Source organism: Vibrio sp. T20, from assembly GCF_007858795.1.
In the GTDB taxonomy this organism is placed as follows: Bacteria; Pseudomonadota; Gammaproteobacteria; order Enterobacterales; family Vibrionaceae; genus Vibrio; species Vibrio satsumensis.
The window spans coordinates 115,343-230,685 of record NZ_VFEB01000058.1; the positions used below are offsets into that span (position 1 = coordinate 115,343).

General features: G+C 44.6%; 95 protein-coding genes and 5 pseudogenes (1 of these 100 cut by a window edge). 48 read left to right on the forward strand and 52 right to left on the reverse strand.

Annotation, left to right across the window (positions count from 1 at the left end):
- Positions 1 to 230: 230 nt before the first annotated feature.
- A pseudogene (locus FTW16_RS03805) lies at positions 231 to 1,299 on the forward strand (threonine aldolase family protein).
- A gap of 95 nt (positions 1,300 to 1,394) precedes the next feature.
- Here FTW16_RS03805 and FTW16_RS24675 read toward each other — a convergent pair.
- Positions 1,395 to 1,520 carry a hypothetical protein gene (locus FTW16_RS24675; protein WP_017060906.1) on the reverse strand — a complete coding sequence of 42 codons (126 nt, stop codon included), beginning with the start codon at positions 1,518 to 1,520 and terminating at the stop codon, positions 1,395 to 1,397.
- Between the two features lie 234 nt (positions 1,521 to 1,754).
- On the opposite strand from FTW16_RS24675, the gene FTW16_RS03810 reads away from it, so the two are divergent.
- Positions 1,755 to 2,189, forward strand: a complete 435-nt coding sequence (locus FTW16_RS03810) for a YccF domain-containing protein (RefSeq protein ID WP_032544929.1) — start codon at positions 1,755 to 1,757, stop codon at positions 2,187 to 2,189.
- 115 nt (positions 2,190 to 2,304) lie between these two features.
- Here the strand turns inward: FTW16_RS03810 and FTW16_RS03815 are convergent, their stop codons facing one another.
- The 3 genes from FTW16_RS03815 to FTW16_RS24440 all read right to left on the reverse strand — a co-directional run bounded on the left by FTW16_RS03815 (position 2,305) and on the right by FTW16_RS24440 (position 5,024).
- A complete protein-coding gene (locus FTW16_RS03815; protein WP_146490109.1) occupies positions 2,305 to 3,228 on the reverse strand; it encodes a hypothetical protein in 924 nt (307 codons plus the stop codon).
- A 234-nt stretch (positions 3,229 to 3,462) separates the two neighbouring features.
- Complete coding sequence (gene yiaY / locus FTW16_RS03820) at positions 3,463 to 4,611, reverse strand: L-threonine dehydrogenase (protein WP_146490110.1); 1,149 nt, start codon at positions 4,609 to 4,611, stop codon at positions 3,463 to 3,465.
- A 260-nt stretch (positions 4,612 to 4,871) separates the two neighbouring features.
- Positions 4,872 to 5,024 (reverse strand): hypothetical protein, encoded by a 153-nt coding sequence (locus FTW16_RS24440; protein ID WP_017060903.1) that lies wholly within the window; start codon positions 5,022 to 5,024, stop codon positions 4,872 to 4,874.
- A 213-nt stretch (positions 5,025 to 5,237) separates the two neighbouring features.
- On the opposite strand from FTW16_RS24440, the gene yjjG reads away from it, so the two are divergent.
- Positions 5,238 to 5,912, forward strand: coding sequence for a pyrimidine 5'-nucleotidase (gene yjjG / locus FTW16_RS03825; RefSeq protein WP_146490111.1), 675 nt, complete (start codon positions 5,238 to 5,240; stop codon positions 5,910 to 5,912).
- 173 nt (positions 5,913 to 6,085) lie between these two features.
- Positions 6,086 to 7,018, forward strand: coding sequence for an aromatic amino acid DMT transporter YddG (gene yddG / locus FTW16_RS03830; protein WP_146490112.1), 933 nt, complete (start codon positions 6,086 to 6,088; stop codon positions 7,016 to 7,018).
- Between the two features lie 49 nt (positions 7,019 to 7,067).
- On the opposite strand, the gene FTW16_RS03835 is transcribed toward yddG, so the two are convergent.
- Entirely contained in the window at positions 7,068 to 7,964 is an 897-nt protein-coding gene (locus FTW16_RS03835; RefSeq protein WP_017629660.1) for a cation diffusion facilitator family transporter, read from the reverse strand.
- Positions 7,965 to 8,328: 364 nt separating this feature from the next.
- On the opposite strand from FTW16_RS03835, the gene FTW16_RS03840 reads away from it, so the two are divergent.
- Positions 8,329 to 8,679 carry a hypothetical protein gene (locus FTW16_RS03840; protein WP_146490113.1) on the forward strand — a complete coding sequence of 117 codons (351 nt, stop codon included), beginning with the start codon at positions 8,329 to 8,331 and terminating at the stop codon, positions 8,677 to 8,679.
- Positions 8,680 to 8,713: 34 nt separating this feature from the next.
- On the opposite strand, the gene FTW16_RS03845 is transcribed toward FTW16_RS03840, so the two are convergent.
- Positions 8,714 to 9,592, reverse strand: a complete 879-nt coding sequence (locus tag FTW16_RS03845) for a LysR family transcriptional regulator (protein ID WP_146490114.1) — start codon at positions 9,590 to 9,592, stop codon at positions 8,714 to 8,716.
- 161 nt (positions 9,593 to 9,753) lie between these two features.
- On the opposite strand from FTW16_RS03845, the gene FTW16_RS03850 reads away from it, so the two are divergent.
- The 3 genes from FTW16_RS03850 (at position 9,754) to FTW16_RS03860 (ending at position 13,158) form a co-directional block, all read left to right on the forward strand.
- Positions 9,754 to 10,353, forward strand: a complete 600-nt coding sequence (locus FTW16_RS03850; protein ID WP_060981529.1) for a class I SAM-dependent DNA methyltransferase — start codon at positions 9,754 to 9,756, stop codon at positions 10,351 to 10,353.
- A gap of 273 nt (positions 10,354 to 10,626) precedes the next feature.
- Entirely contained in the window at positions 10,627 to 12,183 is a 1,557-nt protein-coding gene (locus tag FTW16_RS03855; protein ID WP_146490115.1) for a YjjI family glycine radical enzyme, read from the forward strand.
- A gap of 60 nt (positions 12,184 to 12,243) precedes the next feature.
- Positions 12,244 to 13,158 carry a YjjW family glycine radical enzyme activase gene (locus FTW16_RS03860; RefSeq protein ID WP_146490116.1) on the forward strand — a complete coding sequence of 305 codons (915 nt, stop codon included), beginning with the start codon at positions 12,244 to 12,246 and terminating at the stop codon, positions 13,156 to 13,158.
- A gap of 40 nt (positions 13,159 to 13,198) precedes the next feature.
- On the opposite strand, the gene FTW16_RS03865 is transcribed toward FTW16_RS03860, so the two are convergent.
- From FTW16_RS03865 to yccS, 5 genes are all read right to left on the reverse strand, one after another.
- The gene (locus FTW16_RS03865; protein ID WP_146490117.1) at positions 13,199 to 14,119 is read right to left on the reverse strand and encodes a LysR family transcriptional regulator; all 921 of its coding nucleotides are present in this window, start codon (positions 14,117 to 14,119) and stop codon (positions 13,199 to 13,201) included.
- Positions 14,120 to 14,194: 75 nt separating this feature from the next.
- Positions 14,195 to 15,457 (reverse strand): hydroxymethylglutaryl-CoA reductase, encoded by a 1,263-nt coding sequence (locus tag FTW16_RS03870; RefSeq protein ID WP_146490118.1) that lies wholly within the window; start codon positions 15,455 to 15,457, stop codon positions 14,195 to 14,197.
- Between the two features lie 161 nt (positions 15,458 to 15,618).
- Positions 15,619 to 15,939, reverse strand: a complete 321-nt coding sequence (locus tag FTW16_RS03875) for a hypothetical protein (RefSeq protein WP_060981525.1) — start codon at positions 15,937 to 15,939, stop codon at positions 15,619 to 15,621.
- 121 nt (positions 15,940 to 16,060) lie between these two features.
- On the reverse strand, positions 16,061 to 16,222 hold the full coding sequence (locus tag FTW16_RS24445; protein ID WP_186728023.1) for a hypothetical protein: 162 nt from the start codon (positions 16,220 to 16,222) through the stop codon (positions 16,061 to 16,063).
- Positions 16,223 to 16,576: 354 nt separating this feature from the next.
- Entirely contained in the window at positions 16,577 to 18,760 is a 2,184-nt protein-coding gene (yccS, locus tag FTW16_RS03880) for a YccS family putative transporter (protein ID WP_052880058.1), read from the reverse strand.
- 177 nt (positions 18,761 to 18,937) lie between these two features.
- Between yccS and helD the strand changes: the two genes are divergently transcribed.
- Positions 18,938 to 21,013, forward strand: a complete 2,076-nt coding sequence (gene helD / locus FTW16_RS03885) for a DNA helicase IV (RefSeq protein ID WP_146490119.1) — start codon at positions 18,938 to 18,940, stop codon at positions 21,011 to 21,013.
- An 82-nt stretch (positions 21,014 to 21,095) separates the two neighbouring features.
- Complete coding sequence (locus tag FTW16_RS03890; protein ID WP_146490120.1) at positions 21,096 to 21,446, forward strand: VOC family protein; 351 nt, start codon at positions 21,096 to 21,098, stop codon at positions 21,444 to 21,446.
- 93 nt (positions 21,447 to 21,539) lie between these two features.
- Here FTW16_RS03890 and FTW16_RS03895 read toward each other — a convergent pair whose 3' ends face one another.
- Positions 21,540 to 21,995: a methylglyoxal synthase gene (locus FTW16_RS03895; RefSeq protein ID WP_052880060.1), complete on the reverse strand. Its 456-nt coding sequence runs from the start codon at positions 21,993 to 21,995 to the stop codon at positions 21,540 to 21,542.
- Positions 21,996 to 22,055: 60 nt separating this feature from the next.
- Positions 22,056 to 23,084 (reverse strand): TMAO reductase system periplasmic protein TorT, encoded by a 1,029-nt coding sequence (gene torT, locus FTW16_RS03900; RefSeq protein WP_146490121.1) that lies wholly within the window; start codon positions 23,082 to 23,084, stop codon positions 22,056 to 22,058.
- 92 nt (positions 23,085 to 23,176) lie between these two features.
- Between torT and torS the strand changes: the two genes are divergently transcribed.
- Entirely contained in the window at positions 23,177 to 26,188 is a 3,012-nt protein-coding gene (gene torS, locus FTW16_RS03905) for a TMAO reductase system sensor histidine kinase/response regulator TorS (RefSeq protein WP_146490122.1), read from the forward strand.
- A gap of 172 nt (positions 26,189 to 26,360) precedes the next feature.
- Here the strand turns inward: torS and FTW16_RS03910 are convergent, their stop codons facing one another.
- From FTW16_RS03910 to FTW16_RS03920, 3 genes are all read right to left on the reverse strand, one after another.
- The gene (locus tag FTW16_RS03910) at positions 26,361 to 28,715 is read right to left on the reverse strand and encodes a fatty acid cis/trans isomerase (protein ID WP_146490123.1); all 2,355 of its coding nucleotides are present in this window, start codon (positions 28,713 to 28,715) and stop codon (positions 26,361 to 26,363) included.
- A gap of 201 nt (positions 28,716 to 28,916) precedes the next feature.
- A complete protein-coding gene (locus FTW16_RS03915) occupies positions 28,917 to 30,581 on the reverse strand; it encodes a VRR-NUC domain-containing protein (RefSeq protein ID WP_146490124.1) in 1,665 nt (554 codons plus the stop codon).
- Positions 30,582 to 30,638: 57 nt separating this feature from the next.
- Positions 30,639 to 31,877 (reverse strand): OFA family MFS transporter, encoded by a 1,239-nt coding sequence (locus tag FTW16_RS03920; RefSeq protein ID WP_061017387.1) that lies wholly within the window; start codon positions 31,875 to 31,877, stop codon positions 30,639 to 30,641.
- A 594-nt stretch (positions 31,878 to 32,471) separates the two neighbouring features.
- Between FTW16_RS03920 and FTW16_RS03925 the strand changes: the two genes are divergently transcribed.
- Positions 32,472 to 32,852 (forward strand): NADH:ubiquinone oxidoreductase, encoded by a 381-nt coding sequence (locus FTW16_RS03925; RefSeq protein WP_146490125.1) that lies wholly within the window; start codon positions 32,472 to 32,474, stop codon positions 32,850 to 32,852.
- Between the two features lie 136 nt (positions 32,853 to 32,988).
- On the opposite strand, the gene FTW16_RS03930 is transcribed toward FTW16_RS03925, so the two are convergent.
- Positions 32,989 to 33,333, reverse strand: a complete 345-nt coding sequence (locus FTW16_RS03930) for a YajD family HNH nuclease (protein ID WP_017060876.1) — start codon at positions 33,331 to 33,333, stop codon at positions 32,989 to 32,991.
- A gap of 284 nt (positions 33,334 to 33,617) precedes the next feature.
- Between FTW16_RS03930 and yghU the strand changes: the two genes are divergently transcribed.
- The 10 genes and pseudogenes from yghU to FTW16_RS03980 all read left to right on the forward strand — a co-directional run bounded on the left by yghU (position 33,618) and on the right by FTW16_RS03980 (position 46,176).
- Complete coding sequence (gene yghU, locus FTW16_RS03935) at positions 33,618 to 34,475, forward strand: glutathione-dependent disulfide-bond oxidoreductase (protein WP_146490126.1); 858 nt, start codon at positions 33,618 to 33,620, stop codon at positions 34,473 to 34,475.
- A 225-nt stretch (positions 34,476 to 34,700) separates the two neighbouring features.
- On the forward strand, positions 34,701 to 35,927 hold the full coding sequence (locus FTW16_RS03940) for an NAD(P)/FAD-dependent oxidoreductase (RefSeq protein ID WP_146490127.1): 1,227 nt from the start codon (positions 34,701 to 34,703) through the stop codon (positions 35,925 to 35,927).
- 271 nt (positions 35,928 to 36,198) lie between these two features.
- Positions 36,199 to 37,335 (forward strand): hypothetical protein, encoded by a 1,137-nt coding sequence (locus FTW16_RS03945; protein ID WP_146490128.1) that lies wholly within the window; start codon positions 36,199 to 36,201, stop codon positions 37,333 to 37,335.
- Between the two features lie 16 nt (positions 37,336 to 37,351).
- Positions 37,352 to 38,257, forward strand: coding sequence for a metal ABC transporter solute-binding protein, Zn/Mn family (locus FTW16_RS03950; RefSeq protein WP_146490204.1), 906 nt, complete (start codon positions 37,352 to 37,354; stop codon positions 38,255 to 38,257).
- Positions 38,257 to 39,063 carry a metal ABC transporter permease gene (locus FTW16_RS03955; protein ID WP_146490129.1) on the forward strand — a complete coding sequence of 269 codons (807 nt, stop codon included), beginning with the start codon at positions 38,257 to 38,259 and terminating at the stop codon, positions 39,061 to 39,063. Before FTW16_RS03950 ends, FTW16_RS03955 begins: the two co-directional genes overlap by 1 nt.
- 226 nt (positions 39,064 to 39,289) lie before the next feature.
- On the forward strand, positions 39,290 to 39,613 hold the full coding sequence (locus FTW16_RS03960; RefSeq protein ID WP_017079771.1) for a DOPA 4,5-dioxygenase family protein: 324 nt from the start codon (positions 39,290 to 39,292) through the stop codon (positions 39,611 to 39,613).
- A gap of 254 nt (positions 39,614 to 39,867) precedes the next feature.
- Positions 39,868 to 40,795, forward strand: a pseudogene (locus tag FTW16_RS24865) (ABC transporter six-transmembrane domain-containing protein).
- Positions 40,785 to 41,960 (forward strand): efflux RND transporter periplasmic adaptor subunit, encoded by a 1,176-nt coding sequence (locus FTW16_RS03970; protein ID WP_146490130.1) that lies wholly within the window; start codon positions 40,785 to 40,787, stop codon positions 41,958 to 41,960. The pseudogene FTW16_RS24865 and the gene FTW16_RS03970 overlap by 11 nt, the downstream one beginning before the upstream one ends.
- The gene (locus FTW16_RS03975) at positions 41,957 to 45,124 is read left to right on the forward strand and encodes an efflux RND transporter permease subunit (RefSeq protein WP_146490131.1); all 3,168 of its coding nucleotides are present in this window, start codon (positions 41,957 to 41,959) and stop codon (positions 45,122 to 45,124) included. Before FTW16_RS03970 ends, FTW16_RS03975 begins: the two co-directional genes overlap by 4 nt.
- Positions 45,121 to 46,176 (forward strand): helix-turn-helix domain-containing protein, encoded by a 1,056-nt coding sequence (locus tag FTW16_RS03980; RefSeq protein ID WP_146490132.1) that lies wholly within the window; start codon positions 45,121 to 45,123, stop codon positions 46,174 to 46,176. The genes FTW16_RS03975 and FTW16_RS03980 overlap by 4 nt, the downstream gene beginning before the upstream one ends.
- A 129-nt stretch (positions 46,177 to 46,305) precedes the next feature.
- Here FTW16_RS03980 and fruA read toward each other — a convergent pair whose 3' ends face one another.
- The 3 genes from fruA to fruB are packed head-to-tail and all read right to left on the reverse strand — an operon-like array spanning position 46,306 to position 50,184.
- Positions 46,306 to 48,048 carry a PTS fructose transporter subunit IIBC gene (gene fruA, locus FTW16_RS03985; protein ID WP_102307020.1) on the reverse strand — a complete coding sequence of 581 codons (1,743 nt, stop codon included), beginning with the start codon at positions 48,046 to 48,048 and terminating at the stop codon, positions 46,306 to 46,308.
- 15 nt (positions 48,049 to 48,063) lie between these two features.
- A complete protein-coding gene (gene pfkB / locus FTW16_RS03990; RefSeq protein WP_146490133.1) occupies positions 48,064 to 49,041 on the reverse strand; it encodes a 1-phosphofructokinase in 978 nt (325 codons plus the stop codon).
- 9 nt (positions 49,042 to 49,050) lie between these two features.
- Positions 49,051 to 50,184 (reverse strand): fused PTS fructose transporter subunit IIA/HPr protein, encoded by a 1,134-nt coding sequence (fruB, locus tag FTW16_RS03995; protein WP_102353580.1) that lies wholly within the window; start codon positions 50,182 to 50,184, stop codon positions 49,051 to 49,053.
- Positions 50,185 to 50,557: 373 nt separating this feature from the next.
- Here fruB and cra point away from each other — a divergent pair, with 373 nt between their 5' ends.
- Positions 50,558 to 51,562 (forward strand): catabolite repressor/activator, encoded by a 1,005-nt coding sequence (cra, locus tag FTW16_RS04000; protein ID WP_146490134.1) that lies wholly within the window; start codon positions 50,558 to 50,560, stop codon positions 51,560 to 51,562.
- Between the two features lie 42 nt (positions 51,563 to 51,604).
- Here cra and FTW16_RS04005 read toward each other — a convergent pair whose 3' ends face one another.
- The 4 genes from FTW16_RS04005 to nirB form a co-directional block, all read right to left on the reverse strand.
- On the reverse strand, positions 51,605 to 53,395 hold the full coding sequence (locus tag FTW16_RS04005) for a bifunctional protein-serine/threonine kinase/phosphatase (RefSeq protein ID WP_146490135.1): 1,791 nt from the start codon (positions 53,393 to 53,395) through the stop codon (positions 51,605 to 51,607).
- Between the two features lie 166 nt (positions 53,396 to 53,561).
- The gene (locus tag FTW16_RS04010) at positions 53,562 to 55,031 is read right to left on the reverse strand and encodes a NarK family nitrate/nitrite MFS transporter (protein ID WP_146490136.1); all 1,470 of its coding nucleotides are present in this window, start codon (positions 55,029 to 55,031) and stop codon (positions 53,562 to 53,564) included.
- 142 nt (positions 55,032 to 55,173) lie between these two features.
- Positions 55,174 to 55,518 (reverse strand): nitrite reductase small subunit NirD, encoded by a 345-nt coding sequence (gene nirD / locus FTW16_RS04015; RefSeq protein WP_017096320.1) that lies wholly within the window; start codon positions 55,516 to 55,518, stop codon positions 55,174 to 55,176.
- 139 nt (positions 55,519 to 55,657) lie between these two features.
- Positions 55,658 to 58,240 carry a nitrite reductase large subunit NirB gene (nirB, locus tag FTW16_RS04020; RefSeq protein WP_146490137.1) on the reverse strand — a complete coding sequence of 861 codons (2,583 nt, stop codon included), beginning with the start codon at positions 58,238 to 58,240 and terminating at the stop codon, positions 55,658 to 55,660.
- 472 nt (positions 58,241 to 58,712) lie between these two features.
- Between nirB and FTW16_RS04025 the strand changes: the two genes are divergently transcribed.
- The 9 genes from FTW16_RS04025 (at position 58,713) to FTW16_RS04070 (ending at position 66,838) form a co-directional block, all read left to right on the forward strand.
- Positions 58,713 to 61,295 carry a molybdopterin oxidoreductase family protein gene (locus FTW16_RS04025; RefSeq protein ID WP_146490138.1) on the forward strand — a complete coding sequence of 861 codons (2,583 nt, stop codon included), beginning with the start codon at positions 58,713 to 58,715 and terminating at the stop codon, positions 61,293 to 61,295.
- Positions 61,296 to 61,623: 328 nt separating this feature from the next.
- Positions 61,624 to 62,097 (forward strand): trimethoprim-resistant dihydrofolate reductase DfrA, encoded by a 474-nt coding sequence (gene dfrA, locus FTW16_RS04030; RefSeq protein WP_065608052.1) that lies wholly within the window; start codon positions 61,624 to 61,626, stop codon positions 62,095 to 62,097.
- Between the two features lie 108 nt (positions 62,098 to 62,205).
- Positions 62,206 to 62,766, forward strand: a complete 561-nt coding sequence (locus FTW16_RS04035; protein WP_140329403.1) for a hypothetical protein — start codon at positions 62,206 to 62,208, stop codon at positions 62,764 to 62,766.
- 105 nt (positions 62,767 to 62,871) lie between these two features.
- Positions 62,872 to 63,348, forward strand: coding sequence for a GNAT family N-acetyltransferase (locus FTW16_RS04040; RefSeq protein WP_146490139.1), 477 nt, complete (start codon positions 62,872 to 62,874; stop codon positions 63,346 to 63,348).
- Between the two features lie 125 nt (positions 63,349 to 63,473).
- A complete protein-coding gene (locus tag FTW16_RS04045) occupies positions 63,474 to 63,992 on the forward strand; it encodes a hypothetical protein (protein ID WP_146490140.1) in 519 nt (172 codons plus the stop codon).
- 165 nt (positions 63,993 to 64,157) lie between these two features.
- Complete coding sequence (locus FTW16_RS04050; protein ID WP_146490141.1) at positions 64,158 to 64,646, forward strand: hypothetical protein; 489 nt, start codon at positions 64,158 to 64,160, stop codon at positions 64,644 to 64,646.
- A 154-nt stretch (positions 64,647 to 64,800) separates the two neighbouring features.
- Positions 64,801 to 65,154: a DUF6404 family protein gene (locus tag FTW16_RS04055; RefSeq protein WP_146490142.1), complete on the forward strand. Its 354-nt coding sequence runs from the start codon at positions 64,801 to 64,803 to the stop codon at positions 65,152 to 65,154.
- A 161-nt stretch (positions 65,155 to 65,315) separates the two neighbouring features.
- Positions 65,316 to 65,804, forward strand: coding sequence for a GNAT family N-acetyltransferase (locus tag FTW16_RS04060; protein ID WP_146490143.1), 489 nt, complete (start codon positions 65,316 to 65,318; stop codon positions 65,802 to 65,804).
- A 152-nt stretch (positions 65,805 to 65,956) separates the two neighbouring features.
- Positions 65,957 to 66,838 (forward strand): NAD-dependent epimerase/dehydratase family protein, encoded by an 882-nt coding sequence (locus FTW16_RS04070; RefSeq protein WP_146490144.1) that lies wholly within the window; start codon positions 65,957 to 65,959, stop codon positions 66,836 to 66,838.
- 72 nt (positions 66,839 to 66,910) lie between these two features.
- On the opposite strand, the pseudogene FTW16_RS04080 reads toward FTW16_RS04070, so the two are convergent.
- Positions 66,911 to 67,203, reverse strand: a pseudogene (locus FTW16_RS04080) (DUF1778 domain-containing protein).
- 151 nt (positions 67,204 to 67,354) lie between these two features.
- A pseudogene (locus FTW16_RS04085) lies at positions 67,355 to 67,753 on the reverse strand (hypothetical protein).
- A gap of 194 nt (positions 67,754 to 67,947) precedes the next feature.
- Here FTW16_RS04085 and FTW16_RS04090 point away from each other — a divergent pair.
- On the forward strand, positions 67,948 to 68,427 hold the full coding sequence (locus FTW16_RS04090) for an Sbal_3080 family lipoprotein (RefSeq protein ID WP_146490145.1): 480 nt from the start codon (positions 67,948 to 67,950) through the stop codon (positions 68,425 to 68,427).
- A 180-nt stretch (positions 68,428 to 68,607) separates the two neighbouring features.
- On the opposite strand, the gene FTW16_RS04095 is transcribed toward FTW16_RS04090, so the two are convergent.
- Positions 68,608 to 69,456, reverse strand: coding sequence for a DMT family transporter (locus tag FTW16_RS04095; RefSeq protein WP_146490146.1), 849 nt, complete (start codon positions 69,454 to 69,456; stop codon positions 68,608 to 68,610).
- 139 nt (positions 69,457 to 69,595) lie between these two features.
- On the opposite strand from FTW16_RS04095, the gene FTW16_RS04100 reads away from it, so the two are divergent.
- Entirely contained in the window at positions 69,596 to 70,495 is a 900-nt protein-coding gene (locus FTW16_RS04100; RefSeq protein WP_146490147.1) for a LysR substrate-binding domain-containing protein, read from the forward strand.
- A gap of 190 nt (positions 70,496 to 70,685) precedes the next feature.
- On the opposite strand, the gene FTW16_RS04105 is transcribed toward FTW16_RS04100, so the two are convergent.
- Positions 70,686 to 72,254, reverse strand: coding sequence for an EAL domain-containing protein (locus FTW16_RS04105; RefSeq protein WP_146490148.1), 1,569 nt, complete (start codon positions 72,252 to 72,254; stop codon positions 70,686 to 70,688).
- A 332-nt stretch (positions 72,255 to 72,586) separates the two neighbouring features.
- On the opposite strand from FTW16_RS04105, the gene FTW16_RS04110 reads away from it, so the two are divergent.
- Positions 72,587 to 73,387, forward strand: coding sequence for a carbon-nitrogen hydrolase family protein (locus FTW16_RS04110; RefSeq protein WP_146490149.1), 801 nt, complete (start codon positions 72,587 to 72,589; stop codon positions 73,385 to 73,387).
- A 69-nt stretch (positions 73,388 to 73,456) separates the two neighbouring features.
- Here the strand turns inward: FTW16_RS04110 and FTW16_RS04115 are convergent, their stop codons facing one another.
- From FTW16_RS04115 to FTW16_RS04150, 8 genes are all read right to left on the reverse strand, one after another.
- Positions 73,457 to 75,916, reverse strand: a complete 2,460-nt coding sequence (locus FTW16_RS04115) for a CHASE3 domain-containing protein (protein WP_146490150.1) — start codon at positions 75,914 to 75,916, stop codon at positions 73,457 to 73,459.
- A gap of 233 nt (positions 75,917 to 76,149) precedes the next feature.
- Complete coding sequence (locus FTW16_RS04120) at positions 76,150 to 77,151, reverse strand: substrate-binding domain-containing protein (RefSeq protein WP_146490151.1); 1,002 nt, start codon at positions 77,149 to 77,151, stop codon at positions 76,150 to 76,152.
- 95 nt (positions 77,152 to 77,246) lie between these two features.
- The gene (rbsK, locus tag FTW16_RS04125) at positions 77,247 to 78,191 is read right to left on the reverse strand and encodes a ribokinase (protein WP_146490152.1); all 945 of its coding nucleotides are present in this window, start codon (positions 78,189 to 78,191) and stop codon (positions 77,247 to 77,249) included.
- Positions 78,192 to 78,445: 254 nt separating this feature from the next.
- Positions 78,446 to 79,324, reverse strand: a complete 879-nt coding sequence (rbsB, locus tag FTW16_RS04130; RefSeq protein ID WP_048660336.1) for a ribose ABC transporter substrate-binding protein RbsB — start codon at positions 79,322 to 79,324, stop codon at positions 78,446 to 78,448.
- Positions 79,325 to 79,451: 127 nt separating this feature from the next.
- Positions 79,452 to 80,438 (reverse strand): ribose ABC transporter permease, encoded by a 987-nt coding sequence (gene rbsC / locus FTW16_RS04135; protein ID WP_017082395.1) that lies wholly within the window; start codon positions 80,436 to 80,438, stop codon positions 79,452 to 79,454.
- Positions 80,435 to 81,940, reverse strand: coding sequence for a ribose ABC transporter ATP-binding protein RbsA (rbsA, locus tag FTW16_RS04140; protein WP_146490153.1), 1,506 nt, complete (start codon positions 81,938 to 81,940; stop codon positions 80,435 to 80,437). The genes rbsC and rbsA overlap by 4 nt, the downstream gene beginning before the upstream one ends.
- Before the next feature lie 62 nt (positions 81,941 to 82,002).
- Positions 82,003 to 82,422 (reverse strand): D-ribose pyranase, encoded by a 420-nt coding sequence (gene rbsD, locus FTW16_RS04145; RefSeq protein ID WP_146490154.1) that lies wholly within the window; start codon positions 82,420 to 82,422, stop codon positions 82,003 to 82,005.
- Between the two features lie 201 nt (positions 82,423 to 82,623).
- Positions 82,624 to 82,938, reverse strand: coding sequence for a transcriptional regulator (locus tag FTW16_RS04150; RefSeq protein WP_146490155.1), 315 nt, complete (start codon positions 82,936 to 82,938; stop codon positions 82,624 to 82,626).
- A 405-nt stretch (positions 82,939 to 83,343) separates the two neighbouring features.
- Between FTW16_RS04150 and FTW16_RS04155 the strand changes: the two genes are divergently transcribed.
- Positions 83,344 to 83,940 (forward strand): porin family protein, encoded by a 597-nt coding sequence (locus FTW16_RS04155; protein ID WP_146490156.1) that lies wholly within the window; start codon positions 83,344 to 83,346, stop codon positions 83,938 to 83,940.
- Positions 83,941 to 84,055: 115 nt separating this feature from the next.
- On the opposite strand, the gene FTW16_RS04160 is transcribed toward FTW16_RS04155, so the two are convergent.
- Complete coding sequence (locus FTW16_RS04160; protein ID WP_146490157.1) at positions 84,056 to 85,099, reverse strand: endonuclease/exonuclease/phosphatase family protein; 1,044 nt, start codon at positions 85,097 to 85,099, stop codon at positions 84,056 to 84,058.
- A 394-nt stretch (positions 85,100 to 85,493) separates the two neighbouring features.
- Between FTW16_RS04160 and FTW16_RS04165 the strand changes: the two genes are divergently transcribed.
- The 5 genes from FTW16_RS04165 (at position 85,494) to FTW16_RS04185 (ending at position 91,830) form a co-directional block, all read left to right on the forward strand.
- Entirely contained in the window at positions 85,494 to 87,389 is a 1,896-nt protein-coding gene (locus FTW16_RS04165; protein WP_146490158.1) for an extracellular solute-binding protein, read from the forward strand.
- 12 nt (positions 87,390 to 87,401) lie between these two features.
- Positions 87,402 to 88,490 (forward strand): microcin C ABC transporter permease YejB, encoded by a 1,089-nt coding sequence (locus tag FTW16_RS04170; protein WP_004730359.1) that lies wholly within the window; start codon positions 87,402 to 87,404, stop codon positions 88,488 to 88,490.
- 31 nt (positions 88,491 to 88,521) lie between these two features.
- The gene (locus FTW16_RS04175; RefSeq protein WP_048608646.1) at positions 88,522 to 89,544 is read left to right on the forward strand and encodes an ABC transporter permease; all 1,023 of its coding nucleotides are present in this window, start codon (positions 88,522 to 88,524) and stop codon (positions 89,542 to 89,544) included.
- 9 nt (positions 89,545 to 89,553) lie between these two features.
- Complete coding sequence (gene yejF / locus FTW16_RS04180; protein WP_146490159.1) at positions 89,554 to 91,176, forward strand: microcin C ABC transporter ATP-binding protein YejF; 1,623 nt, start codon at positions 89,554 to 89,556, stop codon at positions 91,174 to 91,176.
- 117 nt (positions 91,177 to 91,293) lie between these two features.
- Positions 91,294 to 91,830: an RNA-binding S4 domain-containing protein gene (locus FTW16_RS04185; protein WP_146490160.1), complete on the forward strand. Its 537-nt coding sequence runs from the start codon at positions 91,294 to 91,296 to the stop codon at positions 91,828 to 91,830.
- A gap of 157 nt (positions 91,831 to 91,987) precedes the next feature.
- On the opposite strand, the gene FTW16_RS04190 is transcribed toward FTW16_RS04185, so the two are convergent.
- The 10 genes from FTW16_RS04190 to FTW16_RS04235 form a co-directional block, all read right to left on the reverse strand.
- On the reverse strand, positions 91,988 to 92,431 hold the full coding sequence (locus FTW16_RS04190) for a F0F1 ATP synthase subunit epsilon (RefSeq protein ID WP_048668867.1): 444 nt from the start codon (positions 92,429 to 92,431) through the stop codon (positions 91,988 to 91,990).
- A 14-nt stretch (positions 92,432 to 92,445) separates the two neighbouring features.
- Complete coding sequence (gene atpD, locus FTW16_RS04195) at positions 92,446 to 93,831, reverse strand: F0F1 ATP synthase subunit beta (protein ID WP_086713776.1); 1,386 nt, start codon at positions 93,829 to 93,831, stop codon at positions 92,446 to 92,448.
- Between the two features lie 43 nt (positions 93,832 to 93,874).
- On the reverse strand, positions 93,875 to 94,744 hold the full coding sequence (atpG, locus tag FTW16_RS04200; RefSeq protein WP_146490161.1) for a F0F1 ATP synthase subunit gamma: 870 nt from the start codon (positions 94,742 to 94,744) through the stop codon (positions 93,875 to 93,877).
- 46 nt (positions 94,745 to 94,790) lie between these two features.
- Positions 94,791 to 96,332 carry a F0F1 ATP synthase subunit alpha gene (atpA, locus tag FTW16_RS04205; protein WP_146490162.1) on the reverse strand — a complete coding sequence of 514 codons (1,542 nt, stop codon included), beginning with the start codon at positions 96,330 to 96,332 and terminating at the stop codon, positions 94,791 to 94,793.
- 9 nt (positions 96,333 to 96,341) lie between these two features.
- Positions 96,342 to 96,893 carry a F0F1 ATP synthase subunit delta gene (locus FTW16_RS04210; protein ID WP_146490163.1) on the reverse strand — a complete coding sequence of 184 codons (552 nt, stop codon included), beginning with the start codon at positions 96,891 to 96,893 and terminating at the stop codon, positions 96,342 to 96,344.
- A gap of 11 nt (positions 96,894 to 96,904) precedes the next feature.
- Complete coding sequence (locus tag FTW16_RS04215) at positions 96,905 to 97,375, reverse strand: F0F1 ATP synthase subunit B (RefSeq protein ID WP_086713780.1); 471 nt, start codon at positions 97,373 to 97,375, stop codon at positions 96,905 to 96,907.
- 55 nt (positions 97,376 to 97,430) lie between these two features.
- On the reverse strand, positions 97,431 to 97,667 hold the full coding sequence (gene atpE, locus FTW16_RS04220; protein WP_004730405.1) for a F0F1 ATP synthase subunit C: 237 nt from the start codon (positions 97,665 to 97,667) through the stop codon (positions 97,431 to 97,433).
- 47 nt (positions 97,668 to 97,714) lie between these two features.
- On the reverse strand, positions 97,715 to 98,485 hold the full coding sequence (gene atpB / locus FTW16_RS04225) for a F0F1 ATP synthase subunit A (RefSeq protein WP_102479435.1): 771 nt from the start codon (positions 98,483 to 98,485) through the stop codon (positions 97,715 to 97,717).
- Between the two features lies 1 nt (position 98,486).
- Entirely contained in the window at positions 98,487 to 98,888 is a 402-nt protein-coding gene (locus FTW16_RS04230; RefSeq protein WP_048608582.1) for an ATP synthase subunit I, read from the reverse strand.
- 718 nt (positions 98,889 to 99,606) lie between these two features.
- Positions 99,607 to 100,488, reverse strand: a complete 882-nt coding sequence (locus tag FTW16_RS04235) for a LysR family transcriptional regulator (RefSeq protein ID WP_146490164.1) — start codon at positions 100,486 to 100,488, stop codon at positions 99,607 to 99,609.
- A 157-nt stretch (positions 100,489 to 100,645) separates the two neighbouring features.
- On the opposite strand from FTW16_RS04235, the gene FTW16_RS04240 reads away from it, so the two are divergent.
- The 7 genes and pseudogenes from FTW16_RS04240 to FTW16_RS04275 all read left to right on the forward strand — a co-directional run bounded on the left by FTW16_RS04240 (position 100,646) and on the right by FTW16_RS04275 (position 110,209).
- Positions 100,646 to 101,044: a RidA family protein gene (locus FTW16_RS04240; RefSeq protein WP_004741170.1), complete on the forward strand. Its 399-nt coding sequence runs from the start codon at positions 100,646 to 100,648 to the stop codon at positions 101,042 to 101,044.
- A 199-nt stretch (positions 101,045 to 101,243) separates the two neighbouring features.
- A complete protein-coding gene (locus FTW16_RS04245; RefSeq protein ID WP_061017242.1) occupies positions 101,244 to 102,704 on the forward strand; it encodes an aldehyde dehydrogenase family protein in 1,461 nt (486 codons plus the stop codon).
- A 209-nt stretch (positions 102,705 to 102,913) separates the two neighbouring features.
- The gene (locus FTW16_RS04250) at positions 102,914 to 103,909 is read left to right on the forward strand and encodes a membrane dipeptidase (protein WP_146490165.1); all 996 of its coding nucleotides are present in this window, start codon (positions 102,914 to 102,916) and stop codon (positions 103,907 to 103,909) included.
- Positions 103,910 to 104,139: 230 nt separating this feature from the next.
- Complete coding sequence (locus tag FTW16_RS04260) at positions 104,140 to 105,735, forward strand: BCCT family transporter (RefSeq protein WP_146490166.1); 1,596 nt, start codon at positions 104,140 to 104,142, stop codon at positions 105,733 to 105,735.
- A 260-nt stretch (positions 105,736 to 105,995) separates the two neighbouring features.
- Positions 105,996 to 107,800: pseudogene (locus FTW16_RS04265) on the forward strand (hypothetical protein).
- Positions 107,797 to 108,534 carry a DUF3726 domain-containing protein gene (locus FTW16_RS04270; RefSeq protein WP_048660319.1) on the forward strand — a complete coding sequence of 246 codons (738 nt, stop codon included), beginning with the start codon at positions 107,797 to 107,799 and terminating at the stop codon, positions 108,532 to 108,534. Before FTW16_RS04265 ends, FTW16_RS04270 begins: the two are co-directional and overlap by 4 nt.
- Positions 108,535 to 108,916: 382 nt before the next feature.
- The gene (locus FTW16_RS04275) at positions 108,917 to 110,209 is read left to right on the forward strand and encodes an alpha/beta fold hydrolase (protein WP_146490168.1); all 1,293 of its coding nucleotides are present in this window, start codon (positions 108,917 to 108,919) and stop codon (positions 110,207 to 110,209) included.
- 140 nt (positions 110,210 to 110,349) lie between these two features.
- Here the strand turns inward: FTW16_RS04275 and FTW16_RS04280 are convergent, their stop codons facing one another.
- From FTW16_RS04280 to ccoN, 5 genes are all read right to left on the reverse strand, one after another.
- Entirely contained in the window at positions 110,350 to 110,532 is a 183-nt protein-coding gene (locus FTW16_RS04280) for a hypothetical protein (RefSeq protein WP_004741177.1), read from the reverse strand.
- Between the two features lie 290 nt (positions 110,533 to 110,822).
- Positions 110,823 to 111,050, reverse strand: a complete 228-nt coding sequence (locus FTW16_RS04285) for a PAS factor family protein (RefSeq protein ID WP_146490169.1) — start codon at positions 111,048 to 111,050, stop codon at positions 110,823 to 110,825.
- Positions 111,051 to 111,277: 227 nt separating this feature from the next.
- Positions 111,278 to 113,434, reverse strand: a complete 2,157-nt coding sequence (locus tag FTW16_RS04290; protein ID WP_146490170.1) for a cytochrome c — start codon at positions 113,432 to 113,434, stop codon at positions 111,278 to 111,280.
- Positions 113,431 to 114,045, reverse strand: a complete 615-nt coding sequence (locus FTW16_RS04295; protein WP_146490171.1) for a cbb3-type cytochrome c oxidase subunit II — start codon at positions 114,043 to 114,045, stop codon at positions 113,431 to 113,433. Before FTW16_RS04295 ends, FTW16_RS04290 begins: the two co-directional genes overlap by 4 nt.
- A protein-coding gene (ccoN, locus tag FTW16_RS04300) for a cytochrome-c oxidase, cbb3-type subunit I (RefSeq protein ID WP_146490172.1) crosses the window boundary here: on the reverse strand, positions 114,046 to 115,343 show its 3' portion. The gene runs 127 nt beyond the window's last position; the window shows 1,298 of its 1,425 coding nt (coding positions 128–1,425); the start codon falls outside the window, past its right edge; it ends in the stop codon at positions 114,046 to 114,048. It abuts the gene before it with no gap.

Below are 115,343 nucleotides of genomic sequence, written 5' to 3' on the forward strand. Positions count from 1 at the left end.
CAACAACGAATTAGCCCATACTTATCTGGTTAGATGCGTGTGTTTTTAGGTACTTAATTATATAAAACATCCGTCCACTTGAGTATGTCCGGCATACGCAGCCGATGACTAAGTAAAACTAATTATTCGCTAATAATAAAAGCGAATAGGTGCACTTTATGTCACCGTTGAAGGCTAACGTAAATAATTCAATCACCCTACATAGAACGACAATGAATAAAGGAAAAGGTATGAGCACGGACTTGCGTCAACAATGTAATTTGCTGCTTTCTGGCCACTTCGATCCAACACCAGCCCAAACCTTCGCGCAAATGGCTGAATGGTGCGAAACACATGATGTGGCGCACGACACCTATGGTGATGGCGATTTTATTGAGAGTTTTGAAAACAAAGTGGCTGATTTGCTCGGCTATGAGGCCGCCGTGTTTGTGATTACTGGCACAATGAATCAACCGACAGCGTTAGAGATTGCTTGCCAAGAAAAAAGAAACCCAGTAGTGGCGATGCACGAATCCAGCCATATTATGCGCCATGAACGCCAAGGGTATCAGCTCCAAAATCGCTTCAACGTGCTTCCAGTCGGCAACGTTTTTCGCACTTGGACTGTTGATGACCTGAAGGCGTGGCCAGATGAAATCGCGGCGGCGCTGTATGAGTTGCCCATGCGAGAAATTGGCGGTCAATTACCTGAATGGGAAGAGCTTGAAGCGATCAAGCAGTACTGCAAAGAACAATCGATCCACCTTCATATGGATGGTGCGCGTTTGTGGCGCGTATTATCAAAAGTCATACAGTGAGATTTCTAAGGGTTTCGGTAGTGCTTACGTTTCACTGTATAAAGGTCTCAATGGTCTTGGCGGTTCGTTGCTGCTAGGCGATAAAGCCTTTGTAGCGAAAGCATCTGCGTGGATGAAGCGTCAAGGTGGCAATGTTTATCATCGAACGCCTTATGTGGTTTCAGCTGCAATGCAGTTTGATGAGCGATTAGAACTGATGCCTGCTTTATACGAACGCACCAAACAGGTTTATCAAATCCTACAAGATTACCCTCAGTTCAAAGTGAACCCGCAGCAACCCCAAGTAAACATGCTTCACCTCTATTTACCCGTGAGTTTTGAGGATGGCATTATCCTGCGCGACAATATAGCTAAGAAGCATAAGATTTGGATAGGAAATCCAGCGATTAGCGAATTGCCAAACCAATGTAAAATTGAGTGGTATGTAGGGGATAACTTATTAAATCTGCCTGATCATGAGTTGATCGACATTCTTGATTTGATTAACGAAGAGCTGATTTGATTACAGAAGAGCTGACTGCGGAAGAAATGATCTAGTGGAAATGGATACAGACCGTTGGTCCGGTATCCATTTATGCAGCTAGGATGACGGTTCTGTTACATATACTGGTTGATGTAGACGTCGACTAGGAACATGAATACTGGAACTGTGCTTAGAAGTCCGAAGAAGACGATAGGCACCCAATTCTTCATTTTCTTTTTAGGTTGCTCTGTATTGTTCATAGATTCGGCCTTAAATTCGTTGTTGAGTCGGTGCTTAGGTGATAACTGAATGGTATCAAATAAATTCAAATTGCCCTATGCGGATTTGGCGTTTCGTGGCGTGTATCAATCACATAAAATGTAAGTGATTCATAAACGGTTCATAAAGGTTCAACAATAATGAACCTATTACAACAATCAATGCCTTACTCGGCATATTAAATAAACAGCATTCAAAGATTTGGAGAATACAGAATGAAAACAATAGGAAACATCATTTGGTTTCTGTTCGGTGGCGTATTTATGGGGCTAGCTTGGTGGTTCTTCGGACTGCTCGCATTCCTAACCATCGTTGGTATTCCATGGGGCAGAGCATGTTTTGTTATGGGTAACTTCTCATTCTTCCCATTTGGTCAGGAAGCAATTTCTCGTGATGAGCTGACCAATGAAATGGACATTGGCACGAGTCCGCTAGGTGTGATTGGTAACATTATTTGGTTCTTGTTTGCGGGTATCTGGCTGGCTATTGGTCACATCATGTCAGCTGTGGCTTGTTTCATTACCATCATCGGTATTCCGTTCGCGATTCAACACCTTAAACTAGCGGTTATCTCGTTGGCGCCAATCGGTAAGACGGTTGTCGATAAACGTGAAGCAGAAGCGGCACGAGTGAGAAACTATAAAGGTTAAGGCTTCAATTTGAGCTTTATAGAATTGAAAAGCACATCGCATGATGTGCTTTTTTTGTGCTTCTGTTTTTATCTCTCGATGCTCATATCACAAACAATAACTAAACGTGCTTGAGCTAGACATTGTTAAACAGGACTTCAAGCCGAAGGGTGATGTTCGCTTCTTCGGTATGTTTCTCATTGGGCTCTCGTTCCCATTGATAACGAGGAATGAGTTCGTAGAACAGCCACTCTTTCCATACATTTTGTCGGTAGGTAATCGAAACTTGAGCGTATTCGTAATGATTATAAGGCTCATCTGTTGCATTAATCGTGGCGCTATATTGCAGCGCCTGGTCTTGAGAAAGGTAGTGATACAAGGTTAATCCCGTACCATAGTTCCAACCTTTAAGATCGTCGTTGTACCCCGCAAAGCTTGACCATCGAGCCAAGAAATCATCACTTAAGGAAAGATCAAAATCGATGTCAGTGATTTCGCCAGTCTCTTGTTTTTCTTGATATACACGCTGGGTAAGTCTGAATACCGCATCGGTTGTGAGAGGGTAGGTAAAACGATAGCGAGCTTCGATACGCGGTCGTAATGTTGCCTTAATATTGAAGCTGCTATATCCCTTGGCATAGGCGTCGTAACGCAGACCAAGTGCACTTTCTAATTCCTCAGAATCTTGTGGGAAGAAATCCAAGAACTCTTCATCGCTAACCGATTCATAAATCAATTTGAGGCGTTTGCTAACAAAGGGTAAATGCAAGCGTGCGTTGAGCTTGGTTGAGTAATCTACATCACCACCTTCTGAATAGATGAAATCATTGTACCAACGCACCGAGGTCCCAGCTCTAGCATCTTCCGTAATACGGTCATCAACAAAGAAGCTATCGAACCAGATTGCGGGCTGACAAAACCTGCTGTTTAGGAAGTGATAGGCTTTCTCGACACGTGTGTCTTCCAGCGGCTGGCTGTGACACTCGTCCTTTTCCTCCGCGAGGGCAGAGTGGGTAGCGAGTGATGCCAATAATGAAGTGCTAACTATCCAACGACTCAATGGAACCTATATGTCATTTATATATCAATAGGTTGACTATAACCAAGCAATTTAAACAATGCGAACTTTTCATCACGAGATGTCGCCGTTAAATCTTGTGAGGCCAAATAGGAAAGGTGGTATTAGTTAGTAGGGTCTGGTTGACCTAAATTAGCAGGGAAGGTTTAGTTTAGGATGAGAAAACGGGCTCTTAAAGAGCCCGTTGTACGTATCGTTTTTGTATATATTTCTAGATTACATTGCTGCTTCGAAAATCGCAGAAATTTCTTCGTGAGTCGCTTGTTTAGGGTTTGTGAAACCACAAGCGTCTTTCAGTGCGTTGTCAGACAGAGTTGGGATGTCTTCGAGCTTAGCACCAAGTTGCGCGATACCCGTTGGGATGTTCACGTCGTTTGCAAGTTGAACAATCGCATTGATAGCCGCTTCTGCACCTTGCTCTGCTGTCATGCCTTCCACATTCACACCCATTGCTTTTGCAACATCACGAAGACGCTCAGGACAAACTTGCGCATTGTAGCGTTGAACGTGTGGTAGCAAGATAGCGTTACATACACCGTGTGGAAGGTCGTAGAAACCACCCAGTTGGTGCGCCATTGCATGAACGTAACCCAGTGACGCGTTGTTGAACGCCATGCCAGCCATGAATTGTGCGTAAGCCATTTGCTCACGCGCTTCAATGTCTTCGCCGTGTGACACTGCAGTTCTTAGGTGCGCTTGGACAAGTTCAATCGCTTTAATCGCTACAGCGTCTGTGATTGGTGTTGCTGCGATAGAAACGTAAGCCTCGATTGCGTGGGTTAGCGCATCCATACCGGTTGCAGCTGTTAGTGACGCAGGCTTAGCAAGCATCAACTCAGGATCGTTTACTGAGATAAGTGGTGTTGTGTGCTTGTCAACGATTGCCATTTTAATGTGACGTTCCTCATCAGTGATGATGCAGAAGCGTGTCATTTCTGATGCTGTACCAGCCGTAGTGTTGATTGCGATAAGAGGCATCATTGGCTTTTCAGATTGGTCTACGCCTTCATAGTCTGCAATCTTGCCGCCGTTAGAAGCAACCAGAGCAATGCCTTTTGCACAGTCGTGTGGAGAACCGCCACCTAGAGAAACAACGAAATCACAATCGTTGTCAGTTAGTAATTCAAGACCATCGTTAACGTTCGTGATGGTTGGGTTTGGTTGAGTGCCATCGAATACAACTGCGTCTACGCCGCGCTGGCTAAGAAGGTCTTGTACCTGCTTAACTACACCAATTTGATTCAAGATCTTATCAGTTACGATCAGACCTTTTTTAAAGCCTTGAGACTGAATACTATCAGCAGCATCCTTCAGACAGCCAGTACCCATGAAGTTGATTGTAGGGATGTAAAATGCAGTAGACATTGGAAAACTCCGTTAATTATGATTTTTAATTTCCTACATGTTGTCGGCATTCAAGTGGTCGACCATTGATCTGGAACAACTTTGAATTCGAACTACCACTTTGTGGCTAGTCGTTGTGATAGGGCTCATATAGCAATCGTTTTCATGGTTTTTGGCTGTGTTGATTGTCAGTAATAGATCGCGATAAATCGACTAAATTAGAGACAGTATGGAGCTCTATAACAATGAAAAATAAGGTTTTTCATTGAAAACTCTTCTAGTTAGGCTGGTGTCGACGTTTTATCTGAGTCATCGCTGCATTCAATTTCAGGTTCTTGTGACTCTTCAGAATCAAGCGTGTCTTCTGACTCCTCGTCATAGTATTTGACAAGAAAAGGGGTAAGCATGACAGACGATGGTAAAAAGTGCTTCATAGTACCTCCCGGTACCTAAGTGTATTTATTGTATGGTATTGGTTTAATATGTGGCAAAATTTGCGATACATCATGACTTGTGGCTTGTTTTCTATAAATTATTAGAACTATATTCAGGCTCACAAAATTGGTAGTAGAATGAACATCTGGTCTTTGAGCCAATGAACAACTAAAGATAAACGCAGCTCAACAGCGTGATTAATAGGAAATAAAATGAAGTACGACTGGATATTCTTTGATGCAGATGAAACCTTGTTCCATTTTGATGCTTATCAGGGAATGAAGCTGATGTTTTCTCGTTTTGGTGTGGACTTCAACGAACAGGATTATTCCTTTTATCAAGAAGTTAACCTACCACTATGGGTAGACTATCAAGATGGTCGCATTACGGCCGATCAACTGAAACACACGCGCTTCGAAAGCTGGGCTGAGAAATTAGAGACAACAACCGCTGCTTTAAACAGTGCATTCTTAACAGCGATGGCGGATATCTGCTCTTTATTACCGGGTGCACAAGAGTTGATGGAGTCTTTAAAAGGCAAAGTGAACATGGGCATCATCACTAACGGTTTTACAGAGCTGCAGTCAATTCGTTTAGAGCGTACAGGAATGACGGATTACTTTGAGCACGTGATAATTTCTGAAGAGGTTGGGGTAGCCAAACCGGATGCACAAATTTTTGAATATGCCCATAAGCTGATCGGGTTACCATCTAAGCAACGAGTATTGATAGTCGGAGATAACCCACATTCCGATATTCTAGGCGGATTAGATTTTGGTATTGAAACCTGTTGGTTAAATAGTCAAGAAAAGGCAGCGCCAGCCGGAATTAACCCTCATTATCAGGTTAAGTCTCTGGCTGACCTGCAAGCTCTTTTACTAGCATAATTGCTAATTGCTAATTGCTTTTAGATTTTTGAGTGAATGATTGATAGCCGAGTACAGTTATGTGCTCGGCTACTTATTTTTACTTACTGCAACTTATCGATAGTGGCGTTTAAGCCTACCTTTGCTTTAAGCTCGCTTTGATTACCCCATTACAATAAAAATAAGGAAGAGGCGTGCTGAAATCTCATCGCCATAGCTGCTACGGCATTGCTGCCATTTTACTTTGGAGCTGCTTAATCGCGCTGTCTCGTAGCGTATCAGAACAACTGGGCCCAATTGGTGGCGCCGCCAGTCTTTATACAGTGAGCTCACTGTTGTTGGTCTGTGTTATGGGGTTACCTAAGCTGTCGCGCTTTTCTAAGTCATACCTGTTGATTGGTGGTGCTCTGTTCGTTTGTTATGAGATCTTCTTAGCTCTGGCTTTAGGGATGGCAAACAACCGACATCAAGCCTTGGAAATGGCCGTTATCAACTACTTATGGCCTGCATTGACGGTGTTGTTCGCGGTATTGCTCAGTGATAAAAAGATTAACTGGTTGGTTTACCCAAGTATTTTCTTAGCCTTCTTTGGTGTGGCTTGGAGTATCAGTGGCGATCAGGGGCTTTCTGTTGATCAAATCGCTGCCAATATTGCCACCAACCCTAAAACCTATTCAATGGCGTTTTTCGGCGCGATTATTTGGGCGGTCTACTGTAATTACACTCAGAAAGTGGCGAAAGGACAGAATGCGATCGTGCTGTTCTTTATCGCGACTGCAATCACCTTGTGGATCAAATACGCAGTGAGTAACGAAACCGGCATGGTGATGACAACCAGTGCTGCAATTGACTTAGTGTTAGCCGGTGTGTGTATGGGCGCAGGTTACGCACTTTGGAATACCGCGATACTTGGCGGCAATATGGTCTTCCTAGCGACCATGTCCTATTTCACGCCTATTTTTGCGACCTTACTGTCTTCTATGATTTTGGGGTTGTCACTGAGCATGACGTTTTGGCAAGGCGTTTGTATGGTGACGATTGGCTCTTTAGCTTGCTGGTGGGTAACCAGAGACAAAAAGCCGACGGTTACGGCGTCGGCTTCTAAAAAGGTTCAATCAGAGTCTTAGTTAACCAGAGGTTGATGGGTTAACTCTTGTTTTTTTTAACTCTCGATTCTTAACTCGCGATATTGAGATTCAATTGAAGCTCATAAGGCATCTTCGATAAGCGTCGCTTTAGTTGGCGGCGCGTACGTTCAATATCATCAACCGCAATTGCATCTTGGTCATTGGTATGAATATCAACGTTGATTCTTAGCTCAGGACCAACCTTAGTTACGCCCATTAGCTCTAAATCTTGATCCGCTTCTTTGTCTACCGCGACAACGTTTTTATCTACCGCATCACAAATGTCTTTGGTTGCCGACATCATCAGTAGTTCACGCATCGCTTCTCGTAACATGTCGAATGGCACTTTGATGAAGTAGAAAGACATCAGCAACATCATCATTGGGTCGGCATATACTGCGTATGATGCAAGAGGTGAGAATGTCATTGCCCACGCTACGACGAAACCAGCCGTTACCGCGACACTCAATAGTGTATCCATCTGCCACTGTTTAGATTCCGCTTGAATAAGACCTGAAGAGATACGTTTGCTCTTATTCGCGATGTACCACCAAGCATAACCACAGCCCAACACGTTGAAAATACCAAACAGAGTTGCGATAGAAGCATCGACCTCACGACCGCCTGTCATCAAGGCACCAATCGCAGAGTAAAGCGAATAACCAACCACAAGTAGAATCACCACGGCTTTAATCGCAATCACAATCGGTTCGATGATAGCTCGACCGAACGGAAACTCTCTATCTGAAGGGCGGTTAATGTATTTTGAAGCAGCTAGTGACAATAAAGTTAACAGTAAGCTGATAAGAGAATAGACACCGTCAAATACTATGACCAGAGAGCCAACGATAAGACCCAACACCAATCCGCCAATAGCGAAGCCTGATGCTAAAAGGGCTGAGAACAATAGTACTCGGTTTTCGTTTTGGCTTTTCCTGTCACACATAATATTTTCCAGATGTTTTTGATAACTTCATTGTTCTAATAATGAGCTAACTTTACAAACCTTATCTGATGACGTTTATATGTACTATTTAATTAGTTCATTTAAATCATTGTAATTCAGTGGTTTAGGTTGATTTTTAGGTGTCAATAAAGTTGACGATGACTGTTTTCTAAGGGATGTGTGCAACTGAGAATAGATGGTTTATGATTAATGAAATATATCAGTCATCAGTGTCGCACAGCTTTGTGAGCTCAATGTTTACATAAACTTAAGCATATCGATAAAGGGAACGCTAGCATTCGAATACGTCGCGTAAATCGTTCAGTTGTAACTGTATGACATCTGGGTCAAGGAGTGGATAAATATGAAGTTTGATAACCTCAATGACAGCGAGTTATGGGAGGTTGCTACGCCTATCATGGATAACTTGATGGAAGGTTCAACCAAGGTTGACCATGCTCAACACTGCCGAGATTTTACGCAGCGAATGAAGGATATCGTTACGCCAGAATATTTAGAAAAGGTGTGTCACCATTATCAGCACAGTAATGGTTTTTTTGCTGAACGGGAGCAAGTTGCGCTATTTAGACGCTCAGATTCCATCGCCTTTGTATGGAAACAAGCGTACACCATTGCAAAAGGCGAGTTTGTAGCCGAAATGGTGTTGGTTGAAGAAGACGGGCGTTACTTGGTTGATCACGTGATGGTTTTCTAGAGCAAGACTTAGGTATGGAGTAAAAGTCGTCCGTCTAGAAATCAAACAAGTAATCACTAAGCTGGTCGGCCAACCAATTCATTCCAGGGTGTTCTGCCATGCCCGCTGCAGTGAACATACAGTAGTCTTCTTGCGTTAAGCCGTAGGTGTGTTTGATCACGGCTAGCTCTTGTTCACGCAATAAATGGCGAATCAATGGCTCTGGCATTACACCCCACGCCTCTTCACGTAAAATTGTATCCAACATAAAGTCGAAGCTAGAGAAGCCGATGTAACGGCGAGAGAAGGGCTCAAGCTCAGGGTTGTCCTTTTCATTTAAATAAACCATGGTAGCTTGCATAGAATTTCTTAACACCTCATCAGAGACACGTCGCATCGCGCTCAGATCATGCCCTTTTTTGCACACAGACATCATTCGAATCTTACCAAGAGGGTTGTAGATAATTCTAGGGTCATCGACACGTTCATAATCTACACCAAATGCAAAATCGACTTGCTGAGTTTCGACCAGGTTGGCTAAGTCACCACTAGATGCGAGAACAAAATTGAATGAGGTAGAAGGGTACTTGTTATTTAAGGTGTGAGATAAGTCCTGCCACATTTCGTCAGGTAGGGAGTCGTCTCGTGCAATCCAAATTTCCGCGTTAAACTCCCCCGAAACATGCAAGCAGGTTTGCTTAATACGAGCAGCAGTCACCAATAGGCCTTCGCAATCCTTGTAAATCGCTTTGCCTGCTTCAGAAAGTTCAACGTGGTTTCCGCTACGTACAAACAACTCGACATCTAACTCTTTTTCCAAGGCTTTAATCGACATGCTGAGTTTGGTTCGGTTGCATTCTAACTGGCGTGCGGCTTCAGAAACTGATCCTAAATCAGCAACGGAACAAAAGGCTTGGACTTGAGAAAGGTTCATTTCATTTCCATATTAAGCGGGGGTTGGTGCATATTATCTGAATATTGTGCTGACTATCTTAGAAATAGTCCATCTTTGCATGATAACTCTATGACGAATTGACTAATTTGGTTTACTCTGTGGGGGTTCCGAACCTACAAGAAGTAAAGATGGAGGCCATGATGGCGAAACAATGGGACGAGTACGCCGTTGATTGGGATAAAGATCCCGCGACCGCAGTATTCGCACAGTCCGTATTTGACCAGTTAACACAGCTCGTTGATTTAAACGGAACCCGTGTCCTTGATTTTGGTTGTGGTACAGGACTACTCAGCCAGAAGATATCTCCTTTAGCAAAAGAGATCATTGCACTTGATATCTCCGAAGGGATGATTGAAGAGTTAGATAAGAAAGAGCTACCTAACGTTGAACCGGTTGTTGATATTTTATCGCGCGGACTTGCAGCGCAGCATCCAGCATTCAGAAACCAGTTTGATCTAGTGGTAGCCTCTTCGGTGTGTGGTTTTATCCCTAATCTACAAGACACAGTCAGTCTTATTTACACGCTGCTTGAGAATGACGGCACGTTTGTACACTGGGATTGGTACTTAGAAAACGATAGTGAAGACTATGGCGTAAGCCGACAGCGCTCAGAGAATGTATTGAGTGCAGCGGGCTTTGCAGTGGTTGAAGTCTCTACACCGTTCTCGATTGACACTCCACAAGGAGCGTTAAAGGTGTTGATGGGTGTTGGACGCAAGCAAGCGCTTCCTCACCTGTAATCGTTCGTAGCTTGAGTTAGCATTTAGAATACTCATTTAAAAGACTAAACCCACATTAACGACTTTAAGGTCAGTTATGTGGGTTTTGTCTTTTAGGCGGTATACTTTCCACTAATGCTAAATCTTTATTAACTCTTCTTGTCCTTTATTCTTTATCTTTCGTGTACATCCCATATATTTCCATTTTGGAAATATATCATTGCATACATTTCACTAGTGGAAATCTAATGGCCAGATATAGAATAAGCCCATAACAATATCAAGGGTTTAATCATGAGCCACCAATCTGCTTCTCCACAACTTTCAGAGCAACAACAACGCTTTAGCAATATCATTTCAGATGCCAACCTGTCACCAAAACAGAAGTCGAGCTATCTTGCCCTAGAAGCTGAAGCTAGCCTGCCGTATATGTCGGTAAGCAATGAAGTAGAGCAAGCCTTACAACAAGGTGTGCTGTGTGACATGTTCGAAGGCCATGCACCATTTAAGCCGCGCTATGTGCTTCCCGATTATTCTAAATACTTACATCAAGGCTCAAAGTATTTAGAGCTTAGCGCGGCAACTAATTTCGATGAAGCATTGAACATGCTCACCATCCTCTACCACCACGTGCCATCCGTAACATCAATTCCGGTTTATTTAGGTCAGTTGGATGATGTGTTGATGCCTTTCGTTGCCGAGTTAACGGAAGGTCAGCTTTATCAAAAGCTTAAGCTGTTCTGGATCATGCTGGACCGCACACTACCAGATGCGTTTATGCATGTGAATATCGGGCCAACAGACAATGTTATCTGCCGTACTATTTTACGTGTCGATGCTGAACTTAAGCAGATTGCCCCTAACTTGACCTTTATGTATGACCCCGCCGTGACGCCTGATGATCTGCTTCGTCATGCGGCGAGCAACATCTGTGAATGCAGTAAGCCACACATTGCCAACTACCCAGCGCATGCTGCGGCTTATGGTGATAAACGATTTGGTATTGTGAGTTGCTACAACTCACTGCCTTTAGCTGGTGGTTCTAACACTTTAGTACGTATGAACCTTAAGCAGGTAGCATTGAAGTCTGAAGACAGTGCTGATTTTTTGCAGCAAGTGCTACCAAACTACAGCGCTATCATGGTTGAGCTTATGAATGCGCGTAGCCGATTCTTACATGAAGAATCTAACTTTTTTGAGGGTTTCTTAACCCAAGAAGGCTTGATTGAAGAAGACCGTTTTGCGCCAATGTTCGGCATCTACGGTATGGCTGAAGCCGTGAACATCTTGATGGAGAAAGAAGGCCAAGCAGGACGCTATGGTCACGATGAACAGGCTAATCAGCTTGGCCATCGTATCTCTGAAAAGCTGGCTGAGATCGTTGAAAGATCTGAAGTGAAGTATGGGTTAGAAGGTAAAGCTCTGCTGCATGCTCAAGGCGGTATTAGCTTAGATGAAGATGCGACGCCGGGTGTTCGTATTCCTTATGGTACCGAACCGGATCCAGTCTCTTACGTTCGTGCTACCGCTGGTCACCATAAGTTCTACACCTCGGGCATCAGTGACATTCTGACCATCGACGAAACAGTGAAATCTAACCCTGAAGCGATGTTTAACTTGTGTAAAGGTGCGATTCAAGCGGGTTACCGTGAGTTCACGGCTAACGTGGCATCAAACGATTTGGTTCGTGTGACGGGTTACATGATTAAGCTGTCTGACATTGCAAAATACGACGAGCAAGGCTCACGCACCAATACCACCTTCTTAGGTGCTGAAGCTGCGAAGAACACGGGCATACTAGAGCGTAAACCACGCGTGGTGAGCTTAGAGATGTCGCCGACATACGAATAGCTTTAACGTGCGTGCGTGCGTTATGTGTATGGTGCGTTTCGAATGCGAACAATGTGAATTATGAAAATTTCTGATCTAACAACTCAAATGGCTAGGGTTAAAAATAATAAGACAGAAAAACAAGCGAAGGTCAGCCGTGTGCTGACCTTTTCTTGTGTTGATGGCCCGGGAAACCGCTTAGTGCTGTTTCTTCAGGGCTGTAACTTTGACTGTATTACTTGCCACAACCCCCACACAATCAATCACTGTAACCATTGTGGTGACTGCGTTAGCGGCTGTCCTAGTGGCGCTTTGAGCAGTGTTGAAGGCAAAGTAAAATGGGATCCAGTTGCTTGCACCAATTGCGACCAATGCATCGATATCTGCGATCATAAATCGAGCCCGAAAATTACCACAATGACGGTCTCAGAGGTGCTTGAACTCGTTAGACATAATCAGTTTTTCTTAAGTGGCATTACTGTTTCTGGCGGTGAAGCGACCATGCAGTTGCCGTTTATCATCGAACTGTTTCAAGCGATTAAACGTGATCCGCAGTTAGCGTATCTCACGTGTTTTATTGATAGTAATGGCTCGCTGTCACTTCAAGGGTGGGGCAAGGTATTGCCTTATCTTGATGGCGCGATGATAGACCTAAAATCATGGCAATCGGAAACACATCAATGGTTAGTAGGCAGAGGTAATCATAGGGTGTTTGAGACCATCAAATACTTAGCTGATAAAGGGAGGTTACACGAGGTTAGGTTGCTGCATATACCGAACAAAAGCGACCTTGAGGACGAAATTGAACAGGTGGGGCGTTATTTAAAGGTGCTGCCAAGTGATGTTCGAATTCGACTCAATGCGTTTCAACATCACGGCGTGATTGGCGAAGCGCTAGATTGGCGAAAGTGTACAGAGCAACAAATGCAGAGCTTTTACGATAAGCTCTACGCCATAGTTCAAAGACCGATGCAAACCCCTGAGGTTTATACCTAATATCTTTAGATAATCAATTATGAAAAGACTTAGGTTTCTACTAAGAGCATTCAGTTTCCAAAAACAGGTCACACAACCATTTGATCGCCTGATCATTCATGTTCGGCTTGTTCCACACTAAGCTATAAGCCACTTTACCGTAATCAAAGGGAAGTGGCTTGCTCACTAAACCATGCGCTTGTTTTGCATGTTCGGCCCACTGTTTAGAGCAGGTGAATAGGAAAGGGGTGTGATGACACAACACTGCCGCTGCGCCGAAATCCGCTACTGATATTGCCATCTCTCTTGGCTTATAGCATTGAACCAAGTTTTGCTCAAAATAAGGCTGAGACAGTTCGTTATCTAAAATTCCAATGTGCTTGTAATCTAAGTAGCCTTCAATCGTCAGCTCTTGCTGAGCAAGAGGGTGGTGTGCACCCATTAAACAAACCATCTCATCTGGAAGAATCGTCTCCCAAACCAGCTCTTTATTATCGGTCGGCGGTTGAGATATATCATGGGGTAATAAGATCAAGTTGACCTTGCCGCTGAGCAAAGCATCGAAGCCGAGCTGTTGCTTTGAATAGATGTTGAGTTTGGCTTTTGGCGCGAGTTTAGTGGTGATTTTGCTTATCTTAGACGCGAACACCTCGAAGGTACTTTCACGCATCGAAAGTGAAAAGCTGCCTTGATACTCATCAGGAGCAAAACTCTTCTGATGAAGCAATCCATTCATACTAGAAAGAATTGCGTGAACCGTTGGAGCGACTTGCAGTGCAAAGGGCGTTGGGATGAGCTTAGTACCATCTCGATAGAACAGCTCATCGTTAAGGATCTCACGAAGTTGAGACAGAGTCTTACTCACACTTGAAGGACTGACACAGAGCTGCTCAGAGGTTTGAGTCACGCTATGAGTGTTCAGCATAATATGCAGCGCAGTGAGGTGCTTAAGGCTCACCCTCGATAAGTGTAAGTAATCCATTTATGACTCACGTATTGAGATTGGCTTGTGATTTTGCATGAACGACAAAACCGAACAAGCCAAATTGTATAAAGGTTATTTACGAGCTAGCTTATGGTGCGCTCGTGAAAAGTGGCCTGCGCAAAATGCGCCTACGATTGATAGCTCACCCGCCAAACACAGTGCAGCACAAACTTCAGCGAGAGCTTGTGATTTACCGTTGCCATGCAGGCCAAGTAAATCTAAACAGGCTTTTTGACTTGGTAAGCCGGTACCACCGCCGACAGTCCCTACCATTAAGTTAGGCAGTGTCACGCTAGCGTATAAACCGCCTTCTTTGTTGAGTTCCATACGCGTCATACCAATCGCTGACTCAGCGACACAGGCCGCGTCTTGGCCGCAAGCGATATAAAGTGCCGCCAGCGCATTCGCATAATGAGCATTGATACCGATAGTACCACTCAAAGCGCCACCGACTGTGGTCATTTGACCAAATTGGACCATCTTCTCTGGCGTCGTATGTAGGTATTTCGCGACAAGCTCTGCAGGAATATTCACTTCTGCCGTTACCTTTTTACCACGAACGCTGCGTAAGGTTTGGGTATTGGCTTTCTTATCGCCTGACAAGTTGCCATCAAGGAACGCATGGTCGGGCTTCACTGGAGTATTTTCTATGATGTACTCAAATACAGCATTGGTAGCAATGGTCACCATGTTCTGACCAGAAGCGTCTCCGGTTAGAAATTCAAACACCAAGTAAACGTGGTTACCTTCGATGTTGATGTTGATGTCGGTAAGTTTGCCGTGCGAAGTTGTCGATTCTGCCAAGATCTTGAACTGGTCATACTGGGTAACTGCCCAAGCCACAAACTGTCCGGCTTCAACTAAGCCTTGGAATGCAAACCCAGGAGTGCGTGTTACCCCTTCATTGAGCAACATTGCACTTGCCCCACCACATGCGGTGATCAGTTTTGAGCCGCGGTTATAAGATGCGACAAGCGCTGCTTCGGTGGTTGCAAGTGGTACGAGGTAATCACCCGTAGCAAACAGGCCATTAACTCTTAGTGGGCCAGATACACCAACAGGGACTTTAACCGTGCCAATAAAGTGCTCAATGTTTTTCTCATAAGCTTGGATCTGGCTTTGTGTATGAGGGTCGAGCAGTTCTTGCTGTGAATCTGCATTATCGAGAGCTGTCCAACGACGTGTGAGATTCTTTTCTGTCAGGTAGGGGCTAGGTGTCAGCTTATTTGCTGGCTTTTCAAAATGAGGCTGAAGCTTTTTTTCTAATTCGTCTGCGGAGATGTCGCCTCCTAAAATAGAAACATAGTCACGGCGATGCAGATTTAGTTTTGGCATAAATAGTATGAAGTAAAGTTTGTGCAGCAAATTGGTTTGCGCTGATTCTACCGAGTAATAAACCAGAAACAAGCGCCTGATATAATGAGTTACAGTTTGTGTGGTTGTTGAAGCAAAAAGCAGCGAAGTTTCACGAAATATAGGCTGTATTTGAGTGAAATTTAGATATGAATGTCGAGAAGGCTACCGATAGCTTCGTTTTGACGATCAACCACACTCGCACCAATGCGGTTATAACTTGCGCTCTGTGTCAGTTTTATTAGGGCATCAGTTGAGGATGAAGTAGGCTCAGGTTCTTTGTCTTTAAACGAAATGGATTGCTCTGGCTCTATTTGATTAAAGCTGAAATCACTAGTTTGGAAAGCGTCGTCGGATTCTAAGGAGTGTTTAGAGGCTTGATTAAGCTCGATTGCGGCTTCTTCAGCCATGTTGGTTGACTGCTGAATAATGGCGTAACCAGATTGAATACCAGATATCGACATAACAGAACCTTTTATTGACGTATGAAATGAGTCTAGGTGGACGATATTTTGAGCGCAATGGTGAACAGATGAAATTTACGGTGAAAATGTGAACTTAAGCTAAAATAGTGACGTCTGTCTATTAACTGAACAGGTCATTTAGTGCGTTTAACTCTTCATCAGTTAGCACAGAAGGTTGGTCTGTTTCAAGATTACCGTCGATCGCGCCTTGAAGCGCTTTCAATTGCTGTGGACTAAGAAGCTGTATTTGTTGCTTAAATGCTTCAAATTGCTGTGTATTCATATTGTGACCTTAGTTCAAATTTATATGCTCTATAGAGCATAGCCTACTGATACAGGAAATCAAACAAGATTAAGTGAATATTAAATGATGTTTGAAGTTTCCTAAAACTAGGACAACTATAAATTTATGTGGTCGTTTTTTGTCCGAGAAATGTTAGGCAAAGTTATGGCTTGGTCAATCAAAGTCAGAAAATTCCTACAATGTAAAATCTCTTTAACCCTTATGGAGTAAGGCTAAGCAAGTAGTTGCTCTATCAAGGTTGGGGTTTTGATAGAGCAATATATAAAAACATCTAGCGATCAAAATCTGAGCAGTTCCTCTATCTTTTTGTTTTTACGGTATTTTGTTTGTTACTCAAGATACTTCCGTTTCAAACGGTTTATCTATCTTAACCTTAACCGCAAATTTGGTCGCTAAGGTATGCAGTTCTGGTAGCATTCTATAGATCAAATGTAGCTGCTGTAGGACCATTCTGACAGAGCTCTCATCTTCTTCACGCCATTCACTCAAACGTTTATCAAGCTCAGGGTCGTAAGCATTTTTCACTTCACATTGTTCTTGGTGGGAGTAGAGCTGATCATTTAGAGCATCTAGGTGCTCGTGTATTACTCTGTGTGCATCAAGAACTAGCTTATGCGTGGCTTCGTCATCGATACGCGTTCTGTGTGCTCCCAAAGCTGAGATATAGCTAAGTAGGGCATGATTGAGTGTTAGGAATCGGAAGCTCTCATCTTCAGATGTACGGTACTTGCCTGGCTCAACCAACATGCTACTGATCGCGGCAGTCAGATTTGCATCGTTATTGTGTGCACTACGACGAGCGATACGATAGTTGAGGCTGTCTTTCTTGCCTACGCGGTATTGGCCAATGATCTGAGCGAGATAGTTTTTATTGGAATCGAGCGCATCCGCCATTACTTTGTGCAGTCGCTTCGATTGCCAATCCGGCAATACATAAATGACAGCAAGTACGGCGAGGGCACAGCCAATAAAGGTATCCGCTAGTCTTGGTAGAACGACTGCGTAGCCTTCTCCTAACTGGTTAAAGCAGAAGAGCACAAGCAGTGTGATAAAACCGGTCGCGAAGCCGTAGTTATTGATTCTGAACGCAAAGAACATCACGCCACTGATCACAATGAACACCAACTGGCTCTCTTGGGAAGGGAAGAAAGTCAGTAGCGGTACGCCAATCAATAGGCCTGCAACCGTGCCTATAACACGGGCAGTTAGCTTTTGGCGGGTAGCGCTATAGTTAGGTTGGCAAACAAACAGTGTTGTTAGCAGGATCCAATAACCACGCTCAATATTAAACCCTTGGATGATTCCGTAGCCGAGTGTCAGCGTGATCGCCATACGAATCGCATGACGAAACAGCATGGAGTCGGTATGCAGGTTGGCTTTGATTTTATGCCACATTGCCGTCAACGTGTGTGGGTTTGTGTCGTCTAATACACCTTCTTCAATCTTCTCTGCATCTGGGTTACTGATATTTGAGAGCTGTTTTTCAACCGTTGCCAGGTTATTGAATAAGTAATCCAATTGGTTTAACAGCGATTTCCACTCGGGCTTGTTCTGTTGGTGTAGATGGTTAAGTGAAGACATAAGCTCATCAAGTGCCAGTACAGATTTATCACCATGTTGGTATTCCGCACCAACCTTTAATGAGCTCGCCACTTCTTTACAGGCTGTGGCTTGGGCTTCGAGTAGGTATTTAAAACGGAACAACACGTCAGAGCGTTCAAAGTGTTTTGCCAGCTCTTGATAGCGATAATGGCTTGAGCTTACGCGTTCATGAATATCTTGTGCGATGAAGTAAGTATTTAGGAATCGGTCACTTGGTCCATCAATGTGCCCGCGTTTAGAGCGATTAAGCAGCGTCGCTTTACACATGTTGAGTGCGTTAACAGTACTAGCGTTGAGCTTGGCTTCAATGATTCGGTGTGGTTGAGGAATTAAATCTGAAACGGGATAAAATAGTTCCGCTTTTGAATCAATGTAATTGCCGATTTGATCAAATACCGTAGCTAGGTTTTGCTGCACGGGCTGCATTGGCCATACTATCTGCCAAATCATCGACATAAAGTAGTACCAAGCGGCGCCAGTTAACAGTAAAAGTGGCTGAAACCAAAGGTTGGTACTCTCGTGGGCACCGAGCATGGTATAGATAGCAACTAAGAGAGAACCAAACGCGATACTCGCGTATTTGGGGCCAATTGCCCCGAGTATGATAAAAGAGAAGGTTGAAACGAAAAGCCCTAACGCGAATAACCAAGGCGTATCGAAGAGAATCTCGATAGAGAAAGCCGCAACGGCGAAACAGATAAAGGTCAGTGTGAGTGCTTTTAAACGCCCAGTAAAGCTGTCATCACTTTCAGCAAGAGCCGCAGCAATAACACCTAAAATCAAAGGAGTGATCAGTGTGTTTTGTTCATAATACCAAGCAGGAACCACAACACCGAGCAGAGTGATGAGAATTAATACGCTGTAATTTATGGTTTTGTTCGCCCAATAGAGGCGTAATTTGGCTGAGAAGTCCACAGTTGCTCGCTTGACACACTAAAAACCATAATCCTAACAGAAATCAAGCACAAGAATTTGATACTTATCCATAATTGCCCTTAGGTGGTCATGAATGCGTCGATAAGATGTGAGATATTATTAATTCTCATTGCATCATGATATAAATTCAATATTCCTAATTAAGAGCACACTCCAATGCAGCTAAGCGCTAACAAGACTGCACAATTTTTTATTCAAAATGAATATCATCAGGTTGAACTTGATGGCCCACGCTTGCTGTTATCTTCAGTAGGCAGTGAAGAGCGTATTCCGTTTACTATTTGGAGTGGCAAGATCGCGATCAAACGCGGATTGTTTTGGGGATCGCTGCAATTCTTTGCTAATCAACAAGATGGAAAACAGCGCAGTTGGTTGGTACAAGGCCTACCTTGGGATCAATGTCGTCAATTTGCACGTGCGTCAGTTGCCGCTTATCAGAAGTGGCATGACACCCAATGTGAACAATTGGCTGAACACGTTCCTCAATGGGAAGCTGAATTAACTCGTTTAGAGCAATTGCCAGCTTTCCTCCCGCATTCTAAGGTCAACACTTGGGTCGATATGGTCAACGCTGGTTTAGAAAGCATGACTATGACTCTGGATGAAGCCGCGCAGCGTATGCCAAACCGCATCGCGAGAATACAGCCATGGTTATCTGAAACGGAAATCAAGCAAGCTGAAAGAAACCAGCAATGGCTAGAGACCGAGCGAAAAAACTGGGAAGTGTTGTTTGCACAATGTGAATCGTCACCACTAAACTTATCACAGCAATATGCGGTGTTGATGAATGATGATCACAACCTTATTTTAGCAGGCGCAGGCTCGGGTAAAACCAGTGTTCTGACGGCTCGCGTCGCGTATTTACTGCAAAGCCATCAAGCTCAAGCTGAAGAGTTGTTATTGCTCGCCTTTGGTCGAGAAGCAGCTGAAGAGATGAAGCAGCGCCTCGACAGTAAAATTGGTTTATCAGCAGAGAAGGTACAAGTCAGCACCTTCCACCAGTTGGGTTTAAAGATCCTCAATCAGGTAGAGCCTGAACGCGTGGTTATTTCTCCGTTAGCACTTGATGATAACCAACGTCAGGCGTGGTGTATTGATTGGTTGAAAAAGCACTGGATGACGCCGACTAACTTCAAACGTTGGCAGAAGCACTTGTCTAAATGGCCAATTGCTTACTTAACCGGTGACGATGAGCTAGGTAGTCATGTTTCAAACCTCAAACTGATTGGTTGGCTTGAAAAGCAGCTTGAACAGTTGAATGCATCGGGTTTATCGAAGAAAGAAGTACAACAACAGCTGATTGATCACCGAGACTATACGCGCCTCAACAGCGAGCTTTCACTGTGTTGGCCATGTGTGACGGCTTGGCAAAAAGAACTGAAAGAACAGAATCATATCGACTTCTCAATCATGATCAGTCGAGCGACTCAGTATGTCGAGAAAGGCAAATTTATTTCTCCTTGGAAATTCATCATGATCGATGAGTACCAAGACATCTCTCCAGATCGCCTTGCCTTGGTTGAAGCACTTTGTAATCAGTCGAAAGCTGAGCATCAAGCCTCTATTTTTGCGGTAGGCGATGACTGGCAGTCTATTTATCAGTTTGCGGGGGCGGATGTTGATTTGACCACCGGCTTTAAAGGTCGATTTGAAAGCTCGACCATTCATCACCTCGATACCACTTACCGCTTTAACAATCAGTTAGGTGCGGTTGCCAATCGCTTTGTACAAGAAAACCCGATTCAGATTCCGAAAGAACTTAACAGCTTCAAGCAACAGAAACAGAAGGCGGTGTACAGTGCGCCAAGCAAAGAAGTTGAGAAGATCCTTGATCAATTGAACCGCCAAGCTAAAGGCAAAACCAACAAGTCTGTGCTGCTACTTGGACGTAACCATTACCACAAACCAGAGTTGTTGGAAGACTGGAAGAAGATCTTCACCTCCATTGATATCAAGTTCATGACTTGCCACGGCAGTAAAGGTAAAGAGGCGGACTTTGTCATTATTCTTTGTGTTGACGAAGGACAGTTCCCGACCAAGAAGAAACAGCTGCATGTTGATGGCGCATTGACCGAATCATCAGACGCGTTCCCTTATGCGGAAGAGCGTCGTTTGTTTTACGTAGCAATGACGCGAGCGAAAGAGAAAGTGTGGATTACGCACAGTGGCGACGGGTCTGGCTTTGTGCAAGAGCTGCATGGTTCTGATTACCCAGTGGTTCGTAAGAAGTAACCGCTTAGATTAGGTGTAGACTAAGGGCTCAAGTTGCTTTCGCTGTATTTTATTCGCAGACATAAAGTAGAAGGACATACATATGGAACATGGCTCAATCAATTACATCGAATTTGCCGCGAAGGATATCGCAGCGACCAAGGCGTTTTTCAGCCAAGTGTTTGCTTGGAAATTTGAAGATTATGGGCCTGAGTATTCTGCTTTTGAAGGGAAAGGCTTAATGGGCGGCTTCTATTTAGCAGATCTGGCGTCGAATACAGATAACGGCGCTGCGCTGATGGTTTTCTATAGCGAAGATCTTGAGCAAACTGAGCGCGATGTGATTGATGCTGGTGGGCAGATAAACCGCGAGGTCTTTAGCTTTCCCGGTGGCAGACGTTTCCATTTTAGAGAGCCAAGTGGTAACGAAATGGCGGTGTGGAGTGACAAATAGCCTTTACTAAGAATTTCTATATTTAGATAAACAAAAGCCTGCGATTAAGCAGGCTTTTTAGTCTGTTCTGTAGAGATAACATTTAACGTGCGATTACGTGCGCTCTGCTAGGTACGCTTCGTAGTCAGGGATCTCAATGATCACTTCTTCTTCAAGCAGTGAAGAGTTAAACAGAAAGTTTGCTGTAGCGCGGTTAGTCGCTACAGGAATGTTCCAAACACTTGCGATACGAAGCAGTGCTTTTACGTCCGGGTCGTGTGGAACGGCATTCAGTGGATCCCAGAAGAAAATCAGCATATCGATTTTGCCTTCTGAAATAAGCGCGCCAAGCTGTTGGTCACCACCCATAGGGCCGCTGATCATGCTCTTAATCGCTAAGCCTGTCTCTTTACTCAGTAGAGAACCCGTAGTGCCCGTTGCATAAAGGAAATGTTTTTGTAGTTTTTCTTTGTTCTCTTTGACCCATCTTAGTAGCTCAGGTTTGAAATGGTCATGAGCGACCAAAGCGATATTCTTATGCGTTGGCATAGTACGCGTCGTTTTTTGCATGAATGTTCCCTAAATTATTGTTTCGTTTTTATTGTTTTGAGTTCTTCAGCCAATATAGCACTATGGATTCACACTGAATACCGGTCGAAACTCAGAAGGTGACAATGAGTCGGCGATAATTTGATCTTTGAGTGTTGCCGGTGTTAGCGTTTCGATAGTTGGTGCGCTATGTTCTTCATAAGGTTGTCCGCGCAAGTAATTCGCGGCTTGTTTTACCGATAGGCGACCTTGCTCAACCATTTTATCTGTTGGCGCAAAAAGAACCTTGTTACGAAGTAAGCCACGGTAAGTTCCGTGACTTAAGTAACTCGAAACCAATCCAATTTCTTTGGTTTTACCTGCCGCTCTCAGCTCACTTATCGCGGCTTCAATAGCAACAGCGCTTCCAACAATATATTGAATATCCGGTTGCTCAATGACTTGCTGTACTAAGTTTCTTTGTAGTTCTTTATCGTTATCTGCCCAATAGCTGATCGCGATTTTGATATCGCTCGACTTGATAGCATCATAAAAGCCAAGTGCAACAGGCTTAGTGCCACCACTTGCTTGTGGGCCAAGTAACAGGGCGATAGGTGTTTCTCCTGACCCTTTAGGGTGTCTCTTCGACAAAAATTCTCCGACTTTGAACCCCATTTGATACCAATCAACTCCGACTGTGCCTTTCAATACCTTCTGTTGCTCTTCATTGATGGTTAACTCATTAACGGTCGCAAACACAGGGGTAGAGCCAACCCAATCTGTAAGGTTGTCGTGATAAGCATTAGGCGAAACTGTGCCTAAAATAATGGCATCTGCTCCCCATTGTGTGCAAAGCACCAGTTGTGAGGCTTGTTTGGCCACGTTAGGGTAACCACCAGCTTCCAAAACTCGGAGTTCGACTTGCTGCTTTGCTGCTTCTGAGACCATGCCGTAGTTGACAGATAACCAGTAAGAGTCTTTTAAGTGCGGATAAATGGCGCAAATTTTCTCTTTGTGTGATGTGGCCTCTGCGGGTTTGATTGGGCTTAAAGGCTCGCTAGCACTTGCAACAGTGGTCACTGAGGCCAGTAGTGAGAGAAGAGTTTTTGAAGTGAAAGGTCTAGATAGCATGAATTGCCGTTTTATTGGTTTTAGATAAGAAACACTGCAAAATATAGCGTATTCTGCAGGGGTAAAGAAGAACGTTTTAAGGTTTAGAGTTTATGTTGTTAGCTTCAGCGAGTATTGGACGCAAGCTGCTGGCCTCATTCTTAGTGATGGCACTGTTGGTTCTATTGTCTGCATTGATCGGTGTTTCTGGTTTTAGCTTTGTAGCAAAAACGGAAAGAAACGTCGTTGATTCGGCGCTTCCTGCCATGATCGAAGCTCGCCAGGTTTCTGAGTTGAGTAATCGCATTATTTCATCGGTACAAACGCTTTCTAATGCGAGAAACGAGGCTGAGCGAAAAGAGGCTGGAACGGTATTGTTCGACCAACTTGAGTCGCTTCTTCAGCACATCAAAGAGCTTGGCGTCGACAGCTTCGATTCTCAACTCCTCAATAAACTCGAAAACAATGTCCAAAGTGTTATTAATACATTGGCTGAGTTGGGGGTGTCGGTTGAACGTAAGCTTTGGTTAAGCAAAGAGCTGTCGTCTCGTGTTGAAGAGATGCGCCTACTTGCCGAAGAACTAGAACAGCTGACGCGAACCCAAGTTTTGAACACGGCGACCATTGCAGTTGCTAACGTAACGCACATTTACGACCTGCTAGAAACTAAAGAAACGGATAAAGCCTACCAAGCCCTAGATGCGCTTGTTGAGGTTGACCTTGATTTGTCTGAACGCCTACACGAATTGCATTTGCTGGCGTTTAAAATGCTTAATCAAATTGAAGAAACACAGACAGTTACCAATGTTGAGCGTATTCATCAAATCCAATCTGAATTTGAATCCAACCTAAGAATCATGGCACGTCGTGTTAAAGCGGTCGAAGATCCTACTCGTTCAGCGCAGATGTCTCAGCTTCTTGAAGAGCTAAGAAAACGCCAAGTCGTGTTTGATATTTCGTTAGAACAATATGAGAACACCAAGAAGTCAGAGTTTCTGATGCAAAACACGCTGGAGTTGTTCTCTCAGCTGAATACAACGGTTAACCAACTGGTTGATGATTCAAACCGAAGCACCAAAGAAGCGGTTGATGAGTTGACCAGCACACTGAATCTGGCTCAATGGTCGCTGTCTGTGATTTCGGTTATTGGTTTGGTAATCGTCGCATTTATCGTGTGGCGAGTGGTGTATATCTCGGTTGTTAAACGTCTTACTGAATACTCATCGGCTTTGATGTCTATCGCACAAGGTCGCCTGAATATTGATATCTCGGTTAAGGGTAATGATGAGTTGGCTCATATGGGCGAGGCGATCATTACCGCCAGAAACACCGCGCAGGCACTGCAAGTGGTCGCGGTGGGCGAAGCAAAAGCGAAACGCGAGCTTGAAGAGCACAAAGAGCATCTCGAAGAGTTGATTACTGATCGAACTTATCAACTGCAAAAAACCAATGAAAAGTTGAATATCGAGGTGGGCAATCACGCTAAAGCCCGCAACGCGGCAGAACAAGCAAGCCGAGCGAAATCCGCTTTCCTTGCGACGATGAGTCATGAAATACGAACGCCGATGAACGGTGTGTTAGGGACCGCGAGATTGCTCAAAGATACAGGGTTAGACCCTCTGCAATCAGGCTATGCTGACATCATTAACCGCAGCGGTAAGAACTTACTGGCGATTTTGAATGACGTGTTGGATTACTCCAAGATAGAAGCGGGGCATTTAGAGATACGCACAGCTTCCTTTGACCTTCATCAGATGGTTCAAGACACCTACCAGCTAATGGAAGGACGAGCCGCCGAGAAGAAGCTAAATTTTGATTTCCATATAGAAAGTGACGTGCAACGTTATTGGCGAGGCGACGTAACACGAATTAGCCAAATCTTAAATAACTTGGTCGGCAATGCGATTAAGTTTACTGAAAGTGGCTCGGTCGATATCTTCATTAGCTTAGATGTCGAAGATCAAAATCGAGTGATGTTTGAAGTGTCTGATACTGGTGTCGGAATTGATGCAAGCGAGCAAGCTTGTCTGTTTGATGCTTTTACCCAAACCGATAGCGGTCGTAACAAAACGGGTGGTACTGGACTCGGGTTAGCGATCAGCAAAAGTATTATGCTGGCAATGAATGGGGATATTGGTGTTCATTCTGAAGAAGGCGAGGGAAGCCAGTTCTGGTTCTCACTGCCACTTGAAGCCGGTGAGATGATAGAAACGAAAGTACCGGTCATTGAAGCGTGTATTCGAGCGCAAGTACTTCTAATTGAAGACAATCCGGTGAACTGCATTGTTGCCGAGGGCTTTTTGAATAACTTAGGCCATGATGTTGTGATAGCGACAACCGGGCAAGAAGCGAGAGCCATATTCAGTGAACAAGAGTTTGATATTGCATTGGTAGACATTAACTTACCAGATTGCGATGGGGTTGAGTTAATTCAACAACTTAAAGATGATGCGCTCCAGCATGTGCAAAGTGCCACCCGCAAAGTTCCACCTATGATTGCAGTATCAGCTCACGTATTCAACGAGGAAGTCGAGAGCTATTTAGCATCAGGATTTGATGGTTTCCTACCTAAGCCACTTGAAAAAGAAGCACTTTCTCAGCTCATCGTTGCTCAACTTGATGGTAAAACACTATTGTTGCCACAGCCCGATCCAAATGATGCTGTTTGTAAGCAAAACGGTAACCGTATTATTACGAGCAACTATGATGAACTGCATTCGGCACAGGTGGCTGATGTTTTGGCAAAACACGCGACGACAACTGACGCTCAAGATGAAGGAGATGCTCCGGTGAAACTGATTGATTCAAAAGTGATCGAGGGCGACCTATCGATCCTTGGGTTAGAGAAAATGAAGCAAATCGTTGTGCTTTTCGAGGAGAGCAGCAACCTTACCTTGAATGAATTAGTCGAGGCGAGTGAAGCCGATAATGGACGAGAAGTGAAGTCTTTAGCGCACAAGCTTAAAGGATCTGCGGGTAGCTTGGGTTTATCAGCACTGTACAGTTTGTGTCAGAGCATTGAAGCAAGCGAAGATCCATTATTGCAGTATAGAGATAACGACCAAGCTTTGTCTGAATTGGTAAAAGGCTCGTTGGAGGCTCTTCTCCCTTATGTTTCTGCGTAATGGTATGAGTTTTTTTTAAACAATACCTAAGCTGCACACCAACAAAAAATCCTCTGTACGAATATTCGTCAGAGGATTTTTTATACCGTGCAAGTTAGCCTTCTTTCAGAACGACTAGCCTTTCAAACTAATCTCTCCCAGAGCTAGAACTAAAACCAAGGCTTACCACTTATTATCTATTTTCAAAGCGGTTGTAATCTAATAAACCAAACTCAATCGGTTGGTTTTGTTGATACCAACGATGCACTCGATCACTGAACGGCCAGAACTCACTAGAACTGCGTCGTACCGCAAACTTGTCTAGCATCGCCACGTAGTCCTCTTCTGTGTTTAAGTTTTGCAGCGTTTTAACCAGAGCAGGTATCTCGCTCTCGGTTAATGAAAGGTAAGCGGCAGGGTAGCTTCCCACAACGCCTCGTACGAGTGTTAAGTCGTCGTTGGCGTAATCACGGTTACCTTCTTCATTAAAAAGGCTAGAAATGTTGCTGTGGGCGTTATTGTGAATCATGGTGAACAGTTGCTCTTCGCCGTTTTCACCTTCAATCATGATCATCACTAACTGAGGAACATGACGTAGGCCCTCTCCCTTAATCAAATTCACTTGATTAAGCAGTGCTTCATTCTTTCTACCCAAACCGGTTTCGACAATATCAAAGCGATTATCAAGCACAGGTGCAAGCTTATCTTTTATCATATTAAGCAGTTCACGTTTAGGATCGGCCGTTTTGTAAACCACACTGGTTGGTTGTTCAAAAGGTGCAATATTACGCTGCAAGTAGTCGCTTAATTGTGTGCTTTGGTTTTTATACCAACTAGAGTGCTCAATATGCCGAACGTCTTTAGGAAGAAGGGTTAAGAAATTACTCTCACCTTCAAGGCGCAAGAAGTCCATGAACATGCGTGTAATCAGTTGGTGGCCAAAGTTACCGTAAACATCGAAGCCTGCAACGAGAAGGTAATGAATGCGTTCTAGAAGAGCGTAATCAAGAATCCACGCAGTCTTAGGTTGTGTGCCAACTAACCCTTGCACAACAGATGCGCTATCAAAATGTCTAAAGATGGTGAGGGCTGCATTTGGGTTGACGCCATCGCCATCCCAAATGATGCCAGTGTCTAGGTTCACGCCACTTTCGAACCATTGATTAGTGAAGTCTGATTTCGCATTTAGGTATCGTGCTTGTTGCTTCGCGTATCTTACCCAGTTTGTGACAGGCACAGTGTTGCTCTTGAGCTCACTAGGTAGCTTTAAGTTTTTCTTTTGGCTCGCGTAGAAGGCATTTATTTCTGGTAAATCGGCTTTCTCGGGGTCAATGAAGAAAATCCAAAAGCGGTCGTTAATCACATTTAGGGCAAGTTGACCACGGCACACTGGCCCCTTGATAAAGGCCATGATGGTGTTTTGAGCGTTGTCTAACATGAAATGGAAACGCGAGTTTACTGGCAGCGCTTCAAACGAAGTCATTGGGTTAGCAGAAACATCAATGTTGTAACTAGGAAGTTGTTTTACAGCGTAGTTAGCATCGACAAACCAGGTATTCCACTTTTGTAGTCGTTCCTTATTGAGTGCGAAAGGCATGTGCGTTTTGTCGACAATGGTGCCTTGCTCTGGAATCAGGCGGTAGTAAACACGGTCTACTTTTGGGTCGTCATAAGGGCGACGAGTTGTTATGCGTTGTACCGCTTCACCTGGAGGTGTTGCAGAGCGAACAAGGGTGAAGAAACGCGTTGGTTGTGCTAGATCAGAAAAATAGACGTGAGATAAAAACAGGTGCTCGTAGATGTAACGAGCTGAAAGTTGGCTCTTATTATCACTTTTATTTAAAAAGCTTTCGTAGACATTAACGAGCTCTTGTTCAGCATCATTCAGTGGAATGTGGTCGTTCATTAATGCGCCATTTTCCAACCAACTCATTAAAGTTGCGTATTCTGTTTTATCTAAATTCGGCATCCCATAAGGCATCCCCCAAGTTGGGTAATCTCTCTCATATTGAGCATACTCTTCAATCGTTGGGCACTGTTGGTCGCGATCGGTTGAAAAGTCGAAACCTTCAAGCTGTGTTTGATCGGGCAGAGGGTGATTCTCTTTCTGAATCAACATGCGAGAAACAAGGCCAGCATCTAGGTTCGCCGTTGAGTTTTGCATGCGCTCGTTGAGAACCGGATGAAAACCCGCATCGCGCCACTCTTGTGTGGTTAAAGCATCTTCAAATAAGCGAGTAGGGGCTGATGCAGTTAAGCGGGTGCCTTGATAAACGAGTGCCTTGCTCGCGCCTCGGTCTATGCCTTCTACTGAAGACATTTTGAGTTGGCAAGGAGCGTCATAACAAGCGTGACAAACCACGCAACGGTTATCAATAATAGGCTTTACTTCGTCAATAAAGTGCTGTGCTTGAGCCGAAAGAATAGGAGCTTGGCGATCGCGTACTTGTTGTTCGCCAAACAGTTCGTCGAAGTTTAAACCCGCGTAGACGGCACAACCTGAGAAGACACTAACAAAAGCTAAAATGAAGAGTTTTTTCAAATTCATACGTATTTATATATTAAGCATTTTCTCTAATTATATCGAAAATGATTGAAAATGCTCATGTTCTAACAATCTTATAGATAAGATCTTGATGGGACTGAGTAACTTGTCGATGCATGTCACTCGCTTTTGCTCGGAAATTAAGGCTTAGACCTAGCTAGATTCAAGTGCCAAGAGCTCACAGCCATGAGCCAAAAGTAAGACTCATTGATTGACGTAACAAACAGAGAAAGGGACGGACAATCGCTCAAACTCTTTGATCCAGCGCCATTGGTTGTCTTGCAGTTTATCTCCTGGGCCTTTGACTTCAATCCAATGAAACCCTTCGTCTTTGAACGCAATCAAATCGGGCATCCCGGTTCTAAATAGCTTTAAGTCACTCAATAAGACTTTGAAGAGTTCGATAATCAAGGCGCTAGGAATAGCTTCCATACTGTGTTCGATGAGTACTTTAGGGAAATGATTCCAATGAACAAAGGGATTGGCGATGCCTTGCTTTTCATCGCAAATATCGAGCAAATGGTTCAGCCCATGTTTGGATATCGTCTGAAAAACAGCTTTAACTTGCTCGGCTCGCTTGTCTACAAAGTCTGAGTGATACAAGTCCAATGGCCGATGCTGGTAACGATTGATAAAAGCACCTTCGACATCAGAGAAAATGACATCCCAGAAAGCCAAACCGAACAAACCACATAGAAAGCTGTTTTCGGAAAAGTAGACATCCCAACCTTGGCTTTCAAAATGTTGTTTTACCGCGAGCTCGACTCGCGTTTGGCTGAGGTCCAATTCTAGTTTTATCTGCGCGCAACTTGGCTTTGAAGGGCGAGGGACCTTGTGGCCCTGTTTCCGTAATAACCTCTGTTCAAGCTTAACCGCGACCTCAAGCTCTGACACATCCAATGGAGTAGCTTGCATTTGCGTGACAATGTCACACATTGAGTCTAATTCATCTTGCTTCTCATAGATGCGCGCAAGTCGCTCTCTGCTCGGAGGAAGTGCAGATTGCTTGAACCAAAAAACAGCTTGGTCATTTTGGTTAAGCCTTTCTAGGTCACGTGCGAGGTCATTGATCAATCGCGATCGTTTTCTAGCAATGCTTCTGTGTTCTGATTCTGCTGGTATCGACTGTAAAAGTTGCTCAAAAAACTCACCGTCTTTGCGGTCTCCTTCTGAATACAAGCGTTGAATATCGCGTATCTGGAGCAATTGATTGAGTTGATCTCTGGAAGTGAAGAAGCGGCGCTGCTTGCTTAATGGATAGTTCTCGAAGGTGTTGAGTCCAAGGTCACTTAACACAAACTGGCTTAGGTCTTGGTAAGTATTGGCGAAGAAGAGAATCAGCAATACATCAATTACTTCGGATTCGACCACGTAAATACAGTCGAAGGGTAGAGTTTGGAACTGCTCAAAAGCTTGTGGTTCAAGGAACGCTAACAGTTGGTCTTTTTTAGCAGTTTTGTTGTTCTTAAGAGACGGGAATACATATAGCAGTTCAGGCTTGGTGAGCAGGTGCAATCCAAGTTCGATCTGAGTGATTTCCAAGTCATGTTTGTTAGTAGGGTGACTTAACGTAATGAAGCCAGAGGTGTTTAACTCTCGTAGTGCACTATTTAAATCAGGAATCTCAACATAGCTGAGTTTATCACTTCGAAACCAGCAGCCCTTGCGAGAAAGCAAACGAACCATTAAACACCGACTAGCAATTGAAAGACGTTTGTATTCAGATAACCAACGGAATTCTTCGTCACTCAAAAGATCGGGGTAGAGTGTTTGAGTGTGTTCAACCAGCCGATTGAAGTTGTCGAGATAGTAAGTAGGGGAGAGCTGAAGAGTGGTTTCGGTCGTCAATGGAGAAGTCGCTTGATACAAAAAGAGCCTAACCCTAAGGTTAAGCTCTTCAGTAACAAATTCAATCTTTTCTGATGATTAAGCTTGTGATGCTTTTAGTTCAGCAACTTTAGCTTCAGAGATTGGCTTAGTGATGATTGCTAGAACAATACACACCGCCATCATAACTGCAGAGATTGTGTAAGCTAGGCCGTAACCTTCGCCGTTTGCCATAGAGAAACCAACAACTGCTGCACCGATAGCGCCGCCGATACCCCATGCCGTGTAAAGCACGCCGTAGTTAGTACCGTAGTTTTTCAGGCCGTAGAATTCAGCTGTAAGTGTTGGGAATACTGCTAGAAGCGTACCGTAACCAACAGCTGCGATAGCCGTACCAATGATTAGCGTGAATTCAGAGTTGAACGTAGCGAATAGAGCCATGTTCGCGCCTTGAAGGATGAACGCTAGAAGTAGAGTGCGTACGCCACCGATTTTATCTGCAAGCATACCCGCAGCAACACGGCCGCCTGAGTTGAATACTGCAAGGATAGACGCTAGGTAAACTGCGTTTGGCAGGTTAGCTTGAACGCTAGCAATCGTAGTGATGTTACCGATGATCATTAGGCCAACAGATGCAGCGAACGCGTACATGATCCATAGAGAGTAGAACTGAGGAGTTTTCAGCATTACTTTCCAAGTTAGGTCTTCAGTCTTCTTAACCGCTTTAGGAGCTTGGCCTGCTTTTACTTTAGGCTCAGCTGGCGTGTAATCCGCTGGTGGGTTGTTGATTGTTGCTGCTAGAGGTACTGCGATTGCAAGTACACCAACACCAAGAATCATAAAGCTAGTTTGGATACCCATGCTGTCGATTAGCGCAGAAGTTACTGGTGCTAGGTAGATAGCTGCAAGACCGAAGCCTGCTGCGATAAGACCGTTAACCATACCTTTCTTAGAAGAATGGAACCATTTCATTGCTGATGGAGAAAGACATGCGTAACCGAAGCCGATACCTGCACCTGTCATAACACCGAACGTGATGTTCAGCATCATAGGTGTTGTAGCGAAACCAGAAGCAATCATGCCTAGGCCTGTAAGCGCTGTACCTAGGATAAGGATCTTACGTGGACCCATACGGTCTTGTAGGATGCCCGCAACAAGAAGACAAACAGAGAATGTGATAGTTGCAATAGCGTAAGGAGAAGATGCTTCAGCAGCACTCCAACCAGCTTCAGTTACTAGCGCTTTGTTAAATACACTCCAAGCATACAGGATGCCAAGACAAAGGTTGATACAGAAGCCTGCTAGCAGGATACGTGTTGCTTTATCAATCTTGCTCATTTTTATTCTCAGTTTTGTCATCGGTTAGTGGAGAGCCACTTAACTAAAGACGGGTTATTGTGATTGTTTCTTCAAAATTAGTTTGCGTTTATCAACAGATGGCGCAAAAGAGCGCGGATTATAACCAATAAAAATGTGATTGGAATCTCTTTTTCCATTTTTGGTAAATTAAATTTAGTTTGTTAATGGGTTGTTTTTCATTGGTTTTCAAAATGTTTTTAACACCTTTCTATTTTGTTCTTTTTCGCCCTGTCACCCAATTATTCCTGGGATTTCGAGGTGATCACTTTTTAGTAGACTCGTATTCCGTGCGGATATCACAGAGTTGCAAATAATTTTAATTAATTTCTAAGGTTAAATTTGTGTAACAAAATAAATCGAAGTAGTGCTTTTTTCATATGAGACAAGGAGTAACGGAGTTCTATTAGAAATGGGATGTTAACTAGTTGTTAATGGTGGTTTTTGTGGGTGCTTTTGCTTACATTTTGTTCGATCTGAGGGGTTGTGTTGTTGGGAAAAAGTGGGAAAATAGTACGTAAACTGAGATTCCAAAAATGAAAGGATGCGTTTCTAGTCTATTACGAGGCGAGTATTATGAAACTATTTTTAATTCTATTGATGTCGATTACTGGTGGTGTAGCAGCTGCTGATCATATTCATTCTTTCTTGTTCGGCTTCTACGTTGCGGCATTGGCTGTAGGCAGTTGTTACTGGCTTGCATTCCGCAGCACGCGTTTCCCACAGTTGGCATTAGTGCTATTGATGTGTGGCTTTTTTGCGAAGATTGCAGTGACGGTTATCGGTGTTTCTTGGGGTATCTCGAACGATATCATTCAATCGCCGTTCATTTTCTCATTGTCATACCTGTTCTTCTTAGTGGTTGTGTCTTATGTTTGGTTTGCATACCGCGATAAACTGACGATGAAAAAGCGCGCTAAACAGGTAGAAGAGTCTCGCAAACAAGCGGCAGCATAATTCGATTTGATTCTTAAAAAGCCTTCTTCGGAAGGCTTTTTTGATCCAGAGATAGTCTATATGGCTGCAGATAAAAGAAACCCCAGTATGGTGACGTACTGGGGTTTCTTGTTTATTAATCCTTGATGAAGAACGTTTACTTCTTCATCATCTTAGCGAGATCGGCGAACGGGTTGTGTGTTGCTGACTGATGATCATCTAAACTCGCTTTTGCATCCACACCATAACGCTCATGATCAGTGTATTTTGAATGCTCATGATCGTGACAGTATAGGCACAGTAGCTCCCAGTTACTGCCATCTTCAGGGTTGTTTGTATGGTCGTGATCCACGTGGTGAACGGTAAGCTCTCGGAGGTTTGAGTAAACAAATTCACGCGCACATTTACCACAAACCCAAGGGTACAGTTTTAGTGCTTTTTCGCGGTAGCCTTTCTCTTGGCGAGCATACGCTGCACTCGAACCTGTGAAATCAGAAGACATTGCCAAATCCTTATCAATTGTAATATCCCGATTTTATCACAGCTTTCTTGAAGCTGTTGGTATGTCGTTCGTAAAATCATGGCTAAATGATGCGGTGGATTTATCGATATTAGATTGAAGTTTGAATACAGACCTACCTTCTACACACTAACGCTTAAGCGGGTTATGTCTTTCTGGAATAAGCCATGCTTAACAGTTTGAAAATAAATCGTATTCAGGGGTTTTAACCACAGGCATGTGACCTAATATCAGTTTGTGAGACCCTATATTAATAAGGAAATATCATGTCAGAACAATACACTCCGCCAAAAGTTTGGGTTAACGATACTGCTGGTGGTAACAAGTGGGCAAACATCAATAGTCCTGAATCTGGAGCTCGCTTTGATAAAGAGCTTCCTGTTGGTGACCATGCTTTTCAATTGTATTCTCTCGGCACACCTAACGGTCAAAAAGTCACTATCTTACTGGAAGAGTTGTTAGCGGCGGGTGTTGAAGAAGCTGAATATGATGCGTACTTGATCAACATCGGTGAGGCTGATCAGTTCTCATCCGGCTTTGTTGGAGTGAATCCAAATTCTAAAATACCAGCGCTTGTCGACAAGTCGGGTGATGAAGACGTTAATGTTTTCGAATCGGCATCTATCTTGATGCATTTAGCTGAAAAATTTGGTCACTTCTTACCAAAAGAAGGGGCAGCAAGAACACAAACCATTAATTGGTTGTTCTGGGCACAAGGTTCAGCCCCATTCCTAGGTGGAGGCTTTGGCCATTTCTATGCTTACGCTGATGAAAAGCAAGAGTACCCAATTAACCGCTTTGCGATGGAAGCTAAGCGTCAGCTAGACGTGTTAGATAAACAACTCGCTAATAACACATTTGTGGCAGGTGAAGAGCTAAGCATCGCTGATATCGCGATTTGGCCATGGTATGGCAACCTTGTGCTTGGCAAAATCTACGATGCTGCTGAGTTCCTACAGGTTGAGTCTTACACCAACGTTGTGCGCTGGGCGAAGCAACTAGAAGCGCGTGAAGGCTTCCAACGAGGTCGAGTGGTTAACCGTTCATTTGGCGAAGAGTGGGAGCAAGTACCAGAGCGCCATTCTGCGGAAGACATTGATAAAGTTTTGAAACTAAAGCCGTAATATCGATATAGTTAGTTCTATATATCGTTAGATAGGAAGCGCCATGTATCGTTTTGTATATGGCGCTTTTTTGATCCTGTTACTTGGCAAATTGATTCAAATTTAAAGTTATTATTACAAATTAGTAAAAGTGATTTTATTTAAATTGGGATTATCATTAATTCTGTTATAAATATAATGCGCTCCATCAGAAAGATTTTGCCTTTTGGCATGGTGGGTAAGCGAATGTTGAAACAGAAAGAAAAAATTGTTGTGGTTGGTGGAGGTGCTGCTGGCCTTGAATTGGTTACGCGTTTAGGTCGTGACAAACGTTATGATGTGACACTCGTTGAGCCGTCGTCACATCACTACTGGAAACCGCGCTTGCACGAAATCGCAGCAGGAACATTCGACGAAGAGCTCGACGCTGTTAGCTACTTCCAGCATGCATCTTGTAATGGCTACACTTACGTTCAAGCTTCAATGAGTGGCTTAGAGCGTGCTAACAAAGTTATCCAGTTGAACCACTTTAGCGGTACGACTCAAGATCTCGAATACGACTATCTCGTTATCGCTGTAGGTGCTATCAGCAATGACTTTAAAACAGAAGGTGTCAGTGAACACTGTTTATTCCTCGATTCAGCAGGGCAAGCACAGAAAGCTTGGCAGGAAATCAACCCTCTACTGAGATCAAGCAGTCGGCGTAAAATTTCAATTGTTGGCGCAGGTGCAACTGGTGTTGAGCTGGCGGCTGAGCTGGTAAAAGTGAGCGCCAAGCTACAGCGTTATCGCCAGGAAGGTAGCCTTGAAATCACCTTAATTGAAGCGGCAGAACGCGTGTTACCTGCTGGGCCAGAATGTATGTCGAAACGAGTTCATGAAGCTCTGGTAAAACAAGGCATTAACGTTAGAACTGGGACTCGAATTCAAAGAGCAGAAGAGGCGAAATTAGTCACTTCAGAAGAAGAGGTTATTTCAGCAGATCTGCAAGTATGGGCTGCTGGTATTAAATGTGCGGATTGGCTAAGTGAATTAGACGGTTTAGAAACGAATCGAATCAATCAATTAGTCGTTGAGCAGACACTAAGAACGACCAACGATAGCGATATTTTTGTGATTGGTGATAGTGCAGAGTGTCCGCAACCGGATGGTTCTTTTGTTCCACCAAGAGCTCAAGCTGCGAATCAAGCCGCAGGTCACTTGGCTCAGCAGTTCAAGCGTTTAGCGAAAGGCAAGGCGTTACAGCCCTTTGTTTTCCACGATGGAGGCATGTTGGTAGCGGTTGGGCATGACTATGCAGTCGGTGCTCTCATGAATGACAGAGTACTTTTGCGGGGTAGATTAGTACGAAACCTTTACGACACTATTTTCCGTTTGCATCAGCGAGTCTTGTTTAGTTGGGGCAGAGTGACAGCACTAGTCGTCTTAAAGAGACTTAAATGCGCACTAAACCCATACAGTAAAAAGATTTAGTCATCGGGTATTTGTTCTAGGAATCAATACTCAAACTGATTCATCCTTATAAAACGCCACGCTCAGAATTGAGTGTGGCGTTTTTTTTAGAGATCGCTCCGGTTGTTCAATCGTGGCGAGTTTACTTTCCTATAGATACAGATTCTAAAGCTCCCCCTAAAACAACAATTTTACTTCTCGTTAATGATCAAAATTTGTTTTCCAAGAATTAATTGTTATGTTATAACGTACCAACTAAATTCTTGGTGAGTATTATAAAAGGAAAAATACAGTGAATAAAAAATTGGTTTCTCTAGCGATTGGTAGCATTCTTTCTGCCCCTGTTTTTGCTGATACGCTGTCAAACCCACAAATTGGCGTTGTACTTGATGGTTACTATCAGGACGGACAGCGTAATAACTCGGAGCGTGACGAAGGCTTTGGTCTTGGCCATACCGAACTCAACATGTCTGCGAATATTGATGACAAGTTTTATGGCTCTTTGACTACAGTTATTGAAACTCACGATGATGAGACTGAATTACTGCTCGAAGAAGCTTTCATTGAAACACTGACGATGCCTTACGGTTTAAGCATTCGAGGTGGTCGTTTCCTATCAGATTTTGGTTACCTGAATAACCAACATATGCATACTGATAGCTTTGTTGAGCGTCCTGCGGCTTACCGCACATTCTTAGGCTCTCATTATTACGATGATGGTGTTCGTGCGAACATCGTTCTTCCTACAGATCTGTATGTGAAGTTTGGTGTTGAAGCGCTAAGTGGTAGCAAGATGTCTTCTGTTGATGATGGCTCTGACGTTGGTGTTTACACTACAACTCTTAAGCTGGGTGACGACTTTTCAGAGTCATCAAGCTGGCAGTTTGGTCTGAGCTACTTACGAAATGAAAACGGGAAAGTTCGTGAGTTTGGAGACCATGATCACGGGCATGACCATGACCACGATCATAGCCACGGCGCAGCGGTAACGGGCTCAAACTTATACGGTGCTGATTTTGTATGGAAGTGGGCTCCAAACGGTAACTACAAATACCAAAACTTCACGCTTGCAGCTGAGTACATGCTGTTGGATGGCATCGTTGATGACAAATACAAAAATGATGCGGAATCACCAGATACGCTAGCAGGCTATTATGTATCGGGTGTTTACCGATTCAGCCCAAGCTGGTCTGCTGGCCTGCGCTATGGTGAAGCGGAAAGCTATGATGGACACGCACATGGTGACCACATGCACTTTACTGCAATGAACGACAAAGAAGCGGATGCAATGATCGCTTGGGACTCATCTCATTTTGGTACAGTTAGAGCGCAATACTCTCGTGTTGAAAACCAAAGTAAAGAGACAGATAACGTATTTACCCTTCAGTATGTGATGACCTTTGGGGCGCACGGTGCTCATGCATTCTAGGAAATCTCTACTTACAATGGCAGCAGGTGTTGCCATTGTATCCTCATCTATAATTGTATCTTCGCCTGCAATGGCGTTGAATATTTTCGTTTGTGAGCCTGAATGGCAAGCACTTGTTCACAGTCACGCTCCTGATGCCAACATCTACTCGGCGACTACGGCTAAACAAGACCCGCACTATGTTCAAGCAAGACCGTCACTTATTGCCAAAATGCGTCAAGCAGATATGGCGATGTGCTCGGGGTCTGAATTAGAAGTAGGCTGGTTGCCAATGTTGCAAGTACGCAGTGGTAATCCTGTGGTTCAAGATAGCGCGCCAACCATGTTATACGCAAGCGGTATGGTTGGTATGCTTGATACCCATGAACATGTAGATCGGAGCATGGGAGACATCCACGCTCATGGAAATCCACATGTTCAGTTTGCTGCTGAGTATATGATTCCTATCTCCAGAGAAGTCACCAAACGTTTACAACTGGTTGATCCTGACAATGCACATATCTACATGCGAAATGGCATGAAGTTTCGTGCCAACTGGCGTAATAAATTGGCAGAGTGGGAAACCAAAGCTGAGCCGTTACAAGGTAAAAAAGTAGTCGGTTATCATGCCACGTATCGCTACCTCTTTGACTGGCTAGATATGGCGCAAATTGCTGATTTAGAACCAAAGCCTGGGATATCACCGACTACGTCGCATTTGCAGTCATTGACTAAGTTGGATCCTGCTTCGTTTGATGCGATTGTGTATTCATCACATCAAGATAAGCGTCCTGCTAATTGGCTCAATCAACAAACCGGTAAACCTATGGTTCAGTTACCACTTTCAGTTTCAGAAGGACAGAGCTTAGACGAGATGTACGATCAAGTGATTGATGATCTGTTGGATACATTGGTCGATTCAGAAACACCTAAGAGCTCGTGATGTGGATGGAATATAGCTGGCTGGCACCTGCCGTATTGTGTGGTTTGATTGCATTAGTCGGTAACATCGTGCTTGGAGAGCAAGTCCTCAAACGCCAGATCATCTTTATTGATCTCGCTGTCGCGCAAGTGGCTGCCCTTGGCGCTGCTTTGAGTCAATATTGGTTGAGCCGATATGCACTGTTTAGCGGCTCTTGGTTTGCAGAGATGATTGGCCCGTGGGTCATGTCATTGTTGCTATGCGGATTAATTGCGTTAATGGAAAAGCGTTACAAACAACACTTAGAACCAATGATAGGAAGTTTGTTTGTGGTATCGGCTTCATTAGCGATATTACTGGTAAGCAAAGATCCTCATGGTGCCGATTTTATTCAAGGCATTCTCAACGGGCAGCTGTTGTGGTCTACCTGGGATGACGTTTGGCCATTGGCAATAATCACGGCCGCGATGTTGGTGTTAATTAGCGTAAAGCCTGAATTTATGCAGGGTAGTGGCTTTTATCTTATCTTTGCTATTTTGATGCCGATCACCGTAAAGCTGACTGGTATATATTTGGAGTTTGCGTTACTGGTGATTCCCGCGTTGTGTGCAGCTGCGTATAAAGGTGTTCAGTTCTTTATCGCGAGTATTGGGATTGGCACTGTCGGTATTTTATCGGGCTTAGCGGTGTCGGCTTATTATGACTTACCGAGTGGCGCCAGCATTGTCATTACGTTGTTTCTTGCAGGGGTAATATTTAATACGGTGTCATTATTTCTTCGATACCTGCGAATTAACCGAACTGAACATATATGTCGAACTGACTAGGCTACTCTTCTGATGACTGATGACTGATGACTGATGACTGATGACATTGAGCTTGATAGCTCAAGGTATATAGTTTGTAAGCATATCGAAGGTAGAGCGAAAGACCGTGGGCATGAAACCGTTCATTTCTATAGAACAGGTGGTACTGGCATATTATATTTAGATTTAGCTATTGGAGGCTATTTAGGTATAAAATCGCATCATCATAATTCTAAAGGATGGTGCCATGTACCACGGTCATATCTATTTCCCTCTGCGATTTGCAGAGCAAGCAGAAACACTGCGTCAAAAGATTCTATCTGAGCGTAAAGATGTATTAGAGACTTTCCCATTAATACAGCGCTTGGTTGGCCCGCATAAGATGCCGATGTTTGAGATTCATTTTGCGAACAAAGAGTCGGGCATTGTTGAGTGGTTGGAGCAAGAACGCGGTGATATGTCGGTGCTTATTCACCCGGTAACCGGTGGCGAAGAAACTTTGGATCACACAGTACGCGCGATTTGGCTTGGTCGTGAGCTGGGTGTCTTTGAAGAAACGCTGACTAGCTAATTTAATTCGCGTCCGACAGTACGTACCTAATCAACGTACTTAGTAAATATCGCTGCTGTCGGGCGTAGCTCTCAGATTCTTCTCCAAATAAAATATCCTCCTTCAATTATAAATCTTTCCTGCTGATCCTCAATTATGCTCTGCGATTCCTCAGTTAGCTAATACATCAAACACTCCATTTACTGGAGCCATTTCCCTTTGGGTTGCGTGTTATTTCTAATACAGCAATTTGGGACACTTTTTTCTATGTCGGATTGGTAATACTGACGCCATATTCATTTATGGGCTCAATAATGCTATTCAAACATCCCATCTCTCTGCTAACGATTATTCGGCTTAACCCATTAAAGGTCGCCGCGACTTGGTTAATGGTTCTGGCGGAAAACGTGATGCTTATTCTGTTGCCGCTGTTTATTGGTTACGCCATCGACGGCGTCTTAAACCAAAGCTTCCAGCCTTTGATGATGCTGGCACTGATTCTCTTTGTACTGGTCATTCTAAGCGTGGTTCGTCGCTTCTACGACACCCGTTTGTATGGTGCTATTCGTGTAAAACTGGCAAATATCGTGGAGCGAAACCTGCGTGGCTTATCTGTATCAACCAAAGACGCTCGTCTCACCATGTCGCGTGAGCTGGTTGATTTCTTAGAAGACGATTTACTTGCTCTGATGACGGCAGTGGTACAGCTTGTTGCGACTGTGGTGATTCTCTCCACATTCCATTTCTCACTGGCGCTTTGCATGTTGTTTGCAGGGCTGTCGATGCTGGCCATCTATGGTTTGTTCCACCGAACCTTCACGCGGCTTAATGGGCCAATTTAACGACCAAGTCGAACAGCAGGTTCAACTGTTGAGCGGCATTCGCTTATCTGCGCTTCGTTGGCACTTTGAGCGACTTAAACAGTGTGAAATCAAACTCTCAGACACCGAGGCGATTGTCTACGGACTGCTCTTCACCGTTTTGTTTGGTGCCGTAGTCGGCAATTTGTGGATGGTGAGTCAGCTTATCGAGCCGACCGCAGGGCAAGTGTTCTCTATCGTTACTTATTCACTGGAGTTTGTTGAAACTGCAGTGATGCTGCCAATTACGCTTCAAACCCTTTCTCGTCTTACTGAAATCAGTCAGCGACTCAATCATACCTCTGTCCAACAGGCTACCAAGGAGATGCCTTATGAAGTTTAAAAAGCCACTTTCGGTATTAGTCGGTTGTGCGGCTATCTTTGTCGCCTTGGTTGTTGTCGATGAATTGGAACCCGAGGCAGCGGAACCTGTGAAGAAACAAGCAGTACTGGTACCGGTTTCTGTATTGGAGGTCACACCTTCGCAGCACGAATCGACGTTAACGGTACTAGGCTTAACCGCTGCTCGCTGGCCAATTCAACTTAAAACGTCGAGTAGTGCGCAACTAAAATGGCTGAATGAAAACATCGAACCGGGACAATTAGTGACTAAGGGCGATGTGTTGGCGAGGCTAGACACCAGCGCCGTTGATGCGAACCTGACGCAAGCGTTGAGTGCGTTAAAGCAAGCGGAGCTGGAATTGAAACAGGCTAAGCATGAACAAACCGTCGCGCTCAAGATGCTCAACCCAAAAACAAGTTCGTCCTTTGCGCGCAGGGAACCCCAAGTGCTTGCTGCGAAAGCCAACCTGCAACAAGCACAACATGCTTATATCAGTGCGAAGAAGCTAGTGGAAGAGTCAGTGATCACGGCGCCTTTTGATGCGGTCGTCATGAAACGCCACATTAGCCCAAGAGAGTGGGTAGAGGCGGGGCAAGTGACCTTTGAGTTAGCCGCCAGTGATTCGATTGATATCGAGCTTCCAATATCTGAATTGCATTGGCAACAAGTACAAGCTGCCTTAGTTAAGCCGAGCATTCGTATCGTGAGTCGTTCTGGGAACCAATGGCCGGCGAAGGTGCGCTATGTGTCGCCAGAAGTCGATTCGGTGACTCGCCAAAGACAAGTAGTGCTGTCGGTTGAAAATCCTTACCACGATAAGCCTAGGCTTTTCCCTAATCAGCAGGTTCAAGCTGTGGTGAACCTCGGTCTACAAGATTATGTGGTAAGCATACCTCTGAGTGCGATGACCCGAGACGGGTATGTGTGGACATTGGACACAGAAGATCGCCTACGAAAAGAGTCGGTAACGCTTATTGGGCAAGGCAGTCAGGAGCTTGATATTCGCTTCAATGATCGAAGTGATAAGGCTCGTCGCGTGGTGCAGTATCCACTTTCTTCGATGTTAATCGGTAAACAAGTCGCGCCTAGATTCAATGAAATCCATTCTGGAACCATGCTCGCGGGAAAATCTGATGCCGAACAGATGAAGGAGTCAAATCAATGAGTTGGATGACAAAATGGTTCATTAACAATCCAGTCGCTGCCAATTTGTTGATGATGGCGATTGTTATCAGTGGCGTACTGGCGTTTGGTCAGTTACGTGTCGAGTCGTTTCCACAAATTGCACCCTCATCAATCAGTATTACCGTGGCTTATCCTGGCGGTACTGCACAACAGATTGATGAGAGCGTGACTCAACGAATCGAAGAGTCGATCAGCGGCATTGCGGGCATCAAACAGATCACCAGCCAATCGAGTGCTGGCGTGTCTAGAGTCGTGGTACGTAAAACCAGCAGTACAGATTTAGACAAGCTGTTGGATGACATTCGTAACCAAGTTAACGCCATCAATGGCTTTCCTGTGCAAGCAGAAAGACCGCAAGTGGTGCGTAATGAATTTACCAATTTAGCCGCGTTTGTGGTGGTATCAGGTCCAAGAACCGATGACGAATTACAACCTATTGCCAAGCAACTTGAGCAAGCGTTAAAGAAGAACCCTCAAATTTCGAAGGTATCAAACTGGGGAACTCGAACGCCTCAGTTGGTTATCGAGCCAACTCCTGACCAACTCAAAGCATTAGGGCTGAGCTTGGAGGAGCTGGCAGGTTTAGTTGAGCAGCGTTCGCTTGAGTCTCGTAGCGGCGAGCTAATAAGTGACAAAGGCCGAATGGTGATTCGTGGTGACGGTTATGCCGATGATTTGCAGAAGCTCAATCAACTTGTCGTTATCTCTGGGAGTAACGGAAAAATACACTTGGGAGACATCGCCAAGCTAACCCGTGGCTACCAATACAGCGGCTCTATCGTGCGTAACAACGGCTCTAACGCCATCGCTTTACTAGTCAGTACTAGCCAAACCGATAATCTACTTAAAGTCAGTGAAGCGATCAGCGAAACATTGGATGCACAACGTGCGATTCTGCCGTCGGATATAGATCTGAATACCATGGCTGATATGGCGCCTTACATTGAAGAACAGCTGTTTCGTTTGAGTGAAAATGCCTGGCAAGGCTTGCTAATTGTACTGATTTTGCTTGGGATATTTCTTGAAATCAGGCTCGCGTTTTGGGTCGCGATGGGGATTCCGATTGCGCTTACAGGAACACTCGCCGCAATGCAGTGGTTTAATTACAGCATCAACGACATCACCTTGTTTGGTTTTATCTTGGTACTCGGCGTGTTGGTGGATGATGCCGTAGTTGTGGGTGAAGCGATACATGAAAAACGGACGGGGCACGGAAGTAGTTCTGGTCATTTAAATAGAAACGGCCCCTCTAATGTAAACGGAAAGACAGCCGCTTGGCAGGGCGTGCATTCCGTGTCAGTGGCAACCGTGTTTGGTGTGCTGACGACCATTGCTGCATTTTCTCCAATGCTATGGATTAACAATGAACTGGCTAAGGTGCTTGCTGGGTTTTCGGCCGTGGTGATCTTCGCTTTGATCTTCTCGCTCATCGAAAGCAAATTTATTCTACCGTCACACTTAGCTCAGCTCTCTGTGAAAAAACCATCTACAAGTATCTTCGCCAAGGGCCAGAATGCCGCTCAAGGTGGATTACAGTGGTTTAATCTCAACATCTATAAGCCGGTATTGGAGTTTGCACTTAGCTACAAAGTGGCATCTTTGCTTGGGTTTGTGGCGGTTATCTCTCTGGCTTATGGTATGTGGTCAAATGGGGCTATTCGAAGTGCGCTGTTCCCTGAAATTCCGGGGCGTTACATCACGGCTGTTATTGAACTGGAAGACGGTGCGCCGTTGCCACTGCAGCGCCAAGCTTTGCTGCAAGTAGAGCAAGCGATGACAGAGGTTGAGAAAGGCTTAATGGACGATTACCCATTACAAGAAAAGCCCGTGGTGAACCTACTTGCGTGGTCGGATGGTTATGGGGAAATTGAAGTCACTGCCGAGCTTACCAATGAATCTTTAAGCTTATTGCCGGGTAACTTACTGCTGAAGCGATGGCGAGAAAGCACTGGGCAAATTGAAGGGGCTTACTCGGCCAAATTCAGCGCAGCAGAAGAACCAGCTGGTGGCACATTCTTAACGATCTCTTCCAACGATCGTGAGTTGGCGTCTCGTGTCAGTGAACAGCTAGCAGATACTCTAGCGTCCTTAAAAAGCGTTTCAGATGTTTACGATGATGGTCAGGATGGTTTACCACAAGTTCGCTTAGTGCTGAATCAATATGGTCAGCAACTAGGGTTAACTCAAGCGAAGCTGGCACAGCTAGCAGGCGAAGCGTTTGGCGAAAGAGAAGTGCATCGCCTGTTAGAAAACGGGCAAGAGACCAAGGTGCTGCTGCAATATACAAGGGATGATCGCAGAACCTTAGCTCAGCTACAACAGGCTCTTATCATGTTACCTAATGGCGGAAGTGTGATGATGGGGGATATCGCTGAGTTCCGTCACGAGCAAGAGCCGCAAGTGGTTTACCGCCGTGACCGAGAGCAAGTGATCAACCTCTATTGGAAGCAAAACCGCGACCTGCAATCACCAGAGAAGACCCGTGAGCAACTTGAAGAGACGATTGAGTCTCTGCACCTACAATATCCAAGCGTCACCATCAAAGCGGGTGGGGAATTTGAAGAGATAGGGGAAGTGTCGGATGGTTTTAAATCGGCGATGATCCTGACGCTTCTGATGATCTATATCTTGTTGGCCGTACCTTTGAAATCCTACTGGCAGCCGATGATTATTATGGCTGTCATCCCGTTTGGTTTTGCAGGTGCGATTTTTGGTCACTACTTGATGGACTTGCCAATCAGCATTCTTTCGATGTTCGGCATGATGGCCATGACGGGGATCGTGATTAACGATTCGTTGGTGCTGATCACGCGTTTTAATGCTGAATATCGCCAAGGCGTACTGTTACAGCAAGCGTTAGTCATTGCGGGTACCAGCCGCTTGAGAGCGATTTTCTTAACCACCATTACCACTGTGTGTGGATTGTTGCCATTGCTAAGCGAAACCGCAGAACAGGCGCAATACTTGAAACCAGCGGCAGTATCACTGGTGTTTGGTGAACTGTTTGCTACTGCAGTAACGCTGATTTTGATTCCGGTGCTGCTTGGTTTGTTTTGTCGCAAGCCGCCGTTGGTTGAAAATCGAATTGAAAAAGAACTGGGCGAGCAAGATTCATTAGAAGAGCTCACTTTGGAGCGCTCGTGATTGATTTTATAAAGGACAAAGACGATAGTGAAGCTAAGCTGTCCAATTCAATAAAGCTATCCAGTTCGGCGAAGTTAGCTGACAGTAAGACTAAAGCTAATGTACCTGAGACCCAAGACTGTATGACGCAAGAGAACAAACCTGCTTTGCATTTAGAGCCAGCTTTTAAGCTGGTGCCTGAGATTACATTGATTGAATCTTTGCCAGAGCACCTTCAAAAACGCTTTACGCATGCATTGACCTTAATGCATGAAGAGTGGGGTGAGCGTCGTACATGGGAAGAAATAGCAACCGAGAGCGCGATTTCGCCCTATCATTTTCATCGTCAGTTTACCGAGCTGTTTAACGAAACTCCGGGTCAGTACCTGAGTCGTGTTCGATTACAAATCGCGGTGGGTTTGTTGATCAACGACGAGCCGTGGAGCGTGATTGAAATTGCTCAGTATTGTGGCTACTCATCGTCGCAGTCATTAGGTAAGGCGCTTAAGCGCGAGCTTGGTGTTACTGCGAAACATATTAGAGAAATGGGTTATAACGCGACACCTAAGGAAACGGCAGACTTCATCCAGAAATTGGCACATCCAGGTGTGCAGTCTTCGATGGAAAAAGAGCTAGTTAAGTCTATGCCGATCGAGCTGGTTTGGTACCCAGAACGGGGCATGCAAAAGCTTAAATTGGAAGATCCTGATTGGGACACGGTATTTGAAATCTATGGTCAGAAATCGACGCATTTGATGGGCACCACGCCGATCAAGCAAATGAATAATAAGTGGGACGACATCGACGCTGAAATTGGAAATTGGCAAGTCGCGAAAGATCGTTACGATATGACCATTCCTGAAGGCTACTACTTATGCAGCGACGTTTATCTGGTTTCGGATGTGGCTTACAGCACGGCTTTAGAAGCTCTGTTTAAGGCAGTTGAACAACAAGGTTTGAAGTTAGATGTGCAAGGTTATTTGGTAGAGATGATTCGTCAGATTGATACGGATGATGTCGAAGGCGTGACGTTTTCATTCCAGTTGCCCGTTTTAGCGACATTAGAAAAGTAACACCAGACCGAGCGTTTCAGTTTGTTAGCTAATTCCAATAAAAAGGCTCCTCAAATGAGGAGCCTTTATTCTGTTTCAAGGAACAGTTTATCAAGAGTCTCTGTTTGTCATCTAAACAGAGTAGGGGGATTAAGCCTCTGCTGTCACTTTATCGCTGCTCATCTTTTTAAGAGCTGCGTAACCAAAGCCTGTTACTGCTGTACCTGCTGCAATCGCCACTAGGTACATAAGAACTGGAGAGATAGCACCAGGAATCAGTAGTACGAACAAGCCGCCGTGTGGAGCCATAAGCTGAGCACCAAACATCATTGATAGAGCACCAGTTAGTGCACCACCTGCCATACAAGCTGGGATAACACGCATTGGATCTTTCGCTGCGAATGGAATTGCACCTTCAGATATGAAGCATAAGCCAAGAACGAATGATGCTTTACCCGCTTCACGCTCGCCTGCTTCAAACTTGTCTTTCACTAGGAAAGTCGCAAGGCCCATACCTAGAGCTGGAACCATACCTGCTGCCATGATTGCTGCCATTGGTGCGTAAGTTTGCGAAGCCAGTAGACCAACACCAAACGTGTAAGCCGCTTTGTTTACAGGGCCACCAAGGTCGAAACACATCATTGCGCCTAGAATCACACCCAGAAGAATCGCGTTAGACGTTCCCATGTTGTTTAGGAAAGTGGTCATTGCGCTCATCACGCCAGAAACAGGGCCACCCACGATGTAAACCATCACAAGACCAGTGAACAAACTCGCGATAAACGGAATGATCAGGATTGGCTTGAGGGCTTCCATGGACTGTGGAAGTTGAACTTTGTCGGCAATGAATTTCGCTGCGTAACCGGCAATGAAACCCGCTGCGATACCACCTAGGAAACCTGCGCCTGTTGAGCTAGCCAACATACCGCCGATTAGACCTGGAGCCAGACCCGGACGGTCAGCAATAGAGAATGCAATGAAACCAGCAAGAACAGGGATCATCAGTGCGAATGCAGAACCACCACCGATAGTCATCAGTGCTGCTGCTAGTGTGCCTTCTTCTTTAAACGCTTCGATACCGAATACGAAAGAAAGAGCGATGATCAAACCACCCGCAACCACCACAGGAAGCATGTGAGAAACACCTGTCATTAGGTGCTTGTACACGCCTTTCTTCTCGTCAGCAGGTGCTGAATTAGAAGAAGCTGTGTGTTGGTATGGTTTAGCTTCTGCGAACGCTTTTTCCATCTCTTGCTTTGTTTTCTTCAAAGCAGGACTTGTCGTTGTTTTGTACAGTGCTTTACCGTTAAAACGATCCAGAGGAACGTCGATATCGGCAGCGATGATAACAAGATCAGCGTCTGCGATTTCTTGGTCAGTCAGTTGGTTTTTCGCACCTACAGAGCCGCGAGTTTCCACTTTAATTTGGTGACCTAGGCGTTTGCCTTCTGCTTCAAGCGCTTCAGCTGCCATAAAGGTATGTGCAACGCCAGTTGGGCAAGCCGTAATCGCTACGATCTTTTTGCTGCCTGTTGCTGGAGAAGTACCAGTAACTTGGATCGATTCTTCAATTTGAGAAGCGTCCAGTACTGTTGCTTCTGCTACCGCTTTCTCTAGAAATGCTTTTGCATCCGCTGTGCATTCAGAGATAGCTGCTTGGTACACTTTCTTACCGACAAAGCGCGCTTTATCAACGTTTGTGTTGGCTGCGATAACCACAACGTCGCTGCTGTCGATAGTGTCTTGCGATACGGTTGAGTCAGGTAGGACGCTTGATTGACATTCAATAGCGGCGTTCCAACCCAGTGCTTTTGTCGCTTGCTCTAACAAGCCTGCGGCGATGATGCTGTTTGCTACGCCACTAGGGCAAGCTGTGATAATGGTAATATTCATAATAAACCTTTTGTCCTATTTGCTTGTGTCTAACTGGCTAGTTGGAGCACTAAGCGACTGTAATTGGATATTTTGTAGTACTGATTCCAGCTCTTGTTGGCTGGTGATGCCCACGCCTACCTGTGAAACTGCTAGAGCAGATAGGGCAGTGGCGAATTTGATAAGTTCTGGTTTTGGCATCTGTTGCATGTGACCCCAACACAGGCCTGCGACTAATGTGTCACCTGCGCCTACTGTGCTTACCACTTGCATACGCGGTGGTTGAGCATGTAGCCATTCACCTTGGTTTAGCCACATCACGCCTTCTGCGCCAAGTGATACCACGATGTTATCGATGCCTTTTTCACTCAGAACTTGGCCTGCGTGTTGGCATTGGTCACGTGTTGTCAGTTCTGCGTTGAATAGCTGAGAAAGCTCTTCATCGTTTGGCTTAATTAACCAAGGTTGTGCATTGATACCGGCTTTAAGTGCGTCACGGCTGCTGTCGAATAGCACCTTTTTACCTAGGTCACGCAAGCGTTGTACCCAAGAAGCGCAAAGCTCTGGCGATACACCTTGTGGCAAGCTGCCTGCAATCACGAAGTAATCGTGTGTTTCAGCCAGTTCTAACAAGGTTTCTTCAAACGCTTTAATCGCGTCAGCATTAACAGGAACACCTGGGAAGTTGATGTCGCTTACTTGGCCTGAGTTCTCTACCAGTTTTACGTTGATGCGAGTTACGCCGTCGACACGGATAAAGCGGTCAGTTGCGCCCATCTGTTCGAACAGTTGGCAGAACGCTTCTTCGTTATTGCGACCAAGGAAACCTGTTACGGTCACTTTCGCGCCAAGCTCTGAAAGTACTTTTGCTACGTTTACGCCTTTGCCCGCAGCATGAAGAGAACCTTTGTTAACTAAGCTCACTGAACCCACGTTAAGTGCGTCGATAGCGCCAGTTAGGTCGAGAGCAGGGTTTAGCGTAACGGTAACGGCTTTGATTTGTTTATCAGACATATCGACTCCTTAACCTTCGCCAAGGCCTGAAGCGATAGCTTTACCAATCGATTCAAGTGCTTGTGCTGCATCTTCACCTTCAGCAACAAACTGAAGCTGGTGGCCGTGTTTAACGCCAAGTGCGATGACTTTCATCAAGCTCTTCGCGTTCACTTCTTTCCCGTCGCCATCTAGGTTTGAAACGCGGATCGTTGATTCGAATTTCTTCGCTTCAGCAACCAGCATTGCACCTGGACGAGCGTGTAGGCCGTGCGCGTTTTTGATTTTGAAGACTGCGCAGTTGTCATCGTCTTGAGACGCTGTAGAAACCGCTTCACCTTTTAAAAGACCAATCACTTGCGCTGCATCAGCGGTTAACAGTTGTTGCTGTTTACCTTCGAAAACCATCTTGCTTAGGTTTGCCAGAATAGATTGGTGTGCGCTGTTACAAGCTGCGAATGCGACCAATGCTTTCACTGGTGTGCCTTCGTACTCACAATGGTTTGCTGTTGAAACAAACGATACGCCAGTGCGAGTCACGCCTTTATCGCTGCCCAACAACCACAGGCCTTGGCCTAGGTGAGTTGGAGTTTTTGTTACTAGGTCAGCAACGAATGCGTTGTCTGTACAACCTGTGTTCTTAAGTAGGCCGCCCGCCACTGCCGACATTTGAACCATGTCGCTTGCAGGGAACAGCAGTTGAACTAAAGAAGCGTCTAGGTCTGCTTCTAGCTGAACTTCGCCATTAAGTAGGGCGATGATTTCGTCTTCTGATTTTGCTTGCTTTAATTTCTCTTCAACACCGTCTGCCGCTAGCACTTTGGTCAGTTGCTTAAGAATGCCTAAGTGCTCGTCAGATTTAGCTGCAATACCAATCGCAACGTAAACACGGTTGCCATCTGCCCAATCAATACCTTCAGGGAAGTGGTGTACCGCAACGCCTGTCTCTTTCACTAGGCCACGAGTGTCGGTGGTTCCGTGAGGAATCGCGATGCCGTTACCTAGGAACGTAGAGTTCTGGTTTTCACGGTTTAGCATTCCTTCAACGTAGCCAGAGTCAACTAAGCCTTTCGCGGTTAGGTCGCCAGCAATGTTCTGGATAGCTTTGAATTTGTCATCGGCCGTTTGACCAAGAGTGATGTCAGATTTTGATAATTTAAGCATGGTGCCTCTTTAGCGTATCGCTTGAGAATTTGTGTATCGCTACGATTCAGTCTAGAGCAAGATTCATGGAGCTTAACTCTTTGCTTTATGCGTGCTGAATCGGTTCAGCATTCGGTGTAAAAAAATTCAGCAAAGCCGATTTTGGTTTTCAAAATAGTTTTGCTGCGTGTCGTAATTTCAGTTTCGTTAATAACGAGAAGTTGCATCACAACAAATGACGCTCAATCCATACAAAAGGATGATTGAAGTCACTTTTCAGATTTTGCTGAATCCTTTCAGCTTTTATACTGAATCGATTCAGCATATAATTCAACTAATCCGAGGATCAGATCATTGGTTATATGATCCTACGCACAAAATACAGGTCACCCATATGACACTTGATGAAATTGCTAAATTGGCTGGAGTATCGAAAACCACGGCCAGTTATGTCATCAACGGCAAGGCGCAGAAATACAGAATCAGTGAAAAGACTCAGCAGAAAGTGATGGCGGTTGTGGAAGAGTATAACTACCGACCAGACCATGCTGCTTCGTCATTGCGTGCCGGTAATAGCCGTTCATTTGGACTGATTATTCCTGATCTGGAAAACAGCAGTTACGCACGTTTAGCTAAATTGATAGAGCAAAACTCACGTAAAGTGGGTTATCAAATACTGATTGGCTGTTCAGATGATGATGCAGAAACAGAACGTAAGGTGGCAGAAGCTTTGGTGAGTCGTCGTATTGATGCTTTGCTTGTTGCGAGCTCAATGCCAGATGCCAATGAATTTTACTTGAAGCTACAAAATTCAGGAACTCCAGTAATAGCGATTGACCGTCCTCTAGATGATGAGCACTTTGCCTGCGTGATCAGTGAAGATTTCGAAGCCGCATTTGAACTTACACATTCAATTCTTGATAACAATATCCAAAGCGTGGGCTTGATTGGCGCACTGCCAGATTTAAATATCTCGCGTGAACGTGAGCTAGGTTTTGAAGCCGCGAATAAAGCACATACTCAACAAACAGGGCTAATAGAAAACAAGCCGATGGTTGTGGGTTATGGTGAGCACTTTGACCGAGAATCTGGTCGTGAGGTTTTTGAAGAGTGGATTGCAAAAGGCACCGTTCCAGATGCGATCGTCACTATGTCTTACACCTTGTTAGAGGGTGTGTTGGATGTAATGGTTGAAAAGCCAGAGCTGATAAATCAAGTAAAACTGGCGACCTTTGGTGATAACCGACTGCTCGACTTCTTGCCTTTCAAAGTCCACTCACTGCCGCAGCAGTTTGAAGTGATTGCCGACAGTGCTTTTGCTTTGGCGTTAAATGCATCCGCTAAGCGTTACCAAGCGGGTATTGAACTCGTGCCAAGAAGCTTAGTGAAACGAGGCTAAACGCGGTTAGCTTTCGTTTAATGGTTAGTCAGATCTTAACGGTTAGCTAGAACTCAGCAATAAGCCCAACTCTACAATGGCAACAATGCCGAGCAACAAGGCCAACACCTTCCAAAACTGGATTGGGTTTCGGTTTATCAAAGGTTGCTTGGCTTTGCTTTTGACCAAGCTTTTGTTTGGTGTGTAAAGGTCAGCTACAAAATCCCCCAACACTTGATGACGCTCGCTTGGTGATTCCGCGCAGGCTTTTTGTAACACCAAATCCACCCAGCTTGGTAAGTCAGTTCGTTTCTGAGTGATGGGTTGGTATTCCCACTGATGATGACGAGATTGCTTAAGTGATTGTGCGGTCATTTCAGAGTAGGGCAATTCACCGGTTAACATCTCATAGCCGATCACAGCGATAGAGAACAAATCTGAGCTGGTGGTCGCGGTATTGTGCTTGATGGTCTCTGGTGCAATATAATTGACCGCGCCTAATGGAGTGTCGTCTTTGTCTACGAGCTCTCCCTCTTCAAGGCCTCTCACTAATACAGCGCCGAGGTCGATGATTTTTATTTCACCATCACGTTGAAGCATGATGTTCTCGGGCTTTAAATCTCGGTGCACCATGTCGGCACGTTGTAATACGCGAATGCCTTGCGTGATCTTTTCTAATATTTCGCGCACTTCATTGAGTGACGGTTTTGGATTGTCGTACATCCATTGTCTTAGCGTGATGCCTTCAACCCATTCGCAGATTTGATATAAAAATTGCGAATGTTCTGGCGTCGGGTAAACCTTCATTACTTTCTTATTGCTCAGCAAGATCCCCGCCCATTGTTCATTAAAGAAAGCTCGGAGTTGCGACGGGTTATCGTGATATTGAACGGAAGGGACTTTTAACACGAACTCGGTTTGTGTCTCTTTCTGCATAACACGATACACATGGCTTCTTGGACCTGCATACAGCACCTCAAGCACCATAAAGTTGTCGATACTTTGCCCGAGCTTTAAAGCGGGTGGGATAGCACGTTTAGCCAGCTTTTCATGGAACTCAATGAGCGAAGGTTTAGGTAGATGACTGACTTGCACAATCAAGCAGCTCACGTTGTCTGAACTGTTGTGGCTTAAAGCGGTGTTACAGATGGTTTGTGCTGCGTATTCAAAATCCACTTCAGGTCTATCGATGTGTTCTTTGAAAGTATTGGGATCAACAAATTCATGCACGCCGTCAGAGGTCAGGATAAAGCAGTCGTCTTTCTTGATAGGCAGGGTTTGATAGTCAACGTTGAGTTGGTTATCCATGCCTAAGGCGCGTGTTAGGTAATGCTTCTGCCCCATAGTTTTACGTGTATGGTCACGGGTCAGTTGGCGTAATTCTCCATCTCTTAATAGGTAAACTCGACTGTCACCGACATGGAATATATGCGCAGTGTTCGATTTCAATATCACGCTGCTAAAGGTGGAAACGAGCGCATTATGGTTAACTTGCTGTGCGGGATGAATATTAGAAACAGACGTGTTGAAGAGCCAAGAGTTGAGCGAGGTTAGAACTTTTTGCGCCGAACGCTGAATACTCCAGCTATTGGGCGTGGCGTAATAGTCGTCAATAAACTGCATTACACTGGTGTGGCTGGCTTTCTGGCCGTGTTCACTACAACTTGCGCCGTCGGCTATACAAGCAACACTGCCTTTTAGCTCTTGCTCTGCACGAGTCCTAGGGTGTTTTACAATGATGGCGTCTTGGTTTTCATCACGTACGCCTTTATTGGAATAACCACCAAACTTAAGCATAAGCTGATTATTGGATTCAGGCGTGATGACTTGCCCTTGGCTGAATGAAATCGTCATAACTGGTCTGCTTCTTAACTGTCTTCTTCTAACTTCCTTGAGAGAACATCCTAGGAAGAACAAAAGCTCTAGTGAACGTAGAGCTTCTGAACGAAGCACCAAAACGGTGATACCAACCTTGGTGCCTCTCCCGATTCAATAATATCAATGCTTCTTAGTACAGAGACTAATTTGAAACATTAATCAGCGTGACACTGCCATCGTCGTTTACTTCGGCGATTTGACCGTTAGGCTCTTCCATGAACATCAGAGTAACGAAGCCTAGTACCGCTGTTCCTGCAATCACTAAGAAGAAGGTTTGGTAGCTTACGAATGAAAGCACAGTTAGGTAAACTACCGCCCCCACGTTACCGTAAGCCCCGGTCATACCGGCAATTTGACCTGTCATACGACGTTTAATCAGAGGTACTGTTGCAAACACCGCACCTTCACCCGCTTGCACGAAGAAAGAACACGCCATCGCTGCGACAACTGCTAGCCATACAGGCCATGTGCTGTCTACTTGACCCATTGCGAAGTAACCCACAGCAAGACCAATCGTTAGAATAAGCAGTGTTGGTTTACGGCCGAATTTATCTGAAATCCAACCGCCACCAGGGCGAGACATTAGGTTCATAAAGGCATAAGCCGATGCAACCATACCGGCAAGAACGGGTGTTAATTCAAAGGTTTCAGAGAAGAACAGTGGCAGCATAGAAACAACAGCCAGTTCAGAACCAAATGTCGCGAAATACAACACGTTCAACACAGCAACTTGCTTGAATTTGTATCTGTGAATTTCTGGTACTTCTTCTTTGAATACGTTCTTATTTACCTTCCAAACTTGCGACACTTCGTACACGTAAAGTGCAGCTAAACCTGCATACACTGAATACACCGCCATGTCAGACAACATGTTGATGTTGCTCGGTGATAGCTTCCATGTCAGTAGCGCTAAAGCGGCATACATCGGGATCTTCATAATGAGTAGGAAGAAAAAGTCACCCTTTGATGTCACTTCCATTGCCGTTACTTGAGCTGGCTTGAAGTAAGTCGAACCTTTTGGTGTATCCGTTACATTTTTGTAGAAGATAAACGAGAACGCTAAGCTCATAAGGCCAGTAATACCGACCGCATAACGCCAGCCATCTTCACCACCAAATGCTAGAGCGAGAGTTGGAAGCGTGAATGCTGCCGCTGCTGAACCGAAGTTACCCCAGCCGCCGTAAATACCTTCAGCCGTACCCAGTTCATTGTGTGGGAACCATTCAGACACAAGGCGAATGCCGACAACGAAGCCTGCCCCGATGAAGCCTAATAGGAAACGAGCAATCGCCGCTTGAATGAAAGAGTCTGCCATAGCAAACATAAAACAAGGGATTGAACAGACCGCGAGTAGCGAAGAGTAGACTAATCTTGGGCCGTATCGGTCGGTTAGCATACCAATTGCGACACGTGCCGGAATGGTCAATGCAACGTTGAGAATAAGGAGTGTTTTGATTTCCTCAGTTGAAAGGCCAAGCGAGGTTTTCACCATTTGCAGTAGTGGGGCAAAGTTGAACCACACTACAAAGGTGATAAAAAAGGCCATCCAACTGAGGTGCAAGGTTTTCATCTTACCCGTAAATGAAAGCAGCGAAAATTTTGTGTTATCCATGGTTTAAATCCTTTAAATCTGGAAGATTACCCGGCTTTAGCTTGTGCGTTACTTCCGAGATTCGAACGCATTAATGTGGCTAAACCCTGTGCCGAAATTGCTTACGCTGATAAAGCGTTTACATGATGATGTCGGCGTTTAGTTAACTGGCAATAGCAAGCGGTGCGAGAACCTGAACCTGCTCTCCTTGCTTGCGAACTTCAAATTTCACGAGCTTGAGTTCAGGTTGTTCAAGGCACGTGCCAGTTTCTAAGTGGTAATGCTGCTTGTATAAGGGTGAGGCTACGTAAGGCTCTCCGCTTAATGAACCAATTATACCACGTGACATCACATTCGCCTTGCCAACAGGGTCGTAATTAGAGAGCCCATAAAGCGTGTCACTACGCTTGCAGTAAAAAATAGCCACTTGGTTATCGTCTACTTTGGCGCAAATACCCCCGTTTGGGGTTAGGTCGCGGGTGCTGCATACGGTGGTCCAATTTTCCATGACTTTCTCCTAGTCAAAAAATAAAACTAATAATCAATTCAATTAGGGTGATAGCCGACAGCAGTTTTCTTGGGCTGCGCCACTGTCGACTATCGATATTGGGTTTCGTTGTTACTGGTTCACTCACCAGCAATTCGGCTTACGAAACTTCCGTTACTTCGATTTGGTCTGCCTTAGCTAGCTTTTCATCGCGTTGTGAATCAGCAGAAGAGCTCAAACTTGGCTTTGGAAAGCGTTGCTCTCGTTCTTTGATGAATGACAGGCTAGTGTCCATTTCTTCGCTGTTGATGTAGTGCTGGAAGCGTTTCATCTTTTCAGGATTTTCGATGGTGGTTTTCCACTCACACTGGTATTTTTCGATGTTGAGGGCGATATCGGCTTCAAGTTCTTCAGCAACATTGAGCTTGTCTTCAATCACGACTTGTTTGAGGTATTCAATGCCGCCTTCAAGGTTTTCCATCCATACCGATGTACGCTGTAGGCGGTCTGCGGTACGTGTGTAGAACATCAAAATGCGGTCGATGTATTGCAGTAGGGTGGTTTCATCAAGGTCGGTAGCAAAAAGGTCACCATGGCGAGGGCGCATACCGCCGTTACCACAGATATAGAGGTTCCAACCTTTGTCGGTTGCGATAATGCCAAAGTCTTTTGATTGGGCTTCTGCACATTCACGAGTACAGCCAGAAACCGCAAACTTGATCTTGTGTGGCGAGCGTAAGCCTTTGTAGCGGTTCTCGAGTCTAATCGCTAAGCCAACACTGTCGTCGACACCGTATCGACACCAAGTGCTACCGACACACGATTTCACGGTACGTACTGATTTACCGTAGGCATGGCCAGTTTCAAAACCTGCATCGATCAGCTTTTTCCAGATGATTGGCAGTTCGTTAAGTTGCGCGCCAAACAAGTCGACACGTTGACCACCTGTGATTTTGGTATACAGGTCGAACTCTTTTGCGACTTCGCCAAGCACGATTAACTTATCTGGTGTGATTTCACCGCCAGCAATACGTGGTACCACAGAGTAGGTGCCATCTTTTTGCATGTTACCGAGGTAGATGTCGTTGGTGTCTTGCAGTTCGATGTGTTGATCTTCGAGGATGTAATCGTTCCAGTAAGAAGCCAAAATTGAACCGACTGCTGGCTTACATACGGTACAACCTAGTCCGTTTCCGTGAGAATCTAACAGCTCATCAAAGGTCTTAATTTTGTTGACGCGGATGATGTCAGTGAGTTCTTGGCGAGAATAAGCAAAGTGCTCACAAATATCGTTAGAGACTTCAACACCTAGGTTACTTAGCTCACTATCCAGAACCTGTTTAGCAAGAGCAGAACAACCGCCACAACCGGTTGAGGCGTTGGTGGTTTCTTTCAGTGCTGCCATGGTGGTGCAGCCAGCAGATACCGCGTCTTTAATGTCGCCTTTGGTCACATCAAAACATGAACAGATCACAGCGCTGTCTGGCAGAGCTTCAACACCCATTGCCGAACCTGAATCATCCGCCAAGTTAGGTAAAATCAGTACCGATGGGTTTTCAGGAAGGGGCATATCGTTTTGCTTGATTTGCAGTAGCGAGCCATAGGCTTCTGCGTCACCAACCAATACTGCACCGACAATCTTTGTACCGTCAGCTGAGATGATCAGGCGCTTATAAACTTGTTCGATTTCATCGTTATAGGTATACGACTGAGCGCCTTCCGTCTTGCCGTGTACTTCACCAATACTGGCTACGTCTACACCCAGTAGCTTGAGCTTGGTGCTCATGTCTGCGCCAGTGAATTCAGACTCGTCAGTGCCGTCAGAGACAATATGCGAAGCCGCGATTTTTGCCATGGAATAACCAGGGGCTACTAAGCCGAAGATCTTGTTGTCCCAAAGCGCACATTCACCAATGGCGTAGACGTTATCGATGTTGGTCTGACAGTGGTTGTTGATGACAATACCGCCACGTTCGCCAATCTCGACATCAGAGCTTCTTGCAAGCTCATCTTGAGGGCGAATACCTGCCGAGAACACGATCATATCGGTTTCTAAATGGGTGCCATCCGCGAAGTTCATGCGGTAGCGAGAGGTTTCGCCTGCCACAATTTCAGAGGTTGCTTTCTCGGTATGAACTTGCACACCAAGGTCTTCAATTTTTCTGCGCAGTAGGGCGCCGCCACCGTCATCTAATTGAACGGCCATTAGGCGAGGCGCGAATTCAACCACATGGGTTTCTAAGCCAAGGTTTTTGACTGCGTTTGCGGCTTCTAAGCCAAGCAGACCCCCACCAATGACCACGCCTGATTTGCTGCTCTTGCTTGAAAGCTCGATGGCGTCTAAGTCTTCGATAGTACGATAAACGTGACAGTGTTCTTGGTCGTTACCGGGAATAGGAGGAACAAAAGGAAAAGAGCCCGTCGCCAAGATTAGCTTGTCGTAACTTTCAACATGACCACTCTCAGTGATGACTTGTTGATTGGCTGTGTCTAGCTTGGCGACTTTCTGGTTCAACAAGTAGTTCACGCCGTTGCTTTGGTAATACTCTTCACTGGTTAATGACAAGTCATCAGCGGTTTTACCATTAAAGTAGGCGGTGAGCTGAACACGGTCGTACGCTAGCCTTGGCTCTTCGCTAAAAGTAATTACATCAAACTCATCACTGTCTGATTGCAGGATGTTGTCGATAAATTTGTGTCCAACCATGCCGTTACCAACAACGACGATTTTCTTCTTGCTCATAATCCATTCCTTATTCTCGGCATCACCATCACTAGCATCTAATTTCTAGTCGTTAGCAGATGAATACCGGGTTGAGATTCCACTCAATTCATAATCATTAAGAAAAACAAAAATGTTTTTCCTAAGTCTTGGTTTCTAGTGGAGCAAGGAGGGTGCCAGATTGCGAGTTGTTCATTTAAATAAAATTTAATCTATATATTTCAGATATTTAAAAATTTAAGGTGGCACGTAATTACCCCTAAAGTGGTATGTAAAATTTTTGTTAGATTTATATAAATGAGCGTTTGTGGTGCAACTTTCCGCAAGATGGTGCAAAAATTAAGTTTCTATCTTGGTTAAGTTCGATTTTGTTCAGCGTTGATATTTTATCTTTAATTAAGTTGTTGTTTTTAATTGGAAATATTTCAATTTGGTCGACTGGTATTAAGTGGCGTGCTATTTGCTTGGTTTGAGTTATTACAATTATGGATAATTGAGCGAGAAACGGATGACCGATTCAAACAGCGGCTGGATAAAATCAACCTGTGCTTATTGTGGTGTAGGGTGTGGAATAGAAGCGAGACCGACATCGTTAGGAAAACTAGAAGTACGTGGTGATAAAGATCATCCATCAAACTATGGAAAACTATGCACTAAAGGGATTGCGCTTGGTGATACCGTCACGCCTTTAGGACGCCTAACACAGCCTGCTCATATTCAGAATGAGCAAAAACAAGAGCTGGATTGGAACAGTGCCACTCAGTTGGTCGCAGACAAATTCAATCAAACCATCGAAGAATTTGGGGCCGATTCGGTTGCGTTCTATGTTTCTGGTCAGCTGCTTACCGAAGACTATTATGTTGCCAATAAACTGATGAAAGGCTTCATCGGCAGTGGCAACATCGACAGTAACTCTCGCCTTTGCATGGCTTCAACCGTGGTCGGGCATAAGCGAGCATTTGGCGCAGACACAGTACCTGTCTGTTATGAAGATCTCGAGCAAGCCGATCTAGTCGTGATTACAGGCTCCAACCTAGCATGGTGTCACCCGGTACTTTTCCAAAGGCTAAGAGCCGCGAAACAAGCCAACCCTGCATTGAAAGTGATCGTCATCGACCCGCGTTACACCGACACCTGTGAAATTGCTGATATACACTTGGCATTGGAGTCAGGCTCAGACGTGGCGCTGTTCAATGGTTTGCTAGCGTACTTAGATGACAACGACAAACTCGATGCTGATTACATTGAAAAACACACCCAAGGTTTTACTGAAGCGATACGAACAGCCACAGATTACCGTTATACCGAATCAGGCTGGGGCAAAAAAAGCGTTCCTGAACTGACGGGGCTTAGCGAGCAACAACTCGAACAGTTCTACCAGTTGTTCGCATCTAACGAGAAAGTACTTACCATCTACTCTCAAGGCGTAAACCAATCCACCCAAGGGTGCGACAAGGTAAACGCCATTATTAACTGCCATTTAGCGACCGGGAAAATCGGTAAGCCGGGCATGGGTCCATTCTCTGTCACAGGCCAACCGAACGCGATGGGTGGGCGTGAAGTAGGCGGTTTAGCCAATACCTTAGCGGCACACTTTGAATTTGGTGATCCGCAATCACACCAAACCGTGAGCGAATTTTGGCAGACCGACAGCTTAGCCACTCATGCAGGGTTGAAAGCGATCGACCTGTTTGATGCCATGAATGAGGGCAAGATAAAAGCTGTGTGGATCATGGCAACCAATCCAGTGGTGAGTTTGCCTGACAGCGAGAAAATCAAAACCGCATTAGAGATGTGTCCGTTTGTGGTGGTGTCGGACTGCATTGCCGATACGGAAACCACACGTTTGGCTGATGTGGTGTTGCCTGCGCAGGGGTGGAGTGAAAAGTCCGGCACTGTGACTAACTCTGAGCGTCGAATCTCACGTCAGCGCCGTATATTACCGAGCCCTGGAGAAGCCAAACCGGATTGGTGGATCTTAAAAGAAGTCGCGCAAAAAATGGGATTCAATGAACAGTTTGATTACCGCCACGAAGGCGAGATCTTCAAAGAGTATAGCGAGATGACAGCGCTCGGCAATGAAACGGGCAAAGCGCGCGATTTGTGCTTAATTGGATTAACCAAACTGGATGAAAAAGGCTATGGCGAGCTGACTCCACAGCAGTGGCCAGTACTTGAGTATCAACCAGAGATCATTGAACAGCGCATGTTTACCAATGGCGAGTTCTTTACTGAATCTGGCAAGGCGCAGTTTATTGCGGTTGAACACGATAAGCCGATTGCTGATACCAGTGTCGAATTTCCACTCATCATGAACACAGGGCGAATCCGAGATCAATGGCACACCATGAGCCGAACTGGCTTGGCTGCTGGCTTAGGTGAGCATACACCCGAACCTTTTGTTGCCATGCACCCAGACACGGTCGCTGCACTTGGTTTAGATGAGTTTGGGCTAGATGCCTTCAATCACACCACTATTAATCCAGTAGTGAAAGTGCGCAGTGCACAAGGCGAATGCCAAGCTCGATTAGTGGTGACCAAAGAGATGCGCCGAGAACAAGTCTTCATGCCAATTCACTGGAATGCCCCAACCGCCAAAGATAGCAAACCATGTGACCTGATTTTGCCTCATACCGATGCCGCATCAGGCCAGCCAGAATTCAAACACACACCTGTTGTGGTAGAGCCGTGTGGTTATCGCAGTGAAGCCGCACTGGTCAGCGACAAAGTGATGGATTGCAGCGGCTTTGATTACTGGGTACGTCAAAGAGTAGAGGGCGGTTTTCTGTATCGTATATCTTCATCTAAGAACCCAATGGAGTTGGTGATTCAGCTTGCCAACACCCTTGATGCCTTACCAGAACCAAACACGGATGCGATTAAATCACTCCATTACCACGGCAATAAATCGTTCAAGAATTATGGTTCTGCCAAGCTGGATCAATTTGGTGTGAAGCAAGCCTTTGTGGTGAACTGCAAGCTCGACCATCAAAGCATCGACTGGCTGGTGGAGTGCTTAACCCGAGAAGCCGATGAAGAGTTCGAAGCCGAGTTTTTGAGTACATTGGCGAAGTAGTTACTACCTCTCACTCACCATACCTATAGCAAAAACGCCGACAATCATGTCGGCGTTTGTGTTTGAGAACACGGTTTCCAAGATACACCCTTCATAGCCTGAACTGCGGTTTACTCATACATTGGGGGTTTTTCTGCATTTTTCCGAAACTATATGGAAAATATCTGCTTTTCGTCATGTTTGATACGAAGATAAGTAGGTAAGATGATGTTATTAAATGAGTTATTGGGCTTGGCCTGAACGGTTTAGATTACTAGACAGAATTGTTTCAGAGACAAAATGCAGAATTATTCTGTCTAATATAGCTGTTAGCCCTATGGAGATAAATTTGAAATTATCATTGATGGCAGCGGTAGCTGAAAATGGAGTAATTGGCTCTGGCCTGGATATACCTTGGATTGTTAAGGGTGAGCAGCTGTTGTTTAAGGCAATGACTTTTAATCAATGGTTGCTACTTGGCCGTAAAACTTTTGAATCAATGGGAAAACTGCCAAACCGTAAATATGCGGTCATTTCTCGTTCTCCATCTACATCGAACGATCCTGATGTTTTATATTTCAAAAGTGTTGAAGACGCCTTGGGTTATTTAGAAACAGTAACCGAGCATGCGTTTGTGTCTGGTGGTGGTCAAATATATAAGTCACTCATTACGCAAGTGGACACAATTCATATTTCAAAAATTCATAAACATATCTCTGGTGATATTTTCTTCCCTGAACTACCAAGAGATTTGACTCTAGTTTTTGAACAGCGATTTAGTTCAAATATTGATTATACGTACCAAATTTGGCAAAAGGGCTAACAAGGCGCTAAAGACTGATTCGCGAACGCGTGCCTAACTCGCTAACGCTCAAACATGGCACACGTTCACTCACAGCTTAGCTTGGCGTTACATGCTTTGGGAGTAAAAATGGAAGCTGTTGAAAAACTCAAATCATTACTGATTGATGTATCTACAGATATGAAGTTTTACGAGCAAATTTTCGGTGTTAAAGAGAATATCCAGACATTGGTTGAATTTAGTAATTGGGTCTTCTCGAATTACCAAAGCGCACTTGTGAACTCAATCATGATGAAAGTATCCAGATTAATGGACCCAGTTGCGAGTTGCGGTGAAGATAACCTGTCTTTCAAGAATGTCGTGGAGCGTTGCGATTTGTCTAACGACGAGCAGATTTTGCCCCTGCTAGCGGAACTAGATCAGGTTTACAAAACGACTGGGTTAAAAAACTATAGAAATAAAGTCCTATCACATAACGACGCTAAATCACTACTTACTAACAAGTCGACGAAAGTTAACTTAAATCAAGTTGAGCTTAGTGGACTTATAAAAGATATGTGGCACCTTCTCGCGGTTATTGAATATCGCTCCGGTTTGGAAAATTCAGTCCCTGAATATTCGACTGAACACTTAATTCCAGCAAGTGAAGATGGTGAATGGTTCATCGAAAAACTGCGAAGACGCATGTAACAAAGCATTAAAGAGTGATTCGCAACGCTTGGCGTTTTCGCTTCGCTCAAGTATAGCCAAACGTCGCTCAAACCTTAATGCGGCGTTATAACCTTTGAGGGAAAAATGGAACTGAGAGCATTCGAAAAGGAAGACTACGAGTTACTTATTAACTGGATTGACTCAGATAAATTGAACTACCTATGGGGTGGTCCGAAGTTCGAGTTTCCCTTGAATCTTGAACAAATTAGCCGACATTGCTCTCAGCCTGAAGTGCTTCCTTTTATTTTTGTCGTTTCAGGTGTAAACGCTGGTTATGTTGAACTTTTCAAAGTAGATGAGTCCCATTTCCGCATCTGTCGAGTATTTGTATCAAATGACTTTCGTGGTCAGGGTATTTCTAAGAAAATGCTAGGTCAGTTAGTTGAGCTAGCAAAAGAGGAATACACAACTAACGTATTGTCACTTGCTGTGTTTGAGCAAAATACAGTGGCTAGAAATTGCTATGAGTCATTGGGTTTTTCAGTAACTTCGTCTGAAGTTGGTACTAGGTCATTTGAAGGTGAAGAATGGGGTCTTTTGCGCATGGAAAAACGGTTATAACAAAGCGTTTAAGAGTGACTCCAAACGCGTGCCGGTTTAGCTTCGCTCACAGTATGGCACACTTGTTTGTCGCACCTTAACGCGGCGTTATATTTATGGGCTGAAATACAATATAAGGATAGAAAATGAAAACTAAAATGGCGCTTTTGGCTAGTGCTATATTTTTTAGTGGTTGCGGCTCGATGGACTTACGTCATACCGTCGACATATCAGAGATGCAAACATTTATTGAGTTCAATGTTAACGATGAGCTATCAGTTAGCAATGTCCAAACTAATAAAGACAAAATTGTGATTGTGGAGCTAGGGGGCTTAACGGTCACGAGTAACAAGAAAGAATTAACAGACACTGTCATTGAACTTACGAAGCAGGAATTAGTTAAACGAAACGCAAAAATGAGCGCTAGCGCTAAGAAAGGGTTAAATTTATCTATAGAGAAACTTGTTTGTAAATCACCTAAAAATTCACTTTCTATTGGTTGTGATACGTTGCTGAAATTAAGAACGAATGCCGGTTATGAAGCTATATATCCAGCGTTTGCCAAGGATATTGATGCAAATGAAGCGAGTAGTTTCTCGTTAGCCAACTCGGTTGCTGCAATGTTTCGAGATCCAAATGTTATTGACTATTTGACCAAAAAATAAATATAACAAGAAATTTAAGAGTGATTCACAACGCTCGGCGCTTTCACTTCTAGCCAGTTTAGTGTTTATGGTACAATGCTTTAGGTAAGTTGTTGGCGTTGTTCACACCTTAATTTGGCGTTATATTTTGAGGAAAGTTAATGAATAAAATTAAAGTTTATAACTATGAAGCTATATAATCGGTTATATAAGTATCATTTTATTGCCGAAGAAATGGTTGCGAGCATTCGAAGTGCGATTGATTACCTTATCCAACTAACTTTTATGCTTACAAGTTACTCTGATTATATGTCGAATAAAGTTGTTTCTACAGATTCGATAGGAAAATTTTTACAGCAGTTAAATAATAACAAACTCTCTGAAGATATAAAAAACATTGTAATTGGGAATGATGGTTTATATGAGTCTGATAGTACGAATTACCTAAAACATATAAATGATTTATCCAATAGTATTAAGCATTCGATGATGCACTCTGAGGCTTTTAGTCATTATTGTCCTGATTTTCCAACGATTGTATCTTTTCAGGCAAGTAATAATAACCATACTAATGAGATCGTTTATCATAATCATAGTGCTTGTCAGTTAGTTATTGGATTTCAAAATACAGTTAAAAGAGTGTTCAAAAATCAAACGGCGTATATAAAAATATAACAAATGCATCAACACGATTTGCTACACTCGGCGTTGTCAGTTTGCCTTTAGTTCCAGTGATTAAGGCAGTAAAATTCAGCTAAGTCTGTATCGTAGCAAACGTGTTATGCAGGCGTTAGGTTTTTCCGCGGTCAAATGGAATTGAGGGGATATCATGGATTATCAAACGAAGCTCCAATTTGCACATAAAGAGCTCAATGATAAAGGTGTTTGGAAGTCGAATTACAATCCACCAATAGCCAAGTTACTATGCAAAATGGGACTTAACTTCCCGCCGCCTTATTATCAGACCTTCATGGACAACTGGATTATTTCAGCCATCATGTTCGCTCCTGTTTGGGGTGTTTTAAATTGGTTTGTGGTTTGGAGTAAAGCAGATAAGCCAGTTCTCGAAGCTGTCTATATGTCTCTGATTGGTGGTGTTTTGTTTGGGCTAATTATGGCGACATTTTACTTTGTTAGACGAAAGCAATTGAATCTGTCGGAGTGGAGTTCTTTGGGAGAATAGCCCCAAAATCTAACAAGTATTTAAGAAGGATTCGCAACGCTTGGCGAATTTCGTTTAAATTCAGCTTTAGTGTTTAAGGTGGCTTGTCGAGGCTATGGCGTCGCTCACCTCTTAAGACGGCGTTATGTTGCGGATTGAATTTATCCTATTGGAAGGAATGTATGGTTGTACTGAGGGAAATGCGTCAAGAAGAGTATCCTGATTATTGTCAGTACTTTATTGACGATTATAGTCGAGAAATTGCTCAAAACTATGGGCACTCAATGGAGCTTGCCATTGAGTTGGCAAAAAAAGATCTTCATCGTTGTTTTCCGAACGGGTTGGAGGGGAAAGAGCATTCGTTGCTTTGTATCGAAAGCGAATTGAATGGACAACAGTGCTTAGTTGGATATTTATGGCATTCCGTTAATGTTACTGACAAGTCTACTTTTATATACGACTTTTACGTGTCGAGTGAATATAGAGGTTGTGGTTATGGAACAGCGGCGATATCTGAATTAGAAAAACAGTTGCAAGAATGCGGTGTTGAACAAATTAAGTTGAGGGTTGCTTATCATAATGAACGAGCCCTCAAACTATACCAAGCTGTAGGTTTTGCCATTACGGGCTTCAACATGTCTAAAAAAATAGGTGATATAGCCTCAACATAACAAACTGTTTAAGAGTGATTCGCAACGCGTGGCATTTTTACTGTGCGTTGCGTTTAGTGTTTAAGGTGGTATGCGGTGGCATCGGTATTGCGTTGATCACACCTTAATCCGGCGTTAGCTGCTTTGAGGTTAATCATTAGTAAGGTGTCGTAATGAGAATATTGGTAACAGGCTCTGCGGGTAGGGTCGGGCGTGCAATTTATATTAAATTAATGCGAACACATGACGTAGTCGGCATTGATAAAACACCTTGCTCAACAGCCGATTATATTGGTGATATCCGTGATAGCGCTCTGATTGATGGGGTTCTTGAAAATATTGATGTCATTGTTCATACAGCAGCTCTTCATGCTCCTCATGTTGGTTTAGTACCTGATTCAGAGTTTACATCTATCAACGTAGATGCGACTGAGAAATTGGCTTTGGCTGGCGTAAAAGCAGGTGTTAAGCACTTTATTTTTACCAGTACAACCGCGTTATACGGCTATGCCTCGACACCTAAAAGTATTGCAGGTTGGATTGATGAGGAAGTTACCCCAAAACCCAAGTCGATTTATCATAAAAGTAAAATTGCGGCTGAAACTAAGCTAGAAGAAATTTCAAATCTGTTTCAGCTTCCAGTGACTGTGTTGCAAATGTCGAGATGCTTTCCTGAGCCTGCGGATTTAATGGCTATATTTCGCCTGACTCGTGGTATTGATGCTCGCGATGTAGCAAATGCTCATTTATGTGCTGTGGAAAAACGCTTAAGCGGTTTTAATCGTTTTATAATCTCAGGTGCAACGCCTTTTCATTTTTCTGATTGTGAAGCTCTATATAATGAAGCTGGAGCTGTTATCAAACATAAGTGCCCAGAAATCGCGCTAGCATTTCAACAAAGAAGCTGGCAATTACCTCAAAGCTTAGATCGCGTATATGATTCGTCGTCCGCACGTGAGAAATTAGGTTGGTCTCCTATACATGGTTTTGAAAGTATTTTAGAAATGCTAGATACTGAAACCGCTGAAGTATTACCAGTTTTGAAACTCAGCTAATAAAGCTTTTAAGACAGATTCGTAACGCGTGGCATTTTGGCGATGCGTTGGTTTTAGTGATTAAAGTGGCTTTTAGAGGCTTTTGTATAGCGTTACGCTCTCGTATCGTTCAGAAGCTGCTTTTAGTTTTGAGTTCTGTGTTGCAGGACGGTCTAAAGCATCCATTAGCAACATAGCAACATAGCATCAGCTTGGCTCAGTTTTAAAGTTTGTTCACGTTCGATGACTTGTTTCGCTTTTTCAACTGCAGCGCTTAGTACAAATGAGTTAATACTAGACATGCCGGCGATCGCGGCTGCTTTAGTTAGTAAATCTTGTGTATCGACATCAACTCTAGCGGTGATGCGAGGCAAGGTAGTAGCCATAATGTTATCTCCTGTTATGTCAAAGTGTCACATGGGTGTTATGGTCTTAAAGTGTGCAATAAGCAATTCTGTGTCACTTTGGCACTCAAGCCAACAAACGTTTAAGAATCAAGACAACCAAAGAGGGCGCCAGTAACAGGCGCCCTTTGTGTTAGTTGGAAACGCTGTAAGTGTCGTAGTCGCGTAGTAAGAAGAGTGCGACACAGGCAGCGAGCATTGGCCAAGAGGCAAAGAAAAGTAGGTTATTGAATGGGTCCATGTATTTAGCGAAAGAAGCGAAGGTGGAACCTGCATGCAAGACCAAAACCGCACCTTAGGTGTACTTCTTCCACATGCCAACCACGAATGCGCCTAAAAAGCCGAGCTGCGCGACACCCAGCGCCATCATCGCGTTGTCCGAGATGTTGATGCCATAAAAACCAGACAGCACTTTTGTCGCGTGTTCAGGGACAAGGATCTTATCTAAGCCCCAGAACAAGAAGACGATAAAAATGCCGACTCTCAGCAGCAATAGGCTTGTCGCCAATTTGGTTTGAAGTGTCTTTTCCATGATATTCCTTTTGTGCATTCAAGATGCGATGACGTTAAATGTTCATCAAAGGAGACCTATGGCTTTTGTGTTTTCTTTCGCGGTTTTTCAGTGACTTATGTAACAAGGAATGTCTGATTAATCTTTGTTTATATAATATGTCATTTTTTTGATGTGGTATCATTCGTGCAGTTGATTATTAATGGATATATAACGTGAAAAAATACCTACTATTATCGCTTTCGGTTTTAATTTTGGCTGGTTGTGGAGCCCCTCGTTACACAGGGAGCGCGATTCCAGAACCTACGACTGAAGTGGATGTTGTGATTGTTAAAGACGCTGAAACACGTAGAGGTTTTTTAAATACCATGGAAACGTGGCTGCAAGATAACGATTATACCTACACCGTCGTACCAGATAAGTCGCAGCACGATCTTGATAAGCTAACATTGGAGTATGAAGGCCATTGGGGCTGGGACTTAGCGTTGTTCTTAAAGCAAGCGGAGATCAATGCCTATCAGAACGGGCAAAGAGTAGGTGAAGTAGAGTTTAAAGTTCCATATACGGCTAACCCGAATAAGTTCGGTAATGCATCTAAGCGTATTGGTTTTATGATGGATACGGTATTTGGTAAGAAAACCGCTGAAGAAGCGACAAAAGCGGCCAATTCATCAGATTCAAAAGCGACGAACTAGTCTAATTGGCTTACTAGTTAACCCCTTTATTCTCTTTAAGCTCTGCTCGAAGAGACGAAGATGTGAAGCCGTTGCTTTTACAGTTACGGCTTCACATCGCTCATATTAATTAAAGATCTTGTCTGAAGTGATACCTTACTCATTTGGCTTAGTATTCAGGTCTGGTATCAATAAACTTTGTTAGCTTTGCTTCTTTTCATTTCGAGCCAGCCAGATGAGCGGCAGTATGATCATCGCAGTGCCAATCGCCATTGCAATATCAGGCATTTCACCAAACCAGACCAACCCAACTCCCACCGCTCCGAGTAAGCCGCTGTATTCAGCACTGGCGATTTTATTGCTTTCTGCCGAGCGGTAAGTGACGACACATATCGCCGCGTAGATGAGGATAAAGCTGCTTGAACCTGCGGCAGTGATAAGCGGTGACCAATCCCATTCACGGCCTTCCCAAATGGCGAGTCCAAGTGATGCCGGAACGCCTGCTAAGTTGGTTAACAACAACGTTTGTGCCACGGTTTGGTGCTTCGGGAGTTTGCGAATTAACAAGTTATTACTGGCAATGGTTAACGCTACGATAAGCGCTGCAATGGCCGCCCAATCGATCTCTGTCGGGCGAATGATAACCAGAACGCCCATAAAGCCGAATATTCCAGCAGCAACTGAGTAGCGGTTGAGTTGCTCTTTGAAAAATACCAAGGCTAACGGCAGCATCATCAAAGGTGCGGCGTAGAAAATCGCGTTGGCGGTGGCCAATGGCATGGCATTGATGGCAAACACCATAAAGATTGCCCCCAGTAACCATATGTGCGCGCGCAGGGCATGCCATTTCAGCCCGTCGGTGAAACTCTTTTTACTCACGCCAAAACAAAAAGGCAGAAGGATTAACACGGCAGTTAGCTGTCTGAAGAAGACAAATTGAAACACAGCAATGTCTTCACCCAAGGTTTTAATTAAGGCATCAGAGAAAACCGCAATGAGATTGCCGACAATGAGTAAACTCATTGCCATTCCAACAGACATTGTAGGCATGAAGAAGCTCCTATCATTGACTGACGCGTGTTCAGTGTGAGTTAAAAAGAAAGTGAATAAATGTGATGGCGTAATCTTAATGCATAAAATCGTTTCATATATAATGATATAAATTCACTTAGTATGAGTTGAGCTAATAATGAAATTACCCCCTTTGAGATCAATACAATGTTTCGAATCGGTCGCTCGTTTTAATAGCTTTTCTCAAGCGGCTATAGCGCTTCATGTTACTCAAAGTGCGGTGAGTCATCAGGTTCGCTTGCTTGAGGAATACTTAGGTGAAACCTTGTTTGTGCGTCAGGGAAGGCGTTTATCGCTCACCCCGATAGGAGAGCGTTACTATGAAGAGGTGTCCCATTCATTGCAGAATATCGCGCAAGCCAGCTACCAGATCCGCGAAGGTGACAGTGGCAAAATTCGGATTGCAATGTACAGTTCTCTGGCGGTGAAATGGTTGGTGCCTAGGCTCGAAAACTTACGCCAGCAGCATCCAGAAATTGATTTAACGTTAAGTATGGTGGCCGATGAGCCTGAGTTTTCGGATCAAGTAGCCGACTGCTTTATCACTGCCTACCCGCCAAAGAAAAACTACGTTAGTGACTTCCTATACAAAGAGCAGCTCTATCCGTTCTGTAGCCAAAAGGTGTGGCAGAGAATCGAAGATAAACCTTTGCCAGAGGCACTATGGGATCAGCAGTTACTTTCAGTAAGTTCAATCTTTAAGGACGGCGGTGAAGCGAAAGATTGGATTCAGTGGTGTGAACGTGGTGGTTTCAGCTTGCCAAAGGATGTGAAAATTAGCCAGTTCAGTCACATGGTACTGGCCGCCGAGGCCGTGAAATACCATCAAGGTATCGCGTTCTTGAACGACTACTTTCTTAACGACCAAGATCTTCAACAAAACTTGGTTCGTATCCCAATGCACGATTTGCCGACTGGCGACAATATGTACTTTGTCTACAAAAAGTCGAGAGCTAAGCAGTTTGAAATCAAAACTTTAGGCCATTGGCTCAAACAGCAATGCTTTGATTATGAGTAAACAGTGAAGCGTAACGTTGAAGAAAACTAGCCTATTTTATTAGAGATGCGTGTTATTTAGATAACACGCATTTTGTATTTTAGGGGCGTGAACAAGGCTCTTATACTTGTTGGAAACGCAGTGAGTGTTGTACTCAAAGTAAAAAGAGTGTGACGCAGGCTGCCATCAATGAACCTGCTTACACTTATTCCTATTCTGGTGTTGAGGTGGATAAGATTTGGTCGCTATAGTTCATGGTCATGTGCTGCTGTCTGAGTAAGCTGACGGTCAGGTTTATCGGCATTGGCTTATAAAAGTAGAAGCCTTGGATATAGTCCACGCCCAGTTTAGACAAGATGTTCACTTGGGATTCGTACTCAACCCCTTCAACGATTACCTGCATGCCCAGAGTTTGAGAAAGTTGCAGCATGGATTCAAGCAAAGGGATACCAAGGCTGGATTCGTCTGATATGTTTTTCACGAATACGCGGTCGATTTTGAGAATGCTGAACGGGAACTGTCTTACAAAGTCTAATCCTGCATAGCCCGTACCAAAGTCATCAATCGCGACTCTCACGCCTAAGTTAGCGAGCTTGGTTAAGTTATTTTTGATTTTGACCATATCGGCATCAGAACATTCACCATCCTCTGTTACTTCAAATACCACCTGTTTGAGAATATTTGGGTGTCTTTTAAATATGCTAAGCACTTTGTTAGAGAAGTTACTGTTGGACACGACGTTTCGGCTGATGTTGACGCTAATGTACTTTGACTCAAATACATCTTGATTGCTTTTCAACGTTATTAAGACTTTGCGTAGTACGAAGTAGGTCAGCTCTTCAATTAAGCCTAAGCTTTCAGCAAGCGGTATGAAAATAGCAGGGGAGACGTTACCTTCAATGGGGTCGTTCCATCGTAATAGTGACTCACAGCCGACGATCTCGTTGGTGTTTTGGTTAACGATGGGTTGCATGTGAACATGTAGGTGTTTGTTTTTTAGTGCGCTTGAAAGTGAATACTCTAAGCTGCGCTGGCTCTGCTTTTTGTGTTTAGCAGAGAGCAGGCAGATAGTGGTGATTCCCGCCATGAGAAATCCAAACCATGAAAAGCTCATGAGGAAGTGTATGTAGTACTGGTGTCCGATGTAGGAGGTAATGGCCAACGGGTAGGCATCTGATTGTACGCGTACTTCTGCGAGATATGAGCCGGGATCGGTAGGGTGGATATCTCTTTTAATCACTTCAACCTTAGAGTTTATACCATGGCTACTCAGGCTCGATTCTACAAGGTCGTAGATGAAGTGTGGCGGTATCATAAGGCTCACCCCGGCTTCTTCTTTGTTCGAGAAAATGAGCATGATGGATTGTACTTTAGTAATCGCTGCACTCGAGTAAGACAGAGTGGTTAAATTTGGATCTTCATTGAGCCTTTCTCGAATGGTGCTATATAAGCGAAACGACACATCACCATCCGTGGTTGAGCAATAAAAGCGGTTGTATTCATTGAATACGGCGGCTTCTTTTACCCAATCGGCATTGAATACATTTTGACGAAGCTCGGTCACGATGGTATCGCAAGATAGATCGGGTGTGATCCCTAAGAGAAAACGGTCAAACCTCACCTGGATTTCTTGAAGCCTTGTTTCCACTAGCTGTGAAGACTCTTCGGTTAACGCATTGTAGTGAGACGGTGTAAAAGGTATGAGTAATGCCATCGAAAAAATGAAAGAAATGGCAAAGTAGAATGTGGTCTTGGCAAAATGTTGGTACTTAATATCCATAGTTGGAAAAGCGTTACCGATTGGATGAGCATTCGATTTAATTTATAAATTTAACGATTATGTAGCAAGAGTAATAATAAATATTGTGAATGCACGCATGTGTTATTTATTGAAATAGAGCATTTTCTGCTCTTACTTTATAAATCAGAATGTTATACACCTCTAGAAAGTTTAGTAGGGCGCTGTGTTGCTAGAGCCTAAGTTTATGGAGTAGATGGGCTGAACGGCCTTTGGAGTGTGCGCTTGCTTCAACGGTTTGGCTTGAAGCAGGAAAGCGAAGGGGGATTCCCTTACTCTGCGTCTGATTTGTGTTACCCAGTAAGGATTCGATTTTGAATGATGTCAGTATCACTCTTGTTCAGCTTGAAGTTGAATACAAAAACAAACAAAAGAATATTGCTTTAGTCTCTGAGCTTTTAGAAGCCGCGGCGTCAGTCGGTGATATCACTTTGCTCCCGGAACTGTTCTCTACGGGATATATTTTTAACGATGCCGCAGAAATTCATGAATTGAGCGAAGACTTTAACAACAGCTCTACCATTGACTCGCTAACTCAGCTTGCGGTGAAGCATCAGACTTTGATCGTTGCGGGTGTTGCTGAGAAAGACAGTAGCCAGTATTACAACAGTGTCGTTGTTGTTGATGCTTCCGGCTTACGCCACAAGTATCGAAAAATCAGTCAAACTAAGTTCGATAAACAATATTTTTCGCGGGGGAGTGAGCGCCTGACTTTTGAACACAATGGTTTGAAGTTTGGTGTCGCGATTTGCTTCGATATTTGGTTCCCAGAGATCATGAGAGCGTATCGGTCGGTAGACGTTATCCTTCATCCTGCGAACTTTGGTGGTCATCATAGCTTCGCCATTGGACAGGCGAGGGCACTAGAAGAAGGGTGCCACATCGTAACGTGTAACCGTGTTGGGCAAGATGTGGTTGATGCGTTTACCGCGACGTATTGTGGCGGTAGCAGAACCTACTCACCAAAGGGAGACTTAATGCTTCAACTCAATGATCACCAGTCGGTTGAAACGGTGAGCATTCAAGACCTATCTCTTGCTCCTCAATATAACGGCGTTGATGTGTTAGATGAGATGCAACAAATAACCTCTCTATTAAATAGTCAGACTGACTAGTGGAATAGAATAACTTAGAAAAGAGCAAGGTGATTAAGCCTTGCGTTTTAGTTTGAGAGCGAAGCGTTCTTAAGCTTGATCATTCATTTGATTCAGATGCTCGACTGAATTCGCGGTTTTCATCCGCTGTGCTTGGTGGATATTGACCATAAGTCGGTTAAGCAACTTTTGCAGCCGTTCAATATCAGGCTGTTGTTGGTTTTTTGCCTGTATTTCTAGCTCCAGCGCTTGCTTAGAAAGCGTATCGAGTCCTAAGTTTAGCGACATGCCTTTAATGGAGTGTAGGGTGCGACAAAGTGGCTCCAACTCCTTCGCTAGATAGTATTCAATCAGCTGATCAACAGATTGTTCAAATTCTATGATGGTTGAGTCGATAAGCAAGCTGAACCCTTCCGCATCATCTTTCAGAAGGTGTATTATTTCTGAGCGACTGATTTCTTCTTCCGTTAATCTTAACGTTTCAATTGGCTTGCGGCGCAGTTCGACGATATTCTCGTTAGTACTTGAACCTTCTATTGTTGCTTGTTTAGGTAGTCGATCCGAAAACTGTTGTAGGGCGTCGAAAAAACTCTCTTGCTGTAGGGGCTTAGTAAGAACATGGTCGACGCCAGCCAGAATAAAGTTGTCATGAGCTTCACGGAATACATCTGCCGTGTAGGCGAATATCAAGGTGTCTAGCTTTAGTTGCTCGCGGATGTATTGAGTTGTTTCGACCCCATTCATTTCAGGCATGTGATTGTCCATCAAGATAAGATCATATTTATTGGTTTTGAGGCGTTCAATTGCAAGTTTTCCGTTTTCTGAAAGGTCGACATGATGGCCGAGCTTTTCGCAGAAACCTTGTGCAACGATCGCGTTAATACGATTGTCTTCGACCAGTAAAATGCTCAACGAGCTGCAAGTCAGCTTCTCCGTATTGATTACTGGTGTTGCGACATCACCAGTTTTCCCTTCTTGCCATGCGATAGACAAGGAGACTTGAAATTTTGTTCCGAGACCGACAGCACTGGTTAATGTGATTTCTCCGTTCATGAGGTTGACTAGGTTCTTGACGATTGCGAGGCCAAGCCCTGTTCCGCCAAATTTCCTTGTTGTCGAAGTGTCGGCTTGTTCGAACGAATTGAATACCTGCTCGTGCTTATCTTTCGGGATACCAACCCCGGTGTCTGTTACGGTGAGGATTAGTTGGTTGTTGGGGCGATTAAGGTCAGCTTGAATGGATACATGACCTTCTTTAGTGAATTTGGTCGCATTGCCGCCCAAGTTGAACATGATTTGGCGTAGCCTTGCACAGTCTCCGACGAGTTGGATGTTTTTCGGTATGTTATTTTCGATCAACAGGCGAATGCCTTTTTCATCGGCTAAGGGTTTTAGTGCGCTGCATACAGGCTGCATGACTTGAACAAAATTAAAGGGTGCCACCTCTAGTTCAAGCTTGTTTTCTTCGACTTTAGAGAAGTCGAGAATGTCGTTGAGTATGGTCATTAAGTGATGGCCAGAATCAAGAATGATATTAATGTTTTCTTTGGTTTCTGGCTCTTTAGTTTGGGCCGCTATGATCTGAGAGATGCCAAGTACGCCATTCATTGGTGTGCGAATCTCATGGCTCATGGTCGATAAAAACTCGCCTTTTGCTTTTACTGCCGCTTCAGCTTTGGCGCGTTCCGCGATGAGTTCTTGGTTTTTTGCTCGCATTTCATTGTCGTTTTTTACTAGGTTTGTCGCCATTTTTTTGAAGCTATGCGTGAGGTGGGCAATTTCGTCTTGGGTGTCCGAATTCGAGTTTGTCTTGAGCGTGGCAGCGCCTTGCTTTAAATGGCCAGCGGCAACCTGGTTGGCGGCTTCGAGTAGTATGTCTATTCTTCTTTTTATACGGTTTGAAGACCAAGCGGCCACAATCAGAGATACGAATACCGAAAAGAGAGTTCCGACTAATAGAACGTAATCGGTTTGCTGAGCAGAGTTATCAGATTTTGTAACTCGAATGCTGATCAGCTGTTGCTCTACCTCAATGAACTGAGCTATCTCCAAGCGAATTTGATCCATAAGCTGCTTACCGGTTTGCAGTAGAGTGATATCGATAACACTCTGCAGGTCTGCTGGACCCCTATTAACTAGCTCACGTTGCCAGGCCTCTTTGTCTCCCGATTCAATTAGCCATTTATTGTGGGTGGTATCAATTGTGTCCAGAAGTTTGACTTGTTCTGGGTTATCACTGACCTGCTCGCTAAGAATCTGAATCTTTTTAGGCCAAACGTCCAGTGCTAGGTAATAAGGTTCTAGGAATACAGGGTCGCCGGTGATCAGGTAGCCACGTTGGCCAGTTTCCATATCTACCGCTAGGTTAAGTAACTCCTGCGCTCTAGCAATAGCTTTGTGGGTGTGAACCACCCAGTGGTTGTCCTCAACCATTGATTGCGTGTTTTCATGAACAGAAAACGAAACAGTCACGATCAAAGTAATAGGAACGCAAAAGCTGACGAATAGCTTTTTTTGAAGGGAAATATTGTCAAACCAGCCCAAAATCATAAAACAACGCTCTCCATGTCGATGTTATTTATTGATAGTGTAGGAGAGAATTAGTTGCTGAGTGTGTAAATGCATACGCATTGGTGTTTAATTTGTTTATTAACTATGTTTGAGTCAATCAACGGTTCTGGCGTTAATTAAGAGTATTCAGAGGGGAGTGATTCGTACGGTCTTCCAAAGAAAAAAGCCAGCCGACTTGGCTAGCTTTCAAGAATATTGAGCTCGGTCGCGCGTTAAATTGCTTTCACGCTGCTTCGTTCTACGAGAGTAGGCTCTAACTCGACGACCTGTGGGTAAGCGTCTGGAGTTTCGAGTCGATTTAATAGCGTGTCTACAGCCGCTTTACCCAAACGATGTTTTGGCTGGTGGACAGTGCTTAAAGCCGGTGTCATATATTTAGACAGGTGGATGTCATCGTAGCCAATAATAGACAGATCATTCGGAATCGATGTGCCATCTTGCGCCGCCGCATGAATCACGCCCATTGCCATCATGTCGTTGCTAACAAACAGTGCGCTAGGCATTCCACCACGCGCTTTCAATGTTTGGTAAGAATCAAAGCCGCCATCACATTCGAAGTTCGATTCTACAATCCAATTAGGGTTGATCTCTAAATTCGCTTCTTCCATCGCTTGCTTGAAGCCTTGATAACGAGACGAAGCTTGGTTGCGGTGCAGTGGGCCTGTGATACAACCAATCTGAGAATGGCCATTATCGATTAGGTGCTTCGTTGCCATGTAGCCACCTTGATGCGAGTTATCTTGGATCTTGTCGCTGGCAAACAGCATAGGGCCCCAGTCCATGACCACAACAGGTAATTCTGGGTAGCGTTCAAACACATCGATATGTTCACCTTCAAGGGTTGAACACATCAGCATTAAGCCATCGACACGCTTTTGAAGCAAAGTATCAATAGATGATTTCATGCGCTCGCTGTCGCCTTCGGTGTTACACAAGATAAGGTTGTAACCTTTCTCGTAGCAACGACGCTCAACACCTTTCACCACTTCGCCAAAGAATGGGTTGGTAGAGGTAGTAACCAGCATACCCAAGGTTTTGGTTTGCTTCATTTTCAAGCTACGAGCCAATGCTGAAGGCGCGTAGTTCAACTCTTTAGCCGCATTGTTAACACGCTCAGCTATCTCTTCACTGACAAAACGTGACTTGTTGATCACATGGCTCACGGTAGAAGTCGAAACCTTAGCGAGCCGAGCGATGTCTTTCATTGTTGCCATAAAAAATCCTTGTGGGAGTAACTTGCCACGTTGCGCGATATTCTGCCTGAAAACAGGGGCTTATGCTTACTTATTTATAGTTTGAGAGCTAATTACTAAGCCGATAAACGTTCTGCTAAAAACGCGTCTGTTTCAGCTCGGCTTGGAATCGACGTTTGAGCGCCAAAGCGAGTCACAGAAATTGCAGCCGCTGCATGAGCAAACTTAATAGCGCGCTCTAGCGGCATGTCTTCAAGCAAACCGGTAACTAATGCGCCGTTAAAGGTGTCACCTGCAGCGGTGGTGTCAGTCGCTTCAACACGGAAGCCTGCGATCAACTCGCCTTCACCTGCTTCATTCCCTTGACCTTGATGACTTACCCAAACACCTTTAGCGCCAAGTGTGATCATCACAGTCTCGATGCCTTTAGTATGCAAAGCCAAAGACGCTTGGTGAGCAGATGCGCTGTCGGTTACGGTAATGCCCGTCAGTACTTCCGCTTCGGTTTCGTTTGGCGTAATTATATCAACACAAGCAAGCAGTGAATCTGACAAAGGGCGAGCAGGTGCAGGGTTTAGAATTACGTGAGTTCCGCTCTCTTTTGCGGTTTTCGCTGCGTACTCAATGCCTTCAATTGGCGTTTCAAGTTGAGTCAGCAGGTATTTAGCACCACGAATCTTCTCTAGGTGTGGTTCGATTTGCTCGCAAGTCAGCTTGTCATTCGCTTCTGCAGAAAGACAAATGCTGTTTTCACCGGTTGCTGATACTTGGATCATCGCGATGCCAGTTGGTGTGTTGTCTGCAACGATAACACCGTCGATGTTGATGCCATCTTTAGCGAAGTCTTGACGGATGTTGATGCCAAATGGGTCGTCACCAACACAGGCGATAAAACCGATATCTGCGTTTAAGCGCGCAGCCGCGACCGCTTGGTTTGCGCCTTTACCGCCAGGAATGACCTGATAGTTACCGCCAATCAAGGTTTCACCCGGGCGAGGGAAAGAAGGAACTTGTAGTACGTGGTCTGCGTTAACGCTACCTAAAACAATCAGTTGAGTCATGATACGAGCCTTATGATATATCGTATTTGAAAATGCATGGGTCTTTCTCATTACGTTAATTCACATTACGTTAATTCACATTACGTTAATTCTCGTTACGTAAATCGCTCGCCTTGTTAGACGGCGTATGAGAAACAGCGATGCACTGTCGGTATTTTTGTTTTTGGTCTTGAGCCAGCGAGCTAATGAGCAGGGAGATAGGGGGCTCCCTGCTTAAATTAGATTCCAGCGCTAAACTGAGTGATTAAATAGAGTTACTTAGCGATGATTTTTAGAGGTACTGGTACGTACTCGTCTACTGTTTCGCCTTTAAGCACTTTGTCTGCCATCTCGATACCTAGAGAGCCGATTAGGTCTGGCTGTTGTGCAACGGTTGCGCCAAGTAGGCCACGGTTAACTGCTGCGATGCCGTCTTCAGTGCCGTCGAAGCCAACGATCATTACGTCTTTACCAGATGCTTGAACTGCGCGAAGTGCACCTAGTGCCATTTCATCGTTCTGAGCGAATACTGCTTCAACGTCTGGGTTCGCTGCAAGTAGGTTTTCCATTACGTTCAGACCTTTAGTACGGTCGAAGTCAGCTGGTTGGCTTGCAAGAAGCTCAAGGCCGCTGCCGTTTACCGCGTTCATGAAGCCTTCACCACGTTCACGAGCTGCTGAAGTACCTGCGATGCCTTCAAGTTGGATAACTTTCGCTTTTTCGCCCACTTTTTCCATGATGAAGTGACCCGCCATTTCACCACCGATTACGTTATCAGATGCGATGTGGCTCACTACGTCACCACGGCTTGCGCCACGGTCTAGTGTTAGTACTGGGATGTTAGAGCGGTTAGCCATGCGAATTGCGTTAGACACTGCATCCGAATCTGTTGGGTTGATCAGGATTGCCTTAACACCACGAATGGTTAGATCTTCAATGTTCGAAAGCTCTTTGCTTGGGTCGTTTTGAGAATCAAGAACGATAAGCTTGTAGCCTAGCTCTTCAGCTTTCGCTTCTGCGCCATCTTTCATGGTTACGAAGAATGGGTTGTTCAATGTAGACAGAACGATTGCCATTGTATCTTGCGCCTGTGCAGACACAGATACTGTTGTAGAAAGAAGAGCAGCAGAAATAAGAGTCGCTAATTTTTTCATGGTGTAAGTCCTTTGTGTAGGGTGAGCTAGGAGGTGAGTCCTAGCTCGTAGTTACATTATTTATAGATTCTAATATTTAAAGGTAAAGCAGGGTGTTACTTGTATTAACCTAGAGTGTGGATAGGTTTTATTTGTTTTTGTTGTCGACCAATACCGCCAGAAGAATAACCACTGCTTTTGCAATCATCTGGTAGTAAGAAGATACGTCTAATAGGTTTAGGGCGTTGTTTAGGAAGCCGATAATCAATGCACCAATCAATGTGCCCATGATGCGGCCACGACCGCCGGCTAAGCTTGTGCCACCAAGAACCACGGCTGCGATAGCGTCTAGCTCATAACCCATACCTGCGGTTGGTTGAGCTGATGACAAACGCGATGCCACGATGATGCCTGCGACTGCTGCTAGCAGACCACAGATTGCGTAAACGCCGATTTTTACTTTGTCTACGTCGATGCCTGATAGGCGAGTTGCGGATTCGTTGCCACCAAGAGCGTATACGTAGCGACCAAAGCGTGTGTGGTTAAGTAGGTACCATACTGCTGCGAATACCACGACCATGATCCATACTGGAACTGGGATGCCCATTGCATAGCCTGTACCGAACCAAGCGAATGCGTCTGCTGTGTCTGTGAAGCCAGTTGAGATAGGACGACCATCTGTGTAAACCATGGTTACGCCGCGCAGTAGCGTCATGGTCACAAGCGTTGCGATGAAGGCTTGAACCTTACCCTTGGCAATAATTACACCACTGATAGCTCCCAATGCTGCACCTGCTACAAGAGCGGTTGGCACTGCGATCATCACAGGGATTTCCATACCAATCATGCTGGCTGCGAATGCACCACAAAGCGCAAGTACAGAACCAACACTCAAGTCGATACCCGCGGTTAGGATAACCAGCGTCATACCGACAGCGATGATCGCGTTAACCGAAGTTTGGCGCAGAATGTTCAGGATGTTGTCGACAGTAAAGAAGTTCGGGTTTAAGAAAGAAACGACAACAATCAGGAAGATCAAAGCAATCAATGACTTTTGATCAATCAGCCACTCTTTGCTGATTAACGGTTTTTTCTTTGGAGCTTCAGTTGTTTTGCTCATGGTTTTAGTACTCATGCTGCGTCCTCGTTGATCTTTTTACCGACCGCACACGCCAGTAATAATTCTTGGTTTGCTTCTTTAGCATCAAATTCACCGCTTACACGGCCTTCATGCATCACCATGATGCGGTCACTCATTCCTAACACTTCTGGCATTTCAGATGAGACCAAAATAATGCTCATGCCATCGGCTTTAAATTTATTAATGAGTTGGTAAATCTCTTTCTTGGCACCGACATCAACACCACGCGTTGGCTCGTCGAGAATCAGTACTTTTGGTTTGGTCATCAATCCCTTAGCGATAGCCACTTTCTGTTGGTTACCACCAGAAAGGTTGCCAATAATTTGCTCGCGAGTTGGGGTTTTGATGTTGAATAGCTTGATGAAGTCATCGACCGCAATCACTTCGTCTTTATGTTGGATTTGACCGCTTTTAGTCAGCAGATCAAGCGAACATAGCGACATGTTTTCTTTTACTGAAAGGCCGAGAACTAAGCCATCGCCTTTACGATCTTCAGAGATGTAAGCAATGCCATTGGCCAAGCCATCTCTCGGGCTGACAGGGTTAATGGTTTTGTTTTCTAGGTTGATGACGCCGCGCTCACTTGGAAGTGCACCGTAAATCACTTTCATCAGTTCGGTACGACCAGCGCCCATCAGGCCAGATACACCTAAGATTTCACCGCGTTTTAGCGTAAAACTCACATCATGAATACCAGAGCCGGTCAAGCCGATGACCTCAAGGCAGGTTTCACCGTGGCTTTGTCCGATTCGTGGATATTGCTCGTCTAACTTACGGCCAACCATCATTTCGATTAAACCATCTTCGTCGGTGTCTTTTACTTCACACTGACCAATGAACTTGCCGTCACGAAGTACGGTGATGTCATCACAAATCTCAAAGATCTCTTTCAAGCGGTGAGAGATGTAAACAATGCCACAGCCTTCAGAACGAAGTTCGTTAATGACCTTAAACAGAGACTCAGTTTCGGTGTCGGTTAACGCATCGGTTGGCTCATCCATGATGATGACCTTAGACTCAAACGATAGGGCCTTCGCGATCTCTACCATTTGCTGCTCACCAAGGCTCAATTGCCCTAAAGGTGTTTTCGAACTGTGTTTCACGTTAAGGCGTTTAAGTAGTTTGTCGGCTTCTTGGTACATCTCGTTCCACAAGATGCGACCCATGGTGCTCGTGATTTCACGACCTAAGAAGATGTTCTCGGCGATGGTTAACTCAGGGATTAGATTCAGTTCTTGGTGAATGATGCTAATACCTGCTTGTTGAGAATCACGCGGCCCTTTAAATGCTGCAGGTTTTCCTTGGTAGGCGATAGTGCCGCCGTCCAAGTGATAGATACCCGTAAGCACTTTCATTAGTGTTGATTTACCCGCACCGTTTTCCCCCATTAACGCCATTACGCGTCCTGGATAAACGTTGAGGCTTGCCTTATCCAGTGCTTTAACACCAGGGAAGGCTTTCTCAATTGAGCTAAGTTCTAAAATGGCTTGAGTCATGTCGGTTCCTTTACTCGGGGCCAGTTGTATTTGGTTGTGTCTGTGTTTGGTTTAGCTTTTTTTTAAAACGTTACGCCAGCTTGGAAAATAACATTTGCGTATGGTGTACATTCCCCAGTGCGAATCACTGCGCGGCTATCATGTGTACGCTGCTTAAACTCTTCATGAGTGATGTAAGTAATCGAAAGCGATTTGCCACAACGTACTTCTTCTGTCTTGATTAAATCAATCAGTGATGCGTGATGTTCTGGGCTTACTTTCGCAAACTCTTCTGCAATCACAACGCCTTCAATTTGAGATTCATCTAATAGGGTTTTTACTGTTTGTTGAAAGCTCGGTACACCATGAGTCAGTGCAAGATCAATGCGAGTTACGTGGTCTGGAATCGGCAGGCCCGCGTCACAAATCGTGATTTCATCTGTGTGGCCAAGCGTCGCCACTAGGTAAGAGAGTTCAGAGTTTATTAGAGTACTTTTTTTCATATCACGACCTATCAAAAAATAACGCTTAATGGGTTGAGAACAACTCAAGAAAAAGCCATCGAAACGTTTCGATAGTGATAATAGTGTCTGATTTATCATTTGCACGTTTGATTGTTTTAGAGTGTGATAACGATCATCGAAACGTTTCGATGGTGTGTTTTTTGGTGATCTCAGTCAACGCCATTGATTGCATAAATTTGGCTACGTGGGTTCAATTGATAGCACATAGCCAAACTTACTGATGGTTACTATCTGGACATTTGGTGTTCTCAATCGCGCGAAGACATTGCGTAGGTTATAAACCACATTAGCCAGAGCATGAGGTGACGAGAGATGCCCGTCCCAACACACATCAACAATATGCTCTCTTGAAACCGGCCTTCCAATATTTTCTATCAGCAAACAGAGCACTGCCAAAAGGTGAGGGCGCAACGTTATTTTGTTTCCCTGTGAGTTAGTGATAGTTCGAGCGTCGATATCAAGGGTTAAGCCGTTGAGGTTTATGGTGTGGGTCATCGTGTTTCTGTTCGTCTTCTTTTGAATGGTGGAGATTGATTGGGTAGTTCGTTAGGGGTGCTAGTAATTCAAAGCGCGCGGATTATGCGAAATAACACCACTCTTGAAAGTAAGCGTTCGTAAGTCTGCGCAAATAAAATCTAAAAATGGGATGGTTTGAAAATTGAGTTGAAGGTTTTATTTAGAAAAGACGTATTTTTATTTCTTTATTATTCATGTGTTTATTTGGGTATTACTGATTGTGTTGTTTGAAATGACAAAGTGATTACATTTTTATTTATTTTTTTGTTTTCTGTGAGCTTAACCTGCTTGCGAATTCGACGGGGTGTCGGATAACTCTAACAAGATTGTGCAGCAGAGGAAGGCGTAACAATCTTGATTTGCAATAAGTAAGGTCAAGCAGTAATGAACAACAAATTAATTTTAAGCATCGCGCTGATGTCAGCCGTGGCGGCAAGCAATGTAATGGCATCCGATAGTGGTTTTTATCTAGGTGGTGCAATCGGTACATCTGGTATTGATGATGGCGGGCTTTATAACGACTTTTCAGCACCAATGACTGTTGATGCTGAAGACCCGACATATAAGATCATTGCTGGATACCAATTTAATCGTATCATCGCATTAGAGGCGCAATACACGAACTATGGTGACGTCGTTGCAAAAAATGCATTAAACCAATCTACTTACACTTGGTCTCCAACTGCGTTTTCGATCAGTGCTAATTTAGGTTACACATTTGATAATGGAGTCCGCCCTTTTGGCATTATCGGCTTATCGTCAATTGATTTAGATCAATCTCTACCGTTGCTAGATGATGATAGTGGTGAAGGCGTTCGCTATGGTTTTGGCGTTGAGTACACACCTAGGCACATTGGCAACGTTAGCTTTAAGCTAGGTTATGAAGCGGATGCGTTTGTTGTTGAGACCGATTCGCCTTTTGATAATGATAAGGATATTGTGATTGATTCATACTACGCAGCGGTTGCTTACCGTTTCTAAACTTTAGATTTCATCTAGTAAGTATATGAATTTTTTAACACCGAAGTAGCAATGCTTCGGTGTTTTATATCGAGACTTGGGATACATCCGCTTAAAACGAAACGTAATCCGACAGTTAAGTTTCGCGGATATGAGCAGTGACAGAGACGACGGCATGATCAGTACTGAATTGGTCGTGTTCAAAGCTTGGATTGATCAGGTGATGGTCTAACACTGTGTAGCTCGAGATCTCCATCAAGCTTGATGAGTTCTGGCAATCAAACTCGTTCGACATCAAAATGTAATCTAGTACAGACCCTGAAGCACCGTAGTAATGGGTTGGTTTACGCTGCTCAAGCAAGTCTTCCTCATGCAGTTGATGGTAAAGATCCCAACAGTCTTTTAAGCGAAAGTGGGACAGCCAATGCTTACTGTTTTCGTCTCTGTTGATTGAGTAACTCAACAGCCCTTTAAATTCATCATTAAACAGAGGCTTATTAAAGTCACCCATCAATACGACTGGTTGATCGGTTTGGTAGCGTTGATTGGTGATGTATTGATGCAATATCTGAGCTTCTAGACCGCGTTGGACACTTGATAGCCAAGAGCCAAGTTGTTCTTGGTGGAAGCGAATGAGCGTGTCACTTTGTGGTTTTTCACCTTGCTGGGCGTTGTCTGCATCGACAGATTCTGCCTTTGGTTCTGTTGGACGTTGTGATTTGAAGTGCACGACATAACAGTCGGTTGAACCTAAATGGGGTAACGTAATCGTTGCGTGAACAGGTGTTCTGTTGAATGAGAATTTGTTGCCAAGGTTGAATGCTGTCAGTAGTTTCGAATCTGGCGTAACAGGCTGCACGTTTACAATCGGGTAACGGGAAGCAATACCCACAACAGGTGAGGTGTATAGGTAATCATCTTCAACATGTGCGTTATCGACCACAGCAAAGTGAGGGTAACCAAGCTCATTCATCAATTGTTCTAAAGATTGCGGGCTAAATATCTCTTGGAAGCCGATCACATCACAATCTAATGAACGAATCGCTTCAGCCATCCAATGTTGCTTCTTTTGCCATTCTTCGAAGCTGTAGATGTTCTCAAAATCATAATAAGCATTCGGTGGCTCGAGATAGTTCAAAAGGTTGAACGTTGCGAATGTTATTTGGTTTGGTTTGTTCAAAGTGTCATTCCATTTAGACCTAGGCAGCAAGGATACTCCAGTAAAGTATAGTTTGTTGATTATTTAGAACCTAAATTTCACTTTAGAAGTGAATTAAAGAGAATTTAAGCCGTGGAGGCTTGTGTCATTCACGCTAGACTAATATTAGTGCTTCTGCCTTCCCCCGTACTTTCCAACGCCACTAAACTAATCAACGTAATCAAAGCTAACTGCAACCTATAACTTCGAGCGGTGACGAGTAATTTGTAAATAAACCGTCAGAGATGGAGTGCTGATGGTTTTATTAGTTATTACATGATGTTAGATTTGAACCTATACTTGTTTTAACGGTGTGCATTCAAAGCCGGTTAATCAAGTTGAATATCGAATTCATAACATTTGAAGGGAGAGTCAAATGGGAACAGATTTCCGAAGCAAAGCCTCGCAGCGCACTCAGTTTTTTAGGTCTAATTTGAAGTCATGTGCAGTCATGCTGCCGCTTATTGCTCTATATCCCTCCGTTACACACGCTTCTGATACCGAATCAACACCTGCTGTCACCGTAATTGAAACCACTCAATTGGTTGGTTTTGGTGAAGCAAAATATCCAGCCGACTTCACTCACTTTGATTATGTTAATCCTGATGCGCCAAAGCAGGGCAAAGTGACTTATGGCAGCATCGGTACTTACGATAGCTTTAATCGATTCGGTTCTCGCGGCGTTGCTGCAAGTTATACCGGAGAGATCTACGATACCTTGATGTTTTCTCCGAGCGACGAGATTGATGCTTATTATCCATTGATCGCTTCAAAGGTTCGCTACGCCAGTGATTTCACTTGGATGGAAATTGATATCAACCCAAAAGCGAGATTCAATGATGGCGAGCCTATTACGGCTCATGATGTGGCATTCACCTTTAATAAGTTTTCAACCGAAGGTGTGCCTCAATACCGTGTGTATTACAAAGAAATTAAATCAGTTACCGCTGTTTCTGATTTAGTGGTCCGTATTGAGATGGATAAGCCAAACCGCGAGAAGTTGTTTAGCTTTGCCCAAAGTACCCGTGTATTACCAGAGCATTATTGGAAAGACAGAAAACTGTCTGAGCCTCTAAGTGAGCCACCTGTGGGAAGTGGCCCATATAAAATCATCAGCTATAAATCGGGTCAAAGCGTGACTTACGGTTTAGATGAAAACTACTGGGCTGCCGACCTGCCTGTAAACGTCGGTCGTAATAACTTCAAGCAAGTGCAATACGATTACTACCGTGACGACACCGTAATGCTAGAAGCCTTTAAAGCAGGGGAGTTCGATCTTCGAACCGAGAACTCGGCTAAGTTCTGGGCTAACTCTTACACAGGTGCGAACTTCGACAAAGGCTACATCATCAAAGAAGAGATTAACCATGAGAAGCCTGAAACGACTCAAGGTTTTGTCTTCAACATTCAATCCCCTGTGTTTTCTGATCCAAAGGTACGCGAAGCATTAACCTACGCGATGGACTTTGAGTGGATGAACAAGAACATGTTCTATGGTCAATATAAACGTACTCGTAGTTACTTCCAAAACACCGACTACGAAGCGAAAGGCTTACCAAGCGAAGCTGAAGTAGAGTTGCTGTCTCAATACAAAGATCAGATTCCACCGAGAGTTTTCACAGAAGAATTCCAACCTCCGGTCACCGATGGTAGCGGCCGTATTCGTAGCCAAATGCGTACAGCTTTCAAACTCTTGAAGGAAGCGGGTTGGGTTCTGAAAGACAAAGTCATGACCAACGAAAAGACTGGCAAGCCGATGTCTTTCGAGTTGTTGATTTACAGCCCAACCACGGAGCGTATTGCAACGCCTGTTCAAAAGAACCTGAAGCGTATGGGTATTGAGATGAAGATCCGTACCATCGATACGACGCAATACATTAAGCGCTTGCGTGATCGTGATTTCGACATGGTTTCGTCGTCATTTTCTGCAAACCCATATCCTAGCCCGAACTTAATGATTGTTTGGAACTCTAACTACATTGATTCTACTTACAATACTGCAGGTGTGATGGATCCAGTGGTTGACGCGTTGACAGAACAAATCGCGAGCAACCAACAGAACCCAGAAAAGCTCCTGACTTTAGGTCGCTCACTAGACCGAGTATTGCAGTGGAATTTCTACAACATTCCTCAATGGCACGTTGGCGAATATCGCGTTGCAATGTGGGACAAGTTTGAGCGTCCAGATGTATTACCTAAATATGACTTAGGTATCGATACATGGTGGATTTCGGAAGAGAAGGCAGCTCTGCTTCCTGAAAAACGTCGCTAGGAGTTAGTTAGCATGGCCGCGTATATATTTCGGCGTTTACTGTTGGTGATCCCCACGCTGTGGGCGATCATCACCATCAACTTTTTTATCATTCAGATCGCGCCAGGTGGTCCGGTAGAGCAAGCTGTTGCCCAATTAGAAGGGCATAACTCTGGCATCATGGAGCGTTTTTCTGGTGGTGGACAAGAAGTTGATTTAAGCGAAAGTGATCAAGCATCAGCCAGTGGTTATAAAGGCTCACGTGGGCTTGATCCTGAAGTGGTTGAAGAGATCAAAAAGCAGTTTGGTTTTGATAAGCCGATTCACGTTCGCTATTTTGATATGTTGAAAAATTACGCGACCTTTAACTTTGGTGAAAGTCTGTTTAAGGGCGGTAACGTGATTGATTTAATCATCGAGCGTTTACCTGTCTCCATTTCCTTAGGGTTGTGGAGTACGCTAATCATCTACGTGATTTCGATACCCCTAGGCATTATGAAGGCAATACACCACGGCTCTCGTTTTGATATTTGGTCGAGCGCAGTGGTGATTGTCGGTTATGCGGTCCCAGGCTTCTTGTTCGCGATTATTCTGATTATTTTGTTTGCAAGCGGTAACTACTTCAGTTGGTTCCCATTGCGTGGCTTGGTATCGAGTAACTTCGACCAACTGAATTGGTATCAGCAAATTGGTGATTACTTCTGGCATTTGGCTTTGCCTATTTTCGCTATGGTCATCGGTGGTTTCGCAACACTAAGTATGCTGACCAAAAACTCCTTCCTTGACGAAATTAATAAGCAATATGTGGTAACGGCGCGAGCAAAAGGCTTAGACGAGAGTAGCATTCTCTACAAGCACGTCTTCCGTAACGCGATGTTGATCATTATTGCCGGTTTTCCGAGCGCATTTATTAGTATTTTCTTCACGGGTTCTATGTTGATTGAAGTGATGTTTTCGCTCGAAGGCATTGGTCTGCTTGGCTTTGAGTCGACCATTCAGCGAGATTACCCAGTGGTGTTCAGCTCTCTCTATATCATGACCTTGCTCGGCTTGGTGCTGAGCATTATCTCCGACCTGACTTATACCTGGGTTGATCCTCGAATTGATTTTGAAGCGCGTTAATGGCGAACGAATAACAAGGTATTGATAATAAATGTTTAACAACCCTTTAGCTGAAGCTCGTTGGTTACGTTTTAAAGCAAACAAACGTGGTTTTATCTCCCTTTGGATATTTACCATCTTGTTTGGCTTGAGCCTGTTCGCTGAAATCATTGCAAACGATAAGCCACTCTTGGTTTCTTATGATAATCAGTGGTTTGTGCCTGTTATCAATGAATACGCCGAGACGGAGTTTGGCGGAGAATTTGAAACCGAAGCCGACTACAAAGACCCGTATGTTATCGAACTCATTGAAGACAGTGGTTATATCGTGTGGCCAATCATTCCGTTTAGCTACGACACGATAAATTTCGATATCTCAGGTGCTGTGCCTTCGGAGCCTGATTCAGTGAATTGGCTCGGAACTGATGATAAAGGGCGAGACGTATTGGCTCGCATCATTTATGGGTTCCGTATCTCTGTTTTGTTTGGTTTTATTCTGACGATTGTGTCGAGCGTGATAGGTGTGGTTGTCGGTGCAACACAAGGGTACTACGGTGGCTGGGTTGATCTATTCGGGCAGCGCTTCATTGAGGTGTGGTCTGGTATGCCGACCTTATTCTTGTTGATCATTCTGTCGAGTTTTATAGAGCCGAACTTCTGGTGGCTGCTTGGAATTATGGTGCTATTCAGTTGGATGAGTTTGGTTGGGATTGTTCGAGCTGAATTCTTACGCTGTAGAAACTTTGATTACGTACGAGCCGCGCAAGCGATGGGTGTTGATGACAAACGCATTATGCTTCGTCACATGCTACCCAACGCGATGGTCGCTTCGTTAACCATGATGCCGTTTATTCTTTCAGGTTCAGTGACCACGTTAACTTCGTTAGATTTCTTGGGCTTTGGTCTTCCTGCGGGTTCGCCTTCATTAGGTGAGCTATTGGCGCAAGGTAAAGCTAACTTGCAAGCGCCTTGGCTTGGCATTTCTGCTTTCGTCGTGCTTTCACTGATGTTGACGTTACTTGTCTTCGTTGGTGAAGCAGTACGTGATGCCTTCGACCCACATCAACAGAAGTAAGGATAGGTTATGACTTCAAATACAGTTCCTGCTTCTCCAGTTTTGACGATAGACAAACTGTCTGTTGGTTTCGGACGGAAAAACTCGATAGAACAAGTGACGCAAGATGTCTCTTTAGAAATATACAAAGGTGAGACACTGGCGTTGGTGGGCGAGAGTGGTTCCGGTAAATCGGTTACGGCTAACTCTATTTTAAAGCTGCTACCTAAAGGCTCGTCACACTACTTAAACGGTAAGATTAACTTCTCTGGCACCGATATTCTGAGTTGTTCAGAAAGGCAACTGCGGGGGATTCGTGGTGGTCGCATCGGCATGATCTTCCAAGAACCCATGGTTTCGCTTAATCCGCTTCATCGAGTCGGTAAACAATTGGTTGAAACCTTAGCCATTCACCGAGGTATGCGAACCAATAAAGCGCAAGCCTTGGCGGTAGAGTGGCTTTCCAAGGTGGGTATTCGTTACCCAGAGCAAAAGATTTCGGCGTATCCGCACGAGTTGTCTGGTGGTGAACGCCAGCGTGTGATGATTGCGATGGCTCTAATTAATGAACCCGAGCTGCTTATTGCTGATGAGCCGACTACGGCGTTGGATGTATCGGTACAAGCGCAGATACTCGACCTTCTAAAAGACCTACAGCAAGAGCTTGGTATGGCGATGCTCTTTATCACCCATGACTTGAGTATCGTTCGTAAGATTGCAGACAGAGTAGCGGTAATGAAAGATGGCCGTTTGGTTGAAAGTAACGATTGCCAAACATTGTTTAACGCGCCTGCTCACCCTTACACTCAAAAACTTATTAACTCTGATCCTAAAGGCTTACCTGTTCCTGTATCACCAGATAGCAAGCCTCTACTCAATGTTGACCAACTTCGTGTTTGGTTCCCGATCACGGGCGGCTTGTTCAAGCGTACGATTTCACACGTCAAAGCTGTTACCGATATGGAGTTTACCTTGAAAAAGGGGCACTCAATCGGTCTAGTAGGTGAGAGTGGTTCTGGTAAATCGACAACTGGCATGGCGATACTGAAGCTGGTGGATAGCGAAGGGTCGATTACCTACGCGAATGAACAAATTCAAGGTTTAAATCGACAACAAATGTTGCCGTTTCGAAGCCGTATGCAAGTTGTATTTCAAGATCCGTTTTCTGCGCTGAACCCAAGGATGTCAGTCGCTCAGGTGATTGGTGAGGGCTTGTTAGTGCATCAACAATTGGATGAGCATGAACTCGACCAACGCATCTGTGAAGTAATGAAAGAGGTCGACCTCGATCCTGAGACTCGCCATCGTTATCCGAACGAGTTTTCTGGCGGTCAAAGGCAACGTATCGCTATTGCTCGTGCTCTGATTTTAAAGCCAGAGTTTATCCTGCTCGATGAGCCTACGTCCTCACTAGACAGAACCGTTCAAGCTCAAGTACTGGATTTGCTGAAGTCACTTCAAGAAAAGTACGCTCTGACCTATCTATTCATCAGCCATGACTTGAATGTCGTGAAATCCCTATGTCACTACACCATAGTGATGAAAGCAGGTGAGGTGGTTGAGAAGGGGGATACAGAGACTTTGTTTGGTAATCCGCAACATGAATATACTAAGCAACTTGTCAGCCTCTCGAATGTTGGTGGTGCTCTATAGCGTAGGTGTTAGCACTAAAGTAAATGATGACCTGATCAATTCAACATGGTCATTTAGTTGTTTTAAGATTACACTGCGCCCAATATTTCAGAAGTACATATTTAGGTAGAGGTCACCATGGACCAAGAACATTACGAAGACGCTGATTACGAAGGCCAAGAGCTTGGCGAAGAAGGCGAAGAGATTGAAATTGAAGCCATTGGTATCGATGTTTCATCGCAGCCAATCGAACTCTACAAAGTGTTTAAAATTGCTAACCTAGTGAGTGGTGGCGGTGAAGCTAAGCACATCATCTCTGAAGGCTATGTAGCGGTAAATGGTGAGCTGGAAACGCGTAAGCGTCGTAAAATGTACGATGGCGACTTCTTTGAATTCAACCAAGAATACTATGTAGTGGTGTGTGATCAACCAGTACAAGAAGAATCAGAAAAGCCGAAAAAGAAAGAAGCGCCTAAACAAAATAACAAGGCGAAGAAAGGCCAGTCTAAAAAGGATTCTAAGAAGAAAGAGTCTAAGAAAAGCAAAGCTGAAATGCTAAGCGCAAAGGCTGAACCAAAGAAAGAGAAAAAAGAGAAGAAACCGAAAAAGAAAGCGGATACGCCAAAGCCAACTCGTGACGACAAAAGCGGCCGTAATTCGATTGAATTCTTCTAAGCTATAGCTCTAAATTGCTGCTCTAAAACTATTCGTTTGAAAATCAAGCAACGTTAAACCTCGGTTTTTCGTTAAGCAGATATCAAAAGGCTCACTATTTAGTGAGCCTTTTTTGTATTTGTTTGCTAGCACAGCTAACGGCCAATAACGCTTATTCTCAGTGTCGAGTGCGAGAAGACGTCAGTTCTGATGCGCGAAGCTGAGCAACGGCTTTTGCTAGTTCAAGCTGAGCTTGTGCAAAGTTGATGTCTACATTGCCCTTATTGATATTTTCTAGAGCTGCATATTTCGCTTCTTCTGCACGAGCGCGGTCAATGTCTTTACCATGCAAGGCAGTATCGGCCAAAACTGTTACCACATCGGGTTGAACTTCAAGCATCCCACCAGAGACATAAAGCACTTGCCCCTCTGATTTAGGGTCTGTGACAAACACTGTTACGCCCGGTTTTATTTTGCTGAGAAGCGGGGAGTGACCGGGGCGGATACCCAGCTCACCATCCGCGCCAGAAACGGCTAGGGCATACGCTGGACCTGAAAACAGCGTACCTTCCGCACTTACAATATTAAGTTGAAATGTATTATCTGTAATTCCGATAGCCATGGTGCACCTACCTCTTAGAGTGATTTTGCTTTTTTAAGCACTTCGTCGATAGAGCCACAGTACAAGAACGCTTGCTCTGGGATGTCGTCATACTCGCCACTTAACAAACCTTTGAAACCTCTTAGCGTTTCGCTTAGCGGTACGAATACACCTTTCTGACCGGTAAACACTTCTGCTACGTGGTAAGGCTGAGTTAAGAAACGTTCAATCTTACGAGCACGAGAGACAATCTGTTTATCTTCAGTTGAAAGCTCATCCATACCAAGAATCGCGATGATGTCTTTTAGTTCTTTGTAGCGTTGCAACGTTGTTTGAACTGTTTGTGCAATGTCGTAATGCTCTTGACCAACCACAAGAGGATCCAATTGACGAGACGTCGAATCTAACGGGTCAATCGCAGGATATAGACCCAATGCAGCGATGTTACGAGACAGTACAACGGTCGCATCTAAGTGAGCAAAGGTTGTTGCAGGTGATGGATCCGTCAAGTCATCTGCAGGTACATATACCGCTTGGATAGACGTGATAGAGCCCTGTCTAGTTGAAGTGATACGTTCTTGAAGCACACCCATCTCTTCAGCCAGCGTTGGTTGGTAACCTACCGCGGAAGGCATACGACCTAATAGTGCTGAAACCTCTGTACCCGCAAGCGTGTAACGGTAGATGTTATCAATGAACAACAGTACGTCACGACCTTCATCACGGAAGCGTTCAGCCATAGTAAGACCAGTCAGCGCAACACGAAGACGGTTTCCAGGTGGCTCGTTCATTTGGCCATAAACCATGGCAACCTTGTCTAATACGCCAGCTTCTTTCATCTCGTAGTAGAAGTCGTTACCTTCACGAGTACGTTCACCTACACCGGTAAATACAGAAAGACCTGAGTGAGCTTTAGCGATGTTGTTGATAAGCTCCATCATGTTTACGGTTTTACCTACACCCGCACCACCGAACAGACCGATTTTACCACCCTTAGCGAAAGGACAAATAAGGTCGATAACCTTAACACCTGTTTCCAGAAGCTCTGTGCTGTTGGCTTGCTCTTCATAAGAGGGGGCTTCTCGGTGAATTTCGTAGCTTTCTTTCTGACCGATCTCACCACACTCATCGATAGGTTGACCAAGCACGTTCATGATTCGGCCTAGCGTTTCTTCGCCTACAGGAACCGTGATTGGAGAGCCTGTGTTTTCAACGGTTAGGCCGCGACGCAAGCCATCAGACGTACCCATTGCAATACAACGAACGATGTTGCCGCCAAGTTGTTGTTGAACTTCCAATACTAGCGAGCTTGCTTCGTCGCTGGTGACTTTCAATGCATCATAAACGCGAGGGCTGTTGCCGCCGCTGAATTCGACGTCAACCACAGCGCCGATTACTTTAACTATTTTTCCAACACTCATTCTTAAATCCTCAAATTCTGTTCTAACCCGCTCTTGTCTGCCCTTAGACAGCTTGGGCTCCTGAGACTATTTCACTCAGCTCTTGGGTAATCGCAGCCTGTCTAGCTTTGTTATATACCAACTGCAAATCATCAATGAGTTGGCCTGCATTATCGGTTGCCGCTTTCATGGCGACCATTCGGGCTGCTTGCTCACAGGCAATGCTCTCAACGATGCCTTGATACACTTGTGATTCGATGTATCGATGTAACAGCTCAGAGAGGATGTCTTTGGGCGCTTGCTCATAGATGTAGTCCCAACGACGCGCTTTTTTAGGCTCCCTACCAGCCTCAGAATCTGAAGGGTGAGGGAGCAATTGTAACGTCGTTGGCGCTTGAACCATGGTGTTGACGAATTGGTTGTAAACGAGATACAAGCTATCGATTTTGCCTTCGTCGTAATGCCCTAACATCGCATTCACCGTACCTAAAATGTCTTCTAGTTTAGGTGTATCGCCAAGGCCTGACGTTTGCGCGATGACATTGCCGCCGCGTTGGAAGAACGAGATAGCTTTCGAGCCAATTAAGGTTGTCTCTACCTCGACTCCTTTAGTGCGCCATTGCTCCATTTCCTCTAACACTTTCTTGAACAAGTTTGAGTTCAAGCCACCACACAAGCCTCTGTCAGACGAGATAATGATGTAAGCAACACGCTTTGGTTCACGCTGTTGCAGGTATGGGTGCTGGTACTCTAGTGAACCCGATGCGACATGAGAGATAACTTGGCGCATGTTTTCGGCGTAAGGCCGCGTTTGCGTCATGTTGTCTTGAACTTTGCGCATCTTACTTGCTGCAACCATTTCCATTGCACTGGTGATTTTCTGAGTGTTACTAACACTGGCTATCTTGGTGCGAATTTCTTTAGTACTTGCCATAATCTGCTCCTATTTGTTTTGATTTCCAGCTAACAAACCGGAGCACTTACCAAGCTTTCATTCCAACAAAACCATCTAGAATCTCTTTAAGAGCACTCTCGATGTTGTCGTTGTAATCGCCAGTCGCGTTAATTTTGTCGAATAATGCTGGGTTTTGACCTTTGGCGTACGCAATCAGCTCTTCTTCAAAACGGGCTATGTTGCTTAGTTCAACACCCGCTAGATAGCCTTTCTCTGCTGCGTAAATAACCGTTGCTTGCTCAGCGACCGACATAGGAGAGTATTGCTTTTGTTTCATTAATTCGGTTACACGCTCACCATGGTCGAGTTGTTTTCGGGTCATCTCATCTAAATCAGAAGAGAACTGAGCAAATGCCGCTAGCTCGCGGTATTGAGCTAATGAAGTACGGATACCACCAGACAATTTCTTGATGATCTTGCACTGCGCTGCACCACCCACACGAGATACCGAGATACCCGGATCGACTGCAGGACGTAGACCTGAGTTAAACAGTTGAGTTTGTAGGAAAACCTGACCGTCAGTGATTGAGATTACGTTGGTTGGTACGAACGCAGACACGTCACCCGCTTGAGTTTCAATGATAGGAAGCGCGGTTAATGAGCCAGTTTGGCCTTTAACTTCACCGTTCGTGAACTTTTCTACATACTCTGCATTCACTCTTGCTGCACGTTCTAGTAGGCGTGAGTGAAGGTAGAATACGTCGCCAGGGAAGGCTTCACGACCCGGTGGGCGTTTAAGTAGCAATGAGATTTGACGGTACGCTACCGCTTGTTTGGATAGATCATCATAAATGATCAATGCATCTTCACCGCGGTCACGGAAGTATTCACCCATGGTGCAACCCGCGTAGGGTGCTAGGTATTGCAGCGCTGCTGATTCTGATGCTGATGCAACAACCACGATGGTGTTTTTAAGTGCATCGTGCTCTTCGAGCTTACGAACCACGTTAGCGATGGTTGATGCTTTCTGACCAATGGCCACATACACGCATTTGATGCCAGAATCTTTTTGGTTGATGATCGCATCGATTGCCAATGCGGTTTTACCTGTCTGACGGTCACCGATGATCAGCTCACGTTGACCACGACCAATAGGTACCATGGTATCTACAGCTTTATAGCCAGTCTGAATTGGCTGGTCTACAGACTTACGTTCAATTACCCCTGGTGCAATGACTTCTACTGGGTCAAGACGGTCACAACTTATTGGGCCTTTACCATCAATCGGTTCACCTAAGGTGTTCACTACACGTCCCAGCAGTCCGTTACCTACCGGTACTTCTAAGATGCGACCCGTGCCTTTCACTTTCATGCCTTCAGAAAGGTCAATGTAAGGACCCATTACCACCGCGCCAACAGAGTGGGTGTCTAGGTTAAGTGCAAGTGCGTACTTGCCACCAGGTAGTTCAATCATCTCGCCTTGCATGACATCAGCAAGGCCATTGATTGTGATGATGCCATCACGAACCGATACGATAGTGCCTTCGTTGCGAGCTTCGGTGCTCACATTAAATTTCGAGATGCGTTCTTTGATTAGATCGCTAATTTCATTTGAATTTAATTGCATAATTGTTACCTATCTCGCGTGAAGTTGATGAGCCAATCGGTCAATTGATGTGTTTAACGAACCATCGATCACGGTTTCACCCGCCTTGATGACCATTCCACCCACTAGCGTGTCATCAATAACCTGCTTCATTTCAACCTGACGCTCTAATTTCTTCTCAAGTGCAGCTGTTAATGACGTAACTTGATCTTGTGTCAGCATTTCTGAACTGGTGACAGTGACAGGCACTACACGTTCATGTTCGTCCTTTAGCTCGCAGAACAATTCAAACAGGTCTCTTACAACAGAAAGGCGGCCGTTCTCGGCCAAGACTCGAATGAGATTAATGACGTGGTCATCAACGAGGCCTTGGCAAATATGAATGATGAGGTTTGCCAAATCTTCGGTTTGTTGTGTAGGAGCACCTTCTGCAGACGAAATCTGACTCGCGATTGTTTCTTCTTCCGCGACAGCCACAAGAATGGACAGCATTGAGTGCCACTCTTGTAACTGGTTCTCACCTAAAGCAAATTCAAACGATGCTTTGGCGTAGGGATGAGCAATATTGGTGTAATCTGACATATTGCCTCTCCTTAGAGTTCGCTAATCATTTGGTCAACCAGCGCGCGGTTCGTTGCAGAATCTAGATTTTTGCTAATCAATTTCTGTGCACTTTGAATCACTGCGTCTGCCATATCCGCCTGAAGTTCACGGCGTATCTTTTGGCGTTCGCCTTCTAGCTCAGCTCTACCTTGTTCTAAGATGCGTGCCTTTTCTTGTTCGGCTTCTTGTTGCGCTAAGCTGATGATTTCGTTGCGGCGTTTTCGGCCTTGTTCAATCAGTTCAGTCACATTCTTTCTTGCATCTTCGATGAGTTGTGCGCCATTGGATTTTGCTAGTTCTAGCTCTTTCGCAGCGTTCTCTGAGTGGCGTAAACCATCAGCGATTTCTTTTTGGCGCTCGTCTAACATCGCGGTGAGAGGGGGCCATACATATTTCATGCAGAGCCAAACAAAAATCACGAATGAGATTGCTTGTCCAAACATGCTTGCATTTAAGTTCATACCTTCCTCACTAAATCTTGATTATGTATAAATCGATCTTTTCAAAGCTGTTTGATTAAGCCACAGCGAAGATGATGTATAGACCGATACCAACACCGATCATCGGTACAGCATCCACAAGACCCATCATGATGAAGAATTGAGTACGAAGCATTGGAGTTAGGTCTGGTTGACGCGCAACACCTTCAAGGTATTTACCTGCTAAGTTACCAATACCAGATGCTGCACCTGCTGCACCTAAACCGATCAGTAATGCACCTGCTACATATAAAACTGCGCTTACGATATCCATTTGTATCTCCGATAAATAATTTGTTAGTTAATTTTTGTAGTTATTAATTAGTGGTGTTCTTCTGTTGCCATTCCTAAATAAACAACGGTCAGTACCATAAATATAAATGCTTGTAAGAATACGATTAATATGTGGAATAAGGCCCAAGGTACACTCAGTGCCCACTGCATCCACCAAGGCATTAGTGCAATAAGGATGAATATCATCTCGCCTGCATACATATTTCCGAATAATCGTAAACCTAGTGATATTGGTTTTGAAATTAATGTTATTAATTCAAGAACTAAGTTAACAGGATATAAAAGAGGGTTATCAAATGGCTGAGTAGTTAGCTCTTTGATAAAGCCTTTCAAACCTTTATTTTTAAATGTATAGGTTAACAGTAGAATAAAAACACCGAGTGCCATCGACATTGGTATATTTACGTCTGCTGTTGGTAGGTCTCTAAAGTGCTCTAGACCTACAGATCGGGTTAACCCCGGGATTAAATCAATGGGTAATAGGTCGACTGCATTCATTAACAACACCCAAACAAAAGTGGTTAATGCCAGTGGTCCTATTAATTTATCTTCTGCTTGAAAAATTTCTTTGACGAGATTATTAACGAAGTCAAAGACAAGCTCGATAAAACATTGAAAACGACCTGGAACGCCGCTAGTGCCACGAGTGGCTACATACCGAAATGCACCGATGAAAAGTAAACCTGTAATCCAAGATACCAACATCGAGTCAATGTTAAACGCCCAGAACCCATCACCTGTAGTTAAGAAGGTTAAGTGATGCTCTATGTATTCGTGAGCGGTAGTGACTTGATCCATACTACGCGTACTCCGATCTATTAGAGGCGGTAATAAATGGTGTTAAGAAGTATCCAACCATAGTAAATATGTACGCATATAATATTACTGGGTTATCCAGTTTGAAGAACTGGAATGCCAAGATAAACATTAAAAACGTATATGTTATTTTTACGACACGACTCATTTGCATTAAGTCACGTAAACTATAGTTAGGGTTCTTACGCACCTTTAGGCTTGCATATATAAATCCAAACAGCGGTGGCAACATCGCAATTACGATACCCAAAGCTGATGATTCCATATCTACTTTATTACCAAAAAACACTTCATATAAAACTACACCGATGGCTAATACTATTTGGCAGAGAACAACTCTTTTAGCGGCAACAAGGATGTCGCTACTAATCCCATTAAGCCTCATAATAAAACCTTATGTTAAACAGTGTAAGTTAATATAAAACACAGCTTAAATTTAACTTGTTACTACATTTCACTTGTTAATAACACTTGATTTGCTTTAAAGAAAAACCCTTGCTGGTTTTATATCTCCTGACGAAATGAAACGAATTAAACTAATTCGCTATCGTTTCGACAAAATATAAATTACGCCTAAAATTATGTGATCAAAACGACAAATATTGATATCAATAATTCCATTTTTGAAATGGGAGTTTTTCATTTATGAAAGTAATCGTTTTATTACTTTATTCATGAATATTTAAGATGCTTTATCCATATGAAAAAGAGGGACTTTTGGGAAGGGTTCTGCGAGCGAAATTATCAACTTATGATCTTATCAATTAAGACTATTCAAACACTTAGGCTCATTTGTAAGCTGAATTGCCAAGTGTGGTTTGAGAGAGATTACGCTTGTTTGAGGCAAGGATGGAAGGTTTCGTTTGTCTGGGATATTAAACGTACGTCGCTCCTTATCAATAAACGAATATTTTTTATATTGTTGTCACTTTGTCATTATTTGCGTACGCGAGCGTGAAAATTCAGCGCCTAAATGTTGATGTTATAGGAGTGATGGTGATGATTGGGTGTGTGAGAAGCATGGTTGGGAGAAGAGACACCGAGTTTTGAGGAAGTAAATGGCAGCAAAGTGCTGCCTAATTTACTTAATCTAGGCTCTCTTATTACTCTTCATAACTGAGGTATTGAACACATAAGTCATGGAAAGCCTGTGCTTGTGGTGAGATCGTACGATCAGACAATCTGAAAATACCAATTTGTCGTTGCAAGGGCGGGTCAATTAATGGAATCCACACTAAGCGGGTTTCGTTGGTTGGGAAAGCCAGTTTAGGTAGCGTAGTTACGCCTATTCCGAGCTCTAACACCGAAAACAGCGAGGTAATGTTCTCTACTGAATACAAAGCTTGTTCGCTGAGCATGCGTGCGGGTGTTGGGTCAAGTAGGGTACAAGTCCCGTTACGAATGAAGGGTTGTTTTAACAATGTTTGCCATTCGATTCCTTCCCGTTGAGAGGCAATAGGATTGTCTTTTAGGCACACCACACCGATCGGATCAGAAAGCAAAGGCGTGAAGTCGATGTTCTCTTCTTCTAAATGGGAGCTATTACCGAGGGCAACATCCACCTCTCCAGAGAGTAATCTTGCTTCTACACCTGCCGCATTATCATCAATCAAACTCACTTCTACATTTGGGTACTGTTCACAAAAAGCCCCTAAAACACTAGGGATTAGTTTTGCGGCTACCGAAGGCACGCTTGCTATTCGAACTCTTCCTTGTTGTCCAGCCGCCGCTGCGCGTAGGTCATTGTCTAATGCTTTGTAAACATTCAAGAATTGAATGATTTTTGGCAAGCATATTTCTCCAAAAGGCGTCAGTGTCGATTTGTTGCCTGTTTCAAACAGAGGTTGGCCGAGTATTTTTTCCAGCTCTTTTATCGATGTAGAAAGTGCCGCTTGCGAGCGATTTGCTCGGTGAGATGCTGCTCGAAATCCCCCTTCTTCGACCACTAAAACAAAATGTTTTAACTGTTGTAGCTTAATACTCATGGCACTGATCCTTCTCTAGCCCTTGCTATACCTTACTTTTTGAAAGGTGATAGATTTTATTTATCAAATGCACAAAATTTACCGTTAGATTTATCAGTCGTCAAGGTGCAGTATTTAACCATCTTGAAACATAGTTGTTACAAAGTTGGATTGAATCGTGAACGCACAAACTAAAAAACACCCAGTAAAAACCGCTCTTTTTGCTTCAAAAGCACCACTAGAGTGGGCAATCGTAAATAACGGCACTCTATACACCGCGCAGATTCCAATTGATGAAACGGGCGCAGTAGTAGAAGGCGGTATCGAAGCACAAACGCGTCAGACTTTTAACAACCTTGTTCATACGTTGGAGTGTGCAGGCGAATCTATGGATTCCGTACTGCAAGTTCTGATTTACGTGACAGACCGTGAATACCTAAAAACGGTCAACAGCGTATACGGAGAATACTTCAATGCACCTTATCCAAACCGTGCAGCGGTCGTCGTTGCAGGGTTAGCAAGAGAAGAGATGCTGGTCGAGTTCGTGGTTTATGCATCGGCGTCTCAACCTGAATAATTCGACTGTGAACTAAGGCTCTTTGCGGATCAAAACTCTTTTGAATTAAAGCGGTTTATTGATACAAGCGATCGGGTTCACTTTAGATACAAAATGTACGACTTATTTTAGCAATTAATTACCTGAATATTAAAAGTTTGTTAATTAACCAGATGGTTGCCAGACTCAACCGCAACCTAACCGTTACAAGGACAGAATGATGACTCAATTACAGAATGTTCAAGCAGAAAACGCACTTTACATTGGCGGCGAATGGCAAGCGGGTGTAAGTACCGTTGCGAACATTAACCCATCAGATATTTCTGAAAACATCGGTAACTTTGCACAAGCAAGTGCTGAACAAGTTCAACAAGCGATTTCAGCGGCGAAGCACGCTCAACCTGAGTGGGAAAAAACGCCGATTGAACGCAAGCAAGCGGTTCTTCAAGCGATTGGTGATGAGCTGATTGCACGTTGCGATGAGCTAGGTACGCTTCTTTCTCGCGAAGAAGGTAAGCCTTTTGCTGAAGGTCGTGGTGAGATATACCGTGCAGGTCAGTTCTTCCAATACTTTGCGGCTGAAGTGCTTCGTCAGATTGGCGACAACGCGGATTCAGTACGCCCAGGCGTTTCTGTTGAAGTGACTCGTGAAGCGGTAGGCGTTATCGGCATCATCTCTCCTTGGAACTTCCCAACAGCAACAGCAGCTTGGAAAATCGCTCCAGCACTGGCTTTCGGTAACAGCGTAATTTGGAAACCAGCAAACCTAACACCAGCAAGTGCGGTTGCACTAACTGAGATCATCCACCGTCAAGGTATCCCTGCAGGTACGTTTAACCTTGTACTAGGTAGCGGTTCAACGGTAGGTGATGCACTGATCAACTCTAAAGAAGTGAACGGTGTGAGCTTTACGGGTTCAGTTGATACGGGTCGTAAAGTAGCTGCTGCTACTGCGCCGAACTTCGTTCGTTGCCAACTGGAAATGGGCAGCAAGAACGCACTTGTTATTGCTGACGATGCTGATATCCAAACTGCGGTTGACGCAACGATTGCAGGTTCGTTTTCGGGTGCTGGCCAAAAATGTACAGCATCTTCTCGCCTAGTGGTTATGGATAGCATTCACGACCAATACGTTGAAGCACTGATTAAGCGTATGAGCGAGCTGAAAGTGGGTCACGCATTAGAAGAAGGCGTGTTCATGGGCCCTGTCGTTGACGGCAACCAACTTGAAGCAAACCTAGGTTGGGTTGAGAAAGCACGTCAAAGCGGCGGTGAACTGGCATTTGGTGGCGAACGCTTGAGCATGAAACACGAAGGTTTCTACATGTCTCCAACGCTGTTCTTGAACACTAAGAACGATTGGGAAGTGAACCAAGAAGAAGTGTTCGCACCAATGGCAAGCGTGATTCGTGTCGCTGACTTAGAAGAAGCGATTGCGACAACCAACGATACTCGCTTCGGTCTAACGGGCGGCATCATTACTCAGAGCCTACGTACGAGCGCAATGTTCAAGCAACAAGCGCAAACGGGTTGTGTAATGGTGAACCTACCAACAGCAGGCACAGATTACCACGTACCGTTTGGTGGTCGTAAAGAGTCTAGCTTTGGTCCTCGTGAGCAAGGTCAATACGCGAAAGAGTTCTACACAGTGGTTAAGACTGCTTACCAGCGTCCTTATTAATCCACTTTCTATATAAGAATTGGATTGTTGGCGAATTAAGTCCCTAACTATCCAGCTATCGAATTGGCCTGATTCACAGAGTCAGGCCAACATTCAAACCAAAGCAGCAAACGAACTTAGACAAGTGATTTAACCCATTTTTGAAAACATGTTATTTGAGCGTGTTTTCAAAACCGAGCTAGAACACTGAGCTTTCAATAGGAGTGGTTATGTACCAGCAACGGATTGTTATAGATGGATTGCAATACTGCAATTGGAACAGAGAATATTTCCAAACACTAAAGGCGAGCGGCATTACAGCAGTTCACGCTACCGCGGTTTACCACGAGACAGCTCGTGAAACCTTATCTTGCTTTGCAGAGTGGAACTTAAGATTCGAGCAGAACGCAGACCTTATCATGCCGATTCACTCAATGGCTGATGTTGAGGCTGCAAAAGCGACTGGCAAAGTCGGCATTTTCCTTGGTGCTCAAAACTGTTCTCCAATCGACGATGAGATTGGTCTTATCGAGGTTATGCGTAAGCAAGGTCTTTTGATCATGCAACTGACGTACAACAATCAGAGCTTATTGGCGACGGGTTGCTACGAAAAGAACGACACCGGTATTACTCGCTTTGGTAAACAAGCCATCGAAGAGATGAACCGAGTGGGCATGATCATCGATATGTCTCACAGTGCCGAGCGCTCAACACTTGAAGCAATCGACTTGTCTTCTCGTCCTATTTGTATCAGCCATGCGAACCCAACGTTTGCTCATGATGCACTACGAAACAAATCAAATGATGTGATTAAAGCACTAACCGCACGCGGCGGCTTAATCGGATTCAGCTTATACCCATTCCACTTACCAAACGGCAGCCAATGTACCTTGGAAGACTTCTGCCAGATGGTTGCGACTACCGCTGACATGGTCGGCGTAGAACACCTCGGTATTGGTAGTGACCTATGCTTAAACCAACCTCAAGCCGTTCTTGAATGGATGAGAAATGGTCGTTGGTCTAAAGCAATGGACTATGGCGAAGGCTCTGCGAACAACTCAGGTTGGCCAGATGCGTTGCCTTGGTTCTGCGGTAGTGCAGGTATGGAAAACATATATAACGGATTGATGCGTCATGGTTTCAGCGAGTCTGAAGCTGGGCAAGTCTTGGGAGAAAACTGGTTTAACTTCTTGAAAGATGGCCTAGAGCCTCAAACCAAGAGTTAACGGTTTCTCGCGAGCCATCATCGAATTAGCAGCCTTCTAACAAACGTTCAATGAGCAAGTGCTGCTTAAACCAATTTCACTATTCAAAAGGAACAACGGTCTATTTCGCAACGCGGTAACCCAAACATGGATTAGCCTGCCCAACACAAAAAACAATAGGGCAGGTGTTAAATACACCCTTGTAGTCATCATTCAAATGACAGCTGCAAAGAAACCTCTGGAGTCAGAGTATGTCTGATTTAACCAATAGCGTGAAATCTTCTAGCTTAAATGCGGGTCAAGCACACACAGCAAGCAACAAAAACGAGTCTGAGTCTACGTCAGACAAATTAGGACTATCCAACCCAGCTCTTTGGTACAGCGGCGGTTTTATCGCTCTGTTCGTGGCACTGGCTCTATTTGATGGCGAGCTGTTATCAAGCTTAGTAAATTCGGGCTTTGCATGGTCTGTAAAAGTATTCGGTCCTTACTGGCAAATGCTTCTTCTTCTGACTTTTCTTATTGGTCTTGGCCTGGCGGCAGGGCGAACAGGCAAGGTTATCCTAGGCGGCATCGCTAAACCTGAAATGGACGGCTTCCGTTGGATGGCGATCATCTTCTGTACGCTACTGGCAGGTGGCGGTGTATTTTGGGCCGCAGCAGAGCCTATCGCTCACTACGTTAGCCCACCACCATTGTACGGCGCACAAGAAAACGCACAGCAAGGCGCGGTGAATGCTTTATCGCAATCTTTCATGCACTGGGGTTTCTTAGCATGGGCGATTGTAGGTAGCTTAACGTCTATCGTGGTTATGCACCTTCACTACGACAAAGGCTTGCCGCTTAAACCTCGTATTCTGCTTTACCCAGTTTTAGGTGAGCGAGCTCTGAAAGGTCACACAGGCGCACTGATTGATGCATGTTGTATTGTCGCAGTAGCGGCGGGCACCATTGGTCCTATCGGCTTCTTAGGCTTGCAAGTGAGCTACGCACTGAACGCACTGTTTGATATTCCTGATGGGTTCACAACGCAGCTGATCATCATCCTGTTCGCTATCGTTCTATACACATTATCGGCATTAAGTGGTCTTAACCGCGGAATGCAAATGCTAAGCCGTTACAACGTAATTTTGGCAATGGCATTGATGGTCTACATCCTTATCTTCGGCCCAACAAACTTCATCTTCAATGGCTACATTCAAGGTGTGGGCAGCATGATTGATAACTTCATCCCAATGGCGACTTACCGTGGTGACGAAGGTTGGTTGAGCTGGTGGACAGTATTCTTCTGGGGTTGGTTCCTAGGTTACGGCCCAATGATGGCAATCTTCATCGCTCGTATCTCACGCGGTCGTAGTATTCGCCAATTGGTATCAACCATTAGCCTGATTGCACCGTTTGTTACTTGCTTCTGGTTCACGATTGTTGGTGGCTCTGGCCTTGCGTTCGAAATCGCAGATCCAGGCAGCGTAAGTAAAGCGTTTGAAGGCTTTAACTTACCAGGCGCGCTACTGGCGGTAACGCAGCAGCTACCGTTGCCGATGCTGATCTCTATTCTGTTCTTGATCTTAACCACGATCTTCATCGTAACGACCGGTGACTCAATGACTTACACCATCAGTGTGGTGATCAGTGGTGAGACAGAGCCAAATGCAATTATTCGTACCTTCTGGGGTGTCATGATGGGGGTAACAGCGTTAATTCTGATTTCCTTAGGTTCTGGCGGTATCTCAGCGCTGCAATCCTTCATTGTTATTACAGCGGTACCGGTGTCCTTAATCTTGCTGCCATCACTTTGGAATGCGCCTCAAATCGCAATCAAGATGGCGAAAGACCAAGGTTTATAAAGAGCAGTCTTTATATAGAGAAAGCACTGTAAAGATATTGATTTAACAAGCAACAAATCAGCCTTCGGAAGAAGGCTGACGCAAAAATTCCGAAAGGAAGAGTAAAAACCGTACTGATGAAGATACATCGGACGGCAATTATTTAGGTGAAGAGACCTAGTCAGGACAAATAATAAGGGGCGAGCTCGCTTGCCTCGATAACATCAATAACGATTAGAAACGTGAAAGCTAACCAACATACTGTCGCAACAATGCTTCAAATGACGGCAACGATCGGTTCTGAATGGCTAGCAAAACCCTTATAACTACAAAGGTGGTGAGCAAAATGGATGCACATCGTTCTACCTACACTGAATCAGCACTACGTGACGCAACGGTCGTCATGGCACCGGAAAGGCTAGGTGCAATGCACCAAACACGCATCAGCTTCGTAAGAACTCTGATTCGTAAAATGGCACAACAGCAATGGAAAGTGACTAAGCATGAGTGGCAACTAGACACTCAAGGTTTTGGTCATGTTATCTATAAGCTAGAGACGCCAAATCATGTTTATCATTTGGTTGTGTTCTGCGATGAGATTGCAGACGACGAACGAAATGACCGTGTAATTGCTGAAAAGTGGGACGTAACGTTTGCTCTTGTTCTTGGTGATGTTGATGTCACCCTACTTGAGAGACTTCGTGCGAATGTACCGCTACAAGAAGCCGGCCGTAATCCTAACAATGTGCTTGTTTTAGCGCGTGCAAACAAAAGTGTACGTGTGTTTGAACATATCGTTAGTCACTTGGCTAAAGGTGTTCAACCAACACCAAAAGAGCTGGCTGAAGTGGGTTACATCCTGCGAACGACAGCGGTATACGGCAATGGAAAATTTGGAATTGCTGACTTTAAAGTCTTAGAGAAAAATGAAGATTTTAATCAGTCGTTTAGTGCGCAAATGTGTGCGGTTTATATGCTGCGTGAGTTCAGCCTAGATTGGGTTCATTACCTAGCGGAGCAACAAGGCGGAGAACAGGCGATTACCTTGCACAGAGGTTTACAACGCTACCTAGGTGTGGGTAATGCTACTGGTTTAGGCATGGCGCCATATTTGATTAACCACCCAAGTATTGTCGATCAATGGATGACTACTCGTGAACATGCATTAGCTGACGTGTTAGCTAGTCACACGGATAAGGCATTGATTGAACCACTACGTACATTAGTTAAAAAAGCGATTTGTCATTTAGAACAAGTCGTTACCATCAATGAAAACCAGCAAGAGTTAAACAAAGCGGCGGTTGATGACCTTAAAAAGGCTGAGCAATCGCTTGAAGCGTCTGTCAGCCAATGTGATACGTGGGCGCAGTTAGTTGAACAATCCAAGCACATGAGTATGGAAGCCCAAGAAATCCTTATCTCATGCTTGATGGAATTGTACCCAGAATTAGTGGACGCCCATCAAGAGCATATGAATTGCAGCGAAACACTGTCGCTTCCTAGTGGCAAAAAGATTCAAGACCTTCTTGTTGTATTAGAAGAAAAGTACCGTTGGGCGATCACGACTGATTTTACCAAAGCACAGAACAACTACTGGTTTTGGTATCGCTCTCAAGACAAAGAAGAGCCAAGGCTTGGAGTGCGAGGTGAGGAGCTAGGTGAAGAGCGTGAACTGCCGTTGGATATAGGTCGTCAAGCTTACCGTTTGTACCATGCTTTATTGCAGTTTGCGCCAGAGCTTTCATTAGCTGAGTTCCTTGTTAAGCAACCTCAGCACCGTGCGATAGCTCGTCGTGTATGGACGCTAGGCAACAAGGCGATGGGCGACATTCAAATGAATGTGCTGCATCAAGATTCGCCACCAATGCATTTACTGCGTTGCAAGCTTGCGATGTTTGGCGCGACTAAGTTTGATCCTCGCTCAGACCGTTGGGTACGAGTGACGTTTTTCCAAGGTGCACCACTGCTTGATGAAATTCATCAGGACGAATGGGTGTTCCCAGTCTTACCAAGTGAAGCGGAGCTTGCTGACTCTCAAAAATCTACTACACACATCAACGCTCAACATGGAGGTAAATCGTTATGATCGTTTCTCACAATGAACTGGTAGCGGCCGTCAATAAAGCCTTTCTGGGTATGCGTCGTACATGTGGTGAAGCCGATGTGATAGCGAACATGGTGGCAGATTTACAAATGGTCGGTTTGGATGGTGTTCGTCATTTTAACAATGCGAGCAACTTCATTGGGCTAGAAGACGATTGCCCAGTGGACATTCAAGTGCTTAGTGATAACACGGTTGAAGTTGATCTGCACAAGGCAAGTTTGGCGTGCCACCTTCCAGTGGTGATGGATTACGCGATTGAAAAAATGGTCGGCAAGAAGACGTTGAAAATTGAGCTCAACAACTGTCATAACCGCTGGCTAGCGTATAGCGAGCTTGTGAAACTGGCCGCGAAAGGCATCGCGTGTACTGCACGTTGGGACAACGGCTCTAACCCTAAGAGCACTTTGTATGTGCTCAACCGTGGTTGCGTTGCACCAGAACTGTTTTTATCAGATTTGCCTCTGGCATCGGACGATCATATCCACAATATGACCATCGAGCTTTCCGTCCAGGATTTCGATATCGAACGTTTGTCAGATGGCTACCAAACACACATTGAATCGGAAGCGCTTTTTAAAACTCAAGAGAAGGCGTGGAATGAAGGCATTGAAGTTGACGATGGAGAGTGGGGCGCGTTGAAAGAAACGGCGACGGCTATCCTTGTTGAAAACAGCCAACGTTCAATTCAAGGTGCAGGTGAACTAGAAGCTTCTTAGCTATAAGTTATAGAAACTAAGTTTATAGATATTTAGCTTATAGAAACTGAGCCTATAAAGCCTGAGCTTATTGAACTTAAAAGCATCATCTACAACAGATAAAACCAAAGAGCTTAACGTATCCTCACCTCGTTAAGCTCTTTTTATTTGTGCCGCATCTTTATTCTTCCTCTCAATAGATCAAACCTTAAACTCTCTGTTTTGACACAAGTTGTTACGCGTTGAAGGTAAATTAAGCGATTAGATGAAGCACCTTCACATTCATGTTAAACAAACGGTTTCTTTTACAAGCCACTATGCGTATCTTGCTAACTAAAGGTGCCAATGGGCGCCGTTTTTATTCGTACCGATGACTTTAGAATCAGATAAAAAGGAATGAAGCGTGCAAGCTAACTTTATTGATGGAACCACCCTGTATCGTCAGCACTCTTTTGAGTTGCCACTCGATTACCAAGCAAAAGATGGACAACAGATCCAAGTCTTCGCACGCGAGCTGGTTGATCTCGCTAAAGATGCGCAAGAGCTGCCGTGGTTGATCTACTTTCAAGGCGGCCCGGGTTTTCCTTCTCCACGTGTTAGCGGCCAATCAGGTTGGCTAAAGCGTGCATTGCAAAACTACCGTGTTCTGCTTCTTGATCAACGTGGTACAGGCAACAGTACGGTGATCAGCCACGAAACATTGGCGCACCTGTCTCCAGAGCAGCAAGCTGAATACCTAACTCATTTCAGAGCCGATAACATCGTTCGTGACGCGGAAGCGATTCGTGAGCAGTTCGGTGTTAAACAGTGGTCGACGATTGGCCAGAGCTTTGGTGGCTTCTGCACATTGAGCTACTTGTCGCTGTTCCCACAAAGCCTAAAGTGCTGTTATGTCACGGGCGGTATACCTTCTATCGAACGCGAAGCTGACGATGTGTATCGTGCGACCTACAAGCGTGTAGAAGACAAAAACAAAGCCTTCTTTGCTCAGTTCCCGCAAGCGCAAGCTATGTGTCGTGAGATCTCTGATTACCTACTTAACAACGACGTGAGACTGCCAAATGGTCAGGTGTTTACGGTTGAACAGTTCCAGTTGATTGGTATTAATCTTGGCGGCGGTGAAGCAAACCTTCCTATGTACTTCACATTAGAGACTGCGTTTGTTGAAGTGAACGGTAACAAACAGCTGAGCTACAGCTTCCTAAACCAAATGCAGCAAGAGCAGGGCTACCTAACAAACCCTATCTACGCGATTCTACATGAATCGATTTACTGCGAAGGTACAGCGTCTAACTGGTCGGCACATCGAGTTCGTCAGCAGTACCCACACTTCAACTACCAATCGGGTCGTGAGTTCTGGTTTACCGGAGAAATGGTCTACCCATGGATGTTCGACCAACTAGAAACGTTGAAGCCACTGCGTGAAGCAGCCAATCTATTAGCTGAGAAATCGGATTGGGGTATTTTGTACAACGCGGAGCAGCTGAGCAAGAATACGGTTCCTATGGCGTGTGCAGTTTACGCAGATGACATGTACGTAGAACTGGATTACAGCCGTGAAACACTGGCGAACATTCCAAACTCAAAAGCGTGGATCACTAATGAATATGAGCACAACGGCTTACGAGCAGACGGCGAAAGAATCGTAGACAAGCTGATGACCATGGTTGAAGCATTAGAGAATTTGCCAAAGTAATCTCGCTAGCCCTACCTGAAACAAAGACGTTAAAAAATAAGCGACGTTAGAAAAAAGAAAACGCTGCATCCGTGCAGCGTTTTTGTTAGGTCATCGAACTATTCGATTTAAGGAACTAGGAGGGGTAGCTCAATAAGCCATTAAGGTTGGATGACGATATCTTGATGTTCTGTTGTGGTTAAGCAGGCGCGATTTTGTTCGATTAGTTGAGCCGCGTAAGATGGGGTCACAGCTTGAATCTCGCCTTTCGAACGAATGGTCAGTGCTTCCCAAGCTTGATCACGATATTTGCCTGTCTGTGTGTATTCAATAAGTACTCTCATGATTCTTCCATCCGCTGTGTGGTTAACGTGCTACTAACATTAGCGCCATTATTGTCGTTACACACCTGTTAAAAATGGAACATAAGATTAACCAAATGAGAATGGTCGCAACTTGAAAATTTCGACAAATTGCACTTATTAGCGTTCGAGCTTATTACTCTAAATCGCTGTTCATCCGGATAAAGGGTTGAGAATGGGCAACACTGGTAAGTTGTACCTGCGGCAAATTGAAGCATAAAAAAAACGCTGCATAAGGCAGCGTTTTTTTCAGAATTCACTTAGACGACAGATTAGTTGTTATCTAAGCCAACAATCTTTCGTGCAGACATCACTGCACTATCTAAATCGGTCAATCTACCAGCACTGGCTGGACCAAGAACTGATGAATACAAAGCCAACTGCTTCTCAAATGATAAATCTAATTGGTTATATAGATTTTGGCGGATTTGAGCGTGTTGCTGTGGCTGTGCGCTCGACAGGCCTTCCAACGTATCGTAGATGAGTGTAGTTGTATCCATAACTGTCCTTAGTACATCTTTAGAAAATTTTGCATATTATGCACTTGGTGTCATCTTTGTTCTGCGAGATTGATCGCATTATGTGCAGCTCTGCTTAATTGTGTAATCAGTTAGTTACAATTGTGTTGTTTGGCAAAGCGTCGAAAGGGTGCGTTTAGACAAAAGAAAAGGAGACACAGTAGTCTCCTTTTGGTTTATTGCAACTCACTTTCTAAGCCATTTGTCTGTTACCGGATATTGATGGTGTTGTCTCTGCGGTCATACATGTCTGGAGTGGTATGTAAGCCACCTGCGTAACCTGCCGCTTCAAGTGTTTCTCTTACCTCACGAACATGCTCTGCGGTTACTGGTTCTTGCCTGTCTCCAAGGTACAATCGGACGAAGGTGATCAACTCAGCCAGTCTCTGATCCGATAGGACATCTTCAAAGCTTGCCATTGGCATGAAGTTTCTATCCTTGTCAAGGTAGGTCGGTTGTAAACCGCGAACAGTTACCGCAATGGTGTTGAATGGGTCGCTGTGCATGATGATACCGTTGTTCAACAGAGTAGGGGCGATAGGGTCGCGACCTTTACCATCGTCACCATGACACGCCCCACAGGTTTGACGATATGTGGCGTAGATTTCTCTGTTATACGCGGCCTCATCAAACCCTTTAGGTTGTAACGGTACTGCGTCACTAGCGATGGTGTTGTTGACGTCTCCGCTGAGAAGGTAATAAGACATCGATTCAACGTCTTCACGCGTCATCAAACTCAGACTGTTCTTTACTACGTCAGCCATACCCGCAAAAGCAGTTCCTTTGTCTGAATGACCTGTGTGTAAGAAGTCGGTGAGTATTGCTTCATCCCAACCATCGATATAGAGCTCATTGGCTGTGATATCAGGCGCATTCCAACCATCAATTAAGTTACCTTGGAAAATACGTTCTGGTATTAGAGCTTGGGCAATATTTCGTGGGGTATGGCACTCAGAACAGTGACCAAGACCTGCGACCCAATATTTGCCTTGTTGCCATTTATCGACATCATCAATTTCTCCCTTAAGTTCCTCTGGTACTTCGTAATCAATAGGGTCTGTATCCATAAAGACGATGTTCCAGCCAAGCAAACCTAGGCGAATATTGGATGGAAACATCATGCTGTTGTCATCATTGCGTCGCGGCACGGCGGTGATTGACTGCATGTATTCCCATAAATCAACCATGTCTTGGTCGGTGAGGTATTGATAAGAGGTGTAAGGCATTGCAGGGTACAGGTAACCATTCTTACCTTTACCTGCAACTAACGCGGCTCGGAAATCATCGAAGTCATAAGTCCCAATACCTTCGGTGGTGTGTGGCGTTATGTTGGTTGAATACACGGTGCCGAAAGGGGTAACAAAGGGCAGGCCGCCAGCAAAGGGTTCTCCACCTTCTGCACTATGACAAGCCACACAGTCACCGGCATAAGCGAGATATTCTCCGCGCTCAACAGATGATGCTTTCAAACTCGCGAGCCTTTGTTGCTCTACTTCACCAGCGTGTCGTATATAAGCCCCAAGCGCGAGTATTTCGTTCTCGGTGAGCTGCTTATCAAACGCAGGCATTAGGTTGTTCAAACCGTAATTGATGGTGTGCTGGATCTCTTCAATACTTCCGCCGTGAAGCCAGATATCATCGGAAAGATCAGGTACGCCGATCGCTGGATTAGCGACAGCACCATCGGCATGACAAGACGAACAGTATTTGACGAACAAGGTTTTACCGAGCTCGACTTTAATCTCCGGCACATCGGTATGACGTTGGTTGAGAGAGGCTAGATAGTAGGAGACTTTTGCCACCTCATCTGGGCGCATGATTTCACTCCAACCCGGCATAGCACCGTTCCGACCTTTAGCTATCGAATGAATCACAGCTTCATCACTGCCACCATAAAGCCATTCTTGGTCTATCAGATTGGGAAAGTGCTTTTGTCCCTGAGCATTATCTCGGTGACAAGCGGCGCAGTGAGTTTGGAACAGAATCCTACCGCTGTTCACAATCTCTGGGACCGCAGCTAATTCTCCTAACGTGGTGTCACTGGTTTGTGAAAATTGTTCGTTAAGGCTGGTGGTCGGCGAACTGAGTTTGTCGTCGCTTTGTTTCCAATCGACTAATCCTTCCCATTCGCCAAGCCCGGGGTAGAGCACTAAATAACCCGCAGACAAAAGAAATGCCACTGCATAACTGACAAATAAAAGTTTAGGTGGAGGCGCATCTTTCTCTTCAATGCCATCAAAGGTGCCAATGGTGTGGTCGTGATCGGCCTTGTGATTGCTACGCCAGTATTTAACGACAACAGACACCATCAGAACAAAGAATATTAAGGTTAAGAGTACCGCCCATAGATTCCAGAATGTGCTCATTGTGATACCTCCTGTGACGTATCTTTACCCAGGCTTTGTAAATAGCGAATCAGCGCTTCACCTTTGGTTTTGCCTCTTACTTGCAAACGGGCTTCACCAATTTCTTGATCGGTATAAGGCACTCCTAAGGTACGTAACACTTCCATTTTGGCGCTGATATCATCGCCAGTCAGAGTCTGCTCAAACAGCCACGGGTAAGAGGGCATGATCGATGTCGGTACGACTTTTCGAGGATCAATTAAGTGAATAACATGCCATTGGTCAGAATACTTTCTACCTAAGTTAGTGAGGTCTGGGCCAGTACGTTTAGAGCCCCACAAGTTAGGAAACTCATAGATATCGTCTGCTTCTTGGTTCGGGCGACCATTTCGTTTCACTTCTGGCTCAAGAGGGCGAACCATTTGTGTGTGACAAACATGGCAGCCTTCACTGATGTAGATGTCTCGGCCTGCTAACTCAATAGGTGTGAGCGGCATCGCTAAACTGCCTTTGGCAATATCGTCTCCACGGACGATGCTTGGCACTACCCAAACCAATAAAGAGAAGGAGGCGACAACAACGGTAGTCAAAATCAAAATGACGATTGAATGTGTAAAGTCTTTACTCATCATTTAAGCCCCCTCATTAACGGTGTGTTTAGCGTTATGTACGGCGGGCATACGAACCGTTTTGTACAAGTTGAATGCCATTAAGAACAATCCAAGGACGAACAGCGCGCCACCAAAGAATCGTAAGAACAACCAAGGTGCTTTGAAGTCCATTGCCTCTACAAAACTGTAAATCAGTTCGCCATTTTCATTTTGAGCGAGCCACATATAACCTTCACCGATGCCCGCGACCCAAAGTGCTATCGCATAAAGAGCGACGCCGGCATGAGCGAGCCAGAAGTGCCACTTAATCAGTCGTGGCGACCAAAGATCGGTTTGGCCCCATAAGCGCGGAATGAAGTAGTAAAAGACCGCTATCCCTGACATCCCAACCCAGCCTAGTGCTGCTGAATGTACGTGACCGATAATCCATTCGGTGTTATGTGCCACCATGTTGAACCAGCGAATGGCAAGCAATGGGCCTTCAAATGTCGCCAAGCAGTAGTAAAGAATTGCTGAGAAAAAGAATAAAAGAATGTAATCGGACTTCAGCTTTTCTTTGTTTTGTAGAAGGGTCATTGCGCTATTGAACGCACCAGCCCACGAAGGGAGCCATAGGATCAACGACATCACGATTCCGATGTTCTGAATCCAGATGGGAACGGAAGAGTAAACGAGATGGTGTGTCCCGGCCCATGTGTAGAAACCGACCAAGCCCCAGAAGTGGATCACTGACAATCGGTACGAATAGATAGGTCTATCTGCCGCTTTGGGTATGAAATAGTAATTCATACCAATGATACCCGCAGTCAGTAGGAAGCCGACGGCATTATGTCCCCACCACCACTGCACTATCGCATCTTGAGCGCCTGCAAATACAGAGTAAGACTTCATCGCTAACACTGGTATCGCGAGGTTGTTGACGATGAAAATCATGGCAACGACGATGATGAAAGCAGCAAAGAACCAGTTTGCCACGAAGATATGGCTGACCGTCCGCTTTGCAAGCGTGCCAAAGAACAACACCGCATAAAGCACCCAAACCAGCACAATCATTAAGTCGATTGGCCATTCAAGCTCTGCATACTCTTTTGAGGTGGTGTGGCCTGCGGGGAGGGAAATGACCGCTAGTAAAAGAATGAATTGCCAGCCCCAAAATACCATCCAGGAAAGACTTTTGTTAAACAGGTCACAATGGCCCGTTCGTTGGGCAATGTACAAAGAGGTCCCCATCAAAATATTCACGACGAAGCCGTATATCACACCAGAGGTATGTAGCGGGCGCAGTCGACCAAATTGGAAATATTGGGAATCGAAGTTTA

What these genes read in the sequence shown, in the direction of transcription:
- FTW16_RS24675 (WP_017060906.1), bottom strand. Translation starts at nt 1,520, where the DNA reads ATGAACAATACAGAGCAACCTAAAAAGAAAATGAAGAATTGGGTGCCT.
- FTW16_RS03810 (WP_032544929.1), top strand. Translation starts at nt 1,755, where the DNA reads ATGAAAACAATAGGAAACATCATTTGGTTTCTGTTCGGTGGCGTATTT.
- yiaY (WP_146490110.1), bottom strand. Translation starts at nt 4,611, where the DNA reads ATGTCTACTGCATTTTACATCCCTACAATCAACTTCATGGGTACTGGC.
- FTW16_RS24440 (WP_017060903.1), bottom strand. Translation starts at nt 5,024, where the DNA reads ATGAAGCACTTTTTACCATCGTCTGTCATGCTTACCCCTTTTCTTGTC.
- yjjG (WP_146490111.1), top strand. Translation starts at nt 5,238, where the DNA reads ATGAAGTACGACTGGATATTCTTTGATGCAGATGAAACCTTGTTCCAT.
- FTW16_RS03835 (WP_017629660.1), bottom strand. Translation starts at nt 7,964, where the DNA reads ATGTGTGACAGGAAAAGCCAAAACGAAAACCGAGTACTATTGTTCTCA.
- FTW16_RS03840 (WP_146490113.1), top strand. Translation starts at nt 8,329, where the DNA reads ATGAAGTTTGATAACCTCAATGACAGCGAGTTATGGGAGGTTGCTACG.
- FTW16_RS03845 (WP_146490114.1), bottom strand. Translation starts at nt 9,592, where the DNA reads ATGAACCTTTCTCAAGTCCAAGCCTTTTGTTCCGTTGCTGATTTAGGA.
- FTW16_RS03850 (WP_060981529.1), top strand. Translation starts at nt 9,754, where the DNA reads ATGGCGAAACAATGGGACGAGTACGCCGTTGATTGGGATAAAGATCCC.
- FTW16_RS03855 (WP_146490115.1), top strand. Translation starts at nt 10,627, where the DNA reads ATGAGCCACCAATCTGCTTCTCCACAACTTTCAGAGCAACAACAACGC.
- FTW16_RS03860 (WP_146490116.1), top strand. Translation starts at nt 12,244, where the DNA reads ATGAAAATTTCTGATCTAACAACTCAAATGGCTAGGGTTAAAAATAAT.
- FTW16_RS03865 (WP_146490117.1), bottom strand. Translation starts at nt 14,119, where the DNA reads ATGGATTACTTACACTTATCGAGGGTGAGCCTTAAGCACCTCACTGCG.
- FTW16_RS03870 (WP_146490118.1), bottom strand. Translation starts at nt 15,457, where the DNA reads ATGCCAAAACTAAATCTGCATCGCCGTGACTATGTTTCTATTTTAGGA.
- FTW16_RS03875 (WP_060981525.1), bottom strand. Translation starts at nt 15,939, where the DNA reads ATGTCGATATCTGGTATTCAATCTGGTTACGCCATTATTCAGCAGTCA.
- FTW16_RS24445 (WP_186728023.1), bottom strand. Translation starts at nt 16,222, where the DNA reads ATGAATACACAGCAATTTGAAGCATTTAAGCAACAAATACAGCTTCTT.
- helD (WP_146490119.1), top strand. Translation starts at nt 18,938, where the DNA reads ATGCAGCTAAGCGCTAACAAGACTGCACAATTTTTTATTCAAAATGAA.
- FTW16_RS03890 (WP_146490120.1), top strand. Translation starts at nt 21,096, where the DNA reads ATGGAACATGGCTCAATCAATTACATCGAATTTGCCGCGAAGGATATC.
- FTW16_RS03895 (WP_052880060.1), bottom strand. Translation starts at nt 21,995, where the DNA reads ATGCAAAAAACGACGCGTACTATGCCAACGCATAAGAATATCGCTTTG.
- torT (WP_146490121.1), bottom strand. Translation starts at nt 23,084, where the DNA reads ATGCTATCTAGACCTTTCACTTCAAAAACTCTTCTCTCACTACTGGCC.
- torS (WP_146490122.1), top strand. Translation starts at nt 23,177, where the DNA reads ATGTTGTTAGCTTCAGCGAGTATTGGACGCAAGCTGCTGGCCTCATTC.
- FTW16_RS03910 (WP_146490123.1), bottom strand. Translation starts at nt 28,715, where the DNA reads ATGAATTTGAAAAAACTCTTCATTTTAGCTTTTGTTAGTGTCTTCTCA.
- FTW16_RS03920 (WP_061017387.1), bottom strand. Translation starts at nt 31,877, where the DNA reads ATGAGCAAGATTGATAAAGCAACACGTATCCTGCTAGCAGGCTTCTGT.
- FTW16_RS03925 (WP_146490125.1), top strand. Translation starts at nt 32,472, where the DNA reads ATGAAACTATTTTTAATTCTATTGATGTCGATTACTGGTGGTGTAGCA.
- FTW16_RS03930 (WP_017060876.1), bottom strand. Translation starts at nt 33,333, where the DNA reads ATGTCTTCTGATTTCACAGGTTCGAGTGCAGCGTATGCTCGCCAAGAG.
- yghU (WP_146490126.1), top strand. Translation starts at nt 33,618, where the DNA reads ATGTCAGAACAATACACTCCGCCAAAAGTTTGGGTTAACGATACTGCT.
- FTW16_RS03940 (WP_146490127.1), top strand. Translation starts at nt 34,701, where the DNA reads ATGTTGAAACAGAAAGAAAAAATTGTTGTGGTTGGTGGAGGTGCTGCT.
- FTW16_RS03950 (WP_146490204.1), top strand. Translation starts at nt 37,352, where the DNA reads ATGGCAGCAGGTGTTGCCATTGTATCCTCATCTATAATTGTATCTTCG.
- FTW16_RS03955 (WP_146490129.1), top strand. Translation starts at nt 38,257, where the DNA reads ATGTGGATGGAATATAGCTGGCTGGCACCTGCCGTATTGTGTGGTTTG.
- FTW16_RS03960 (WP_017079771.1), top strand. Translation starts at nt 39,290, where the DNA reads ATGTACCACGGTCATATCTATTTCCCTCTGCGATTTGCAGAGCAAGCA.
- FTW16_RS03970 (WP_146490130.1), top strand. Translation starts at nt 40,785, where the DNA reads ATGAAGTTTAAAAAGCCACTTTCGGTATTAGTCGGTTGTGCGGCTATC.
- FTW16_RS03975 (WP_146490131.1), top strand. Translation starts at nt 41,957, where the DNA reads ATGAGTTGGATGACAAAATGGTTCATTAACAATCCAGTCGCTGCCAAT.
- fruA (WP_102307020.1), bottom strand. Translation starts at nt 48,048, where the DNA reads ATGAATATTACCATTATCACAGCTTGCCCTAGTGGCGTAGCAAACAGC.
- pfkB (WP_146490133.1), bottom strand. Translation starts at nt 49,041, where the DNA reads ATGTCTGATAAACAAATCAAAGCCGTTACCGTTACGCTAAACCCTGCT.
- fruB (WP_102353580.1), bottom strand. Translation starts at nt 50,184, where the DNA reads ATGCTTAAATTATCAAAATCTGACATCACTCTTGGTCAAACGGCCGAT.
- cra (WP_146490134.1), top strand. Translation starts at nt 50,558, where the DNA reads ATGACACTTGATGAAATTGCTAAATTGGCTGGAGTATCGAAAACCACG.
- FTW16_RS04005 (WP_146490135.1), bottom strand. Translation starts at nt 53,395, where the DNA reads ATGACGATTTCATTCAGCCAAGGGCAAGTCATCACGCCTGAATCCAAT.
- FTW16_RS04010 (WP_146490136.1), bottom strand. Translation starts at nt 55,031, where the DNA reads ATGGATAACACAAAATTTTCGCTGCTTTCATTTACGGGTAAGATGAAA.
- nirD (WP_017096320.1), bottom strand. Translation starts at nt 55,518, where the DNA reads ATGGAAAATTGGACCACCGTATGCAGCACCCGCGACCTAACCCCAAAC.
- nirB (WP_146490137.1), bottom strand. Translation starts at nt 58,240, where the DNA reads ATGAGCAAGAAGAAAATCGTCGTTGTTGGTAACGGCATGGTTGGACAC.
- FTW16_RS04035 (WP_140329403.1), top strand. Translation starts at nt 62,206, where the DNA reads ATGGAAGCTGTTGAAAAACTCAAATCATTACTGATTGATGTATCTACA.
- FTW16_RS04040 (WP_146490139.1), top strand. Translation starts at nt 62,872, where the DNA reads ATGGAACTGAGAGCATTCGAAAAGGAAGACTACGAGTTACTTATTAAC.
- FTW16_RS04045 (WP_146490140.1), top strand. Translation starts at nt 63,474, where the DNA reads ATGAAAACTAAAATGGCGCTTTTGGCTAGTGCTATATTTTTTAGTGGT.
- FTW16_RS04050 (WP_146490141.1), top strand. Translation starts at nt 64,158, where the DNA reads ATGAAGCTATATAATCGGTTATATAAGTATCATTTTATTGCCGAAGAA.
- FTW16_RS04055 (WP_146490142.1), top strand. Translation starts at nt 64,801, where the DNA reads ATGGATTATCAAACGAAGCTCCAATTTGCACATAAAGAGCTCAATGAT.
- FTW16_RS04060 (WP_146490143.1), top strand. Translation starts at nt 65,316, where the DNA reads ATGGTTGTACTGAGGGAAATGCGTCAAGAAGAGTATCCTGATTATTGT.
- FTW16_RS04070 (WP_146490144.1), top strand. Translation starts at nt 65,957, where the DNA reads ATGAGAATATTGGTAACAGGCTCTGCGGGTAGGGTCGGGCGTGCAATT.
- FTW16_RS04095 (WP_146490146.1), bottom strand. Translation starts at nt 69,456, where the DNA reads ATGCCTACAATGTCTGTTGGAATGGCAATGAGTTTACTCATTGTCGGC.
- FTW16_RS04100 (WP_146490147.1), top strand. Translation starts at nt 69,596, where the DNA reads ATGAAATTACCCCCTTTGAGATCAATACAATGTTTCGAATCGGTCGCT.
- FTW16_RS04105 (WP_146490148.1), bottom strand. Translation starts at nt 72,254, where the DNA reads ATGGATATTAAGTACCAACATTTTGCCAAGACCACATTCTACTTTGCC.
- FTW16_RS04115 (WP_146490150.1), bottom strand. Translation starts at nt 75,916, where the DNA reads ATGATTTTGGGCTGGTTTGACAATATTTCCCTTCAAAAAAAGCTATTC.
- FTW16_RS04120 (WP_146490151.1), bottom strand. Translation starts at nt 77,151, where the DNA reads ATGGCAACAATGAAAGACATCGCTCGGCTCGCTAAGGTTTCGACTTCT.
- rbsK (WP_146490152.1), bottom strand. Translation starts at nt 78,191, where the DNA reads ATGACTCAACTGATTGTTTTAGGTAGCGTTAACGCAGACCACGTACTA.
- rbsB (WP_048660336.1), bottom strand. Translation starts at nt 79,324, where the DNA reads ATGAAAAAATTAGCGACTCTTATTTCTGCTGCTCTTCTTTCTACAACA.
- rbsC (WP_017082395.1), bottom strand. Translation starts at nt 80,438, where the DNA reads ATGAGTACTAAAACCATGAGCAAAACAACTGAAGCTCCAAAGAAAAAA.
- rbsA (WP_146490153.1), bottom strand. Translation starts at nt 81,940, where the DNA reads ATGACTCAAGCCATTTTAGAACTTAGCTCAATTGAGAAAGCCTTCCCT.
- rbsD (WP_146490154.1), bottom strand. Translation starts at nt 82,422, where the DNA reads ATGAAAAAAAGTACTCTAATAAACTCTGAACTCTCTTACCTAGTGGCG.
- FTW16_RS04150 (WP_146490155.1), bottom strand. Translation starts at nt 82,938, where the DNA reads ATGACCCACACCATAAACCTCAACGGCTTAACCCTTGATATCGACGCT.
- FTW16_RS04155 (WP_146490156.1), top strand. Translation starts at nt 83,344, where the DNA reads ATGAACAACAAATTAATTTTAAGCATCGCGCTGATGTCAGCCGTGGCG.
- FTW16_RS04165 (WP_146490158.1), top strand. Translation starts at nt 85,494, where the DNA reads ATGGGAACAGATTTCCGAAGCAAAGCCTCGCAGCGCACTCAGTTTTTT.
- FTW16_RS04170 (WP_004730359.1), top strand. Translation starts at nt 87,402, where the DNA reads ATGGCCGCGTATATATTTCGGCGTTTACTGTTGGTGATCCCCACGCTG.
- FTW16_RS04175 (WP_048608646.1), top strand. Translation starts at nt 88,522, where the DNA reads ATGTTTAACAACCCTTTAGCTGAAGCTCGTTGGTTACGTTTTAAAGCA.
- yejF (WP_146490159.1), top strand. Translation starts at nt 89,554, where the DNA reads ATGACTTCAAATACAGTTCCTGCTTCTCCAGTTTTGACGATAGACAAA.
- FTW16_RS04185 (WP_146490160.1), top strand. Translation starts at nt 91,294, where the DNA reads ATGGACCAAGAACATTACGAAGACGCTGATTACGAAGGCCAAGAGCTT.
- FTW16_RS04190 (WP_048668867.1), bottom strand. Translation starts at nt 92,431, where the DNA reads ATGGCTATCGGAATTACAGATAATACATTTCAACTTAATATTGTAAGT.
- atpD (WP_086713776.1), bottom strand. Translation starts at nt 93,831, where the DNA reads ATGAGTGTTGGAAAAATAGTTAAAGTAATCGGCGCTGTGGTTGACGTC.
- atpG (WP_146490161.1), bottom strand. Translation starts at nt 94,744, where the DNA reads ATGGCAAGTACTAAAGAAATTCGCACCAAGATAGCCAGTGTTAGTAAC.
- atpA (WP_146490162.1), bottom strand. Translation starts at nt 96,332, where the DNA reads ATGCAATTAAATTCAAATGAAATTAGCGATCTAATCAAAGAACGCATC.
- FTW16_RS04210 (WP_146490163.1), bottom strand. Translation starts at nt 96,893, where the DNA reads ATGTCAGATTACACCAATATTGCTCATCCCTACGCCAAAGCATCGTTT.
- FTW16_RS04215 (WP_086713780.1), bottom strand. Translation starts at nt 97,375, where the DNA reads ATGAACTTAAATGCAAGCATGTTTGGACAAGCAATCTCATTCGTGATT.
- atpE (WP_004730405.1), bottom strand. Translation starts at nt 97,667, where the DNA reads ATGGATATCGTAAGCGCAGTTTTATATGTAGCAGGTGCATTACTGATC.
- atpB (WP_102479435.1), bottom strand. Translation starts at nt 98,485, where the DNA reads ATGGATCAAGTCACTACCGCTCACGAATACATAGAGCATCACTTAACC.
- FTW16_RS04230 (WP_048608582.1), bottom strand. Translation starts at nt 98,888, where the DNA reads ATGAGGCTTAATGGGATTAGTAGCGACATCCTTGTTGCCGCTAAAAGA.
- FTW16_RS04235 (WP_146490164.1), bottom strand. Translation starts at nt 100,488, where the DNA reads ATGAGTATTAAGCTACAACAGTTAAAACATTTTGTTTTAGTGGTCGAA.
- FTW16_RS04245 (WP_061017242.1), top strand. Translation starts at nt 101,244, where the DNA reads ATGACTCAATTACAGAATGTTCAAGCAGAAAACGCACTTTACATTGGC.
- FTW16_RS04250 (WP_146490165.1), top strand. Translation starts at nt 102,914, where the DNA reads ATGTACCAGCAACGGATTGTTATAGATGGATTGCAATACTGCAATTGG.
- FTW16_RS04260 (WP_146490166.1), top strand. Translation starts at nt 104,140, where the DNA reads ATGTCTGATTTAACCAATAGCGTGAAATCTTCTAGCTTAAATGCGGGT.
- FTW16_RS04270 (WP_048660319.1), top strand. Translation starts at nt 107,797, where the DNA reads ATGATCGTTTCTCACAATGAACTGGTAGCGGCCGTCAATAAAGCCTTT.
- FTW16_RS04280 (WP_004741177.1), bottom strand. Translation starts at nt 110,532, where the DNA reads ATGAGAGTACTTATTGAATACACACAGACAGGCAAATATCGTGATCAA.
- FTW16_RS04285 (WP_146490169.1), bottom strand. Translation starts at nt 111,050, where the DNA reads ATGGATACAACTACACTCATCTACGATACGTTGGAAGGCCTGTCGAGC.
- FTW16_RS04290 (WP_146490170.1), bottom strand. Translation starts at nt 113,434, where the DNA reads ATGAGCACATTCTGGAATCTATGGGCGGTACTCTTAACCTTAATATTC.
- FTW16_RS04295 (WP_146490171.1), bottom strand. Translation starts at nt 114,045, where the DNA reads ATGATGAGTAAAGACTTTACACATTCAATCGTCATTTTGATTTTGACT.